General features: G+C 68.0%; 108 protein-coding genes, 1 tRNA gene, 2 other RNA genes and 1 pseudogene (2 of these 112 cut by a window edge). 54 read left to right on the top strand and 58 right to left on the bottom strand.

Annotated elements, in window-relative coordinates:
* The 23 genes from ftsZ to P5F91_RS16345 form a co-directional block, all read right to left on the bottom strand.
* Positions 1-318, bottom strand: partial view of a cell division protein FtsZ gene (ftsZ, locus tag P5F91_RS16455; protein ID WP_145611489.1) — the 5' end (the start) only. Its footprint begins 1,461 nt before the window's first position; the window shows 318 of its 1,779 coding nt (coding positions 1-318); the start codon lies at positions 316-318; the stop codon falls past the left edge of the window.
* 130 nt (positions 319-448) lie between these two features.
* Positions 449-1,726 (bottom strand): cell division protein FtsA, encoded by a 1,278-nt coding sequence (ftsA, locus tag P5F91_RS16450; RefSeq protein ID WP_145611491.1) that lies wholly within the window; start codon positions 1,724-1,726, stop codon positions 449-451.
* 13 nt (positions 1,727-1,739) lie between these two features.
* A complete protein-coding gene (locus P5F91_RS16445; RefSeq protein WP_145611493.1) occupies positions 1,740-2,690 on the bottom strand; it encodes a cell division protein FtsQ/DivIB in 951 nt (316 codons plus the stop codon).
* Positions 2,678-3,610 (bottom strand): D-alanine--D-alanine ligase, encoded by a 933-nt coding sequence (locus P5F91_RS16440; protein WP_145611495.1) that lies wholly within the window; start codon positions 3,608-3,610, stop codon positions 2,678-2,680. Before P5F91_RS16440 ends, P5F91_RS16445 begins: the two co-directional genes overlap by 13 nt.
* 270 nt (positions 3,611-3,880) lie before the next feature.
* A complete protein-coding gene (gene murB / locus P5F91_RS16435; RefSeq protein WP_277907624.1) occupies positions 3,881-4,813 on the bottom strand; it encodes a UDP-N-acetylmuramate dehydrogenase in 933 nt (310 codons plus the stop codon).
* A gap of 22 nt (positions 4,814-4,835) precedes the next feature.
* Positions 4,836-6,281 (bottom strand): UDP-N-acetylmuramate--L-alanine ligase, encoded by a 1,446-nt coding sequence (gene murC / locus P5F91_RS16430; protein WP_145617236.1) that lies wholly within the window; start codon positions 6,279-6,281, stop codon positions 4,836-4,838.
* A gap of 106 nt (positions 6,282-6,387) precedes the next feature.
* Entirely contained in the window at positions 6,388-7,479 is a 1,092-nt protein-coding gene (gene murG / locus P5F91_RS16425) for an undecaprenyldiphospho-muramoylpentapeptide beta-N-acetylglucosaminyltransferase (RefSeq protein ID WP_277907889.1), read from the bottom strand.
* 11 nt (positions 7,480-7,490) lie between these two features.
* Positions 7,491-8,615, bottom strand: coding sequence for an FtsW/RodA/SpoVE family cell cycle protein (locus tag P5F91_RS16420; protein WP_145617238.1), 1,125 nt, complete (start codon positions 8,613-8,615; stop codon positions 7,491-7,493).
* A complete protein-coding gene (murD, locus tag P5F91_RS16415) occupies positions 8,612-10,051 on the bottom strand; it encodes a UDP-N-acetylmuramoyl-L-alanine--D-glutamate ligase (protein ID WP_277907623.1) in 1,440 nt (479 codons plus the stop codon). Before murD ends, P5F91_RS16420 begins: the two co-directional genes overlap by 4 nt.
* 9 nt (positions 10,052-10,060) lie before the next feature.
* Entirely contained in the window at positions 10,061-11,143 is a 1,083-nt protein-coding gene (mraY, locus tag P5F91_RS16410) for a phospho-N-acetylmuramoyl-pentapeptide-transferase (protein WP_411861186.1), read from the bottom strand.
* 13 nt (positions 11,144-11,156) lie between these two features.
* The gene (locus P5F91_RS16405; protein ID WP_277907622.1) at positions 11,157-12,623 is read right to left on the bottom strand and encodes a UDP-N-acetylmuramoylalanyl-D-glutamyl-2,6-diaminopimelate--D-alanyl-D-alanine ligase; all 1,467 of its coding nucleotides are present in this window, start codon (positions 12,621-12,623) and stop codon (positions 11,157-11,159) included.
* A complete protein-coding gene (locus P5F91_RS16400) occupies positions 12,620-14,116 on the bottom strand; it encodes a UDP-N-acetylmuramoyl-L-alanyl-D-glutamate--2,6-diaminopimelate ligase (RefSeq protein WP_277907621.1) in 1,497 nt (498 codons plus the stop codon). The genes P5F91_RS16405 and P5F91_RS16400 overlap by 4 nt, the downstream gene beginning before the upstream one ends.
* Before the next feature lie 106 nt (positions 14,117-14,222).
* A complete protein-coding gene (locus tag P5F91_RS16395; RefSeq protein WP_145611505.1) occupies positions 14,223-15,974 on the bottom strand; it encodes a peptidoglycan D,D-transpeptidase FtsI family protein in 1,752 nt (583 codons plus the stop codon).
* Positions 15,971-16,660: a cell division protein FtsL gene (gene ftsL / locus P5F91_RS16390; RefSeq protein ID WP_277907620.1), complete on the bottom strand. Its 690-nt coding sequence runs from the start codon at positions 16,658-16,660 to the stop codon at positions 15,971-15,973. Before ftsL ends, P5F91_RS16395 begins: the two co-directional genes overlap by 4 nt.
* Positions 16,657-17,640, bottom strand: a complete 984-nt coding sequence (rsmH, locus tag P5F91_RS16385) for a 16S rRNA (cytosine(1402)-N(4))-methyltransferase RsmH (RefSeq protein WP_277907619.1) — start codon at positions 17,638-17,640, stop codon at positions 16,657-16,659. Before rsmH ends, ftsL begins: the two co-directional genes overlap by 4 nt.
* Positions 17,637-18,131, bottom strand: coding sequence for a division/cell wall cluster transcriptional repressor MraZ (locus P5F91_RS16380; RefSeq protein ID WP_088871857.1), 495 nt, complete (start codon positions 18,129-18,131; stop codon positions 17,637-17,639). The genes rsmH and P5F91_RS16380 overlap by 4 nt, the downstream gene beginning before the upstream one ends.
* Positions 18,132-18,805: 674 nt before the next feature.
* Positions 18,806-19,235, bottom strand: an RNA gene (rnpB, locus tag P5F91_RS16375) — RNase P RNA component class A.
* 54 nt (positions 19,236-19,289) lie between these two features.
* The gene (locus P5F91_RS16370) at positions 19,290-19,985 is read right to left on the bottom strand and encodes an N-acetylmuramoyl-L-alanine amidase (RefSeq protein WP_145611508.1); all 696 of its coding nucleotides are present in this window, start codon (positions 19,983-19,985) and stop codon (positions 19,290-19,292) included.
* A 6-nt stretch (positions 19,986-19,991) separates the two neighbouring features.
* Positions 19,992-20,864, bottom strand: a complete 873-nt coding sequence (locus P5F91_RS16365) for a DMT family transporter (RefSeq protein WP_145611510.1) — start codon at positions 20,862-20,864, stop codon at positions 19,992-19,994.
* Positions 20,861-21,391: a GNAT family N-acetyltransferase gene (locus P5F91_RS16360; protein WP_145611512.1), complete on the bottom strand. Its 531-nt coding sequence runs from the start codon at positions 21,389-21,391 to the stop codon at positions 20,861-20,863. The genes P5F91_RS16365 and P5F91_RS16360 overlap by 4 nt, the downstream gene beginning before the upstream one ends.
* Before the next feature lie 8 nt (positions 21,392-21,399).
* The gene (locus P5F91_RS16355; protein WP_211106970.1) at positions 21,400-21,705 is read right to left on the bottom strand and encodes a type II toxin-antitoxin system TacA family antitoxin; all 306 of its coding nucleotides are present in this window, start codon (positions 21,703-21,705) and stop codon (positions 21,400-21,402) included.
* 52 nt (positions 21,706-21,757) lie between these two features.
* Positions 21,758-23,575: an ATP-binding cassette domain-containing protein gene (locus P5F91_RS16350; RefSeq protein ID WP_277907618.1), complete on the bottom strand. Its 1,818-nt coding sequence runs from the start codon at positions 23,573-23,575 to the stop codon at positions 21,758-21,760.
* A gap of 44 nt (positions 23,576-23,619) precedes the next feature.
* Positions 23,620-24,402 (bottom strand): TerB family tellurite resistance protein, encoded by a 783-nt coding sequence (locus P5F91_RS16345; protein WP_145611516.1) that lies wholly within the window; start codon positions 24,400-24,402, stop codon positions 23,620-23,622.
* A 354-nt stretch (positions 24,403-24,756) separates the two neighbouring features.
* Here P5F91_RS16345 and P5F91_RS16335 point away from each other — a divergent pair, with 354 nt between their 5' ends.
* From P5F91_RS16335 to P5F91_RS16325, 3 genes are all read left to right on the top strand, one after another.
* Positions 24,757-25,797, top strand: a complete 1,041-nt coding sequence (locus tag P5F91_RS16335) for an AIM24 family protein (RefSeq protein WP_145611518.1) — start codon at positions 24,757-24,759, stop codon at positions 25,795-25,797.
* 62 nt (positions 25,798-25,859) lie between these two features.
* A complete protein-coding gene (fumC, locus tag P5F91_RS16330; RefSeq protein ID WP_145611520.1) occupies positions 25,860-27,266 on the top strand; it encodes a class II fumarate hydratase in 1,407 nt (468 codons plus the stop codon).
* A 107-nt stretch (positions 27,267-27,373) separates the two neighbouring features.
* Positions 27,374-27,604, top strand: a complete 231-nt coding sequence (locus P5F91_RS16325; RefSeq protein ID WP_145611522.1) for a hypothetical protein — start codon at positions 27,374-27,376, stop codon at positions 27,602-27,604.
* Positions 27,605-27,832: 228 nt separating this feature from the next.
* Here P5F91_RS16325 and bioD read toward each other — a convergent pair whose 3' ends face one another.
* Both bioD and P5F91_RS16315 read right to left on the bottom strand, forming a co-directional pair.
* On the bottom strand, positions 27,833-28,531 hold the full coding sequence (gene bioD, locus P5F91_RS16320; protein WP_145611524.1) for a dethiobiotin synthase: 699 nt from the start codon (positions 28,529-28,531) through the stop codon (positions 27,833-27,835).
* A complete protein-coding gene (locus P5F91_RS16315) occupies positions 28,528-29,709 on the bottom strand; it encodes an aminotransferase class I/II-fold pyridoxal phosphate-dependent enzyme (protein WP_277907617.1) in 1,182 nt (393 codons plus the stop codon). The genes bioD and P5F91_RS16315 overlap by 4 nt, the downstream gene beginning before the upstream one ends.
* 482 nt (positions 29,710-30,191) lie before the next feature.
* On the opposite strand from P5F91_RS16315, the gene bioB reads away from it, so the two are divergent.
* The 3 genes from bioB to P5F91_RS16300 are packed head-to-tail and all read left to right on the top strand — an operon-like array spanning position 30,192 to position 32,784.
* A complete protein-coding gene (gene bioB, locus P5F91_RS16310) occupies positions 30,192-31,268 on the top strand; it encodes a biotin synthase BioB (protein ID WP_422394469.1) in 1,077 nt (358 codons plus the stop codon).
* Positions 31,269-31,270: 2 nt separating this feature from the next.
* A complete protein-coding gene (locus P5F91_RS16305) occupies positions 31,271-32,572 on the top strand; it encodes an adenosylmethionine--8-amino-7-oxononanoate transaminase (RefSeq protein WP_145611528.1) in 1,302 nt (433 codons plus the stop codon).
* Positions 32,569-32,784 (top strand): ribbon-helix-helix domain-containing protein, encoded by a 216-nt coding sequence (locus P5F91_RS16300; protein WP_145611530.1) that lies wholly within the window; start codon positions 32,569-32,571, stop codon positions 32,782-32,784. Before P5F91_RS16305 ends, P5F91_RS16300 begins: the two co-directional genes overlap by 4 nt.
* Here P5F91_RS16300 and P5F91_RS16295 read toward each other — a convergent pair whose 3' ends face one another.
* A complete protein-coding gene (locus P5F91_RS16295; protein WP_277907616.1) occupies positions 32,785-33,600 on the bottom strand; it encodes a helix-turn-helix transcriptional regulator in 816 nt (271 codons plus the stop codon). It lies immediately after the preceding gene.
* 198 nt (positions 33,601-33,798) lie between these two features.
* On the opposite strand from P5F91_RS16295, the gene P5F91_RS16290 reads away from it, so the two are divergent.
* On the top strand, positions 33,799-34,536 hold the full coding sequence (locus P5F91_RS16290) for a class I SAM-dependent methyltransferase (protein WP_338424077.1): 738 nt from the start codon (positions 33,799-33,801) through the stop codon (positions 34,534-34,536).
* 142 nt (positions 34,537-34,678) lie between these two features.
* On the opposite strand, the gene P5F91_RS16285 is transcribed toward P5F91_RS16290, so the two are convergent.
* Positions 34,679-34,864, bottom strand: a complete 186-nt coding sequence (locus tag P5F91_RS16285; protein ID WP_040847295.1) for a DUF1192 domain-containing protein — start codon at positions 34,862-34,864, stop codon at positions 34,679-34,681.
* A gap of 140 nt (positions 34,865-35,004) precedes the next feature.
* Between P5F91_RS16285 and P5F91_RS16280 the strand changes: the two genes are divergently transcribed.
* The gene (locus tag P5F91_RS16280) at positions 35,005-35,982 is read left to right on the top strand and encodes an NAD(P)H-quinone oxidoreductase (protein ID WP_145611535.1); all 978 of its coding nucleotides are present in this window, start codon (positions 35,005-35,007) and stop codon (positions 35,980-35,982) included.
* 216 nt (positions 35,983-36,198) lie between these two features.
* Positions 36,199-36,831 carry a DUF1013 domain-containing protein gene (locus P5F91_RS16275; RefSeq protein ID WP_145611537.1) on the top strand — a complete coding sequence of 211 codons (633 nt, stop codon included), beginning with the start codon at positions 36,199-36,201 and terminating at the stop codon, positions 36,829-36,831.
* A gap of 125 nt (positions 36,832-36,956) precedes the next feature.
* On the opposite strand, the gene P5F91_RS16270 is transcribed toward P5F91_RS16275, so the two are convergent.
* Positions 36,957-38,045: an alkene reductase gene (locus P5F91_RS16270; RefSeq protein ID WP_277907614.1), complete on the bottom strand. Its 1,089-nt coding sequence runs from the start codon at positions 38,043-38,045 to the stop codon at positions 36,957-36,959.
* Positions 38,046-38,259: 214 nt separating this feature from the next.
* On the opposite strand from P5F91_RS16270, the gene P5F91_RS16265 reads away from it, so the two are divergent.
* Complete coding sequence (locus P5F91_RS16265) at positions 38,260-38,856, top strand: UbiX family flavin prenyltransferase (RefSeq protein WP_277907613.1); 597 nt, start codon at positions 38,260-38,262, stop codon at positions 38,854-38,856.
* A 59-nt stretch (positions 38,857-38,915) separates the two neighbouring features.
* Here the strand turns inward: P5F91_RS16265 and P5F91_RS16260 are convergent.
* Positions 38,916-39,914, bottom strand: a pseudogene (locus tag P5F91_RS16260) (glucokinase); the annotation flags it as partial.
* Between the two features lie 866 nt (positions 39,915-40,780).
* Between P5F91_RS16260 and P5F91_RS16255 the strand changes: the two are divergent.
* Positions 40,781-40,855: transfer RNA gene (locus P5F91_RS16255), tRNA-Val, on the top strand.
* 160 nt (positions 40,856-41,015) lie between these two features.
* On the opposite strand, the gene P5F91_RS16250 is transcribed toward P5F91_RS16255, so the two are convergent.
* Positions 41,016-41,765 carry an enoyl-CoA hydratase-related protein gene (locus P5F91_RS16250; protein ID WP_145611543.1) on the bottom strand — a complete coding sequence of 250 codons (750 nt, stop codon included), beginning with the start codon at positions 41,763-41,765 and terminating at the stop codon, positions 41,016-41,018.
* A 366-nt stretch (positions 41,766-42,131) separates the two neighbouring features.
* On the opposite strand from P5F91_RS16250, the gene P5F91_RS16245 reads away from it, so the two are divergent.
* A complete protein-coding gene (locus P5F91_RS16245) occupies positions 42,132-43,097 on the top strand; it encodes an RNA polymerase factor sigma-32 (protein ID WP_145611545.1) in 966 nt (321 codons plus the stop codon).
* Between the two features lie 133 nt (positions 43,098-43,230).
* Here P5F91_RS16245 and ggt (P5F91_RS16240) read toward each other — a convergent pair whose 3' ends face one another.
* From ggt (P5F91_RS16240) to P5F91_RS16230, 3 genes are all read right to left on the bottom strand, one after another.
* On the bottom strand, positions 43,231-45,063 hold the full coding sequence (gene ggt, locus P5F91_RS16240; RefSeq protein WP_277907612.1) for a gamma-glutamyltransferase: 1,833 nt from the start codon (positions 45,061-45,063) through the stop codon (positions 43,231-43,233).
* A 304-nt stretch (positions 45,064-45,367) separates the two neighbouring features.
* On the bottom strand, positions 45,368-45,946 hold the full coding sequence (locus tag P5F91_RS16235) for a cold-shock protein (RefSeq protein ID WP_277907611.1): 579 nt from the start codon (positions 45,944-45,946) through the stop codon (positions 45,368-45,370).
* A 293-nt stretch (positions 45,947-46,239) separates the two neighbouring features.
* Positions 46,240-47,685: a sigma-54-dependent transcriptional regulator gene (locus P5F91_RS16230; protein ID WP_145611548.1), complete on the bottom strand. Its 1,446-nt coding sequence runs from the start codon at positions 47,683-47,685 to the stop codon at positions 46,240-46,242.
* A 238-nt stretch (positions 47,686-47,923) separates the two neighbouring features.
* On the opposite strand from P5F91_RS16230, the gene P5F91_RS16225 reads away from it, so the two are divergent.
* Both P5F91_RS16225 and ykgO read left to right on the top strand, forming a co-directional pair.
* Positions 47,924-48,925, top strand: coding sequence for a methyltransferase domain-containing protein (locus tag P5F91_RS16225; protein ID WP_145611550.1), 1,002 nt, complete (start codon positions 47,924-47,926; stop codon positions 48,923-48,925).
* 97 nt (positions 48,926-49,022) lie between these two features.
* Complete coding sequence (ykgO, locus tag P5F91_RS16220; protein WP_012973122.1) at positions 49,023-49,148, top strand: type B 50S ribosomal protein L36; 126 nt, start codon at positions 49,023-49,025, stop codon at positions 49,146-49,148.
* Positions 49,149-49,378: 230 nt separating this feature from the next.
* Here ykgO and P5F91_RS16215 read toward each other — a convergent pair whose 3' ends face one another.
* The 4 genes from P5F91_RS16215 to P5F91_RS16200 form a co-directional block, all read right to left on the bottom strand.
* Positions 49,379-51,436, bottom strand: a complete 2,058-nt coding sequence (locus P5F91_RS16215) for a M13 family metallopeptidase (protein WP_277907610.1) — start codon at positions 51,434-51,436, stop codon at positions 49,379-49,381.
* A gap of 81 nt (positions 51,437-51,517) precedes the next feature.
* Positions 51,518-53,599 carry a M13 family metallopeptidase gene (locus P5F91_RS16210; RefSeq protein WP_277907609.1) on the bottom strand — a complete coding sequence of 694 codons (2,082 nt, stop codon included), beginning with the start codon at positions 53,597-53,599 and terminating at the stop codon, positions 51,518-51,520.
* Positions 53,600-53,774: 175 nt separating this feature from the next.
* Complete coding sequence (locus tag P5F91_RS16205) at positions 53,775-54,248, bottom strand: TIGR02444 family protein (RefSeq protein ID WP_211106971.1); 474 nt, start codon at positions 54,246-54,248, stop codon at positions 53,775-53,777.
* Complete coding sequence (locus P5F91_RS16200; RefSeq protein WP_145611554.1) at positions 54,241-55,335, bottom strand: ATP-dependent 6-phosphofructokinase; 1,095 nt, start codon at positions 55,333-55,335, stop codon at positions 54,241-54,243. The genes P5F91_RS16205 and P5F91_RS16200 overlap by 8 nt, the downstream gene beginning before the upstream one ends.
* 164 nt (positions 55,336-55,499) lie before the next feature.
* Here P5F91_RS16200 and P5F91_RS16195 point away from each other — a divergent pair, with 164 nt between their 5' ends.
* The 3 genes from P5F91_RS16195 (at position 55,500) to P5F91_RS16185 (ending at position 57,406) form a co-directional block, all read left to right on the top strand.
* Positions 55,500-55,700, top strand: a complete 201-nt coding sequence (locus P5F91_RS16195) for a YdcH family protein (protein WP_040848320.1) — start codon at positions 55,500-55,502, stop codon at positions 55,698-55,700.
* A gap of 165 nt (positions 55,701-55,865) precedes the next feature.
* Complete coding sequence (gene purE / locus P5F91_RS16190; protein ID WP_040848330.1) at positions 55,866-56,330, top strand: 5-(carboxyamino)imidazole ribonucleotide mutase; 465 nt, start codon at positions 55,866-55,868, stop codon at positions 56,328-56,330.
* A complete protein-coding gene (locus tag P5F91_RS16185; RefSeq protein WP_277907608.1) occupies positions 56,327-57,406 on the top strand; it encodes a 5-(carboxyamino)imidazole ribonucleotide synthase in 1,080 nt (359 codons plus the stop codon). Before purE ends, P5F91_RS16185 begins: the two co-directional genes overlap by 4 nt.
* Positions 57,407-57,434: 28 nt before the next feature.
* Here P5F91_RS16185 and P5F91_RS16180 read toward each other — a convergent pair whose 3' ends face one another.
* Complete coding sequence (locus P5F91_RS16180) at positions 57,435-58,001, bottom strand: TetR/AcrR family transcriptional regulator (RefSeq protein ID WP_277907607.1); 567 nt, start codon at positions 57,999-58,001, stop codon at positions 57,435-57,437.
* A 112-nt stretch (positions 58,002-58,113) separates the two neighbouring features.
* Here P5F91_RS16180 and P5F91_RS16175 point away from each other — a divergent pair, with 112 nt between their 5' ends.
* Entirely contained in the window at positions 58,114-58,491 is a 378-nt protein-coding gene (locus P5F91_RS16175) for a VOC family protein (protein ID WP_277907606.1), read from the top strand.
* Positions 58,492-58,542: 51 nt separating this feature from the next.
* Here the strand turns inward: P5F91_RS16175 and P5F91_RS16170 are convergent, their stop codons facing one another.
* The gene (locus tag P5F91_RS16170) at positions 58,543-58,734 is read right to left on the bottom strand and encodes a DUF4169 family protein (protein ID WP_145611559.1); all 192 of its coding nucleotides are present in this window, start codon (positions 58,732-58,734) and stop codon (positions 58,543-58,545) included.
* Between the two features lie 308 nt (positions 58,735-59,042).
* Here P5F91_RS16170 and P5F91_RS16165 point away from each other — a divergent pair, with 308 nt between their 5' ends.
* Together P5F91_RS16165 and P5F91_RS16160 are read left to right on the top strand one after the other, a co-directional pair.
* Positions 59,043-60,161, top strand: coding sequence for a patatin-like phospholipase family protein (locus P5F91_RS16165; protein WP_145611561.1), 1,119 nt, complete (start codon positions 59,043-59,045; stop codon positions 60,159-60,161).
* Between the two features lie 350 nt (positions 60,162-60,511).
* A complete protein-coding gene (locus tag P5F91_RS16160) occupies positions 60,512-62,422 on the top strand; it encodes a propionyl-CoA synthetase (protein ID WP_145611563.1) in 1,911 nt (636 codons plus the stop codon).
* 330 nt (positions 62,423-62,752) lie between these two features.
* On the opposite strand, the gene P5F91_RS16155 is transcribed toward P5F91_RS16160, so the two are convergent.
* Positions 62,753-63,229 (bottom strand): Hsp20 family protein, encoded by a 477-nt coding sequence (locus tag P5F91_RS16155; RefSeq protein WP_145611566.1) that lies wholly within the window; start codon positions 63,227-63,229, stop codon positions 62,753-62,755.
* A 353-nt stretch (positions 63,230-63,582) separates the two neighbouring features.
* On the opposite strand from P5F91_RS16155, the gene P5F91_RS16150 reads away from it, so the two are divergent.
* Complete coding sequence (locus P5F91_RS16150; RefSeq protein ID WP_145611568.1) at positions 63,583-64,035, top strand: DUF1465 family protein; 453 nt, start codon at positions 63,583-63,585, stop codon at positions 64,033-64,035.
* A gap of 207 nt (positions 64,036-64,242) precedes the next feature.
* On the opposite strand, the gene rpmE is transcribed toward P5F91_RS16150, so the two are convergent.
* Complete coding sequence (gene rpmE / locus P5F91_RS16145) at positions 64,243-64,464, bottom strand: 50S ribosomal protein L31 (protein WP_040848326.1); 222 nt, start codon at positions 64,462-64,464, stop codon at positions 64,243-64,245.
* A gap of 300 nt (positions 64,465-64,764) precedes the next feature.
* Between rpmE and P5F91_RS16140 the strand changes: the two genes are divergently transcribed.
* The 3 genes from P5F91_RS16140 (at position 64,765) to P5F91_RS16130 (ending at position 67,197) form a co-directional block, all read left to right on the top strand.
* A complete protein-coding gene (locus P5F91_RS16140) occupies positions 64,765-66,564 on the top strand; it encodes an ABC transporter transmembrane domain-containing protein (RefSeq protein WP_277907887.1) in 1,800 nt (599 codons plus the stop codon).
* A gap of 110 nt (positions 66,565-66,674) precedes the next feature.
* Positions 66,675-66,884 (top strand): BrnT family toxin, encoded by a 210-nt coding sequence (locus tag P5F91_RS16135; RefSeq protein WP_277907605.1) that lies wholly within the window; start codon positions 66,675-66,677, stop codon positions 66,882-66,884.
* Positions 66,850-67,197, top strand: coding sequence for a helix-turn-helix domain-containing protein (locus P5F91_RS16130; RefSeq protein WP_277907604.1), 348 nt, complete (start codon positions 66,850-66,852; stop codon positions 67,195-67,197). The genes P5F91_RS16135 and P5F91_RS16130 overlap by 35 nt, the downstream gene beginning before the upstream one ends.
* A gap of 18 nt (positions 67,198-67,215) precedes the next feature.
* On the opposite strand, the gene P5F91_RS16125 is transcribed toward P5F91_RS16130, so the two are convergent.
* The 6 genes from P5F91_RS16125 to P5F91_RS16100 all read right to left on the bottom strand — a co-directional run bounded on the left by P5F91_RS16125 (position 67,216) and on the right by P5F91_RS16100 (position 72,377).
* Complete coding sequence (locus tag P5F91_RS16125; protein ID WP_040848327.1) at positions 67,216-67,941, bottom strand: ABC transporter ATP-binding protein; 726 nt, start codon at positions 67,939-67,941, stop codon at positions 67,216-67,218.
* The gene (gene livG, locus P5F91_RS16120; protein WP_277907603.1) at positions 67,941-68,786 is read right to left on the bottom strand and encodes a high-affinity branched-chain amino acid ABC transporter ATP-binding protein LivG; all 846 of its coding nucleotides are present in this window, start codon (positions 68,784-68,786) and stop codon (positions 67,941-67,943) included. The genes P5F91_RS16125 and livG overlap by 1 nt, the downstream gene beginning before the upstream one ends.
* A 1-nt stretch (position 68,787) precedes the next feature.
* Positions 68,788-70,089 (bottom strand): high-affinity branched-chain amino acid ABC transporter permease LivM, encoded by a 1,302-nt coding sequence (livM, locus tag P5F91_RS16115; protein ID WP_277907602.1) that lies wholly within the window; start codon positions 70,087-70,089, stop codon positions 68,788-68,790.
* 4 nt (positions 70,090-70,093) lie between these two features.
* Positions 70,094-71,026 (bottom strand): ABC transporter permease subunit, encoded by a 933-nt coding sequence (locus P5F91_RS16110; protein WP_004273582.1) that lies wholly within the window; start codon positions 71,024-71,026, stop codon positions 70,094-70,096.
* Positions 71,027-71,240: 214 nt separating this feature from the next.
* Positions 71,241-71,789 (bottom strand): GNAT family N-acetyltransferase, encoded by a 549-nt coding sequence (locus P5F91_RS16105; protein ID WP_277907601.1) that lies wholly within the window; start codon positions 71,787-71,789, stop codon positions 71,241-71,243.
* Between the two features lie 18 nt (positions 71,790-71,807).
* Entirely contained in the window at positions 71,808-72,377 is a 570-nt protein-coding gene (locus tag P5F91_RS16100) for a helix-turn-helix domain-containing protein (protein WP_211106972.1), read from the bottom strand.
* 151 nt (positions 72,378-72,528) lie between these two features.
* Between P5F91_RS16100 and ggt (P5F91_RS16095) the strand changes: the two genes are divergently transcribed.
* From ggt (P5F91_RS16095) to P5F91_RS16075, 5 genes are all read left to right on the top strand, one after another.
* Positions 72,529-74,286 (top strand): gamma-glutamyltransferase, encoded by a 1,758-nt coding sequence (gene ggt, locus P5F91_RS16095; RefSeq protein WP_246134446.1) that lies wholly within the window; start codon positions 72,529-72,531, stop codon positions 74,284-74,286.
* Positions 74,287-74,472: 186 nt separating this feature from the next.
* Positions 74,473-74,790 carry a hypothetical protein gene (locus tag P5F91_RS16090; protein ID WP_186454808.1) on the top strand — a complete coding sequence of 106 codons (318 nt, stop codon included), beginning with the start codon at positions 74,473-74,475 and terminating at the stop codon, positions 74,788-74,790.
* A 95-nt stretch (positions 74,791-74,885) separates the two neighbouring features.
* A complete protein-coding gene (locus tag P5F91_RS16085; RefSeq protein WP_088871815.1) occupies positions 74,886-75,098 on the top strand; it encodes a hypothetical protein in 213 nt (70 codons plus the stop codon).
* A gap of 272 nt (positions 75,099-75,370) precedes the next feature.
* A complete protein-coding gene (efp, locus tag P5F91_RS16080; RefSeq protein ID WP_145611581.1) occupies positions 75,371-75,940 on the top strand; it encodes an elongation factor P in 570 nt (189 codons plus the stop codon).
* A gap of 139 nt (positions 75,941-76,079) precedes the next feature.
* Positions 76,080-76,892, top strand: coding sequence for an inositol monophosphatase family protein (locus P5F91_RS16075; protein WP_145611583.1), 813 nt, complete (start codon positions 76,080-76,082; stop codon positions 76,890-76,892).
* 65 nt (positions 76,893-76,957) lie between these two features.
* Here the strand turns inward: P5F91_RS16075 and P5F91_RS16070 are convergent, their stop codons facing one another.
* On the bottom strand, positions 76,958-78,349 hold the full coding sequence (locus P5F91_RS16070; protein WP_145611585.1) for an ATP-binding protein: 1,392 nt from the start codon (positions 78,347-78,349) through the stop codon (positions 76,958-76,960).
* Entirely contained in the window at positions 78,346-79,104 is a 759-nt protein-coding gene (locus tag P5F91_RS16065; protein WP_277907600.1) for a response regulator, read from the bottom strand. Before P5F91_RS16065 ends, P5F91_RS16070 begins: the two co-directional genes overlap by 4 nt.
* A gap of 211 nt (positions 79,105-79,315) precedes the next feature.
* On the opposite strand from P5F91_RS16065, the gene P5F91_RS16060 reads away from it, so the two are divergent.
* Positions 79,316-80,134, top strand: a complete 819-nt coding sequence (locus P5F91_RS16060) for a MipA/OmpV family protein (RefSeq protein ID WP_186454809.1) — start codon at positions 79,316-79,318, stop codon at positions 80,132-80,134.
* A gap of 60 nt (positions 80,135-80,194) precedes the next feature.
* On the opposite strand, the gene P5F91_RS16055 is transcribed toward P5F91_RS16060, so the two are convergent.
* Complete coding sequence (locus tag P5F91_RS16055) at positions 80,195-80,704, bottom strand: glutathione peroxidase (protein ID WP_145611592.1); 510 nt, start codon at positions 80,702-80,704, stop codon at positions 80,195-80,197.
* 191 nt (positions 80,705-80,895) lie between these two features.
* Between P5F91_RS16055 and P5F91_RS16050 the strand changes: the two genes are divergently transcribed.
* The 3 genes from P5F91_RS16050 to P5F91_RS16040 all read left to right on the top strand — a co-directional run bounded on the left by P5F91_RS16050 (position 80,896) and on the right by P5F91_RS16040 (position 84,106).
* Positions 80,896-81,813 (top strand): OmpA family protein, encoded by a 918-nt coding sequence (locus tag P5F91_RS16050; RefSeq protein WP_145611594.1) that lies wholly within the window; start codon positions 80,896-80,898, stop codon positions 81,811-81,813.
* 67 nt (positions 81,814-81,880) lie between these two features.
* Positions 81,881-83,053, top strand: a complete 1,173-nt coding sequence (locus tag P5F91_RS16045) for a flagellar motor protein MotA (RefSeq protein WP_145611596.1) — start codon at positions 81,881-81,883, stop codon at positions 83,051-83,053.
* Positions 83,054-83,056: 3 nt separating this feature from the next.
* On the top strand, positions 83,057-84,106 hold the full coding sequence (locus P5F91_RS16040) for a peptidoglycan -binding protein (RefSeq protein ID WP_145611598.1): 1,050 nt from the start codon (positions 83,057-83,059) through the stop codon (positions 84,104-84,106).
* 2 nt (positions 84,107-84,108) lie between these two features.
* Here the strand turns inward: P5F91_RS16040 and P5F91_RS16035 are convergent, their stop codons facing one another.
* Entirely contained in the window at positions 84,109-84,996 is an 888-nt protein-coding gene (locus tag P5F91_RS16035) for a LysR family transcriptional regulator (protein WP_145611600.1), read from the bottom strand.
* Between the two features lie 82 nt (positions 84,997-85,078).
* On the opposite strand from P5F91_RS16035, the gene P5F91_RS16030 reads away from it, so the two are divergent.
* Positions 85,079-85,855: an MBL fold metallo-hydrolase gene (locus P5F91_RS16030; RefSeq protein ID WP_145611602.1), complete on the top strand. Its 777-nt coding sequence runs from the start codon at positions 85,079-85,081 to the stop codon at positions 85,853-85,855.
* A 49-nt stretch (positions 85,856-85,904) separates the two neighbouring features.
* Here the strand turns inward: P5F91_RS16030 and P5F91_RS16025 are convergent, their stop codons facing one another.
* Positions 85,905-86,891 carry a lipid II:glycine glycyltransferase FemX gene (locus P5F91_RS16025; RefSeq protein WP_246134447.1) on the bottom strand — a complete coding sequence of 329 codons (987 nt, stop codon included), beginning with the start codon at positions 86,889-86,891 and terminating at the stop codon, positions 85,905-85,907.
* Positions 86,892-87,007: 116 nt separating this feature from the next.
* Between P5F91_RS16025 and epmA the strand changes: the two genes are divergently transcribed.
* The 3 genes from epmA (at position 87,008) to P5F91_RS16010 (ending at position 88,772) form a co-directional block, all read left to right on the top strand.
* A complete protein-coding gene (epmA, locus tag P5F91_RS16020; protein ID WP_145611606.1) occupies positions 87,008-88,063 on the top strand; it encodes an EF-P lysine aminoacylase EpmA in 1,056 nt (351 codons plus the stop codon).
* Positions 88,064-88,128: 65 nt separating this feature from the next.
* Positions 88,129-88,386: a type II toxin-antitoxin system Phd/YefM family antitoxin gene (locus P5F91_RS16015; RefSeq protein ID WP_145611608.1), complete on the top strand. Its 258-nt coding sequence runs from the start codon at positions 88,129-88,131 to the stop codon at positions 88,384-88,386.
* Positions 88,383-88,772, top strand: a complete 390-nt coding sequence (locus P5F91_RS16010) for a type II toxin-antitoxin system VapC family toxin (protein WP_145611610.1) — start codon at positions 88,383-88,385, stop codon at positions 88,770-88,772. The genes P5F91_RS16015 and P5F91_RS16010 overlap by 4 nt, the downstream gene beginning before the upstream one ends.
* Before the next feature lie 14 nt (positions 88,773-88,786).
* On the opposite strand, the gene thiE is transcribed toward P5F91_RS16010, so the two are convergent.
* The 6 genes from thiE to tkt form a co-directional block, all read right to left on the bottom strand.
* Positions 88,787-89,416 (bottom strand): thiamine phosphate synthase, encoded by a 630-nt coding sequence (gene thiE / locus P5F91_RS16005; protein WP_145611612.1) that lies wholly within the window; start codon positions 89,414-89,416, stop codon positions 88,787-88,789.
* 4 nt (positions 89,417-89,420) lie between these two features.
* Positions 89,421-90,350: a class I fructose-bisphosphate aldolase gene (locus P5F91_RS16000; protein ID WP_004271867.1), complete on the bottom strand. Its 930-nt coding sequence runs from the start codon at positions 90,348-90,350 to the stop codon at positions 89,421-89,423.
* Positions 90,351-90,525: 175 nt separating this feature from the next.
* Positions 90,526-93,588, bottom strand: a complete 3,063-nt coding sequence (locus P5F91_RS15995) for a diguanylate cyclase (RefSeq protein WP_145611614.1) — start codon at positions 93,586-93,588, stop codon at positions 90,526-90,528.
* A gap of 230 nt (positions 93,589-93,818) precedes the next feature.
* The gene (locus P5F91_RS15990) at positions 93,819-94,220 is read right to left on the bottom strand and encodes a hypothetical protein (RefSeq protein ID WP_277907599.1); all 402 of its coding nucleotides are present in this window, start codon (positions 94,218-94,220) and stop codon (positions 93,819-93,821) included.
* Between the two features lie 79 nt (positions 94,221-94,299).
* The gene (gene gap, locus P5F91_RS15985; protein ID WP_145611616.1) at positions 94,300-95,307 is read right to left on the bottom strand and encodes a type I glyceraldehyde-3-phosphate dehydrogenase; all 1,008 of its coding nucleotides are present in this window, start codon (positions 95,305-95,307) and stop codon (positions 94,300-94,302) included.
* A gap of 202 nt (positions 95,308-95,509) precedes the next feature.
* On the bottom strand, positions 95,510-97,525 hold the full coding sequence (gene tkt / locus P5F91_RS15980; RefSeq protein WP_277907598.1) for a transketolase: 2,016 nt from the start codon (positions 97,523-97,525) through the stop codon (positions 95,510-95,512).
* A 487-nt stretch (positions 97,526-98,012) separates the two neighbouring features.
* On the opposite strand from tkt, the gene P5F91_RS15975 reads away from it, so the two are divergent.
* The 17 genes from P5F91_RS15975 to tilS form a co-directional block, all read left to right on the top strand.
* Positions 98,013-98,270: a DUF4164 family protein gene (locus P5F91_RS15975; protein ID WP_004273342.1), complete on the top strand. Its 258-nt coding sequence runs from the start codon at positions 98,013-98,015 to the stop codon at positions 98,268-98,270.
* A 7-nt stretch (positions 98,271-98,277) separates the two neighbouring features.
* A complete protein-coding gene (locus tag P5F91_RS15970; RefSeq protein ID WP_145611620.1) occupies positions 98,278-98,628 on the top strand; it encodes a cell division protein ZapA in 351 nt (116 codons plus the stop codon).
* 14 nt (positions 98,629-98,642) lie between these two features.
* A non-coding RNA gene (ssrS, locus tag P5F91_RS15965) (6S RNA) lies at positions 98,643-98,802 on the top strand.
* A gap of 77 nt (positions 98,803-98,879) precedes the next feature.
* Positions 98,880-99,587 (top strand): 5-formyltetrahydrofolate cyclo-ligase, encoded by a 708-nt coding sequence (locus P5F91_RS15960; RefSeq protein ID WP_277907597.1) that lies wholly within the window; start codon positions 98,880-98,882, stop codon positions 99,585-99,587.
* A gap of 23 nt (positions 99,588-99,610) precedes the next feature.
* Positions 99,611-100,441, top strand: a complete 831-nt coding sequence (locus P5F91_RS15955; protein WP_277907596.1) for a TIGR00282 family metallophosphoesterase — start codon at positions 99,611-99,613, stop codon at positions 100,439-100,441.
* A gap of 244 nt (positions 100,442-100,685) precedes the next feature.
* Positions 100,686-101,435 carry a YebC/PmpR family DNA-binding transcriptional regulator gene (locus tag P5F91_RS15950; protein WP_277907595.1) on the top strand — a complete coding sequence of 250 codons (750 nt, stop codon included), beginning with the start codon at positions 100,686-100,688 and terminating at the stop codon, positions 101,433-101,435.
* 26 nt (positions 101,436-101,461) lie between these two features.
* Positions 101,462-101,986, top strand: coding sequence for a crossover junction endodeoxyribonuclease RuvC (gene ruvC / locus P5F91_RS15945; protein ID WP_145611626.1), 525 nt, complete (start codon positions 101,462-101,464; stop codon positions 101,984-101,986).
* Positions 101,983-102,609 (top strand): Holliday junction branch migration protein RuvA, encoded by a 627-nt coding sequence (gene ruvA, locus P5F91_RS15940; RefSeq protein ID WP_277907594.1) that lies wholly within the window; start codon positions 101,983-101,985, stop codon positions 102,607-102,609. Before ruvC ends, ruvA begins: the two co-directional genes overlap by 4 nt.
* Positions 102,606-103,688 carry a Holliday junction branch migration DNA helicase RuvB gene (gene ruvB / locus P5F91_RS15935; protein WP_277907593.1) on the top strand — a complete coding sequence of 361 codons (1,083 nt, stop codon included), beginning with the start codon at positions 102,606-102,608 and terminating at the stop codon, positions 103,686-103,688. Before ruvA ends, ruvB begins: the two co-directional genes overlap by 4 nt.
* Entirely contained in the window at positions 103,681-104,271 is a 591-nt protein-coding gene (locus P5F91_RS15930; RefSeq protein ID WP_277907592.1) for a YbgC/FadM family acyl-CoA thioesterase, read from the top strand. Before ruvB ends, P5F91_RS15930 begins: the two co-directional genes overlap by 8 nt.
* A gap of 8 nt (positions 104,272-104,279) precedes the next feature.
* The gene (tolQ, locus tag P5F91_RS15925) at positions 104,280-105,008 is read left to right on the top strand and encodes a protein TolQ (protein ID WP_044564671.1); all 729 of its coding nucleotides are present in this window, start codon (positions 104,280-104,282) and stop codon (positions 105,006-105,008) included.
* 1 nt (position 105,009) lies between these two features.
* Positions 105,010-105,459, top strand: coding sequence for a protein TolR (gene tolR, locus P5F91_RS15920; protein ID WP_145611631.1), 450 nt, complete (start codon positions 105,010-105,012; stop codon positions 105,457-105,459).
* A gap of 20 nt (positions 105,460-105,479) precedes the next feature.
* Positions 105,480-106,436 (top strand): hypothetical protein, encoded by a 957-nt coding sequence (locus P5F91_RS15915; RefSeq protein WP_277907591.1) that lies wholly within the window; start codon positions 105,480-105,482, stop codon positions 106,434-106,436.
* Positions 106,436-107,770, top strand: a complete 1,335-nt coding sequence (tolB, locus tag P5F91_RS15910; RefSeq protein WP_145611635.1) for a Tol-Pal system beta propeller repeat protein TolB — start codon at positions 106,436-106,438, stop codon at positions 107,768-107,770. Before P5F91_RS15915 ends, tolB begins: the two co-directional genes overlap by 1 nt.
* Before the next feature lie 174 nt (positions 107,771-107,944).
* Positions 107,945-108,448: a peptidoglycan-associated lipoprotein Pal gene (gene pal, locus P5F91_RS15905; protein WP_145611637.1), complete on the top strand. Its 504-nt coding sequence runs from the start codon at positions 107,945-107,947 to the stop codon at positions 108,446-108,448.
* A gap of 266 nt (positions 108,449-108,714) precedes the next feature.
* Positions 108,715-109,737, top strand: coding sequence for a tol-pal system protein YbgF (ybgF, locus tag P5F91_RS15900; protein ID WP_145611639.1), 1,023 nt, complete (start codon positions 108,715-108,717; stop codon positions 109,735-109,737).
* 18 nt (positions 109,738-109,755) lie between these two features.
* Positions 109,756-111,197, top strand: the 5' portion of a protein-coding gene (tilS, locus tag P5F91_RS15895) for a tRNA lysidine(34) synthetase TilS (protein ID WP_277907590.1). Its footprint extends 4 nt past the window's final position; the window shows 1,442 of its 1,446 coding nt (coding positions 1-1,442); the start codon lies at positions 109,756-109,758; its stop codon lies off the right edge, out of view.

The raw sequence follows: 111,197 nt of genomic DNA, 5'->3' as shown, positions 1-111,197 counted from the left end.
GGTGATGAAGCACATGTTGGTGCCTTCCAGGTAGGAGAGGATCTCCTCCAGCTGTTCCTCGGCGGCGGCACGGCCCACGTCGGGGCGCGAACCGGCGCCCAGACCGCGGGTGATGGTGCTGCCCAGCTGAAGGCGCTTGGTGGCCTCGCTGCCGGTCAACGCCTGCGCGTCGGTGTTGGCGACCACGAACTCCACCCCTTCCAGGTTGGAGCGGATCATGTTGTTGACGGCGTTGCCGCCGGCGCCGCCGACACCGAACACGGTGATGCGCGGGCGGGTCAGCACTTCCACCGGCGGAATGGTGACTTTGATGGTCATGGCGTTGTCCCCTCTGCGGAGCGTCCGGAATACGGTGCGGTTAGGTCTTGGGTCGGGTTCGTCGGTCTTCGGCCGGGACATCGCGTTCGCAATGGCGGTGGCCTGAATCTCTTGAGGGCGGTTGCCGGGGTCATAAATTGTCCCTCAGCCAGTTGCCCATGCGGCCCAGCCAGCCGCCGCCGCTGGGCTCCATCAAGGGCGCCAGGGCCGGGGCCTCGGCATGTTGCTGGACGGCGTAGGCCAGCAGGCCCGCGGCGGCGGAGAAGGCGGGACCGCCCACGGATTCCGCCAGACCGCCGATGCGCAAGGGGCGGCCGAGGCGCACCTGCTTGTCCAGCACCTGCTGGGCCAGCTCGCGCATGCCGGGCAGCTGGCTGGCGCCACCGGTCAAGACGACGCGACGGCCGGCCAGCTTGGCGAAGCCCGAGGCGTCCAGGCGCCCGCGCACGAACTCGAACACCTCTTCCAGCCGGGGCTGGATGATGCCGACCAGCAGGGACTTCGGCACGTGGTGGGCCTGGGCCCGGTCCTCCTCCCCGATCTGCGGCACGTCGATGATCTCACGCTCGTCCGATGGGGCGGGCAGGGCGCTGCCGTACAGGGTCTTCAACCGCTCGGCATGGGCCAGCGGCGTGGTCAGGCCGCGGGCGATGTCGCTGGTGACGTGGCTGCCGCCGATGGGCACGCTGTCGGTCCACACCATCTTGCCGTCGAAGAAGACGGAGATGCTGGTGGTGCCACCGCCCATGTCGATCAGGGTGACGCCCAGGTCCATCTCATCCTCGACCAGGCAGGACAGGCCCGCGGCGAAGGGGGACATGACGAAGCCTTCCACGCCCAGGTGGCAGCGGCCGACGCAGGAATTCAGGTTGCGCACCGGGCCGGCGGCGGCCGTCACCACATGCAGGCGCACGCCCAGCCGCTCCCCCACCATGCCGCGCGGGTCGCGGATGCCGCTGGACCCGTCCACCGTGTAGCCCACGGGGATGGAATGGATCAGCTCCGCATCCGCCGAGACGTTCAGGTTGCGGGCATGGGCCAGGGCGCGGCGCAGGTCGTGGTCGGTGATCTCGGAACCGGAGATGCCCGTTTCCACCGTTAGGGTCTGGCTTTCCGGCTGCCCGCCGGACAGGCCCACCAGCACCTCGCGAATCTGTTCGCCGGCCATGGTCTCGGCCGCGTGCACGGCTGTGCCGATGGCGGTCTCCGCCGCCTCCATGTCCACGATGGCGCCGGCGCGCACGCCGCGCGACACCTGGTGGCCGATGCCGACCACGCGGATGGAACCGGGCTCCTCCACCCGGGCGATGAAGCACACGACCTTGCTGCTGCCCACGTCGAGGGCGGCGATGGTGCCCCCGCGCGCCACGCGCTTGGGCTTGGACCGGCCGGTTACGGTGAATGCCATGGTCTGGTCCGCCTCAGTTCTTTTTCGCCGCCGCCTGGCGCTTCTTGTCCGCGGCCTTCGCCGCCGCTTTGGCCGCGATCGCGGCGGGCGAGGATTGGACAACAAGCCGGTCCGGCACGCGCAGGTCGATGGCGACCACGTCGCGCTCCAAAATCTTGTCTGATGCCTCAAGCGCGGCCAGCTGGTGCAGGGCCGCCTCGTAGTTCACTTCCGGCAGACGCACTTCCAGGCCGCCCTTCAGGTGCAGATCCCAGCGGCGGGCGCCCACCAGCACGGCGGCGTCGACGCGGGACTGGATGGTGGGCTCGGACGCCAGCGCCGCCAGCAGGGCGCGACCCTGCTTGGGGGCACCCTCGCCCACTAGGATGGGCAGGTTAGGAAAGTGGTCCAGGTTATGGTCGGTCAGCACCGTGCCCTCGGCATCCACCAGGGCCAGCTTCTGCTCGTGCTGCCAGATGGCCATGGGCTGGCGTTCCGTCAGCACGACGAACAGGGTGTCGGGCAGGCGCCGCTCGATGCGGGCGCTGGCGATCCAGGGGATCTGCTCCAGCTGCTTGCGCGCCGCGTGCGGGTCGAAGCCCAGGATGGGCGATCCGCGCTCCACCCCAAGGGCGGCCAGCACCTGGGCGCCGTCGGTCTCCTTGCGGCCCTTGACCAGCACCTCCTGCACGCGCAGCCCGCCGCGCGCGGTCACGTCCAGGAAGGCGGCGTCCACCGCGTTGCCGGCCGCGGCCAGCTTGCCGCTGGCCCATCCCCAAAGCACAAGGCCGCCGACCAGGGCCAGCGGCACGATGACGGTGGCCCGGCGGCCCAGGAACTGCTGCCAGCGCGGTACGGCGCGGCGGCGGTTGGCGGCCTGGGCGGCCTTCTGCGTCGTCCGCCGCGTCTCGTATGCGATGCGGCTGCGCGGGCTGTCGCCCTCGGGGAACAAGCCGGGGCTGGAGGGATGCGTCACCCGTGGCATGCCGCGTGCTCCACAATCCAGCCGCACAGGTCGGCGTAGCTGAGGCCAACGTAGGCCGCCTGTTCCGGCAGCAGCGACAGGGGCGTGAAGCCCGGCTGGGTGTTGGTCTCCAGGAAGCACAGCCCGGTGACGCCGGGCTTGCTGTCGTTCCAGCGGAAGTCGCTGCGGCTGACGCCGCTGCAGCCCAGGGTCTGGTGGGCCAGAAGGGCCAGGCGCTTGGCTTCTTCCGCCACCTCTGCCGGGATCTGGGCCGGGCAGACGTGGACGGCGTGGCCCTCGGTGTATTTGGCCGTGTAATCGAAGAACTCGGTGCTGGCCACGATCTCGGTCACGGTCAAGGCGCGGTCGCCCACCACGCCCACGGTCAGCTCGCGGCCGGGGATGAACTTCTCCACCATCACGGTGTCGCCATAGACCCAGTGCTCCGCCTCGATGGCGGGGCCGTTGTGGCCCGCGCGCACGATGCGCACGCCGACGCTGGAGCCTTCATCCACCGGCTTGATGACGTAGGGTGGTTCCATGACATGGCCGGCCAGGACATCCTCGCGGGTGGCGATCACGTCCTGGGCGAGGGGCATGCCCACCGTGCCCAGCACGCGCTTGGTCATGGCCTTGTCCATGGCAACGGCGGAGGCCATGACGCCGGAATGGGTGTAGGGCACGCCCAGATATTCCAGCACGCCCTGGATCATCCCGTCCTCGCCGCCCCGGCCGTGCAGGGCGTTGAAAATGACGTCGGGCTTGGGCGTCAGCGCGGCCAGCAGGCTGGCCAGGTCGCGCTGCACATCCACGGCGCGCACGATATAACCCTTGGATTCCAAGGCGGTGACGATGGACGCGCCGCTGACAAGCGACACCTCGCGCTCGGCAGACCACCCGCCCATCAGGACGGTGACATGCTTAGGCTGGTGACCACTCATCAAACGGCTCCCTATCGGCTGAGGCGGTTCAGCCAGGCGACACAATCCCTAGAGGATAGCCCACCTTTGCAGAACCGCTGGGAAACGCAACATTTTGTGAGTTTCTTGGCGCCTCTTTTTGAAAACCGCTAGCTATAGCGTTGAAATGTCCAGGCCGGTGCAACCGGGGTATAACTACCCGTAGTCCTTCCCTATGTCCTCCGGACGGGTCGAAAATCGACTCGGCCTTCGGCGATTACCGCACCCGCTCAGGACTGATTCGCGGGCGCCTCAACCCTTGTCCAAAGGCACCCCGATGCGGCGTATTTCCCAGCGCAGGGTGATGCCCGACGTCTCCAGAACGCGGCGCCGCACTTCCTCGCCCAAGGCCTCGATATCGGCCGCGGTGGCGTCGCCCAGGTTCAGCATGAAATTGGCGTGCTTTTCCGACATCTGGGCGCCGCCGACCACCAGGCCGCGGCACCCGGCCCTATCCACCAGGGCCCAGGCCTTCTCGCCGGGGGGGTTGGCGAAGGTGGAGCCGCCGGTGCGGGCGCGCACGGGCTGGCTGGCGGCCCGGGCGGCCGCGATCTCGTCCATGCGGGCCTGGATGGCGGCCCCGTCGCCGGCCGTCCCGCGCAGGGTGGCGGCGGTGAAGATCACGTCCTCGGGCACGCCGCAGTGACGGTAGGTCAGGTGCAGGTCGTCGCGGCCGTAGACGTGGCGGCGACCCTGGCGGTCGATGCCCACCGCCGTCTCGATCACGTCCACCGTCTCCCCACCATAGGCGCCGCCGTTCATGCGGATGGCGCCGCCGATGGTGCCCGGGATGCCGGACAGGAACTCCAACCCGGACAGGCCGGCGGCCTGCGCCGTCTGCGCCACGGTCAGGTCCAGGGCGCCAGCGCCGGCGTGGACCAGATCACCCTCGACGGAGACCTGGGCGAAGCTGCCGCCCAGGCGGATGACCACGCCGCGCACGCCGCCGTCGCGGACCAGCAGGTTGCTGGCGACACCGATGACGGTGACCGGCACGTCGGCCGGGCAGGCGGCCAGGAATTGGGCCAGGTCGTCCTCGTCCGCCGGGCGGAACAGCACGTCGGCCGGGCCGCCCACGCGGAACCAGGTCAAGGGGCCCAGCGGGGCGTCGGGCGTCAGGCGGCCACGCACGGACGGCAGGCGGCGCAGCAGGGCGGTGCCCCGGCTGAGCTCTCCTTCATCCATGGTGCGCCGTTCCGCCATCATGTCAGCCCTGGCTCCCCCCGTTGCGCGAACCGGGGATGGCGGTGCCGAACAGGCGGTCCAACTCCGCCGGCAGGGCGTTGGCCCAGGTGGTGATGCTGCCGGCGCCCAGGCAGACCACCAGGTCGCCCGGCCGCGCCATGTCGCGGATCATGGACGGCAGCGCCTCGGGCGAGGGCAGGGGCAGGGCGTGGCGGTGGCCGTGGGTGCGCAGGCCGTCGACCAGCGCCTCCTTGGCGACGCCGGGGATGGGCGTCTCACCGGCGGCATAGACGTCGGCGACGATGACGGCGTCGGCGTCGTTGAAGCAGGTGCAGAATTCCTCGAACAGGCTCTGCAGCCGGGTATAGCGGTGCGGCTGGACCACCGCGATGGTGCGGCCGTTGCCGGCGGTGCGGGCGGCACTCAGCACCGCCGCGATCTCCACCGGGTGGTGGCCGTAATCGTCGATGACGACGATGCCGTTGCTCTCGCCCGTCTTGGTGAAGCGGCGCTTCACGCCGCTGAATTTGGCCAGGCTCTGGCGGATGCTGTCGTCGTTGATGCCCATGTTCAGGGCGACGGCGATGGCGGCCAGCGAGTTCTGCACGTTATGCAGCCCGTACATGGGCAGGTGCAGGCCGGTGATGGTCCGCTCCTCCCCCGCTACGCGGTCGGAGACGACGACGTCATAGAAGGCGCCCTGCACGGTGGTCTGCAGGTTGGTGGCGCGCAGGTCGGCCTGGGGGTTGAAGCCATAGGTGACGATGCGGCGATCCACCCGGCTGATCAGGGCCTGTACCTCGGGATGGTCGATGCACAGTGCCGCGAAGCCGTAGAACGGGATGTTCTGCACGAACTGGTCGAAGGCCTCACGCGCCTTGTCGAAGGTGCCGTAGAAATCCAGATGCTCGGGATCGATGTTGGTGACGACGGCGATGGTGGAGGGCAGCTTGGTGAAGGTGCCGTCACTCTCATCCGCCTCGACCACCATCCAGTCGCCGGAGCCCAGCTTGGCGTTGGTGCCGAGCGCGTTGATGATGCCGCCGTTGATGATGGTGGGGTCGAAGCCCGCGCCGTCCAGCAGCGCCGACACCAGCGAGGTGGTGGTGGTTTTCCCGTGCGTGCCGGCGATGGCCACCGACCACTTCAGGCGCATCAGTTCCGCCAGCATCTCGGCGCGCCGCACCACGGGGATCAGGGCCGCGCGGGCGGCCATGACCTCGGGGTTGTCGCGCTTCACGGCGGAGGAGATGCAGACGACGGCGGCGTCGCCCAGATTCTCCGCCCGCTGGCCGATGGATACGGGAATGCCCAGGTCGCGCAGGCGCTTGACGTTGTAATTGTCGGCCAGGTCGCTGCCCTGGACGGAATAGCCCAGGTTATGCAGCACCTCGGCGATGCCGGACATGCCGATGCCGCCGATGCCCACGAAATGAATGGTGCCGATGGACAGGGGCATCGCCCTCATTGGCCGTCTCCGCTGCGATAGGGGGAATGCGCGCGGGTCCAGCCCGCGGCGGCGGGACCATAGGCGAAGGGCGGCACCCTGGGGAAGCCTGTCTTACGAGGGGTGCTCATGCGGCGGCCCTCCCGCCCTGGGTGACGTCCAGCACCGCGTCGGCCAGGCGCTCGGCCGCATCCGGAATGGCGAAGGAGCGGGAACCGGCGGCCGCCAGGACCAGGGGCGCCGGGTCGTCCAGGAAGGCGGCCAGGCGCTGGGCCAGCGCCTCGGCCGTGAATTGGGCGTGCGGCATCAGCCAGGCGCCGCCGGCCTCGACCAAGGCCTTGGCGTTGGCGGTCTGGTGATCGTCCATGGCCTGAGGGTAGGGTACCAGGATGGCGGGACGGCCGGCAACGGCCAATTCCGCCACCGTTCCGGCACCGGAACGACAAATGGCCAGGTGGCAGGCATCCAGCCGGCCGGCCATATCGCGGAAGAAGGGGGCCAACTCCACGTCAGCGCCCAGGCCGGCGTACCCCTCCCGCGCCTGCTCCATGGTCTCCGGCCGGGCCTGCTGCTTGATGCTCAGGCGCAGGCGATGCTCCGGGGACAGGCGGGCGACGGCGGCGGGCAGGATGGTGCTGAAGACAGAGGCGCCCTGGCTGCCCCCCGTCACCAGGACGGACAGGGTCCCGGTAGGGGCGGTGTAGGGCCGGCCGGCCAGGTCCAGGATGGCCGGGCGTACGGGGTTGCCGGTACGCACGCTGGCCACGTGGCGGGGCAGGCCGCTGACCTGCGGGAAGGAGGTGGCGATCAGCCGCGCGCCGCCGGCCAGCATCTTGTTGGCCCGCCCCATCACGGCGTTCTGCTCATGCAGCACGACGGGGATGCCCAGGCGCTGGGCCGCGAACACGGTGGGGACGGAGGGGTAGCCGCCGAAACCCACCACGGCGGCGGGCTTCAAATCCTTCAGAATGCGGCGGGCCTGCATCGTGCCGGCCAATAGGGACAGGGCCGTGCGCGCCTTGGACACCAGTCCCCGGCCCGGCGTGCCGGCGCTGACCCGGTGCACCGGGATGTCGGACAGCCCCTCGCCGAAGGCATGGCCGCGCGTGTCGGTCACCAGCAGGACGGGCAGGCCCCGGGCGCGCAGGGTGCGGGCCAGCGCCTCCGCCGGGAAGAGGTGGCCGCCGGTGCCGCCGGCCGCCAGGACGATCGGGCCCATCGGGGAAGCGGTCACGGCAGGTCCCCCTGGCCGAAGCGCTTGCGGGTGAGGGCCAGCAGCATGCCGACGCCGATGCCCAGCGCGATCAGGGAGGATCCGCCATAGCTGATGAAGGGCAGGGTCATGCCCTTGGTCGGCATCATGTGCAGGCTGGAGGCCATGTTGATGCAGGCCTGCAGGCCGAACTGCATGGCCAGGCCGGCCGAGCCCAGCATGACGAACAGGCTCTGCTCGCCATAGGCCCGGGCGAAGCTGCGCATCACCACCACGCCGAACAGCAGCACGATGAACAGGCACCACAGCATGCCCAGCTCCTCCCCCGCCACGGCGAAGATGAAGTCGGCATGGGCGTCGGGGATGGTCATCTTGACGGTGCCCTGTCCGGGGCCGGTACCCCACAGGCCGCCGTGCTGGAAGGCGTCCAGCGCGCGCTGGACCTGGTAGTTGTCGCCGGCGGCGGGATCCAGGAAGCGGTTCACACGGCTCTGCACGTGCGGGAACAGGAAGTAGGCGCCCACCAGGCCGGACAGGCCGCAGACCACCAGCACCGCCACCAGCAGGATGGGCAGGCCGGCGATGAAGAACTGGCCGAACCACACGGCGCTGACCACGAAGGTCATGCCCAGGTCGGGCTGCATCAGCAGCAGGGCCACGATCATCAGGTAGAAGACGATGCAGACGCCGAAATAGACCACGTTGTTAGTGTGCCGGGCCTGGGCGAACAGCCAGGCGGCGACCACGGCGAAGGCGGGCTTGATGAATTCCGAGGGCTGGACCGACAGTCCGGGCAGGTGGATCCAGCGCGTGGCGCCCTTGATCTGCACGCCCGACACCAGGGTCAGGGCCACACCCACCAGCGACAGCAGGAACATGATCATGGCCATGCGCCGCACACCCTTGGGCGACAGCAGCGACACGCCCACCATGATGATCAGGGTGGGGATCAGCATCATCACGTGATGCTGGATGAAGTGGAAGTTATCCAGGCCGATGCGCTCCGCCACCGGCGGGCTGGCGGCCTGGATCAGCACCACGCCGATGGTGGCGATGAGGAAGACGGTGGCCAGGGTCCAGCGGTCGACGGTCCACCACCAGCGGCCGATGACGGATTGGTCGGTACGCGACAGCGTGATCATGGCGTCCCGTCCTTTCCGGTTTCCAACTGGCCTGCCAACTGGCGCACGATGCGGACGAAGGCGTCGCCCCGCACCTCGAAATTGGGATACTGGTCAAAGCTGGCGCAGGCGGGCGACAGCAGCACCGTGCCCCCGGCTCCATTCGCTTTCATGGCTTCCCTGGCCATGGCGTAGGCGGCGGGCACCGCCTGGTCCAGCGTGCCGTAGCGGCCATAGCTGACCTTGCCCTCCAGCCAAGGGGCGAATTCCTCGGTCGCCTCACCAATCAGGAAGGCGTGGCGCACCCGGCCCATGAAGGGTTCCAGGCCGCTGAGCCCGCCCTCCTTGGCCTTGCCGCCGACGATCCAGTACATGTCCTCGTAACAGCCCAGGGCCTTGGACGCGGCGTCGGCGTTGGTGGCCTTGCTGTCGTTGACGAAGCGGATGCCATCGAGGGTGGCGATGGTCTGCTGGCGGTGGACCAGGCCGGGGAAAGTGCGCATCGCCTCGGCGATCACCTCGGGCGTCACGCCCACGGCGCGGGTGGCGGCGTAGGCGGCGCAGGCGTTCTGCCAGTTGTGACGCCCGGGCAAGGCCGCGCACTGGCGCAGGTCGACCACCGCGCGGGCCTGGCCATCAGTATCGTCGACCAGCACACCATCCGCCGCGTACACGCCGCCCGGGACCACGCGTTCCGATGAGATGCGCACGACTTTGCGGCCGCCTTCCATCTCCAGGCTGTCGGCCATGGCGGCGGTGTTGGGCTCATCCACGCCGAGGATGGCGATGGCCGGGGGCTTGGACCGGTCGCGGGCGCCCGCCTGGAAGATCAGGCGCTTGGCGGCGATGTAGCCGTCCATGCCGCCGTGGCGGTCCAGGTGGTCGGGCGTGATGTTCAGCAGCACGGCGGCGTCGAAGCCCAGGGAGGGCGTCAGCTCCAGCTGATAGCTGGACATCTCCAGCACATAGACGTCGCCCGCAACGAGTGCCGGGAAGGTCAGGACGGGGATGCCCAGGTTGCCGCCCACGGCCAGGGTGCGGCCGGCATGGGCCAGGATGTGGCCGGTCAGGGCGGTGGTGGTGGACTTGCCGTTGGTGCCGGTGATGCCGACGTAGGCCGCGTCCGGCTGGGCCAGGCGCAGCAGTTCCACATCGCCGATGATGGGCACGCCGGCGGCCTTGGCGCGGGCCGCCACCGGATGTGGTGCCGGGAAGGTGTGGGGGATCCCAGGCGACAGCACCAGGGCGGCGACACCCGAAAGATCCGCCTCATGCAGGTTGGTCAGGGGGATGCCGGCGGCCTCCGCCGCCTTCTGGCCCCCGACCCCATCGTCCCAGGCCAGCACGTCGGCTCCGCTGGTGGCCAGCACGCGCGCCGCCGCCAGGCCGGAACGCGCCAAGCCCATCACCGCCACGCGGCGGCCTTTGAAGGAAGGTAGGAGGATGGGCTGGGACATGGGCGGGGCTTAACGCAGCTTCAGGGTGGACAGGCCGGCCAGGGCCAGGATGACGGCGATGATCCAGAAGCGGATGACGACGGTCGGCTCGGACCAGCCTTTCTTTTCGAAGTGGTGGTGCAGCGGCGCCATGCGGAACACCCGCTTGCCCGTCATCTTGAAGCTGGCGACCTGCACGATGACCGACACGGTTTCCAGCACGAACAGGCCGCCGATGATGGCCAGCACCAGCTCATGCTTGGTGATGACGGCGACGGTGCCGAGCGCGCCGCCCATGGCCAGCGAGCCCGTGTCGCCCATGAACACCATGGCCGGCGGCGCGTTGAACCACAGGAAGCCCAGGCCGGCACCCACCAGGGCGCCGCAGAACACCGCCAGTTCACCCGTGCCGGGAACGTGATGGATCTGCAGGTAGTTGGCGAAGACGGCGTTGCCCGACAGGTAGGCGATCAAGCCGAAGCTGGCGGCGGCGATCATGATGGGCACGATGGCCAGGCCATCCAGGCCGTCCGTCAGGTTGACGGAGTGGCTGGAGCCGACGATGACGAACACCGCCCAGGGGCCGAACAGGAAGCCCAGGGGGATCAGCACGTCCTTGAGGAAGGGCACGGCTAGGCTGGTATCCAGCGGGCTCTGCGCCACATGCAGGTACCAGGCGGTGGCGACACCGGAGACCGCGATCATGGCCACCATCTTGCCCCGGCCGGACAGGCCCTTGGTGTTGCGCTTGGTCAGCTTCAGGAAGTCGTCGCCGAAGCCCACCAAGCCGAAACCGACGGTGACCAGCAGCACGATCCAGGTGTAGGCGTTGGTCACGTCCACCCACAGCACGGTGGAGATCAGGACCGAGATCATGATCATCAGGCCGCCCATGGTGGGCGTGCCCTTCTTCTTCAGGTGCGTCTCCGGCCCGTCGGTGCGGATGGGCTGCCCCGACCCCTGCATGGACTTCAGCCAGCGGATGACGCCAGGGCCGATGACGAAGCTGATGATCAGTGCCGTCAGCATGGCCCCGCCCGTCCGGAACGTGATGTACCGGAACAGGTTGAAAAGCTGGAAGTCGTCGGCCAGCGGGAACAGCAGATTGAACAACATGGGGCGGGTCTTAGCTCCCGGAGACGGCGGGTGAGGAAGAGGGGGGCGGATGGTCCAGGGCCTTCAGGGCATCGACCACCAGCGCCATGCGGCTGCCGGCGGAACCCTTGACCATGACGATGTCGTTGGCGCGTACGGCGGCACCCACCAGCGGCGCCAGCTCGGCGCTGGTGTCGGCATGGGCGCCCCGGCGCTCGGGCGGCAGGCGGTCGAACAGATGCCGCATGTTCGGGCCGCAGGTGAAGACCAGATGGACGTCGGCCGCCACCAGCACGTCGGCCAGGCCGGCATGCAGCTTGGGAGAGTCCGGGCCCAGTTCCAGCATGTCGCCCAGCACCGCCACGCGGCGGCCGCCGGATTCCGGCTGGGTATGGCCCAGCACGTCGGCGGAGGCGGCCACCGACACGGGGCTGGCGTTGTAGCTTTCGTCGATCAGGGTCAGGGTGCCGCCCCCATGGGGATGGGGGGGCAGCGGCACGGTCTGGCGCACCCCCCGGCCCTTGACGGGTGCCAGCGTGGCCAGGGACTGGGCGGCGATGGCCAGATCGCCGCCGGCCGCCGACACGGCCAGCAGCACGGCCAGGCTGTTCAGCGCCTGATGGCGGCCAGGGACGGCCAGGGTGTAGCGGATGACCTGACCCTGGATCTCGGCCGTCACATCGCTGCCGGTCGGGCCCAGATCCAGGTCGATCAGCCGGGCGTCCGCCCCGGCGGTGGCGCCGAAGCTCAGCACGTGGCCGATGCCCTGGGTGCGGGCGGCGGCCAGCAGGCGGGCATATTGCGGGTTGTCACGGTTCAGGATGGCCGTGCCCTGGCGGGACATGCCCTCGAAAATCTCGGCCTTGGCGTCGGCGATGCCCTCAACGGAGGCGAAGAACTCCAGGTGCACCGCCTCAACCGTGGTGATGATGGCGATGTCCGGCCGCGCCATGCGCGACAGGGGGCCGATTTCACCCGCGTGGTTCATGCCCAGCTCGAACACGCCGAAGCGCGCGTCGGCCGGCAGGCTGGCCAGCGACAGGGGCAGGCCCAGGTGGTTGTTCAGGTTGCCTTCGGTGGCGAAGGTGGTCCCCAAGGCGCCCAGCGCCGTGCGCAGGAATTCCTTGGTGCTGGTCTTGCCCACGGACCCGGTGACGGCGATGACCTTGGAGGTGGTGTTCAGTCGGGCAACCCGCGCCAAATCCTCCAGCGCCGCCAGCGTGTCGTCGACCACCAGCAGGGGCGCGTCGGCGGCGACGCCGTCCGGCACCTGGCTTACCAGGCAGGCGGCGGCCCCGCGCTCCAGCGCCGTCCCGACGAAGGCGTGGCCGTCGAAGTTGGGGCCCTTCAGCGCCACGAACAGGTCGCCGGGGTTCAGGGTGCGGGTGTTGATGGACACGCCGGTGGCGGCCCAGTCGGCGCCTTGGGCGCGCCCGTTCGCGGCGGCGGCGGCATCGGCCGCTGTCCATAGCACGGTTTTGGCCTGGACCGGGGTCATGCGGCACCCCCTGGGGCCATGCCCCCCCGCAGGCCCAGGACGCCGCGGGCGACGGCGGCGTCGTCGAAGGGGCGCACCTCCTTGCCCACGATCTGGCCCTGCTCATGCCCCTTGCCGGCGATGACCAGCACGTCACCGGCCTTCAGCTCGCCGATGGCCAGCGCGATGGCGGCGGCACGGTCGTCCACCTCGGTGGCGCCGGGGCAGCCGGCCAGCACCTCGGCCCGGATGGCGCCGGGGATCTCGGTGCGCGGGTTGTCGTCGGTGACGATGACGCGGTCGGCCAGGCGGGCGGCGATGGCGCCCATCATCGGACGCTTGCCCCGGTCACGGTCGCCGCCGCAGCCGAAGACGACGGACAGGCGGCCCTCCGCATGGGGCCGCAGGCTGTTCAGCACCGTCTCCAGCCCATCGGGCGTGTGGGCGTAGTCGACATAGACGGCGGCGCCATTGTCCAGCGTCGCCACCAGTTCCAGCCGGCCGCGCACGCCGTCCAGCTGCGACAGCAGACCGGCGGCGGCCTGCGGCTCGGCACCGCTGCCAATGACCATGCCCAGCGCGCACAGGGCGTTCCACACCTGGAAGCGGCCCACCAGCGGCAGGACGATGTCATGGCGGGTGCCCATGACCTCCAGGGTCAGGGCCTGACCCTGGGGCAGGGGCCGCAGGGACTTCACCGCCAGCTCGCGCGCCTGCTCGCCGAAGCTGATCAGGGTCTGCTTGCGGGCGCGCGTCAGGTCGGCCAGGGCCTGGAACTCGGGGATGTCGGCGTTGACCACGGCGGTCGCGCCGCGCGGCATTACCCGGTCGAACAGCATGGCCTTGGCCTTGAAGTAGGCCTCCATGGTGCCGTGATAATCCAGATGGTCGCGGGTCAGGTTGGTGAAGCCGCCCACGGTGACCAGCACGCCGTCCAAGCGGAACTGGTCCAGGCCGTGGCTGCTGGCCTCCATGGCCAGGTGGGTGATGCCGCCCTCTGCCAGGCGCGACAGCGTGCTGTGCAGGGCCACCGGGTCGGGCGTGGTCAGGCTGTCCTCACGCGGGAAGCCGGGGGCGATCAGGCCCAGGGTGCCCATGGCGCCGGCCTGGTGCCCCTGCAGGGACCACAGCTGCCGGGTGAACTGCGCGGTGGAGGTCTTGCCGTTGGTGCCGGTGACGGCGGCGATGGTGGCGGGCTGGCGCTTGTAGAAGGCCGCCGCCAGCAGGGCGAAGCGCCGCCGGGGATTGGCGTCCTCGATCAGGCTGACGGGATGGGGCAGGTTTTCAGGCAGCTTGGTGCCCTTGGGCGCCAGCACGGCCACGGCGCCGGCGGCCACCGCCTGGGGAATGAAGTCCCGCCCGTCGCGGGCGCTGCCCGGCATGGCGGCAAAGAGCATGCCCGGCTTGACCGCGCGGCTGTCGGCGGTCAGGCCGGTGATCTCGGGGTCCCGTTCCAGGGCCAGCGCCGATACGGCGATTTCGGTGCGCGATGCCATCAGATCGGTCAGACGCAAGGGTCCCTCTCACACGTGATGCCGGGGCGGGTTGATAGCGCGCTGCCCGGCATCGGTCGACCCCCACCTTGCGGTGCCCTGTCGTGTGGGTTTCAGGGGGGGCTGGTTAGTTGATGGTCATGGCCTGCAAAATCTCGGGATCGTTGCGGACCACCGGCTTCACCCCCAGCAGGGGTGCCGCCTGCCAGACGATGCGCTGCACCGCGGGGGCGGCGACCCAGCCGGCGGTGGCGAAGCCGAAGCTTTTCTTGGTGCCGTGCGGCTCATCCACCATGACGAACACCACATAACGCGGGTCGGTCATGGGGAAGGCGCCGGCGAAGGAGGTGCGCAGCGACTTGTGGGCATAGCCCTTGCCGCTGACCTTCTCGGCGGTGCCGGTCTTGCCGCCCACCAGATAGTCCAGCGTGTCCGCCGCCTTCAAGTCCCCCGAGCCGAAGGCGGTCTTGCCCGTGCCCTCGGTCACCACCAGGCGCATGAGCTTGCGCAGGATGGCGGAGGTCTGGGGCGAGATCACCCGGGTCTCGGGGATTTCGGCGTTGGGGTCGCGCTTCAGCAGGGTGGCCGGGCGCATGATGCCGCCGTCGACCACGGCGGCCACGGCCGAGGACATCTGGATGGGGCTGACGGAGATGCCGTGGCCGAAGGCGACGGTCAGCAGGGTGGTGGGGCGCCAGGGGTTGGGCACCAGCGGGCCGCCCACCTCGGGGATCTCCAGCGACGGGGCCTTCAGCATGCCGAAGCGGCCCATGTATTCCCGCTGCACGTCGATACCGAACTTCTCCGCCATCTTGGCGGAGCCGATGTTGGACGACTTGCGGAAGATGTCGACCACGTCCATCCAGTAGTTCACCGGCTCATCGTCATGGATGGTGAAGCGGCCGATCTTCAGCGGGTGGCTGGTGTCGAAGGTCTCGTGCAGCTTAACCGTGCCGGTTTCCAGGGCGATGGCGGTGTTCAGGATCTTGAACACCGAGCCCATCTCATAGACGCCCAGGGTGGCGCGGTTGAACTTCGACTCGTCGTGCATCTCCCCCGGATTCTGGGGGTCGAAGTCCGGCAGGCTGACCATCGACAGGATTTCGCCGGTCTTGATGTCCATGATCAGGCCGGCGCCGCCGATGGCGTTGAAGTCCTGCATGGCCTGGGTGATTTCCTTGCGCACGATGTGCTGCAGGCGCACATCGACGGACAGCCGCAGCGGCTCCGAATTTTCGCGCAGGCGCTTGTCGAACGACTGCTCGATACCCATCAGGCCGTTGTTGTCGATGCCGGTCAGGCCGATCAGGTGGGCGGTCAGGCTGCCCTGCGGATAGATGCGGTGTTCCTCCTGCTGGAAGAAGACGCCGGGGATGCCCAGCTTGTTAACCTCGAATTCCTGGCGGGGCGTCAGGTTGCGCTTGATCCAGACGAAGCGCTTGTCACCCTTCAGGTCCTTCAGCACCTGGCGATAGTCGAGGTCCGGCAGGGTGGCCACCAACTTGCGGGCGGCCTCCTCCGCGTCGATCACCAGCTTGGGATCGGCGTAGGCGGACGCGGTGGCCAGCGAGGTCGCCAGCAGCACGCCGTTGCGGTCGGTGATCTCCGCCCGGGTGACGGGCAGGGGACGGGCTGTGGTGTTCTCCGCCACCGGCGGCTCCGCCTCGCGGCTGAACACCATGGTGTCGGCCAAGCGCACGCCGATGGCGCCCAGGACCAACGCGAACAGGGCGGCCGTCACCAGAAGGCGCGACCGGCCCTGCTCCAAGGCGTGGCTGGTGGGGTTGTTCAGGCGGACCCTGCCTTCCGACCTGGGGGCCTGGATGCGCTCCATGCCCGCGATGTCGAAACCGGTCAGGGAAAAGGGCGCGTCACTCATCGGGCGGCCCCCAGCTTGGCGCTCAAGGTCTGCTCCGCCATCAGGATGGGCTTGGCCTTGGGCTTGGCGGCGCTGCCGGAGGCGGAGGCGAGGGTGACCTTGCCGCCGGCCCTGTCGGCGGCGTCCAGGCTGGCCATCAGGGCGCCGATGCTGTCCACCCGCTCAGGCTGCTTCGCCGCCTTCACGGTGGGGGCCGGCTTGGTGGCGGCCTTCACCGGGGCGGATGCCTGCACGTCCGGCGCCTTCAGCGCCACGACCTGGGCCTTGGGCATGGGCGCCGGCGCGGCCTGGGCGACGGCGACCTGCACGGCGGGGGCGGCCGGCGCCGCGCTGGCGACGTAGGTGGACTCCGGCGCCGGGACGGGCTTCGCCTGGTCCGCCGGCGCGCCGGGAACCGGGGCGGGCGCCTCCGGCTTCACCGGCACGGCGGCCAGGGCCACCATCTGCTCCGCCTTGGTGGGGCGCAGGGTGGAATGCTCGGTCGCCAGGCGCTCCAGCCGGGTGGGATCGTTCAGGTAGGCCCATTCGGCGCGCAGCACCTGGATGGACTGCTGCTCCTGCGCGATCTGCCGGTTGAGGGAGGCCAGGTGCTCCTGCTCCTCCTGCACGCGGTAGCTGGTGTGATAGAGGATGCCGCTGGCGACAGTGGCGAGGCACAGCCAGACGAGCGTGGACTTGCCTATCATGCTGCTTCTCCCATGGGCCAAGCGGGGGCGTTGGTGCGTTCGGCGGCGCGCAACCGAGCGGATCGGGCGCGCGGATTGTGGCGAAGTTCAGGTTCGCCCGGGGTGACCCCGCTGCGCCCCAGAAGACGGAAGGTGGGGGCGGGGCCGCTGTGGGCGGCCGGCATGTGGCGCGACGGCGCGCCCTCCGACCCGCTGCGCTGGCGCAGGAAGTCCTTGACCCGCCGGTCTTCCAGGGAATGGAAGGAGACGACCGCCAGATGACCGCCGGGTGCCAGCACCCGTTCGGCCCCGGCCAGGCCACGGTCCAGCTCCCCCAGCTCGTCATTCACGTGCAGGCGCAGGGCCTGGAAGCTGCGGGTGGCGGGGTCGATGCCATCCTTCTTGGAGCGGGGAACGACGCCGCGGATGATGTCCGCCAGCTGCGCCGTGGTCTCGATTCGGGACGTGGCGCGGGCGGCCACGATGGCACGGGCCACCCGGCGGGATAGGCGTTCCTCGCCCAGGCGCCACAGGATGTTGGCGATATCGGCTTCGGCGTAGTCGTTGACCACGTCGGCGGCGGTGGGGCCGCTCAGGCTCATGCGCATGTCCAGCGGGCCGTCGAAGCGGAAGGAGAAACCGCGCGCCGGATCGTCGATCTGGGGGGAGGAGACGCCGATGTCCAGCGCCACGCCGTCCACCGGGCCGATGCCGTGGGCGGCCAGCAGCTCGGCCATGTCGCCGAACCGGCCCTCGATGATGCGCAGGCGGCCGGGGAAGCGGGCCAGCAGGGGCTCCGCCCGCTTGATGGCGGCGGGGTCGCGGTCGATGCCGATGACCTGGCAATCCGCCGCTTCCAGGATGGCGCGGGTGTAGCCGCCGGCGCCGAAGGTACCGTCGACATAAACGCCGCCATCGCGCACGGCCAGGGCCGTCAGCACCTCGGCCAGCAGGACGGAGATGTGGACCTGTGGCTCAGCGGAAGTGGTCGTCTCGCTCATTGCGCACCCCCGCCATTGGACCCGGCCGCCAGGACCGAGTTGGTGCGGGCCAGGATGGTGGACAGCGAGATGTTCTGGGCGCGGCTGCGGTCGCGGCTGGCGGCCTCATGGGCGGACAGGGCGTCGGGATCCCAAATCTGGAAGGTGTGGCGGCGGCCGACGAAGGCGGCACCTTCGGTGATACCGGCGAAGGCCAGGAAGTTCTCGGGCAGGACGATACGGCCCTCCGGATCCAGGGCCAGGCGGACGGAGCCGCCGAACACCGTGGTCTCGATCAGGTCGCGCATGTCGTCGGGCATGTTGGGGTTGTCCAGCGCCTCGGACAGGCGATCCATATAGTCGACGCTGCAGGCATCGATGGCGTTGGCCTGCAGGGACCGGAAGACGATCAGCTCCGTCTGCCCACCAAGGACGCCACGGAAGGAAGACGGGACTGAAACCCGACCCTTCTTGTCGACCTTGTTCACATATGTGGACAGGAACAAGCCCATCGATCCCCGCGTCTCCAGCGCCTCCGCGCCCCACCCGATCCGGCACCAGCCCCAGTTTCAGAATGCGCCGCCCGTCCGGGTAAGACCGGATAGCCTGCGCGCCCTGTTTTTGGGTCCATATGGGGTAGCATGGGAACTTATGGGCGTCAATGGGAGGACTCGGCTCAATGCTTGTCCACACAGCGTTTTTCCACAGTTGTGGAAAACGTTCTTCTTGCCGGCGCCTCTAAATCGAACGGGTAGGTCCCGGGCCCATATATTCGTGGGTTTCCGCCGAATCTAATAGCCTTCGGATAGGGGGTACCTATCCTGTGGATAAGGGGGTCGTCCGCACAGCCGTTAGTGAAACGCCGCCCAAATCTTTTGGATAAGCCACCTTGGTTATTCGGGGGCCGGTTTTAGTCCCAAGTACTCGTCGGTTCAGGGGGGTGGCACCAAATATGGTAAGGGAAAGGTCATAGGCCGCGATATGTAGGCGTCAGAAGTCGTTTTACCGCCCTTTCCCATGAATTCCCATGCGGCGCCCAAACGACGCCGAAAATCCCATGCCATCCCATAGGCGGGTGGAGTCATGGAAGTTGTGGCGTGTTTTCCCATGCGATCCCACGCCCGACCCACCCCTGGCGGGCGGCGATGGGTGGGAATGGGAAGAGGTCCCGTTTGCTGGATTCAAATCTGCCAGACGGCCTGTAAGCCGGGTTCTGTCCTCCGGCCCGTCCCCCCGTGAAGGGGCGGCGGCCGTGGGATGGCCATTCATCTGGGACGCCTGTCGCCAAGCGCCTCGCGCGACCTACCCGGGCGGCGGCTCGGAAGATGCTTTGGCCGGTTGCCCGGCCGTGCCGCCCCTATTCGATCTTGCTCCCGGTGGGGTTTACCGTGCCGCCCCTGTTGCCAGGGGCGCGGTGCGCTCTTACCGCACCCTTTCACCCTTGCCGGCCCCCCGGTCCCCCGAAAGGGCGGGCGGCAGGCGGTTTGCTTTCTGTGGCACTTTCCCTAGGGTCGCCCCCGCCAGGCGTTACCTGGCACCGTTCTTCCGTGGAGCCCGGACTTTCCTCCCCCCGACGGCTTTCGCCATTGTCGGGAGGCGGCCATCCGGCCGTCTGGCAGGCGGCGACCCTAGGCGCATCGACCGGGGGATGCAAGCGCCGATGGCGGGGATCAGCGACCGGATTGAGCCAGCAGGCTATGCAGCCGCCGCACGGTCTCTGCGTCCGCCGGTTGGCCCAGCGCTTCCGGGTGCCAATGGCGCTGGAAGGCGGCCAGCGTTTCAGTGAAGGTCGCGATGGTGGGGTCATAGCCCAGGCGCGCCAGCAGTGCGGCTACCTGATCGTCACCGCCGTCCCAAACCGGCCCGTGGGCATCGGTGGCTGGCCATAGGCCGATGCCGGCGCGGGCCAAGCCCGGCCAGTCGAACAGTTCGCCCGGGTCCTGCTTGCGGGCGGGCGCCATGTCGGAATGGGCGATGACGTTGCCGGCCGGGATGGGGTGGCGGGCCAGGATGCCCTGGCACAGCCCGATGACAGCCTGCATCTGGGCTTGCGGGAAGGGGCGGTAGCCGTACTCGTGGCCCGGGTTCACGATTTCCACCCCGATGGAGCGGTTGTTGACGTCCCCGACGTCACCCCAGGCGCCCCGGCCGGCGTGCCACGCGCGGCGGCCCTCATCCACCAGGCGCCAGACCGTGCCGTCCTCCTCCACCACATAATGGGCGCTGACCTCCGCCGCTGGGTCGCACAACCGATCCAGCGCCGCCTCGGCCGACAGCATGCCGGTGTAATGCAGCACCAGGATGTCGACGGCAGTTCCTTCCGGCCGGGGGCCGTGGTTGGGGGAAGGGCGGTCACGCAGGGCCATGGGTTCTCAGCTCGCCGTCCGGGCTGTCACCAGGCGGGGGCGGCGCAGCAGCACCACGCCCACGCCGGCGATGGTCACCAGCGTGCCCGCCGCCAGGTGCCAGGACAAGGGCTCACCCAGCAGGATGACGCCGCCGGCCACCCCGAACACCGGGACCAGCAGCATGAAGGGCATGGTCTGGTTGACGGCGTAGCGCTGCACCAGCGGGAACCACAGAACATAGGCCAGGATGGTGGAGACCAGCGCCATGAACAGGATGGAGGCCCAGGCCGCCGGCGGCGCCGCTTGAATGGCCGCCCATTGCCCATCCTCCAGCACCGCGGACATCAGTACCAGCTGCGGCACGGCGAACAGGGCCATGTAGCCGTTCAGCGTGAACGGGTCCATGGGCGGCATCCATTTCAGCTGGATGCTGGAAAAGGCGAAGGCGGCAGCGGCCAGCACCACCAGTCCCAGATGGGCGGGGTCGTCGGTCCCGCCGGGGTGGTAGGCGATGATGCCGACGCCGGCGATGGCCGCCGCCATGCCCGCCGCCCGGCGCCAGCCCAGCCTGTCCTTGAAGAACACCGCCGCCATCAGCGACGCGAAGGGCACCTGCAACTGGATGGCGACGGAGGCCGCGGCGGCGCTGCACCCCATCAGGCCGCTGAACACCAGGGGGAAATGCAGGCCGCCCAGCACGACGGAATAGGCCAGCAGCGGCCGTACATGGGCCCAGGGCAGCCGCCGCCAGGGCACCAGCACCAGCGCCACCAGCGCGAAGCGGATGGCCATGGCGGTGATGGGGTGGAACTGGCGCAGCGCGAATTTCGAGACGGAAAAATTGATTCCCCAGATGGCCACGACGGCCAGCGCCCGCAGGACGTCCAGCGGCCTCACGCGCCGCTCTCCTGGAACAGCGGCGCGATGTCGGCCAAGGGCCGAAACAATTTCCGGGGTGTATCAGGTAAAGCGAGAAAACTCATGCGTTCGTAAAAACGGTGGGCGTTGTCGTCATAAGCGTCCACGATCACGGCAAACGACGCGATTTCGCTGCGCAAACAACGGCGCAACGCATCCGCCAGCAGATATCCACCATATCCGCGGCCATGAAAACGCCTATCCACCGCCAGTCGGCCCAGCAGCGTGGCCGGCACCACCGGATAGCGTGGCAGTTTGCGAGCCGTCTCCGGCGGCAGATCCGCCAAGTGCACAGACGTGGCGGACAAAGTGTAATAGCCGGCGACTGTCCCGTCTGGCAGAAGGAGAACAAATGGCGCCGCAATGTTCTTGCGGGCGTCCTGTCCTATTTGCGTTTGGAAATAGCGGTCAAGCGCATCTACACCGCTGGCAAAGTGGCGTCGGTCATGCTGTGGGCCGAGCACGTCGACCCGCAGGGAACGCAGGAGAGGATCGGAAGCCGTCATTCCGACCGTCAGGCGCCGGTAGCGTCGCGATACCGGCGAATTGTGTCGCGCAGCCGGTCATTCACAGGCTGCGGCTTGCTCAGCGCCTCAACGAAAGCCCGGCTGTCCTGCAGCGACAGTTCCAGGCGCAGGTGCTCATCGATCGCGCGTCGGGCCGCGTCTTGCACGCTGGTTAGGACGAAGTCAGTGATCGACCGACCTTGGAGTGCCGCCGCGCGCTCAATCATATCCTTCTGCTCGGCGGTGACGCGCGCTTCCAGCCGTTCGCTGCGGGCACGGCGCCGAGGGGTATCTGTCGCGGGATGAGCCATCATATTCTCCATTCCCGCATTGTACGGCCAATGGCCGGGCATGCAAGGAAGAACCTCACGCGCCCCTCTCCAGCTCCTCCTTCAGCGCCTCCAGTTCCAGCCAGCGTTCCTCGGCCGTGGCCAGGTCCTGGTGGGCCTTGTCCAGGTCGGACGAGGCCTTCTGGAAGGCGGCGGGGTCGCGGGCGTAGAGGGTGGCGTCGGCCAGCTTGGCCTCCAGCTTCTTCACCTGGTCGCCCAGCTTGTCCATCAGGGCCGGCAGCTGGTCCAGCTCACGCTGTTCCTTGTAGCCCAGCTTGCGCTTGACCTTGGGCGCTTCCGCCGCCTTGGGGGCATCGGCCGCCTTGGAGGTGGCATTGGCGGCGGGCGTGCGGGCCGGACGCTGGATCAGATAGTCGCTGTAGCCGCCGGCGTATTCCGCCACCACGCCGTCGCCCTCCACCGCGATGGTGGAGGTGACCAGCCGGTCCAGGAAGTCACGGTCGTGGCTGACCAGCAGCAGGGTGCCGGGATAATCGCTCAGCACCTCTTCCAGCAGGTCCAGCGTGTCCATGTCCAGATCGTTGGTGGGTTCGTCCAGCACCATCAGGTTGCTGGGCTGGGCGAACAGCTTGGCCAGCAGCAGACGGTTGCGCTCGCCACCCGACAGCGCCCGGGTCGGCTGTTCCAGCATGCCGCCGTCGAACAGGAAGTCCCGCATGTAGGAGGCGACATGGCGCGGTGTGCCGCCCACCACAACGCTGTCGCCGCCGAAGGGTAGCAGCACTTGGCGTATGGTCTGGTTGGGGTCCAGTTGCGCCCGGCGCTGGTCGAACACCACCGTTTCCAGGTTGGTGCCCAGGCGGATGGTGCCGCTGTCCGGCGCCAGGTCGCCCATCAGCATCTTCAGGATGGTGGTCTTGCCCGCACCGTTGGGGCCGATCAGGCCCACCCGGTCGCCGCGCAGGATGCGGGTGGAGAAGTCACGGGCGATGATCCGGGTGTTGCCTTCCCCATCCTGGAAGCTTTTGGCGACGTTGGTTGCCTCGATCACCAGCCGGCCTGAGTTCTCGGCGTCCGACACCGCCAGCTTCACCTGGCCCTGGCGGTTGCGGTCCGCCCGCTCCTTGCGCAGGCCCTGCAAGGCCCGAACCCGGCCCATGTTGCGGGTGCGCCGCGCACTGATACCCTCGCGCAGCCATTTCATCTCCACCGCGATCTTGCGGTCCAGCTTGGCGTAGACCAGATCCTCGGCCGCGAACACCTCGTCCCGCCAGGCTTCAAACTCGGCGAAGGGGCGTTCCGTTTCGCGCATGGTGCCGCGATCCAGCCACATGGTCTTGCGCGCCAGGGTGTTCAGAAAGGCGCGGTCATGGCTGATCAGCAGCAGCCCGCCGCGGAAGGCCTGCAGCGCCTTTTCCAGATATTCGATGGTGGGCAGGTCCAGGTGGTTGGTCGGCTCGTCCATCAGCAGGACGTCGGGGTCGCTGACCAGGGCCTGGGCGATGGCGGCGCGGCGGGCCTCGCCGCCCGACAGGGTGGCGGCCGCGCGGTCGCCGGGCAGGTTCAGCTCGTCCAGCACCGCCTGTACGCGATAGGGCGCATCCTCCACCAGTCCGGCGCTGACGAAGTCCGCCACCGTGGCATGGCCGCTGAAGTCCGGTTCCTGATGCAGGTAACCGATGCGGGCACCCGGCTGGATATAGCGTTCGCCCTTGTCCAGGTCGACCACGCCGGCCAGGGCCTTCAGCAGGGTGGATTTGCCGCTGCCGTTGCGGCCGACCAGGGCGATCTTGTCCCCGCGACCGATGGTGACGTCCACGCCCTCGAACAGGATGGTGGCGCCCAGGGTGATGTGGGCGTTCTTCAGGGCGACGATGGGCGGGGTGGGGGCCATGGAAGCGATAAGCTCTAGGGTACGGGTTACTGAGGGATGCGGGTTTACTGGTGCGGGCCGGCGGGCGCACTGGCCCGCTGGCTCTGGATCTTGTCATAGGCGGCGTTCAGCGCGGCCGTCTTTTGGGTAGCGACGTCCACGAACTCCGCCGGCAGGCCTTGGGCCATGACGGTGTCGGGATGGTTGTCGCGCAAGGCCTGGCGCCAGGCCAGCTTGATTTCCGCATCGCTGGCGGTACGGGCGACGCCCAGCACGGCGTAAGGGTCGTCCAGCGGGTCCTCGTACCCGCAGGCGGCGCCGCCGTGGATGCGGCGGATGCCCTCGAACGTCGCCTCGGAAATGCCGAAGATGCGGGCGACGTCGGCCAGGAAGGTCAGCTCCGCCGGGTGCAGGCTGCCGTCGGCCGACGCGATGTGGAACAGGCAGCCCAGCAAATCCTCCAGCACCGTCGGCCGGTCCCGGAACATGCCCGCCAGCTGCCGGGCATAGGGCTCGAAGCCCGCGCTGTCGCGCTTGGCCAGGTCGAAGATGCGGCCGACGTTCCGCGCCTCCTCCGCCGGAATTTGGAAGACGCGCTTGAAGGCGTCGATCTCCGCCCGGTCCACCACGCCGTCGGCCTTGGCCATCTTGGCGCCCAGCACGATGACGCCGATGGTGAAGGCCATGCTGCGGGTCTGGTCAGGCTGGCCGTCCGGGCCCGGGGGGGCTGACGGCTGCGACGCCCAGGCGTCGGCGGCATGTCCGGCGGCCACGCCCAGCAGTGCGCCCAGGGGGCCGCCAATGGCAAAGCCCGCGACACCCCCCACCACCTTGCCCCAGATGCTCATCGCTTTCAGCCTCGGCCACAGCCGGCCCCACCGGAAGCGGGGGGCCGGGCCGCACCATAGCTGCCCCATCCATTCCCGCCAATGCCCCGAACCGACCGTGATCATGATGCGCGCGTCCTTCGGCAGGTAAGGACCGGCGCCGGGCCGGCCTTATTGGAAAGACGCACAGGCCGGCGGAATATTCCCAAAGCCGCCGTCACGCCGCGAACCTGCGGCAAAGGGGGCCAGATGGCCGGGCGGGAATGGGGCCAGCGCTGGTGAGGGGGGCGCCATCTTGGTAAAAGGGGGCGATACCAAGGGCCGGTCCGCGGGGGACACGAACGGCCTGGTTGAACAGAGAAGGGGTGCGTTGCCATGACGGAATGGTTCTTCCACAACGGTCAGCAGCAGGCGGGCCCCCTGGATGACGCGGCGGCGCGCAATTTCGCCCGCGCCAATCCGGGCGCGCACTGCTGGCGGGAAGGCTTCACCGACTGGCTGCCCGTGGGCCAGGTGGCGGAGCTGTATGGCGGCACCGCCTCATCCCCGCCGCCCCCGCCCCCGCCGGGCGGTGGCGGCATCTGGGGCGCCTTCGCCGGCGGTGGCAACCCCTTCACCCCGCCGCCGCCCGGCCCGGCCAGCGCCCTGGACTACACCATCCACGGCCATGAGATGCAGTATGTGGAGGTGAGCCTGGCGCCCGGCGACAGCGCCATCGCCGAGGCGGGCGCCCTGCTGTACAAGGACGCCAGCGTGGACATGAACACCATCTTCGGTGACGGTTCCAGCCGCGACGGCGGCAGCGTGCTGGACCAGCTGTGGGGCGCGGGCAAGCGGGTGCTCTCCGGCTCCACCCTCTTCACCACCGTCTTTACCCAGCGTGGCAGCGGTCCGGGCACGGTGGCTTTTTCCGCGCCCTATCCCGGCACCATCTCCGCCCTCAAGCTGGCAGACTATGGCGGCCGCCTGATCTGCCACAAGGACAGCTTCCTGGCGGCGGCGCGCGGTGTCGCCATCGGCATCTACTTCCAGCGCCGCATCCTGACCGGCCTGTTCGGCGGCGACGGTTTCATCATGCAGAAGCTGGAAGGCGACGGCATCGTCTTCATCCACATGGGCGGCACCCTGGTGGAACGCACGTTGCAGCCGGGGGAAGTCATCCACGTGGACACGGGCTGCCTGGCCGCCATGACCGCCGACATCGATTTCGATGTGGAGCAGGTGGGCGGCATCAAGTCCATGCTGTTCGGCGGCGAGGGCCTGTTCTTCGCCCGGCTACGGGGCCCCGGCAAGGTGTGGCTGCAAAGCCTGCCCTTCTCAAGGCTTGCCGGCCGCATGCTGGCCTCGTCCCTGGTGGGAACCCGGGAAGAGGGGGGTGTGTTTGGCGCCATAGGCAACATCCTCGACAAGCGCTGACATGGCGGGGCCCGAGGGGATCCGGGTAAACTCCGCCCCTCACCAGCCTGGAGAGCATCGAAATGGTCCTTGAAGCCAAACAGGGCACCCGCACCGAAACCGACAGCTTCGGCCCGTTGGAGGTGCCGTCCGACCGCTACTGGGGCGCCCAGACCCAGCGGTCCCTGGGCAACTTCAAGATCGGGGGGGAGCGCATGCCGCCGGCCCTGGTCCATGCCCTGGGCATCCAGAAGCAGGCGGCGGCCCAGGCCAACGTGAAGCTGGGGGAACTGGACGAGGCGCTGGGCCGCGCCATCATCCAGGCGGCGGCGGAGGTGGCGGCCGGCAAGCTGGACGACCACTTCCCCCTGGTGGTGTGGCAGACCGGTTCCGGCACCCAAACCAACATGAACGCCAATGAGGTCATCTCCAACCGTGCCATCGAGTTGCTGGGCGGGGAGATGGGGTCGAAGAAGCCGGTGCACCCCAACGACCATGTGAACCGGGGCCAGTCGTCCAACGACAGCTTCCCCACCGCCATGCACATCGCGGCGGCGGTGGAACTGCACCGCACCCTGGTGCCGGCGCTGGAGCATCTGCGCGACGCCCTGGCCGCCAAGGCCGAGGCGTTCAAGGGCATCGTCAAGATCGGCCGCACCCATCTGCAGGATGCGACACCCCTGACCCTGGGCCAGGAATTCTCCGGTTATGCCCAGCAGCTGGCCTATGGGGTGGAGCGGGTGAAGGCGGCGCTGCCGGCGCTGCTGCGCCTGGCTCAGGGCGGCACGGCGGTGGGCACGGGCCTGAACGCCAAGAAGGGCTTTGATGCCGCCTTCGCGGCCGAGGTGGCGGATCTGACCGGCCTGCCCTTCGTCACCGCCCCCAACAAGTTCGAGGCGCTGGCGACGCACGACAGCCTGGTGGAGGTGTCGGGCGTGCTGAACACCCTGGCGGCCTCGCTCATGAAGGTGGCCAACGACATCCGCCTGCTGGGCTCCGGCCCGCGCTGCGGCATCGGGGAGCTGAGCCTGCCGGAGAACGAGCCCGGCAGTTCCATCATGCCCGGCAAGGTCAACCCGACGCAGTCCGAGGCCATGACCATGGTCTGCGCTCAGGTGATGGGCAACCACACCACCGTCACCATCGCCGGCGCCACCGGGCATTTCGAACTGAACGTCTTCAAGCCCGTCATCATCTACAACGTGGCCCAGTCCATCCGCCTGCTGGCCGACGCCGCCGTCAGCTTCACCGACAATTGCGTGATCGGCATCACGGCGAATGAGGACCGCATCGCCAAGTCGCTGCACGAAAGCCTGATGCTGGTGACGGCGCTCAACCCGCACATCGGCTATGACAAGGCCGCCAAGATCGCGAAGAAGGCGCACGCCGAAGGCACCACCCTGAAGGCCGCCGGCCTGGCCCTGGGCTTCCTGACCGAGGCGGAGTTCGACGCCTGGGTGAAGCCTGAGGACATGATCCACCCCAGCTGAGATCCGGGATCGGGCAAGGGGAGCTAAATTCCCCTTGCCTGAGTTCCTGATTTATGCCTTGATCGTTCCCAGTTTGTTCTTTCGCGATGTCAGCGATGGAGGACGATATGGCCGGCGCGTTTCAATGGGGGCATCTGGACCAGACGAGCATCGTGGCCGACATGGCCACCGCCGTGGCGGTCTACGCCAACCCCCGCGATGAGATCGTCATCCGCCGCCAGGGCGGTTTCGATGCCGAGGACGATGTGGTGGTCGTGCCGCTCAAGGTGGCCGAAGCCCTGCTGCGCCGCATGGAAAACCTGATCCGTGAGATCAGGGCGGAGACGGCGCTGAGCTGAGGCTCATCCTTGCTCAGTGTCCACCCGACGCCCGGCGATCAATTCATCGGTCAAGCTGCGATTAGGGGCCCCGTATTGCTTGGCCAGTTGCTGAACACGCGTCACCGCTGCCGCAACCGCATCATGGTCGAGGTGCGTCGGGGATAGAGGGGTGGCGTTATCATCGTCGGCTGACATGCTGCCGATAGTGCCATCACTTCCGTGCGAAGTCCCGCAAACACCTCGGGATTACAGCCCCAACGCCCCCAGCAGCGCGTCGAACGCCGTGTCCGCCTCTTCCACCCGTTCCACCCTGGGCACCGCCGTTAGGGGGATGCCGGGGGCGAAGCGGGCGAGGGTGGTGAGCGTCTCGGCCATGGGCACGGTGGCGCCGGGGGTGGCGCTCACGGCGATGGCGGCGACCCGCAATCCCCGGCGGGCCAGGACGTCCAGGGCGGTCAGGGTGTGGCTGAGGGTGCCGAGATAGCTGCCCGTGACCAGCAACAGGGGCAGGTCCAGCGCCACCATCCAGTCCAGCACCGTGCGGCTGCCGTCCAGCGGCACCATGGCGCCGCCGACACCCTCCACGAACAGCGGGGCGGCGGCGAAGGCCGTCTTTTCCCGGCACCATTCGATCATGCCGTCCACGTCCAGGGGCCGGCCCTCGCGCGCCGCCGCCATGTCGGGCGACAGGGGGGCGGCGTAGCGGTGCGGGCTGATGCGCGCCACCTCCGCCGGGGTGACCGGCCGGCCCATGGCTGCCAGCAGCTGCGCGGGGTCGCTGGCCGCCAGGCTGGCGGCATCCTCCAGATCGATCCCGCTGACCACGGGTTTCAGGGCGGTGGCGGCGATGCCCTTGGCCCGCAGGCGGCGCACGAGGCCGGATGTCACGAAGGTCTTGCCGATGTCGGTGCCGGTGGCGGTGACGAAAAAGGCGGGGACGGTCATTTGGGGCTCTCGACACTCTTGAGCGGCAGCACGCGATCGCGGATCAGGCCGGCCAGGCGCTCGATCTCCGCATCCGGCGTGCGGGCGGTAAAGGTGATGCGCAGGCGGGCGGTGCCGGCCGGCACGGTAGGGGGGCGGATGGCGGTGACCAGCAGGCCCTCGTCCTCCAGCAGGCGCTGGGCCTGCAAGGTGACCTCGGCGCCGCCCAGCACGATGGGCACGATGGGGCTTTCGGCGGAAGGCAGGTTCAACAGGGCGGTGAATCGCCGGGCCTTGGTCACGGGCAGGGCGCACAGGTCGGGGTCACCCTGGATGATGTCCAGGGACGCGATGGCGCCGGCCACCGTGGCGGGAGGCAGGCCGGTGGAATAGATCAGGGTGCGCGCCCGGGTCTTCACCAGGTCGATGACCGCCTGGGAGGCGCAGAGATAGCCGCCATAGCCGCCCACCGCCTTGCTCAAGGTGCCCATCTGCAGCGGCACCAGCGGCTTGTCGCCGAAGGCGAAGCTGGAGCCCCGGCCCTCCGCCAATACACCGATGCCGTGGGCGTCGTCGGTCATCAGCCAGGTGTCGTGCTGCGCGCACAGGTTGGCGAGGGCGGGCAGGGGGGCGAGATCCCCGTCCATTGAAAAGACGCCGTCCGTCACCAACAGGGCGCGGCCATGGCGCGGCCGATATGTCGCCAGCACCTGGGCGGCATGGTCCATATCGTTATGGCGGAAGATACGCAGGGTGGCGCCCGACAGCTTGGCGCCGGCCCAGATGCAGGCGTGCGCCAGCTCATCCACCACCACCAGATCCTTGGGCCCCACGAAGGTGGGAATGATGCCGGCGTTGGCCAGATAGCCGGAGCCGAAGACGCAGGCCGCCTCCGTCCCCTTCAAGGCAGCCAGCTTCTGCTCCAGCACGGTGTAGAGCGGGTGGTTGCCGGTCACCAGGCGCGAGGCGGCGGCCCCCACGCCGTACCGCTCCACCGCCGCCACGGCCGCCGCCTTCACCCGGGGGTCGTGGGCCAGGTTCAGGTAGTCATTGCAGGAGAAGGACAGCAGGCGCCGGCCGCCGCGCCTGATCCACAGACCGCCCTCGCCATCGCGGTCGCTGTCCACCAGCCGGCGGCGCAGCGAGGCGGCGTCCATCTCGGCCAGCTTGGCCTCGGCGAATTCGGTCAGGGACTGCATGAAGGCGCCATCGGTTGGGATCAGATCGGGCGGAGCTTAATGGCAAGCGCCGGCCGGACGCGTGCGAAAGTGCGGCGCCTGGGTTGCGGGTGTCAAATTCCGGCCCCATCTCAGCCTACGGACGCGCTTGGGCTGTTGCTCGCCCTGCTTTGATGCGCGACCGTGGAGGGGGGGCCCTTTGGCTGAGGAAGAATCCCGCTGGGCTGAACGCCTGAACGATTGGTCCTGGCTGGTCGAGATTGTCGGCCAAGTGGTGATCTCAATTCTTGAATCGGTGTTCACGGCGCTGGTCTAGCGGCGCCGCGCAATCATCTGTCGCGCCGGACCTGTCGCCTCTCACCAAGTTTCCCCGAGATCCGCCGGCGGCCGGCGCCGCCCCGGTTTTTCTTGACCGGTCCCCGCCGCTGCCGTTAGGTGCGGGCTGGCCTTGAGCTTCGGCCCGGCCCCGGTATTGCCCCGGTATCCCCCAAGGAAACGCACCCGTGACCGCCATCGACATCAGCCGCCCCGCCGCCTTCTCCGCCCCTGTCATGGAGAGCGACGACGTGCGCAACGACTGGACGCGCGCCGAGATCCAGGCGCTGTTCGACCTGCCCTTCACCGAGCTGGTGTTCCGGGCCGCCGCCGTGCATCGCCGTCGCTTCGATCCCACCCAGGTCCAAATCTCCACCCTGCTGTCCATCAAGACCGGCGGCTGCCCGGAGGACTGCGGCTACTGCTCGCAGAGCGCGCACCATGAGACGGGCCTGAAGGCGTCCAAGCTCATGGAGGTGCAGAAGGTGCTGGCCGAGGCCAAGGCCGCCAAGGATGCCGGCGCCACCCGCTTCTGCATGGGGGCCGCCTGGCGCAGCCCTAAGGACCAGGATCTGGAATCGGTCTGCGCCATGGTCGAGGGTGTGAAGGCCCTGGGCATGGAATCGTGCGTCACGCTGGGCATGCTGAACGCCGGCCAGGCCCTGCGCCTGAAGGAGGCGGGCCTGGACTATTACAACCACAACATCGATACCTCGCCCGAGTACTACGGCAACGTCATCACCACCCGCACCTACCAGGATCGGCTGGACACGCTGGCCAACGTGCGTGAGGCCGGCATCAACGTCTGCTGCGGCGGCATCGTCGGCATGGGCGAGGATCTGACCGACCGCGTGGGCATGATCCACACGCTGGCCACCCTGCCGCAGCACCCCGAGAGCGTGCCGATCAACATGCTGATGAAGGTGGACGGCACGCCCCTGGGCGGCAAGGACGCGCTGGACGCCCTCGATTTCGTGCGCACCATCGCCGTGGCCCGCATCACCATGCCGGCCTCCATGGTGCGTTTGTCCGCCGGCCGCGAGGGCATGAGCGACGAGACCCAGGCCCTGTGCTTCCTGGCCGGCGCCAACTCCATCTTCTACGGGCCGAAGTTGCTGACCACCGCCAACCCGGTGGCCGACCATGACAAGCGGCTGCTGGCCCGCCTGGGCATGACCACCATGGATATTGTGGAAGAAGGCTGCGCCGACGAGGAGCACGCCGGCCACGCCGCGGATGCCTGTTCCGGGGCGTGCGGCCACTGATCATGGGCAGACCTGGGTCGTTTCCCGACCGGAATAATAATTGGTTTCAGCAGGGCGGCCGGCACATCTGGCTGCCCTACACCCAGATGAAGACGGCGCTGCCGCCCCTGCCTGTGGTGGCGACGGAGGGGGTGCGCCTGACCCTGGCCGATGGCCGGCGGCTGGTGGATGGGGTGGCCAGCTGGTGGACAGCCTGCCACGGCTACAACCACCCCCACATCCGCGAGAAGGTGGCCGAGCAGATGGCGCGCATGCCGCACGTCATGTTCGGCGGCCTGGCGCATGAGCCGGCCTATACCTTGGCCAGCCGCCTGGCGGCCATGCTGCCGGGCGACCTCAACCGCGTGTTCTTCTGCGACAGCGGCTCCGTCTCCGTCGAGATCGCCATGAAGATGGCGACGCAGTATTGGCTGAACCGGGGGGTGCCCGGCCGCACCAAGCTGGCGGCCTTCCGCGGCGGCTATCACGGCGACACCATCGCCACGATGGCGGTGTGCGACCCGGAAGAGGGGATGCACAGTCTGTTCGCCGGATTGCTGCCCGAACATCTCATCCTGGACCTGCCGGTGGATGAGGAGTCGACGGCGCGGTTCGAGCGTGATCTGGCCGCCCATGCCCACACCCTGTCCGCCATTCTGGTGGAGCCCCTGGTGCAGGGAGCGGGCGGCATGCTGTTCCACGACTCCCAGGTGCTGCGCACCCTGCGCGCGGCTGCCGACCGCCATGGCCTGCTGCTGATCTTCGATGAGATCTTCACCGGTTTCGGCCGCACCGGCGCCCTGTTCGCGTGCGAGGCCGCCGGCGTGGTGCCCGACATCATCACCCTGTCCAAGGCCTTGACCGGCGGCACCATGGCCCTGGCCGCCACCGTGGCCAGCGACCGAATCTTCCAGGCCTTCTGGTCGGACAACGCCCAGGCGGCCCTGATGCACGGCCCCACCTATATGGCCAACCCGCTCGCCTGCGCCGCCGCCAACGCCTCCCTCGACCTGTTCGAGAGCGAGCCCAGGCTGGCCCAGGTGGCCGCCCTCTCCCGGGGCCTGGCGGCGGGCCTGGAGCCCTGCCGCGACCTGCCCGGCGTGACCGACGTGCGCGCCCTAGGCGCCATCGGCGTGGTGGAGCTGGAGCGTATTGCCGACATGAACAGGCTGAAGCGGCGCCTGATCGACAGGGGGGTCTGGGTGCGGCCCTTCGGCCGCATCGTCTACCTCACCCCGTCCTACACCATGGACACCGACGACCTGGCTTTCCTCACCCGGGCCGTGGTCGATGCCGTGACCGAGCATCAGCGAGCCACCGCATGACCCTGCGCAAGCGTTCCGTCCTGATCGCCGGCCACCCCACCAGCGTGACGCTGGAGGAGCCGTTCTGGGAAACGCTGAAGGACATGGCCGTGGCCCGCGGCCTGTCGATCAACGCCCTGGTGGAAGAGGTCGACGGCAACCGCGACGGCAACCTGTCCAGCGCCCTTCGCGTCGCGGCGCTGCTGTGGGTGAAGGGGAAGGTCCCGGCCTGATCAACCGGCCGGCACCCCAGCGGGCACCCCAATGGGCACCAGCGTCACCAGCTTCACATCCGTATGCCCCGCCAGGGCGAAGGTCAGCTGCTCATAGCGCAGGGGGCCGTCGGCCGGGTGTTGGAAGGCGCGCTCGCCACCAGCGCGGGCGGTGACCGCGTGGGCGTGCCAGAGGTTGGCGAACAGGGGGCTGCACTGGCTGACGTCCGCCACCAGGGCCCGCATGGCGGGATCGTTCAGGTGATGGCTATAGTCCACGCGGAACTCCGCCACCACCCGCCGCGCCCGTTCCGCCCAGTCGGGGATCAGGGCCTGGGCGGCGGGGTTCAGGAACAGATAGCGCAACTGGTTACGGTCACCGGCGTGATCCAGCCAGCCGGTGAACAGTCGTGCCGCGGCGGCGTTCCATGCCAGGGCGTTCCAGGTTCGGTCCAGCAGATAGGCCGGGTATGGGACGCCCCGGACCAGGGCGTCCAGCGCCGCCGGCACGGGCGCGTCATCCCCGGCGGCCGCCTCGTCCGGGTCGCGCTTGCCTGCCAGGTCGAACAGATAGGCGCGCTCCGCCGCTGACAGGCGCAGGGCCACCGCCAGGCGTGCCAGGGCGCCGGGGGAGATGGAGACGTCGCGGCCCTGCTCGATCCAGGTGTACCAGGTGACGCTGACGCCGCTCAGCTGCGCCAGTTCCTCCCGCCGCAGGCCGGGCGTGCGGCGGCGAGGCCCGGGCGCCAGGCCCAGGGCCGCCGGTGACAGCCGTTCCCGCTGCGCCCGCACGAACTCCCCCAGCTCGCGCCGTTTCGAGGTATCCAGGATGTCCATGGGCGCGGGCCTTTAAGGAGGTAGCAGTTGATACCAGTATAAACCTGGATCTGGTACCAGTTTAAGGCTCTGTCACCTTGGCGCTCCACCCCGCCGAACCGGGGCAATCTTGACCAAGAAACGGAGTAGGGAATGACCATCCAGCACGCGCCTCAAACGCCCGGTCAAACATCCGCGGGCCGCGACCAGGAATCGCTGGTGGCTGGCCAATTCGGGCCACAGGCCGCCGCCTATGTTGCCAGCGCCGTCCACGCCCAGGGGGAGGATTTGCGGCAGTTGGCCAGCCTAGTGGCGGGCAAGGGCTATAAGACGGTCCTGGACTTGGGCTGTGGCGGCGGGCATGTCGCCTTCACCGTGGCGCCGTACGTGGGCCAGGTGGTTGCCTGCGACCTGTCGCCCGACATGCTGGACGCCGTGGCGGCGGAGGCTGGTCGGCGGGGCCTGGCCAATATCGAGACGCGGGTGGGCCGCGCCGATGCCGTGCCGGCCGGTGACGCCGACTTTTGCGCGGTGATCAGCCGCTATAGCGCCCACCACTGGCCGGATCTGGCGGCCGGCCTGCGGGAGGCGCGGCGGGTGGTGAAGCCGCGCGGCATCGCCGTCTTCATGGACGTGGTGACGCCGGGTCAGCCGCTGCTGGACACCTTCCTGCAAAGCATCGAGCTGCTGCGCGACCCATCGCATGTGCGCAATTATTCGGTGGCGGAATGGCGGGCCCTGGCGGCGGCGGGTTTCCGGGTCACGGGCGTCACGGAGCGGCGCCTGCGCCTGGAGTTCGCCAGTTGGATCGCGCGCATGACCCCGCCGGACAGCCATGTGGCGGCCATCCGGTCCCTGCAGGGGCGGATGGCGGACGCCGTCACCGGGCATTTCGCCATCGAAGCCGACGGCACCTTCACCCTGGATACGGCGACGTTCGAGGCCGTCCCGGTTTGATTATTGGAAAGTCCTCAGTCGCCGGGCGCCCGCATCCGCGGGCTTGGCTTCCTCGCTTTCCAGTTCGCCTTCGGCTTCCCGGAAAGCTCCGGCGGATGCGGTCGCATCCCATGGCGGCGTGAGGCGAAAGCTCATGCCGCCGCTAGCTTTTGAAAAACGCGGCGGCGGCGTTCAGTGAGGCCTGCTTGGCCTTGATGGCGTCGTCCACCCGCGCGATCTCCGCCTCCAGGCTGTTGCGGTATTCGCGCAGTTCCCCCACCGACAGGCGGGCGATGTCCAGGAAGCTGCTGGGGCGGCTCGGCGGCGGGGCGATGTCGTCGGTGTCCATGGGGCGGCTGCCTTTCCTGTGGAGGGTCGGCCCTCCGGCGTGTCGGTTGTCACTGTGCCGCCGGGGCCCTACATGGTGCAAGACCCCAAGCGGCGAGGGGACCATCCCCCGCCTGACGTAGTCGCGGAGATCCTGCAACCATGCGTGCCATCGCCATCACCCAACCCGGCGGTCCCGAGGTTCTGAAGCCCATCGAGCGGCCGACGCCGCAACCCGGTCCGGGCCAGATCCTGATCCGGGTGGCAGCCGCCGGCGTCAACCGGCCGGATTGCCTGCAGCGCGCCGGCAGCTACCCACCGCCGCCCGGCGCCTCCGATCTGCCGGGGCTGGAGGTGGCGGGCACCGTCGCCGCGCTGGGCGAGGGGGTGACGGGTTGGACGGTGGGTGATGCCCTCTGCGCCTTGGTCAACGGTGGCGGCTATGCCGACCATGCCGTGGCGCCAGCCGGCCAGTGTCTGCCCGTGCCGGAAGGCTTCAGCATGGTGGAGGCGGCCGCCCTGCCGGAGACCTTCTTCACCGTCTGGACCAATGTCTTCGACCGTGGCCGGTTGGCGGCGGGGGAAAGCTTCCTGGTCCATGGCGGCACCAGCGGCATCGGCACCACGGCCATCCAGCTGGCCAAGGCCTTTGGCGCCCGCGTCTTCGCCACCGCCGGTGGGCCGGACAAGGCCAAGGCCTGTGAGGACATCGGCGCCGATCGCGGCATCGACTACAAGGCGGAGGATTTCGTCGCCGTGGTGAAGGAGGCGACCGGCGGCCGGGGTGTGGACGTTATTCTGGACATGGTGGGCGGCGACTATGTGCCGCGCAACATCGACGCCCTGGCCGACCAGGGCCGCCACGTGACCATCGCCTTCCTGCGCGGGCCCAAGGTGACGCTGAACATGGCGCCGGTGATGACCAAGCGCCTGGTCCTGACCGGGTCGACGCTGCGCCCGCGTTCGGCGGAGGAGAAGGCCGCCATCGCCGCCAGCTTGGCGGAAAAGGTGTGGCCGCTGCTGGCGCGGGGAGAGGTCCGCCCGGTCATCTTCAAGACCTTCCCCCTGGAAGAGGCGGCGGCGGCGCACGCGCTGATGGAAAGCAGCAGCCATGTGGGGAAGATTGTTCTGACTGTTTAAGTCTGGAAAAACTCTACGGCAAGGGGAGGCGCGCCCATAAAAAGGCGTGGCCTCGCCCGTCGCGGGCCTCTATATAGCTCATGTACGCGTCACAGTTTCCCGTCCGGCTGCGTGGGGCCTTCAGCCCGCGCGACGGGCGGATATTGCTTTTCGCGACCTTATTCACGGGTTTTGATGCGTGTTGGCGGAACGTTCCGCCACGGGTTAGGAGGAAGCATGGCACTGCCCTTGATGCCGAAGGCGACCGCGGTCTGGTTGGTTGAGAACACCGCGCTGTCCTTTGAGCAGATCGCCGAATTCTGCGGCATGCACTCGCTGGAAGTGCAGGCCATCGCCGATGGCGAGGTGGCGATCGGCATGGTCGGGCGCGATCCGGTGGGCAACGGCGAGTTGACCAAGGATGAGATCGAGCGCTGCGAAAAGAACCCGGACCTGAAGCTGCAGATTCGCATCCACGACCTGCCGCAGCCGATCGCGCGCGCCAAGGGCCCGCGCTACACCCCGGTGACCAAGCGCGGCGACAAGCCCGATGGCATCGCCTGGCTGCTGAAGAATCATCCGGAACTGTCGGACGCCGCCATTTCCCGCCTGATCGGCACCACGAAGCCGACCATCGCCGCGGTGCGCGACAAGACCCACTGGAACACCAGCAACATCAAGCCGCGCAGCCCCGTGCTGCTGGGCCTGTGCAGCCAGCGTGAGCTGGAGGCCGCCCTGTCCCGTGCCCGCCGTGGCCTGCCCGAGCCGGAGCTGGAGACCACCACCCTGCTGGAAACCGCCGAGGATCGCGCCCTGGCTGAACAGCAGGCGGCCCTGGAGGATGAGGAACACGAGGAGATCGAGGACTGATCCTCCGATCTCTCGCGGATATAGAAGAAGGGCGGCCCCAAGCGAGGCCGCCCTTTTCCTTTCCGGAAATTCCACGCGCACCCCACCGGCATGAGGATGTCATGCCGGTGTTGAGGCAAACGGCGTCAAGCAGCGCTGGGCCAGTCCGTGTAGCCCTTGGCACCGCCGCCGTAGAACGCCTCCTGCGGGGCCTGCGCCAGGGGTGCGCCGGTCTTCAGGCGGTGCACCAGGTCGGGGTTGGCGATGAAGGGACGGCCGAAGGCCACCATGTCGGCACGGCCCTCGGCGATGGTGCGGGCCGCCAAGTCGCGGTCATAGCCGTTGTTGGCGATATAGCCGCCGCCGAACTTTTTCCGCAGGGCCTGGAAGTCGAAGTTCTGGGCACCATTGGGACCGCGCGTCTGCCCTTCCACGCAATGTAGATAGGCCAGGTTCAACTCACCCAGCCGCTCGGCCAGGAATCCGTAGGTGCCGTTGGGGTCGCTGTCCAGCGGGGTGTTGCCCGCCGCCTGGGTGATGGGCGACAGGCGCACGCCCACCCGGTCCGGTCCCCAGATCTCGGCTACGGCCTGGGCCACCTCCACCGTCAGGCGGGTGCGGTTCTCCACGCTGCCGCCATAGCGGTCGGTGCGGTGGTTGGTGCTGTCGCGGATGAACTGCTCCAGCAGGTAGTTGTTGGCGGAGTGCACCTCCACCCCGTCGAAGCCGGCGGCCTTGGCGTTGCGGGCGGCGTTGCGGTAGTCGTCGATGATGCCGGCGATCTCTGCCGTCTCCAGGGCACGGGGCGAGGAGGGCTGGGCGAAGCCGTTCTCGACATAGGTCTCACCGCCTGCCTGCAGGGCGCTGGGCGCCACCGGGGCGGCCCCGCCCTCTTGCAGGCTGGTGTGGGAGATGCGGCCCACGTGCCACAGCTGCAGCACGATGTGGCCGCCAGCCTGGTGCACGGCGTCCGTCACCGCCTTCCACGCCGTCACATGCTCCGGCGTGTAGATGCCGGGCGTATAGGCGTAGCCGCGCCCCTGGCGCGAGATGTTGGTGGCCTCGGTGATGATCAGGCCGGCGGTGGCGCGCTGGCGGTAGTAGTCCACGGCCAGGGGGGTGTGCACCCCGTCCATGCCGGCGCGGGCCCGCGTCAGGGGCGCCATGGCGATGCGGTTGGCGACGGGGATGGCGCCGATATGGGCGGGCGCGAAAAGATCGGGAGTGGTGGTCATGGTCGAACCCGTTCCTTCTGGGGATGGCTTGAGAGGCCATGGTTAACGGCACGCCCATGAACATAGGTCCACGACGGTGTCCCTTTAAGTCCGCCGTCGCGACATGACCCTTCACGATTGGGAGATAATGGCGCGTCCGTCCTGACGGCCGTTGTTTCATCCAAAAACAATTCCGGTGGACGGCGGCGCCGGGGCGGCGCTACATCCCAGCATCATGACCAACGCCCCCTCCCGCCTCATCGTCGGCATCAGCGGCGCCTCCGGCGTGCGATACGGCGTGCGCCTGCTGGAAACCCTGCGCTCCCTGCCCATCGAAACCCACCTGGTGATGAGCCGCTCGGCGGAGATGACGCTGGCGCATGAGACGGATATGAAGCCCGCCGAGGTGCGGGCCCTGGCGGATGTCAATCACGCCATCGCCGACGTGGGGGCATCCATCTCCAGCGGCAGCTTCCGCACCCTGGGCATGGTCATCGCGCCCTGTTCCATCCGCAGCATGAGCGAGATCGCCACCGGCGTGACCTCCAGCCTGCTGACCCGGGCGGCGGACGTGGTGCTGAAGGAACGGCGGCGCCTGGTGCTGATGGTGCGGGAAACGCCCCTGCACCTGGGCCATTTGCGCACCCTGACGGCGCTGGCCGAGATGGGGGCCATCATCGCCCCGCCGGTGCCGGCCATGTACATCCGGCCGGCCAGCGTGGACGAGCTGGTGGATCATACCGTCGGCCGCATCCTGGACCTGTTCGACATCGACAGCGGTCGACTGCGCCGCTGGGGCGAGGTGCCGCCCGAGGATGCAGAGATCGGGTGAGAGAGCTCCTGGAGCTAAAAAGAAAAGAGCGCCGCGGGGCCCGTGGCGCTCTTTTCTTTTTAGCCGTCCAGCTTGGCCGTCAGGCCCAGGAAAGCAGGCAGCGGGTGGGTCACCACGTAGGTGGGGATGGGACCCAGATAGTCGCGCATGCGGCCCTTTTCCACGAAACGCTTGCGGAAGCGGCTGTGGGTGAAGAAGGACAGGATGCGCGGCGCGATGCCGCCGGCGATGTAGACACCGCCGCGCGCGCCGATGGACAGGGCCAGGTTGCCGGCCACGGTACCAAGCATGCCGCAGAAGGTTTCCAGCGCCTCGATGCACGCCGGGTCGCCGGCATGGGTGGTAGCCGCCGCCGTGACCTGGGCGGCGGTCAGGCGCGCCGGCTCCTTGCCGTCGGCCAGGCACACGGCCTCATACAGGTTGACCAGGCCGGGGCCGGACAGCACGCGTTCCGCCGACACATGGTCGAACTGCTTGCGCAGCACCGCCAGGATGGCCGACTCCCGGTCATTCACCGGGGCCATGGTGACGTGGCCGCCTTCCGTCGCCAGCGCGGTCCAGCCGGGCTGGCCGTTGCTGCGCTTGCGTGGAATCAGGGATGAGACGCCCAGGCCGCTGCCCGGGCCCAGGACGGCGATGGGTGCGTCCGCCACGGGCGCGCCGTCCCCTACCTGCGCCCGGTCGTCGGGGCCCAGGGCGGGAATGGACAGGGCCACAGCGGTGAAGTCGTTGACGACCTCCAGTCGGTCCAGCGACAGCGAGCGGCGCACGCCGTCGATCGAGAATTCCCACGGCAGGTTGGTCATGCGGATGCGGTCGCCGGTTACGGGCCCCGCCAGGGCAATGGCGGCCTGCTTGGGCCGGGCGCCCGGCGCCTCCAGTGCCAGATAGGCCTCCGCTGCCGCTTCCAGCGAGGGGTAGTCGGCGCAGGGCAGGATGCGCACGCCCGAAATGCTGGCGGCGTGGGCATCGTGCGGCGCCGTTTCCGAGGATTCGGAGAGGGCAAACCTGGCGTTGGTGCCGCCGATGTCCGCCAAGAGCGAGAGGCCCTGCATGGGTGACGCCTTCCTTTTCCGTTTCCTTCCCGTTCCACCGACCGGCCGGCCTTATATCCGGCCGCCGGGATGCGTACCCCATTATACAGATAGGGGACGCGCCCGGGGGGAAACCCCGCCCGCGCGCGTTTTCCGCACCCGACTTAGAGCGTGGCGGAGACAGCGCTGTCAATATCATTGGTGTAAGAAAATTGGGGCATAGGGCGCTCTTGCGATGTAACGCAATTACATGATGTTCTCTTGAATCAATGTGTTGCGTCGCACAACGGTCGGAGTAAGCCGATTTTCACTGGCCCCAGGCAATCGACTGAATAATCAAGATTCTTCGCCCGTGGTGCATTTTCCGCTTGATCAACCGGCCCTCGATCGGCATATTGTGCAGTGCGACATGGCCGCGATTGTGGTTCTGTCGTAACGCACTTCTTGGGCGTTTCCTCCCTAAACTCAAGGCCGCGCCGATAGGCGCGGCCTTCTTTATTTCCGGGGTCCTGGGCCTTTTCCGCCGCTGTCTGCTGGGGGAGATCCGACCGACCCATCCTGTACCCCAAGTGACGCGGACTGTTTTGGCGCCCCGGCCGCCCACTGCGCGCGGTGAGCTGCGTGTGGGGCACCGGTAGCGTCACCACGGCTGGGGGAGATGAACCCCACGGTTCCATTGCGACCTTTCAGTTCCCCGCGACGACGGCGTTCGCCCACGGCGTCTGCCCTATGTCTTCAAGGCGGTCGTCGGCCTTCAGCGGCCCGGGGAAGAAAATTTTCGATTTGATGAAACAGAAGGGTTGCCAGCCGGTTCGGGCGATGCTACACAGCCGCCCACGCCGATGACCCCGGCAACGGGGCCCCGCAAAAATCGGCGGATTTCGAAGGATGGGCGCGTAGCTCAGCGGGAGAGCACTACCTTGACATGGTAGGGGTCACAGGTTCAATCCCTGTCGCGCCCACCATCCTTCCCCAGCAAGATCAGTACGTTAAAGCCGTGACGGGCAACCGGACGCGGCTTTTGTGTTTCTGGTCCGGACAGGACCGATGGTGTCAACGGGGCGATGCCCGAGGCGCGGCCCGCCCGCATCCCAGACGCTCAGGGACACGGGCGGGATAGCCCCATCAGCGGCTTTTGGACAGGAAGGCCTGGAAGGCGGCCTTGGCCTCGGGGCTGGTCAGTGCCTGGGCGAAGAGGGTGGCCTCACGCGCCATGGCCTCCAGCACCTGGGGCGTATCATGGCGCATCAGGGCCTTGGTGTTGGCCATGGCCGCGCGTGGCTTGGCCGCCAGCGCCGCCGCCTTGGCCGCCGCATGCTCATAAAGCGTTTCCGTGGGGATGACGGCGTTGATCAGACCCGCCGCCTCCGCCGCGTCGGCCGTCAGCGCCTCACCCGCCATCAGCATGGCGGCGGCGCGGGGGTGGCCCAGCAGCCGGGCGGCCAGCACGCTGGAACCCGCCTCCGGGACCAGGCCCAGGCTGACGAAGGGCATGGCGAAGTGCGCGGTGGGGGCGGCGTAGACCAGGTCGCAATGCATCAGCAGGGTGGTGCCGACGCCCACCGCGTGGCCTTCCACCGCCGCCACCACGGGCTTGGGGAATGTGGCCAGCGCGCGCAGGAAGCGCATCACCGGGGTGTCGGCTGACAGCGGCGGTCCGGCCAGGAAGTCCGCCAGGTCGTTGCCGGCGGTGAAGCTGCCGCCCGATCCCTGGATCAGCACCGCGCCCACGGCGTCATCCGTGGCGGCGCCGGTCAGGGCCTCGGCCAGGGCCGAATACATGGCACCGGTCAGGGCGTTGCGCTTCTCCGGCCGGTTCAGCACCAGGGTGCGGACCCCGTTCCCGTCCTCCACCAGGACCGCGGCTTGACTCATCTTCTCATCTCCCAAGGTGTCCCCGGCGGCGGCGCTGCGGCGTCCGGCCCGGCGGTTAGTGATTGCTTATCCCGGGATGCTGCCGCAGCCGGGCACGGCGGGCAAGGCTTGCATGATGACATTCACTTCGGGTGGCCCGCCGCAGAGGCGCCAAGCGCGCCGGAACCATCCGTTCGCGGCGGCGGTTGAAAGGGCGTTGGGTATGCCGCGTGCTTGTTCAAGGCTGTTAACCCAATCTTTAGATGTCCCAGCAAAAGATGACAGCGTGGTGAACGGGGCGCGTCGGTTTTGCTGCCCCCACCACCTCACTCTGGGCCAAGTCCGGCGCCGATGTGCGGCCAGGACGGTACTGAAAGGGGACGGGCGATGGGTTCATTCTCTTCTGAGTCGGTCGACCTGCTGCGGGCCTACACGGCCCAGGCCAACCGCTATCCCATGCTGTCGCCCGAGCGTGAGCTTGAGCTGGCCAACCGCTGGACCGCCAGCCAGGACCAGCGCGCCGCCGACGAGCTGGTGCACAGTCATATGCGGCTGGCCATCAAGATCGCCTCCCGTTATGCCCGGTCCGGCCTGCCCGTGGGTGACCTGGTGTCTGAGGCCAACATCGGCTTGGTGAAGGCGGTGCAGCGGTTCGACCCGTCGCGCGGTTTCCGCCTCGCCACCTACGCGCTGTGGTGGATCCGGGCGGAGGTGCAGTCCTACGTCCTGCACAATTGGTCCATGCTGAAGGGGGGCAACACCGCCGCCCTGAAGCGCTTGTTCTTCAACCTGCGCCAAGCCCAGCGCCGGCTGGGCGTCCACGACCGCATGATGACGGACGAGGAGGCGGAGCGCATCGCGGTGGAGATGGACGCCACGGTGGAGGAAGTGCGGGAGATGGAGCATCGCTTCGCCACCCCCGTCGCCTCCCTGAATGTCTCCATGGGCGAGGATAATGACCAAGAGGCCATGGACCTGCTGGCCGACGATACCGAATCGGTGGAAAGCCGCCTGGCCGAAGGCAGTGAGCTGCGCCAGCGTAAGGGCCTCATGCTGGATGCGTTGAAGGCGCTGGGCGACCGCGAGCGCCACATCTTCATTTCCCGCAACCTGGCGGACGAACCGGTGACGCTGGAGCGGCTGGCCCAGCATTACGGCGTCAGCAAGGAACGAATCCGCCAGATCGAGACCGGCGCCTACAGCAAGGTGGCGCGCAGCGTGCGCCGCGCGGCCGAGGGCGGCACCATCACCGCCCCCATCCTGCCCATGGCGGCCAAGCGCGCGAAGTCTGGCATGGGCCGCGTGCCCACCGCCAACGACATCATGGCCCAAGCCGCCCGCTCGGCGGCTTGAGGTTTGATCTGAGTCCCCTCAAGCGGCGGGCGCGGGCAAGCGCCCGCTTGCCTTGTCCTCGCTGCGCCCCTCGGTGCTCGCTCCGGCGGCCGCAGTCGCGGCCTAGTCAAAAAATGAAAATGGCGGCGGCGCTTCAGTCCCCCGCCGCCAGCCCCTCGCGGCGGGGATCTACGCCGCCTTCCAGGCCGGTGGCGGTGCGCTTGATGACGTGCAGGCCGCTGGGCATGGACTTAAGCTCCACCGTCTGGCCCAGTGCTTCCAGCCCAGCCTTCAGGGGCGGGGCCCAGGGGCCGCTTTCCAAGGCGGTGGTGCCGTTGCGGTTGACGATGCGCGGCAGGCTGACCGCCTCCTGCGCGTCCAGGCCCCAGTCCAGCGCCGCCACGATGGTTTCCGCGACATAGCCGATGATGGCCGGCCCGCCGGGCGAGCCAACCAGCAGCAGGGGCTTGCCCGCCCGGTCGAAGACGATGGTGGGCGCCATGGACGATCGCGGACGCTTGCCCGCCGCCACGGCGTTGGCCACGGGTAGGCCTGTGCCCGGGCTGGTGGGGATGAAGGAGAAGTCGGTCAGCTGGTTGTTCAGCACATAGCCGTCCACCGCCATGCCCGAGCCGAAGGCGAACTCCACCGACGTGGTGAAGGACACGGCCATGCCGCTGTCGTCCATCAGGGACATGTGCGAGGTCGATGGAATATCCGCCTGCCATCCGGGGCCGTACAGCGCACCCTGCTTCTGCGGTGGCACGCCGGCGGACACGGGGCCCTTGGCCGCGTGCGCCGGGTCGATCAGCTTGGCGCGCTCGGCCAGGTAGCCCTTGTCCAGCAGCCCCTTGGGCACGGTGACGAAGGCGGGATCGCCGACATAGAGGTCGCGGTCGGCGTAGGCCAGGCGGCTGGCCTCCACCATCAGGTGCCAGGCGGTGGGGGAGTCCTTGCCCAGGCCCTTCATGTCGAAATGTTCCAGCAGGCCCAGCATCTCCACGATGGCGATGCCGCCGGAACTGCTGGGGCCCATGCTGCACACCGTCCACTGGCGGTAGGGCGTGCACAGGGGATCGCGTTCCTCGACCTTGTAAGCCGCCAGATCCTGGGCGGTGACCAGGGCGGGAGACCCCCCGGGTGTGTTAGCGGGGAGGGCGCTGTCGGCCAGGTGCTTGGCCAGATCCTGGCCCAGGATGCCGTGGTAGTAGGCATCGGGGCCCTGCGCGGCCAACACCTCCAGCGTGTGGGCCATGGCCGGGTTGCGGAAAGTCTCCCCGGCCTGCAGCGGTGTCAGGCTGCCGTCGGGCCCGGCATGGAAGAACAGGGCCAGCATGTCGGGCCGGTCCTTCAGCTGCGGCGTCAGCCCCTTCAGCAACAGGGCCAGGCGCGGGCTGACGACGAAGCCGTCGCGGGCCAGCTGGATGGCCGGCTGGAACAGGGTGGCCCAGGGCAGCTTGCCATAGCGCTTGTGCGCCTCCGCCAGCAGGGCGGGGATGCCGGGGGTGCCCACGGCGCGGCCGCCGTCGAAGGCGCGCATCAGCGGCATGGGCCGGCCGTCGGGGCCGACGAAGCGATCGGCGGCGGACCCTGCGGGCGCCGTTTCCCGTCCATCCAGGGACACCAGCTTCTTGGTCTTGGGATCCCAGATCAGCATATAGCCGCCACCGCCCAGTCCGGAGGATTGCGGCTCGACCAGGCCCAGCACCAGTTGCACGGCGATGGCCGCGTCCACGGCGCTGCCGCCCTGTCGCAGCATGGCGTGCCCGGCCTCCGCCGCCAGCGGGTTCGCCGCCACCACCATGTCCGACTTGGTGCGCACCACCGGTCGTGGCGTGAAGGGCGAGGCCAGTTCCGGGTCGCCACCCTGGGCATGGGCCGGGCCGACCGCCGCCAGCGGTGCCAGGACCAGTGCGCCGGCCAGAAGGGCGGCGCTGATTGGGCGGCGGGTGAAGGCGGGGGCGAGCTGCCGGGGCTTTTTATGCATGCCGCAACAATGGCATGCCGCCGCCGGCCAGGAAACAGGGGAGAGGCAGCCAAGGGGGGGAGACACGCCGTCGCGCCCTGCTACCGCTACCATGGGGGCAAAACAAAACGCGCCGTCCGGCTGGACGGCGCGCTCCGTGTCTCCGGCCCGCGAATTAAGCTCCCCAACGCCGACACCCGGCTGATCCCGAAAGGGATATTGCCAGGTGCCAGCGGGTCGAGGACGAATCCATCTGTCAGGAAACAGGAAATCCGGCGCCGGGGTTTCCCGGCGCCGTCAATCCCGTTCTACCAGATCGGATGGATTAGAGGACTTCCACGCGATTGGCCTTCGGACCCTTCTGACCCATGCTGGTCGTCAGGCGCACCCGCTGCTCCGGCGTCAGGGCGCGGACGCCCGAACGCTCCAGCGCGGTGATGTGGACGAACACGTCCTTCCCGCCGCCATCGGGGGTCACGAAACCGAAGCCCTTGTCGGCGCTGTAGAACTTCACAGTGCCTTCAACGGTCTCGGTCGGGCCGCTGGCTTCCCAGCCGCCGGCGCGGCGCGGGGCGCCACCACCGAAGCTGTCGCGGCGACCGCCGCCCATGCCACCGCCCATGCCGCCGCCGCCGCCGGGGGTGGCAGTGGACTCATCCACGCTGTGGATGGCGGCAACCTGCGGGCCCTTCTGGCCCTGGGACAGGTCGCAATTGATGGTGGTGCCGTCCGCCAGGCTGTCATGGCCGAAGGCCTGCACGACGGAAGCGTGCAAGAAGGCGTCCGGCGACCCGTCGGACAGGGTCACGAAACCAAAACCTTTCGTGGGGTTGTACCACTTGACGGTGGCGTTGACGCCCCGGCGGGTGATCTGCGGGCTCTGCGGAGAACGGCGCTCATACATGTGATTTGAACTCGAATGTAGTCGATAAAGTGCTTGGCCGGGGGCACCGGTCGCAAGGAAAGGCCCTAACACGCGCCCCTCCCAAGCCGGATCTGGCTGCGCAGGATTCTCTCCTGTGTGGGAGCTTATACCGAAAAAAACGGGACTGCACCAGCCATGCGATGCCAGATGCCCAAGTCATTTCGGAGGTAGCTGCGCCCCGCTGGGCGCACTTGCGCCATCAACCTGAACAGGCCGCAATAACGGGTAGCAATTCTGGCGCCCGGGCCCCAGATATGGGGGCTCTTCTTTGATCAGCCGGTGATCTTAATTTTCCACTGCTGAAGCTTGCGATAAATGGTCGACGGGCTGATTTCCAACAGCGCCGCGGCCCGGGGCACATCGTCGCCCGTCAGCGCAAGCGCACGTTGAATCGCCTGCTTTTCCAGCTGCCACAGGGGCACGACCTCGGTTGAGGAGGCCAGCGGGTCCGCGGCGGCCTCTCCGGCCGGCGGCCTCTCCGGGGATGGTGCGGCGGCGGACTCAGGCGGGTTCCGGCGCGCTGTGGCGTCCGCCGTGGCGCTGCGCAGCGGTTCCGGCAACATGGCGCGGGTGACGGCGGCCCCGTCGTTCAGGACGACCACGTTGCGCAGGATGTTCTGCAGCTGCCGGACGTTGCCGGGGAAGTCATAGGCCATCAGCGCCGATTCGGCATCGCTGTCCAGGCGCTGGAAGGCCTTGCCCTCCTCCTTCGCCATGTCCGCAAGGAAGTGGCGGGCGATCAGGCAGACGTCGCCCTCCCGCTCGCGCAAGGGCGGCAGGTGGATGGGAACCACGTGCAGGCGGTAGTACAAATCCTCGCGGAACCGGCCGGCCGCCACCTCGGCCAGCGGATCGCGGTTGGTGGCGGAAATGAAGCGGACGTCCACCTTCTCCATCTGCGTGCCGCCCACCGGCTGGAAGGTGCCGGTCTGGACGAAGCGCAGGATCTTGGCCTGCAGCTCCATCGGCATCTCGCACACCTCGTCCAGGAACAGGGTGCCGCCGTCGGCCTGGCGCGCGGCGCCCGCGCGGTCGCCGACCGCCCCCGTGAAGGCGCCTTTCACATGGCCGAAGATCTCGCTTTCCAGAAGATCCTTGGGGATGGCGGCGCAGTTGATGGCAATGAAGGGATGGTCGCGGCGGGGGCTGCAGCGGTGGATGGCGTCGGCCGCCAACTCCTTGCCCGTGCCGCTCTCGCCCGTGAGGAAGACGCTGGCCCGGCTGGGCGCCACGCTTTCGATCAGGCGGTAGACAGTCTGCATGGGGGTGGAGGCGCCGACGAAGGAATGAAAGCTGCCCCGGTCCAGCTCTCGTCGGTAATGGGCGACGATGCGGGTCAGGCGCCGCCGCTCCAGCGCGTTGCGCACGGTGACGATCAGGCGGGCCGCGGTGAAGGGCTTCACCAGGAAATCGAAGGCGCCGTCGCGCATGGCCTCCACCGCCACGCTGATGGAGCCGTGGGCCGTCACCACGATGACCGGCAGGTCGGGGTGGCTCTCCCGCGCGGTGCGCAGCACCTCCAGCCCATCGATGTCCGGCAGCTTCAGGTCCAGCACCAGGGCGCCCGGCTGCCGCAGGCGCAGGCTTTCCAGCGCCTGGGCCCCCGTTTCCTGGTGCTCCACCTCGTACCCCTCGCTATGCAGGTATTCGGTGTAGACCCGCGCCAGGGGGGCGGTGTCCTCGACGAGCAGCACCCGGTTGAGATCCGACTCGGTCATGGGCCTATCTGGTGTGGCGGGTGGCATGCGGGGACCGGGGACAAGTGTGCAACGTAAAGCGCTGGTGCCGTAGCGTATTCACGGCGCGCACGGCGTACAGGAGCATAGGGGGAGGCAAATTTCCGCCTGTCCAGGTGTTAACGGGCCGCGCGCGCGTTTCAGCATGGCCATTTCAACCGTCACGCAATGGCTGTACAATATGTTTCCGCATTAATGTTCCACGGGGCTGGTTCCACGCATGTCTGCCCAGCAGGGCTCGAAGGGTGCGGCGCTGCCACCGGCGACCTTGCCGCAAGCGACCCTGAAGGATCGCTTCGTCGCCTGGTGGGAAGGCTACGACTTGGCTGCGGTGCTCAGCCGCCGTCCGCGTGCCGATGAGGAGCAGGGGGACGGCGGCGCCCAGGGCGGTTCCGCCAAGCAGTCGCCCCAGTCCTCCACCGACCGGCGCACGCTGAACCGCTCCGGCAAACCCCTGTGGACGGCCACCCGCGTGCAGGTGGCGGAAAAGATTTGGGGCGACGGCTACGCCACCCCCGGCGGCAACGAACACATCCCCACCCTGGTCAAGCCCCTAGGCCTGAACCCGGCCATGAGCGTGCTGGATCTGGCCGCTGGCCTGGGCGGGTCCACCCGCAGCATGGCCTCGCAGTTCGGCGCCTGGGTGACGGGGTTGGAATCCAATCCCGTGCTGGCGGAGGCCGGCATGTTCCGCTCGCACAAGGCCGGCATGGCCCGCCAGGCGCCCATCCAGCCCTTCGACCCGGAAACCTTCTCCTGGCCCAAGCGCGTGGACGCCGTGTTCGCCAAAGAGGGCTTCTACACCGTCCGCAACAAGGACGGCCTGCTGGATGCGGTGGAGGCGGCGCTGAAGCCGCGCGGCCATTTCCTGTTCACCGACTACGTCCTGGACAAGGCCAAGGCCAGCGGTCCCGTCTTTAAGGGCTGGCTGGACCATGAACCCGTTGAGCCTCATCCCTGGACGGTGGACCAGTACGCCCAGGGCCTGCAGCAGCGCAACCTGGACATCCGCATCACCGAGGATTTGTCCGACCTGCACCGTAGCCTCATCCTGACCGCCATCCAGGGGCTGGTGACCCACCTGGAACAGCACAGCATGGATCACGAGACCAAGATCGCGGTGGTGGAGGAGGTGGAGCTGTGGGCCCGCCGCGTGGCGGTGCTGGATGCCGGCATCCGCCTCTATCGTTTTTACGTGTTGAAGCCGGCGGATATCAGCTGATCGATTTTACGATATGACTCAGGTTGACAGCGGGGCCGGCCCTTACTATTTTCCCGGCCTCGAACCGTGATCCAATCCAAGTGCCCGAGTCCAAATCATGAAGATCGTGAACTCCCTGAAGTCGATGAAGACCCGCCACAAGGCTTGCCGCGTTATCCGCCGCAAGGGTCGCGTGTACGTCATCAACAAGCAGAACCCGCGCTTCAAGGCCCGCCAGGGCTAATAAAGCGTTTCTGCCCTGTGGCCGGTTCGCCGGCCATCAGAACCAAAAACCGCGCCTGAATGAAGGCGCGGTTTTTGTTTTGCGGTTTTACGATTTCTTGCGGCTTGAGCGCGATTCGGCCGTGATCGCCGCCCAGCCAGGAAAAAGCCCCGCCAGCACAGGGCTGGCGGGGCGCTTCCTTTGAGACTCGGCCCCGCGGCTTCCGGGGAAGCCACGGGGATTCCGGCCGCTTACCAGACCTTGCAGGCCTTGGCGCCGCGGTTCATGGGAGCGTCGGCCTTGCAGTTGAAGGCCTTGGCGAACTCCGGATTGTTGGAGACGACGCCGTTCACCCGGTACTCCGACAGGGAATGGACGTCGGTGATCGCCTGGTCGCGCTTGGCGTCGTCGCGCTGGTTGCTGCACCACACCTGGGCGTAGCCCAGGAAGAACTTCTGCTCGGTGGTGAAGCGGCCGTCCTTCTTGGCGGCCTTGCCCTTCAGGGTGGCCATCAGGGCCTTCAGGGCGATGGCGTGGCCGCCATTGTCGGCCAGGTTCTCGCCCAGCGTGGCCTTGCCGTTCAGGTGCACATCGTCGATGGCGACGAATCCGTCGTACTCATCCACCACGCACTGGGCGCGGGCCTCGAACTTCTTGGCGTCGTCGGCCGTCCACCAATCCTTCAGGTTGCCGTCCTTGTCGTACTGGCGGCCCTGGTCGTCGAAGCCGTGGGTCATCTCATGGCCGATGACCGCGCCGATGGCGCCGTAGTTGATGGCGTCGTCGGCACCCGCGAAATAGAAGGGCGGCTGCAGGATGCCGGCCGGGAAGTTGATGTCGTTCTCGGTCGGGTCGTAATAGGCGTTCACGGTCGGTGGGCTCATCAGCCATTCCGACCGGTCGTGCGGCTTGCCGATCTTGGCCAGCTGGCGCTTGGTCTCGAACACGGTGGCGCGTTCCACGTTGCCCACCAGGTCGTCCTTCTTGGTCACGACCGAAGAATAGTCGCGCCACTTGTCGGGGTAGCCGATCTTATCGACGATGGCGTCCAGCTTTTCGTGCGCGCGCTTCTTGGTTTCGGCGCTCATCCAGTCCAGCTGGTCGATGTCGACCGAATACGCCGCCTTCAGGTTCTTCACCATGGTCAGCATCTTGGCTTTCTGGCCCGCGCCGAACGCGGTCTTCACATAATACTTGCCCAGATCCTCGCCCAGCGCGTTGTCCGTCTCCATGACGCAGCGCTTCCAACGCGGCAGGTTCTGTTCCACGCCGCGCAGCTTCTTGGAATAGAAGCTGAAGCGCTCCTCCACGAAGGCCTTGGACAGGCGGCTGGAGTAGGCGTGGGCCACGTGCCAGGACAGGTAGGTCTTCACATCGTCGACCGAGGCGCCGGCCAGGACCGACTCCATGCCTTTCTCCAGGAAGCCGGGCTCGGCGACGTTCAGCGTCTTGAACGCCGGCGCGCCGGTCGCTTTGAAATAGGCGTCCCAGTTGAAGCTGGGCGCCAGCTTGGCCAGCGTCGCCACCGGTTCCTTATGATTGGTCTGCTGCGGATCGTTGAGTTCCGCCAGGGTGAGCGACACCTTGGCCAGATCGGTCTCCATGCGCATCACCACCTGGGCCTTGGCATCGGCCGCCGCCGGGGCGTCGCCCAGCAGCTGGAAGACGCGTGACACGTGCTGCACATAGGCCTGGCGGATGCCGTCGAACTTGGCGCCTTCAAGGAAGTAGTAGTCGCGGTTGGACATGCCCAAGCCGCCCTGCTGCACGGTGGCGATGTCCTGGCGTGCGTCCTGGAAATCCGCCTGCGAGCCGAAGCCGAAGAACACGTCGACACCCACATCGTGCAGGGCCGCCACCAGGGCCGGCAGCTGCTCCTTGCCCGACAACGCCTTGACCTGGTCCAGCAGCGGCTGGATGGGGGCGGCGCCCTTGGCGTCCGCGCCGGTCTCGTCCATGCAGGCGGCGTAGAAGTCGCCCACGCGCTGATTGTCGGCGTTGGGATGCGCCACGATGTCTTCCAGCGCCGTCTTCAGGATCTGCTGGTTGCGCTCATGCAGGGAGTTGAAGCTGCCCCAGCGCGACTGGTCGCTGGGAATGGGGTTGGCCTTGATCCACGGACCGCAGGCGTACTGATAGAAGTTCTGGCAGGGGTCGACCGAGTCATCGACCTGGGGCAGGGCCGCCTCGGTGGCCGACGCCTTCTTGGGTGCATCGGAGGCCCGCGCCGCGAGAGGCAGCGCCACCAGGGCGGTGGCCAAGGCGATGGGCGCCGCCCGGTTCAGAATCCCCGCGATAGGCTTGCTCATGTGGGGTGCTCCACCTTCGTTGTGTTTTTTGAAATGAAAGGGGCGCCGGTGGATGGCACCGGCGCCCCTGTCAGACGCCCGTCACCAGACGCGGCAGGCTTTCTCGCCGGCCACCATCTTGTCGGTGGGCTTGCAGTTGAACGCCTCCGCGAACTCCTTCATGTTCGAGAGGGTGCCGTTCACGCGGTACTCACCCAGGGAATGCGGGTCGGTCTGGGCCTGCAGGCGCCGGTATTCCGGCCGCGCCTCGCCGCACCAGACCTGGGCGAAGCCGTAGAAGAAGCGCTGGGCCGCCGTCAGGCCGCCGATCTTCTCATCCTTCTTCGTCCCCAGCCGTTCCATCAGGGCGCGGTAGGCGACACGGATGCCGCCGTTGTCGGCGGTGTTCTCACCCAGCTTCAGCTTGCCGTTCTCCTTCACGTCGCCGTCGGCGACGTAGCCGCCGTACTGGTCGACGAGGCACTGCGCGCGGGTCTTGAACTGGGCCGCGTCGTCGGCCGTCCACCAATCCTTCAGGTTGCCGTCGCCGTCGAACTTGCGGCCCTGGTCGTCGAAGCCGTGGCTGATCTCATGGCCGATGACCACGCCGATGGCGCCGTAGTTCACGGCATCGTCGGCCGCGCTGTCGAAGAAGGGCGGCTGCAGGATGCCGGCCGGGAAGTTGATGTCGTTGTGGGTGGAGGAATAGTAGGCGTTGACGGTGGGCGGGGTCATGCCCCATTCCCCCTTGTCCACCGGCTTGCCGATCTTGGCCATGTCGTAGTGGAACTCGAACGACTCGGCCCGCAGGGCGTTGCCCAGGGCGTCGCCGCGGCTGACCGCCAGGGCACTGTAGTCCCGCCACTTGTCGGGGTAGCCGATCTTGGCGGTGAAGGCGTCCAGCTTGGCGTGCGCCTTGGCCTGGGTCTCCTTGCTCATCCAGGTCAGGGTGGGGAAGGTCTCATCCAGCGACTTGCGGATGTCCGCCACCATCTGCAGCATGCGGGCCTTCTTCTCCGGCCCGAAGGCGCGGGCGACGAAGTACTTGCCCAGATCCTCGCCCAGGGCGGTGTCGGTGGCGCTGACGCAGCGCTTCCACCGGGGCTTCATCTCCTTGGCGCCGCGCATGGTGCGCTCATAGAAGTTGAAGTTCTCCTGCACGAAGGCGTCGGGCAGCCAATTGGCATAGGCGCTGAGGGTGCGCCAGGTCAGATAGGTCTTGATGTCGGCCAGGCTCAGGCTGTGGATCAGCTCGTTTTCCCGCTTCATGTAGTCGGGGTTGCTGACGTTCAGCGTGGCCGGCGGCTTCACGCCCGCGCCGTGGATATAGGCCGTCCAGTCGATGGCCGGGTCCAGCGTCCGCAACTCGGCGACGGTCTTGAGATGATAGCGGTTCTCCGGCTCGCGCATGGCGACGCGGTCCAGCGAGGCGTCGGCCAGGCGCGTTTCGATGCCCATGACCGTCTGCGCCTTGGCGGCCGCGTCGGGCAGGCCCGCCAGCTCCATCATCTTCTGGATGTGGGTGACATAAGCGGCCCGCTGCTGCTTGGACTTGTCGTCGTCGCGGAAATAATAGGGCTTGTCCGGCAGGCCCAGGCCGCCCTGGTAGACACCGGCGATGACCTGGGTCGCGTCCTTGTAGTCCTGCTGCTGGCCCACGCGGTGGAAGGCGTTGACGCCGGCGATGTGCAGGTCGACCAGCAGGCTGGTCAGGCCCCTCTTGCTCTTCAGGCCATTGATTCGGCCCAGCAGCGGCTGCAGCGGCGCCAGGCCCCGCGCCTCGATGCCCTTCTCGTCCATGCAGGCGGCGTAGAAATCGCCCACGCGCTGGCTCTCGGGCGTCGGATGGGCCGCCAGCTTCTCCAGCTCGTCGTGCAGCAGGGCCAGGTTGTCGTCGGCCAGCTTGTTGAAGGTGCCCCAGCGCGGCTGGTCCGCCGGGATGGGGTTGCGCTTGTTCCACACGCTGCAGGCGTGCAGGAAGAAGTTCTCGCAGGGGTTGACGTCGTTATCGACCACCGGCAAGCCAGGGGCGGTCGGCATGCCGGCGCCCTGCGGGGCCGATGCCGGGAGGGCGGCTGGGGGCGTCGGCACCTTTGTGTCGGTGGATTGGCAACCGGCCAGGCCGGCGGCGGCGATCAGGGCGGCCAGTGCGGCCGATGTGGAAAGGCTGCGTACCCCGGACATGTGATCCATCACCTGTTGTTGTCGTTGGGCCCTGCGGGGTCCCCTTGCCGGCCGGTGCCGCTGCCCACGGCAACCGGGCCAGGGACCCCAAAGGGGTCAAAATCAAGGCCGCCCGAAAATTTGATGCCAGGCGAAATGATTTGATGGCGGGGACAGTACCATAGGCGTCGCGCCGTCAGGAAAGCGCCTTATGTAACCGCTCTGTAACCAGGGCCGCTTCCGGCGGCAGCAGACGCGCCAGATTGTCGCGCAAAGCTTGAGAGCAGGACGGGGCGGGCGCCGGCCAGCCGTCGGCGAGCTGTTCCAAGGTCGCCATGTACAGCCGCTCGGCCTCCAGTTCCGCCGCCTTGACCGCCTGGCGCAGGGCCTCGTTCTCGGGTGCGCCGGCCGCCAGTGTCTTCAAGGCACGGCGGGCCTGGCGCAGCGGCGCGATGATGGGCGCGCGCCAGCGGGCGGCGACTGTCGCGGCGGCGGCCAGATCCGCCTCGGTCAGGGTGTGGCCACGCGCCGCCGCCCAGGAGCCCCACAGCAACAGCGGCACGTCGGCGCCGTGCGCGTCCTGCGCCGCCAGGCACGCCTCGGCAACGCCGGGCCGGGCATAGGCGGCCAGGGCGTAGGGCCAGAGTGCGGACGCCCGGTCGTCAGGCAAGGGGCTCGCCCACGTAAATGCCCAGGCCGCGCGCCGTGCGTACCAGAGTGCCGTCCACCTCCACCGCCGCATAAGCCTTGATGGCGTCGGCGATGGGCACGTCGATGACCTTGCGGTTGGACCAGGCCACCATGCGGTCGTATTTGCCGTTGGCGATCAGGTCGACGGCGTGCACGCCGAAGGCCGACGCGATCAGCCGGTCGCGGGGGTTGGGTGACCCGCCGCGCTGCACGTGGCCCAGCACGGTGACCCGGGTTTCCGCCCCTGTCGCCTCGGCGATCAGATGGCCGATGTAGCTGCCGATGCCGCCATAGCGCTTCTGCCCATCGGTGAATTCCTGCCGGGCCTTGCCGCCGCCCGGCAGGGTGGCTGCCTCCGACACCACCACCAGGGCGAAGTTGCGGCCCTGGGCGCGAATCTGGCGGATGCGGTTGGCCACGCCGTCCACTGTCCAGGGGATCTCCGGCAGCAGGATGACGTCGGCACCGCCGGCGATGCCGGCCGCCAGCGCGATGTGGCCGGCGTCCCGTCCCATGACCTCCAGCACCATGACGCGGGCGTGGCTGGCGGCCGTGGGCTGTAGGCGGTCCAGCGCCTCCGTCGCCACGGCCACGGCGGTGTCGTAGCCGACGGAGACCTCGGTCAGGCCCAGGTCGTTGTCGATGGTCTTGGGGATGCCCACCAGGTTCAGGCCGCCCTCCTGCGCCAGGCGACGCAGGATGGCCAGGCTTCCGTCGCCGCCGATGCCGATCAGCGCGTCCAGGCCGAGTTCCTTGCAGCCGCTGATGATTTCCTGCGACCGGTCCTTCTTCGTCCCGTCGGGCATGGGGTAGGCGAAGGGATCGCCCTTGTTGGTCGTGCCCAGCACGGTGCCGCCCTGGCGCAGGATGTTCCCGTCCACATGCGTCGGCAGCAGCACGCGGTGGCGCACCGGCCGGTCCAGCAGCCCGTGTGTGCCCTCCTCGATGCCCAGCACCTGCCAGCTGTAGGTGGTGACGGCGCGGTGGACCACGGCGCGGATGACGGCGTTCAGGCCGGCGCAATCACCGCCGCTGGTCAGGATGCCGATGCGCTTGCCGCTGCTCATGCCCGTGCCCATCCCTTGACGAAATGATGATCGAGACGTGAGTTTGAGGAAAACCGGACCTGCCCGCAATCGCCGAGAGGCATGCCGAAAGGCAGCACCCCTATCGCCGGATTTCTGGTATAGATCGCCCGGTGATCGAGATCAGCGAACGCTAAAAGGCACGGATGACTGAACAACACACCCTGAAGGAGAAGCTGGCGACGCTTCGGGTGGAGCATCGTGACCTCGACGACATCATCACCCGCCTGACGGGCCAGTTCCCGGTGGATCAGTTGCAGATTCAGCGGCTGAAGAAGCGCAAGCTGCTGCTCAAGGACTTGATCGCGCGCCTGGAGAGCGAACTGCTGCCCGACATCATCGCTTGATGTCATTTCCCATCCTGGACAGGCCCCGTCCGGGCGTGGCCGGCATGCGGTGCGGGCACTTGCAAGGGCGCTTCCCCCTCCTATAATCCGGCGCTTCCTTTTAGCCCGGGGGGAGCAACACCGGTGAGCCAGAAGCCTGAAAGCGCGCCGCTGGTCGGCATCATCATGGGTAGCCAGTCCGATTGGGCGACCATGCGCCACGGCGCCGCCGTGCTTGAGGAATTGGGCGTCCCGTTCGAGACGCGCATCGTCTCCGCCCACCGCACCCCCCACCGCCTGGTCGACTACGCGACCACCGCCCGCGACCGCGGCCTGAAGGTTATTGTCGCCGGCGCCGGTGGTGCCGCGCACCTGCCGGGCATGGCGGCCGCCATGACCCCGCTGCCCGTGTTCGGCGTGCCGGTGGAAAGCCACGCGCTGAAGGGCATGGACAGCCTGCTGTCCATCGCGCAGATGCCGGGCGGCATCCCTGTGGGCACCCTGGCCATCGGCAAGGCCGGCGCCATCAACGCCGCCCTGCTGGCCGCCGCCGTCCTGGCGCTGAACGACAAGCGCCTGGCCGACGCCCTGGACGCCTGGCGCGCCGCCCAGACCGATCGCGTGGCCCTGGAACCCCGGGACGAGGAATGACCCTTTCCCCCCTTACCGTCGTCCCGCCGGGTTCGACCATCGGCATGCTGGGCAATGGCCAGCTGGGCCGCATGACGGCGCTGGCCGCTGCCAACCTGGGTTACCGCACCCATGCCTACGGGCCGGACCGGGACAGCCCCTGCGCCCAGGTGGTGTCGGTTGAGACCCTGGCGGCCTTCGATGACTGGGCGGCGCTGGAGGCCTTCGCCAAGGCCGTCGACGTCGTGACGCTGGAGTGGGAGAACATCCCCACGGCCACCATCGATTTCCTGGCCGCCCGGGTGCCGACCTTCCCGGGCGCCCACGTTCTGGCCGTGGCCCAGGACCGCCTGGAAGAGAAGACCTTCGCCAACAATCTCGGCATCGGCACCGCGCCATTCCGCGCGGTGACCGGCGTCGACTCCCTGCGCGCCGCCGTGGCCGACCTGGGCACGCCGTCCATCCTCAAGTCCGCCCGCATGGGGTACGACGGCAAGGGCCAGGTGCGCCTGGGGCCCGACAGCGACCTGGCTGCCGCCTGGCAGTCGCTGCGCACCGACAGCGCCGTGCTGGAGGGGTTCGTCACCTTCGCCTGCGAGGTGTCGGTCATCGTCGCCCGCCGCGCCGATGGCGTCATGGCTGCCTTCCCGGTGGTGGAGAACCGCCACGCCAAGGGCATCCTGGATGAGACGCTGGTGCCGGCGGCCGTGACTCCGGCCGTCGCAGGCGAAGCCGCGCGCATCGCCCGGACGCTGACGGAGGCGCTGGGCGTCGTCGGCCTGTTGGCGGTGGAGATGTTCGTGACGCCGGACGGTCGGGTGTTGGTGAACGAGGTGGCGCCCCGGCCGCATAACTCCGGTCACTGGACCATGGATTTCTGCGCCACCAGCCAGTTCGAGCAATTGGTGCGCGCCGTCTGTGGATTGCCCCTGGGCGCCACCGACATCATGGCGCCCTGCATGATGAAGAACCTGATCGGCGACGACGCCGACCAGTGGCATGACCTGCTGGCTGAACCCGGCGCCCGCTTGCACCTCTACGGCAAGGCGGAGGCGCGGCCAGGCCGCAAGATGGGGCACGTGAACCGCCCGCGGTGACGCGGGCGGTCGGTTACCTTGGTTGTGGCTACCGAAGTGCCGCTTCGACGACCGCGTCGATGAAACAATCGTCCATTCCCTCCTTTGCGAACCAGCGACGGAAGAAGAAAGGCCCGACCAGCAGGGCGACGACATCGTTGGTGACGCGGTCCCTGGGGACCTCTCCTTTGGCCTTGGCGCGTTCTATGATGGCTTCAAAGGGTGCCATGAAGGTTTTGTGCAGCGCTGCCTGCATGGTGCTCAGCTCGGCATCGCGTTCCGCCGCGTCAATGATCGAGGGATAGACCGAAGCCCAGTTCGCCGTCCGCAGCTGATGGGCGAGATGGGAGAGCAGGGCCCGGGCATCACCCCGCAGGCTGCCGGTGTCGGGCGCGACAGGCGTGCCCCCCAGCCGGGAACAGGCATCGATCAGCAAGGCCGACCGCGAGGGCCAGTGGCGATAGATTGTCGTCTTGGAAATCCCCGAGATGCGAGAGACTTCGTCGACGCTCACCCCGGCGATCCCGCTTTGCACCAGCTGCCGGTAGGTCTCGGCCAGCACCTTCGCTTTCGAGCGCTCGACCCGCTTATCCACGGTCTGTGTTGGGACCGACATGGGGCTGCCTTCCTTTCTTGACACGAAACAGTACGGCACCGTACCGTTCTATAAGAACGATTGCGTTCACTATCACGGCCCTGGCCTCACCCTGCAAGTCGGAGGATGCCCCATGAAGTTCGCCTATACGCGCCTTGTGAGCGAGGATGTGCCCCGGCTCGCGGCCTTCTATGAGAAGCTGCTGGCAACGCCGCCGGTCGGAAACGACGATTATGTGGAGTTTCGGCCCGGGGGCGCGATTCTGGCGCTGGTCAGCCGCAAGGCCTGTGAATTCATGCACGGCGGGGATTGGGTCGCCGGTTCCAACCAGTCGGCGATCCTGGAATTTCAGGTCGATGACGTCGACCGGGAGCGTGACCGTATCGACGTCCTTGTGACCCATTGGCTGCTGCAGCCCAAGGACATGCCTTGGGGCAACCGTTCCATGCTGTTCCGCGACCCTGACGGCAACACGATCAATTTCTTCCGGCCCTTTGCCGCGAACAGCTGAGCCAATCGCCGCCTGGGCTGGGATGCGTGGAACCCGTTCGGGCTTACCGTCCTAGTCGTCCTGGTCCGCGGGTTCCAGCTTCTTGCCGTCCAGGTCCGCCGTCTGGTTGTCCTGGCGCTTCTGCTCGGCCGTACGCTCGGCCTTGGTGCGGCCATGGACGACGCGGTTCTCGGCCGCCTTGGCCGCCCGCTCTTCCTTGGCCTTCTGCTTACGGAACCGGTTCAGGTTGACTACGTCGCCCACGGCCGTCTTTCCCTCGTCATGATGCTCGGGAACGCCTGATCGCTGAGGATGGCGGGCGGGCGCCGTCCATTGAGGGCGAGCCCGGATGCCGTTGCGTCCCAAGTCACTAACCTAACCTTAACCCAGGTTCAGCATTGTTCAAGACGGGTTTGTTCCGTTACCGGTATCGCGGTATGAGTCATTTGCGAATTGGGCGGCATTTTATCGACAAGCCCAGGCAGTTGTTAACCATGTTGGCCCCGGCGGACCGGCGAATTCTGTGCTTCGCCTTCAACACCGGGCCACTTTTCTTTGAGGGTTAGGGCGGGATGGACGGTTCTGCGGGCGATGTGGCCAAGCGGCGGCGGCGGGCGACACCGGTGTCGCCAGAGCCAGCGGCTCCTCCGGTCACTGAGGTGCCGGCGCGGCGCACCGTCAATTTGGCGCTGCAGGGCGGCGGTTCTCACGGCGCGTTCACCTGGGGCGTGCTGGACCGCCTGCTGGAGGACGGCCGGCTGGATGTCGAGGGCATCAGCGGCACCAGCGCCGGCGCCGTCAACGGCGCGTTGCTGGCCTATGGCCTGTTGACCGGTGGGGCGGAGGGGGCCCGTGCCCTGTTGCACCGTCTATGGCGGCGGATGGCCAAAAGCTCCGCCACCGGCCCCCTGCAGCCCACCTGGCTGGACTGGATGACAGGCGGGGCCGCGCGGCGCAACCTGGACCATTCCCCTGTCTATGCCGGCCTGGACATGATGGTGCGCATGATGTCGCCCTATCAGTTCAACCCGCTGGGCCTGAACCCCATGCGCGACGTGTTGGACGGCCTCATCGACTTCGAGGTGCTACGCCGGTCCGACAGCGTGCGCCTGTTCGTCAGCGCCACCAACGTCAACCGCGGCCAGCTGCGCGTGTTCAAGGGCGCGGACCTGTCCATCGAGGCGCTGCTGGCCTCGGCCTGCGTGCCCATCCTGTTCCAGGCGGTGGAGATCGAGGGTGAGCCGTACTGGGATGGCGGCTATATGGGTAACCCCACGCTTTATCCCCTGCTGCATGATTGCACGGCGACCGACATTCTGGTGGTGCAGGTGACGCCGCTGCAGCGGCCGGCGGTGCCCACGTCGCCGAGCGCCATCGTCGACCGCATGAGCGAGATCGGCTTCAACGCCACCCTGCTGCGCGAACTCAAGTCGCTGGAGCTGGTGAACCGCCTGTGTGCGGACCACGGCATCGACCCGGCGGAGGCCGGCGTGCGCCCGGTCTATCTGCACCTGGTGGAGCCGGGGCCCGGCATGGCGGACCTGGGCGTCTCCAGCAAGCTGAACGCCGACTGGGGCTTCCTGACTGAGCTGCGTGATATGGGACGTGCCGCAGCCGGCGATTGGCTCACCGGCTGCTATGACCAGGTGGGCCGCGAAAGCAGCTTCGCGGCGGGGCGGGCGATCATCTGACGTGCCGTCTGACGGGGCACCACCTTGGACGTCGAGGTGGCGCCCATACCCTTCTTAAATGGAGGGTGGCAGAGGCCCAGCTAGGCCGTCCGACCGAATCGCCTTACCTTTCAAGTCGTTCGTTGCCGGCGCCCCTATCCCACATGCACGCCCGCCCTATGCCACCCGCTGCCGCACCGCCCTGTCCTTTCGGGTGGGCGGGGCGGTTTCGTGTTGGCCGGCGCCCCCGAGCCGGTAGGATGAAGGCAGGCCGTTGATCTGTCTCATGGTCGTCCCCCTGGGCGTCCTGCGATGGTGGCGGGACCAAGCAAGAATAGGGGCCTTCGGGGCCCCAAAGGGGGGGTAAGCGGATGAGCGGACGCTATGCGGAAGTGTACAACCGGTCTCTGGAAGACCCCGAAGGCTTCTGGGGGGAGGCGGCCCAGGCCATCGACTGGATCCGCCCCTGGGATCATGTGCTGGATGATAGCCGCGCGCCCCTGTTCCGCTGGTTCACCGGCGGGCAGCTGAACACCTGCTGGAACGCGCTGGACCGCCACGTGGCGGCGGGGCGGGGGGACCAGGTGGCGCTGATCCATGACCGGCCCATCACCAACACCGTGGCCACATACACCTATCGCGAGCTGCTGGACCTGACGGCGCGCTTCGCCGGCCTGTTGGCAGCCCAGGGGGTGGGGAAGGGTGATCGCGTCATCCTCTACATGCCCATGGTGGCCGAGGCAGTTGTCGCCATGCTGGCTTGCGCCCGGCTGGGCGCCATCCATTCCGTCGTCTTCGGTGGATTCGCCGCGCGTGAACTGGCCACCCGCCTGGACGACGCCAGGCCGAAGGTGGTGGTCTCCGCCTCCTGCGGGATCGAGGGCGCCCGGATCATTCCCTACAAGCCCCTGCTGGACAGCGCCATCGACCAGGCGGCGCACAAGCCGACCCGCTGCATCATCCTGCAGCGGCCGCAGGAGCAGGCGCCCCTGAAGCCGGGCCGCGACATCGACTGGGCAGAGGCCGAAACGGCGACGCCGCACGATTGCGTGCCGGTGGCCGCCACGGATCCGCTGTACATCCTGTACACCTCCGGCACCACGGGCCAGCCCAAGGGCGTGGTCCGCGACAACGGCGGCCATGCCGTGGCCCTGAAATGGACCATGGAACATTTCTATGGGCTGAAGCCGGGGGAGGTGTTCTGGGCCGCCAGCGACGTGGGCTGGGTGGTCGGGCACAGTTATATTGTCTACGGCCCTTTGCTGCACGGCGCCACCACCGTGCTGTATGAGGGCAAGCCGGTGGGGACGCCGGACGCCAGCGCCTACTGGCGGGTGATCAGCCAGCACAAGGTGAGCATGCTGTTCACCGCCCCAACCGCCTTCCGCGCCATCAAGCGCGAGGATCCGGAGGGCCTGTTGCTGAAGAATTTCGACCTCAGCCATTTCCGCCAGCTGTACCTGGCCGGCGAACGATCCGACAGCGATACCCTGCGCTGGGCCGAAACCCATCTCAAGGTGCCGGTCATCGACAATTGGTGGCAGACGGAAACTGGCTGGCCGGTCGCGGGCAATCCGGTGGGGCTGGGCCTCATGCCGGTCAAGCATGGCTCGGTCACTCGGCCGCTGCCGGGCTGGGATGTGCGGGTGCTGGACGGGCAGGGGCACGAGGTGCCGGCGGGCACGCTGGGGGCGGTCACCATGCGCCTGCCGCTGCCGCCGGGTGCCCTACCCACGCTGTGGAACGCTGAAGAGCGTTTCATCCGCAGCTACCTCTCCGAATATCCGGGTTTCTACCAGACATCGGACGCCGGCTATGTCGATGAGGATGGCTACCTGTTCATCATGGCCCGCACCGACGACATCATCAACGTGGCCGGCCATCGCCTGTCCACCGGCGCCATGGAAGAGGTCCTGGCCGGGCATCCCGACGTGGCGGAGTGCGCAGTCATTGGCGTGCACGATGCGCTGAAGGGGCAGTTGCCGCTGGGTTTCCTGGTGCTGAAGGCGGGGGTGACCCGCGGTCATGAGACGATTGTGGCCGAGGTGGTGCAGCGGGTGCGGGAGGTCATCGGCCCCGTGGCCGCCTTCCGCCAGGCCTTGGTGGTGGAGCGGCTGCCCAAAACCCGCTCAGGGAAAATCCTGCGGGCGACCATGCAAAAGATCGCGGACCAGGAGGCTTGGGCCATGCCCGCCACCATTGATGACCCGGCTATTCTGGAGGAGATTGGCGCCGCCCTGACGGCCGCCGGCTATGGCCGGAAATCAATTTTGAATCAATGAGATAGAGGGGCTGGCTTACCGCAACGGCGTACCTCCCATGTGGCAAAATTGTGACGGTGCGTTGACTGATCTGCGGCCTTTATTGCCAAAGTGGGTTGACTGGTCCGCGTGCCCTGCATACCGTCCGTTTCGAAGTTTGGTACGGGTTGAACGGGCGGGCAAAATCAGGCAGCCGGAAAACCGGCGCCGCTGGGAATGCGAAAGGGCCGCAGCGCAATAGCTGCGGCCCTTTCCATTTTGGCGTCCTGAAATCGCGCTGGCTGTAAGGGCCCGGGCGGTCACCCATCCGGACCCTTTCTAGCCGTGGCCAGGACTTAGTTGGACCAGGACTTAGTTGGCTGCCTGCCCGGTGGGCAGGGCGGTCGAGCTCTGGCCCAGGTTAGCGATCGGTATGTGGCGCGGCTTGGCCGTCTCCGGCACCTCCCGCACCAGGTCGATGTGCAGCAGGCCATTTTCCAGCGCCGCACCCGTCACCCGGATATGCTCGGCCAGCTGGAAGCGCCGCTCAAAGGCACGGCCGGCGATGCCCCGGTGCAGGTACTGTGTCTGTGGGGAGGCCTGATCATCCTTGCGTGACTTGCCGATGACCGTCAGCGCGTTCTCCTGCGTCACGATGTCGATCTCTTCCTGGCTGAAGCCAGCGACCGCCATGGTGATGCGGTAATCGTCGTCCCCGCGCTTCTCGATGTTGTAGGGCGGGTAGGCGTTGCCCTGGTCCTCGGTCTTCAGGGCCGACTCCATCAGGCGGGTCAGGCGGTCGAAACCGACGGTGGAACGGAACAGCGGGGACAGGTCGTAACTGCGCATGATAATCCTCCGGTAGAGCGATCACCCCGGCCCCTTGGGCGCCATCCTGGCCGTCCCGTTGGGTGGGGTTTCATGCCGGCTCTAGGAACCCCTCCTGGGCATTCCCGCCGACGCAGTTTCATCTGTGAACGGCCTTCGCGGATTTCAATAGGGACCGGACTCCGAAAAATGGAAGGCGAAGCGGCCCGGAAATCCGTCGTCCTATTTCCAAAGATTTAAGCCTTTGGCGGCACCCTGAAGCGTCACCGACTGTGATCAGAAGGTGACCCCGCCCTGCCGCGTATTGCGGGGCCGGGCATTTCGATCCTACAGTTGCTGTCCGTGCCCGGGTTACCCCCACCTGAGTTACGCCCATGGGACCAACCCGTGCGGCATTCAGGTCCAGGCCGGAGAAAGGTTCCTCGTTGCTCGAGTCCAATGCCTTTTTCGACCGGACATACGAGGAGACGATGGCCCTCCTGGTTGAGGCGCGCAACTATGTGGCCTTCCAGGAAGCCAAGGACCAGCGGGGGCTGCCACCCCAGGTCCGATTGCAGATCAGCTACGAGTCGTTGCGTGTCACCAGCCGGTTGACCCAGGTGATGGCCTGGCTATTGGCCCTAAAGGCCGTGCATGCCCATGAGCTGACGGCCGACCAGGTGCTGGGCGAGCAGTTCGCCCTGTCCGGCGGCGCCATCTGCAGCGATCCTTCGGGCCCCGACAATGGCGAGTTGCCGTCCGGCCTGCGCTCCCTGCTGCAACGCAGCCATAGCCTGTACATGCGCGCCGAACGCCTGGAAGAGCAGTACCGCCGCAGCGTGGCCTGATGCTGATTCCTCAGGCGCCGGCAGGCCCATCCGGGCCTTTGGCTATCCTCGTTCCGCCCTCCGGTGCTCCCTCCGGGGCCTGCGGTCGCAGGCCTGGAGCACTTGCGGCTTAAGGTAGGGGTGGCGCGTAAGCAGCAAAAAAGAGCGCCCCGAATGGGACGCTCTTTCTTGAAAGCTCAACAGCGTGCGGCGTAGGCCGCCCGCAGCTTACTTCAGGCCCAGGCCCGAGAAGCGGCGGTTGAACTTGGCGATCTGGCCGCCGGTGTCGACCAGCTTCTGCACGCCCGTCCACGCCGGGTGCGACTTCGGGTCGATGTCCAGGCGCAGCGTGTCGCCGGCCTTGCCCATGGTGCTCCGGGTCTTGAACGAGGTGCCGTCGGTCATGACGACGGTGATCTCATGGTAGTCCGGGTGAATGTCAGCTTTCATGATCGCCCAAGTCCCAAAACAAAAATCTCGAAATGCGAAGCCGGGCTTATAGCCAAAACCGTCCCCGGGATCAACACCCGATCGTGCGCTTCCCCTGCGCACGACACCACAACCACGCATGGCTGACGCCACATGGCGATGAAGGAAAGGGTTGGCGATGGTTGCCCCACGGCCTTGGACGCATTACCTAAGCCATCACGCGCGTGGGGCCAAGCTGATTGTTCGGGGACGCTTGAATAATGGGACGGTTCCGCGCCCCACTCAGACAGATTGGGAACATCGCCGGTGACCGACGCCACCATGACACCCACCCCGGGCACACCCGCCCCGGGGCGTAAGTCCCTGCGGCCCCTGGCCTTTCTGCTGCCCTTCGTGCGGCCCTACATCTGGCACTCGGTGGGGGCGGGCATCGCCCTGCTGCTGGCGGCGGCCACCACCATCGGCATGGGCCGCGGGCTTCAGGCGGTGGTGGACCAAGGCTTCGTCACCAGCAATCCGCAGCTGCTGGACCATGCGCTGCTGGTCATGCTGGGTGTCATCCTGGTGCTGGCCGGGTCCACCTATGTGCGATTCTCCCTGGTTTCCTGGGTGGGTGAGCGGGTGGTGGCCGATATCCGCCGCGCGGTTTTCGACCATCTGGTCACGCTATCGCCCGGATTTTTCGAATCGACCCGCACGGGTGAGGTGCTGTCGCGCCTGACCACGGACACCACGCTGCTGCAGACGGTGGTGGGCTCCACCGTTTCCATCGCCCTGCGCAACACGCTGATGCTGATGGGCGGCCTGATCATGCTGGCCATCACCAGCGCCAAGCTGACGGGCCTGGTGCTGATCGTCGTGCCCCTGGTGGTGCTGCCCATCGTCATCCTGGGCCGGTCCTTGCGCAAGCTCAGCAAGGCCAGCCAGGACCGCGTGGCCGACGTGGGCGCCCAGGTGGATGAGACGCTGGGCGGCATCCGCATCGTCCAGGCTTTCGGGCATGAGGCCATAGAGACGGCGCGCTTCGGCGACCGGGTGGAGGACGCCTTCACCACCGCCGTGCGTCGCATTCGTGTGCGGGCTCTGATGGCGATGATCATCATCTCGCTGGTCATGGGCGCCATTGGCGTCATCCTGTGGATCGGCGGGCACGACGTGCTGGCCGGCCGCATCTCCGCCGGCCAGCTCTCCGCCTTCATCTTCTATTCCGTGCTGGTGGCCGGCGCCGTGGGCGCCATCTCCGAGGTGACGGGTGAGCTGCAGCGCGCCGCCGGCGCCATGGAGCGGCTGGTGGATCTGCTGGAGACCAAGCCCGACATCGTGGCCCCGCCCAACCCGGTGGCGCTGCCCACCCCGGCCATCGGCACCGTCGCGTTTGAGGGCGTGCGCTTCCACTATCCCTCCCGCTCCGACTATGCCGCGCTGGAAGGCCTGGACCTGACCGTGGCGCCGGGCGAGACCGTGGCCATCGTCGGCCCCAGCGGGGCCGGCAAGACCACCCTATTCCAGTTGCTGCTGCGCTTCTACGACCCGCAGGACGGCCGCGTGCTGGTGGACGGCGTGGACGTGCGCACGGCCACCCCGGCGGACGTGCGCGCCCGCCTAGGGATCGTCCCGCAAGAGGCGGTGATCTTCTCCACCAACGCGTGGGAGAACATCCGCTACGGCCGCCCCGAGGCGACGGACGAGGAGGTGCGCGCCGCCGCCCGCGCCGCCCACGCGCTGGACTTCCTGGAGGCTCTGCCCGAGGGCCTGGGCACCTATCTGGGCGAGAAGGGCGTGCGCCTGTCCGGTGGCCAGCGCCAGCGCATCGCCATCGCCCGCGCCATCCTGCGCAACCCGAAAATCCTGCTGCTGGACGAGGCGACCTCCGCCCTGGACGCGGAGAGCGAGCGCGGGGTGCAACTGGCGCTGGAAACCCTGATGAAGGACCGCACCACCCTCATCATCGCCCACCGCCTGGCCACTGTGCTGAACGCCGACCGCATCATCGTCCTGGACAAGGGTAAGATCGTCGCCAGCGGCCGGCATGAGGAACTGATCCGCCAGGGCGGCCTCTACGCCCGCCTGGCGGCCTTGCAGTTCGACGCGGCCAAGGGGATCGGCGACGCGGCGGAGTAGGGGAGATGGCGCCGGATGGGCGGCACTTTCACTTGCCTCTGCAAGCGGGTTCGGTGCGTTGACGCCAATACGGCTTAGCCGTACTCTGGCGTCACAGAGTCGGGGACGCCATGTTCCAGCGGGACGAACGCAAGGCTGCGGAAAACCTAGCCAAACATGGCATCCGATTTGAGGACGCCCGGGCTGTTTTCCAGGACCCATTCGCCATCGAATGGCTGTTGTACGTCGCTTATGCCCTGCGCGGTGACGACATCCGCCTGATCTCCGCGAGAGGAGCTGAACCTTATGAACGCCGACGATACCACGACGAAAACGCCTGATAGCGGGTCCTTTTCGCGGTTCTACGCCATGTCGGATGAGCAGCGGCATCAGGCGGCCCTCAGCGATCCGGACGCACGACCACTGACGCCGGAGGACATGCCCCGGCTGCGGCGTGTCCCACAGGTCCGCGTCGTGCGCAGGGCGCTTGGCCTGACGCAGGAGGAGTTCGCCACCCGCTTTCACATTCCCATTGGAACCTTGCGGGATTGGGAGCAGAGCCGGAAAGAACCCGACGCGACGGCACGGGCTTACCTCACGGTCATTGCCAAGGATCCGGACTTCGTTCAGGAGGCGCTGCGGCGAACCGATTGAATCAGGTTTCCAGGCGCCTCAATGCGCCCCGCCCTCCAGGTAGGCCGCGCGCACCTGCTCGTTGGCCAGCAATTCGCGCCCCGAACCCGTCAGCACCACCTCGCCCGAGGCCAGGACATAGGCGCGATGGGCCAGCTTCAGGGCGTGGTAGGCGTTCTGTTCCACCAGCAGGATGGTCATGCCACGCTCCCGGTTCAGCTGTTCGATGACCTGGAAGATCTGGCGGATGATGAGGGGGGCGAGGCCCAGCGAGGGCTCGTCCAGCAACAGCATGCGCGGGCGGCTCATCAGCGCGCGGGAGATGGCCAGCATCTGCTGCTCCCCGCCCGACAGGGTGCCGGCGCGCTGGGCCTGGCGCTTCTCCAGGATGGGGAACAGGCCGTAACAGGTGGCCAGGTCCTCGGCGAAATGGGCGGGGTCGGCCAGGGTGGCGCCCAGCTGCAGGTTCTCCAGCACCGTCATGCGCGGGAAGATGCGCCGGCCCTCCGGCACCTGGGCGATGCCTTGCGTCGCGATCAGGTGCGGGGGGATACCCACCAGGCTTTTGTCCTGGAACAGGATCTGGCCTTGAGTCGGCTTCGGGTTGCCGCAAATGGTCATCAGCAGGGTGGACTTGCCGGCACCATTGGCGCCGATGAGGGTGACGATCTCCCCCTCGTTCACCGTGACGTTGACGCCGCGCAGGGCGTGCACGGGACCATAGCTGGCGTGGACGTCGGACAGTTGCAGCAGCGGGCCGGCCATCAGTGCGCGCCCCCGCCGGCGGTCGCGACGTCATCGGCGTCGGGCTCGCCCAGGTAAGCCTTGATCACCCGCTCGTCATTGCGGATTTCGGCGGGCGTGCCGGCGGCGATGCGGGCGCCATGGTCGACGACGAAGATGTGGTCGGAGATGTCCATGACCAGGCCCATATCATGTTCGATCAGCAGGATGCCGATGCCGTGTTCGGCGCGGATGCCGGCCAGCAGTTCGGCCAGCGCCCGGGTTTCGCGCGGGTTCAGGCCGGCCGCCGGTTCATCCAGGCACAGCAGCAGCGGGTTGGTGCTCATGGCGCGGGCGATTTCCACCCGGCGCTGCATGCCGTAGGACAGGTTGCCCGCCGCCTCATCCGCCACCGCCAGCAGGTCCAGCCGGCGCAGCCAGTCGCGGGCGGTGTCCACCGCCGCCTCTTCCGCGGCGCGCCAGCCCTTCAGGTTCAGCAGGCCGGCGAAGGAGAAGACGGACCTGGGCATCAGCGCCTGGTGCTGGGCCACCAGCAGGTTTTCCAGCACCGTCATGCTGGGGAACAGGCGGATGTTCTGGAAGGTGCGCACCACGCCGGTGCGGGCGACGCCGTAGCCCTTCAGCGTTTGCAGCTCGATGGGGCCCCGGGCCGGGTGGCGCAGCAGCAGCCGGCCGGCCGTGGGTTTGTAGAAGCCGGTCAGGCAGTTGAAGATGGTGGTCTTGCCCGCACCGTTGGGTCCGATCAGGGCGGTGATGCGGTTGCGTTCCGCCGTCAGGTCCACGCCGTCCACGGCCAGCAGGCCGCCGAAGCGCATGGTGAGGCCCTGAACGTCAAGAAGGGGTGCATCAAAAAGGGGTTCGGCCATTTCAGGCGGTCTCCGCCACGGACTTGGGCTTGGCGTTGGACAGCCGGATGGTCGGCAAGCGGCCGGACAGCAGGCCGCCCGGCTTCCAGATCATGATCAGGATCATGGCCAGGCCGAAGGCCAGCATGCGGTAGTCGGCGAAGCCGCGCGCCAGTTCCGGCAGCACGACGATGAACAAGGCCGCGATGATCACGCCCGCCTGGCTGCCCATGCCGCCCAGCACGACGATGGCCAGGATGGTGGCCGATTCCATGAAGCCGAAGCTTTCCGGGCTGACGAAACCCTGGCGGGCGGCGAAGAAACAGCCGGCCAAGCCGCCCATCAGGGCGCCGGTGGCATAGGCCGAGACCTTCACCATGGTGGGGTTGATACCCAGGGAGCGGCAGGCGATCTCATCCTCACGCAACGCCTCCCAGGCGCGGCCGATGGGCAGGCGGCGCAGGCGGGCGACGGTGTAGGCCGCCAGCACGGTCAGCGCCAGGATGAGCAGGTAGAGGAAGATCAGCCGGTGTTCGGGGGCGTAGGCGATGCCCGTCACCTCGCTGAAGGTGTGGCCGCCGGCCGGCGCGCGCCGGTCGAAGGTCAGGCCGAACAGGGTGGGCCGGGCGATGCCCGACACGCCGTTGGGCCCGCCGGTCAGGCCCTGCCAGTTCAGGATGACGATGCGCGTTATCTCACCAAAGCCCAGGGTGACGATGGCGAGGTAATCGCCCCGCAGCCGCAGGATGGGCAGGGACAACAGCACGGCGAACAGGCTGGATGCCAGCCCGCCCGCCACCAGCGCCGGCCAGAAGCCCCAGTGCAACTGCGTGGTGGTGAGCGCGCAGGTATAGGCGCCGATGGCGTAGAAGGCGGCGAAGCCCAGATCCAGCAGCCCGGCCAGGCCCACGGTGATGTTCAGGCCCGTCGCCAGCAGGATGTAAATCAGCGCCGTGGTGCCCAGGTCGATGACATAGCGGTTGGCGAAGGGCAGGAAGGGCAGGGCCACCGCGGCCAGGATCAGCAGTGGCCCGCCCCAAGGGCGCAGGCGCTGGGCGGCGGCCGGCGGGCGCCACGCCGCCAGGGGGGCTGCGGCCTTGGCCAGCGGTGCCGCCAGCAGGCCGAGGACCAGCCGGCCCAGGAAGACGATGGCACCGGCCAGGGGCACATAGGCCAGGTTGGCCTGCACCACCAGGCCCTGGTCCAGGTTGACGGTGCGCAGGCCCAGGAAAGGCACGGCCAGCGCCATGGCGACCAGGCCGGCGATGCCGGCGTCACGCAGACGATGAACGACGGGAATCGGGGTGCTCGCGGGTGCGGCCATGACCTCACACCTTCTCGATGTCAGGACGGCCCAGCAGGCCCGAGGGGCGGACCACCAGCACCAGGATCAGGATGGAAAACGCCGCCACGTCCTTGTAGGCGCTGGAGACGTAGCCGGAGAAGAAGGCCTCGATCAGGCCGATCAGCAGGCCGCCCAGCATGGCGCCCGGCAGGCTGCCGATGCCGCCCAGCACGGCGGCGGTGAAGGCCTTCATGCCGGCCAGGAAGCCGATGTAGAAGTCGATGACGCCGTAATAGAGGGTGACCATCACGCCGGCCACCGCCGCCAGCCCGGCCCCCAGCACGAAGGTGAGGGAGATGGTGCGGTCGACGTTGATGCCCAGCAAGGCTGCCATGGTCCGGTCCTGTTCACACGCCCGCTGGGCGCGGCCCAGGGCGGTGCGGTTGATGACCAGGGTGAACCCGGCCATCAGCGCCACGGTCAGCAGGATGATGAACATCTGGATGTTGGTCAGGCCCAGGCTGAAGTCGCCGTCGTGCCATAGGGTGACGCCACCCGTCATGACCGGGGGCAGCGACTTCGACCGCGCCCCCTGGGTCAGCATGACGAAGTTCTGCAGCAGGATGGACATGCCGATGGCGGAGATGAAGGGCGCCAGCTTGGGCGCCGTGCGCAGCGGGCGATAGGCAACGCGCTCGATGGTCCAGCCATAGGCGGCGGTGAAGGTGCAGGAGATGGCCAGCACGATGACCAAGGCCAGCGGCACCGAGGTCACGCCCGCCCCCAGCAGCAGGGTGAAGGTGGTGACGGCGATGAAGGCGCCGATCATGTAAATCTCGCCATGGGCGAAATTGATCATGCGGATGATGCCGTACACCATGGTGTAGCCGATGGCGATCAGTCCGTAGATGGCGCCCAGGGTCAGGCCGTTGATCAAATGCTGTAGGAATGTGCCGACTGCCAGCGTGAAACCCATTGCTGCCTTAACCGCCCCCATCGATGGCTGTCCGGCGTGCTTCGGCCGATTCCCGCGCCGGCCTTGGCGCGGGTCCGCCATGCCGGGACCGGCAGCGACCTTAGCGCTAGTGCGCAGGGGCGGCAAGGCGGGGGCGGGGGGTGCGCGGGTGAAAACGCACGCACCGCAACATTTTTTACTGGCGGATAGCGGTAATTGGCCGGCTTGGCATGCGTCAGTGCGCGTAATTCTCCGGCATTGGTCCTGTTAAATGCTTGTACAGGATGGTCGTCGCCAGGGCTGAGCCATCGACATGAATGGCATAGCCCGGAATGTCGCCCACGGTCTGGAACCCGGCGGAGCGGTACAGCGCCCGGCCTTCATCGCTGCCGGTGTCCAGCAGCAGCAGGGTGCGGCCCTCTGTCCGGGCCAGCGCCTCGACGGCGGCCATCAGCGCGCGGCCGATGCCGCGTTGGCGGGCGTCGGGGTGGACCAGCATCTTGGCCACCTCCGCCCGGTGGCGGCCATTGGGCGGGCCGGCCAGCAGCAGCTGCACCGTGCCCATCAGGCTGTCCCCCAGCCACGCGCCCAGCAGGCGCCGGCTGCCGGCCTCCAGGCCGGGTCTCAGCCCTTGCCAGAAGGCGGTGGCCTCGTCCTCGGCGAAGGGCAGGATGAAGCCGACGCTGGCCCCGCCCAGGACGCAGGCATGCAGGATGCGGCTGAGGGCGGGGGTCTGGGCGTCCAACTCGGCGGCGGTAATTTCGCGGATGGCCAGGGCGGTCATGGTGGCTCGGGGGCTTTCTCAGGGGCGGGTAATGGCGATGACGTAGTGCGCGGCATCCGGGCCGGGGCAGTGGAAGCGGCTGCCGCCCGCCAGGCGGTAGCGCAGCGTGTCCCCTGCCGACAGCGCGTGGGACACGCCGTCCAAGGCCAGGTCGAGCCGCCCGGCCAGCATCCACAAATGATGCTCCAGCCCCGCCACCGGCGGCGCCTGATAGGCGATGACGGCACCGGGGGGCAGGGTGCCCTCCACCATTTCTGTTATGTAGCCGCTGGCGGGCGGGGACAGGCCTCGGCGGCGGAAGCCCGTTTCCGGATCGGTCCAGACGGGCTGGGACTCGCGGGGAATGAACTGCTGCGGATCGGCCTCCACCTCCGCCAGCAGGCGGGACATGGGCCGTTCGTAGGCGGTGCATAGCCGTCCCAGCAAAGCGGCGGTGGGGCTGGTTTCCCCCCGCTCCAGCCGGGACAGGGTGGCGCGGCTGATGCCGCTATGCTCGGCCAATGTTTCCAGAGTCCAGCCGCGTTCCAGGCGCAAGCCAGCGAGGCGGGCAGCCAGGCGTTGGTCGAAGGGATCGGGGGCCTGTTCCATAACGGGAATATTTCCCATATATGAGAAAATCGTCAAGCCCCGCTTATCATACCGCAGCGCAAAATCATCTTATCTTTCGCGGGCGACCTGGGCATGCTGATCGCTTCCGCCCGGCGGGCGGACAATGGTTCCAGAACAAGAGGGGTGACCGATGGGGTCCTGGCAGGGTGGCAAGGGGCAGGGTGGCAAGGGGCGGGTTGGCAAGGGCATCACGCGTCGCTGGGTCAATGCGATGGGCGCGGTGGCATTGGGCGTCGCGCTGTTCGGGGGCGTGGCGCTGGTCCAGGCCAAGGAGACGGCGACCGCGCCGGCCGCCCTGCTGTCGGGGGGCGCCGTGGCCTCGGCCGACACCTTCGGCACGGGCGCCGGGGCGGAAATCCTGAAGGCCGGCGGCAACGCCGTGGACGCCGCCGTGGCCACCGCCTTCGCCTTGGCCGTCACCTATCCCGAGGCCGGCAACATCGGCGGCGGCGGCTTCATGACCTTGTTCGTGGACGGCAAGCCCTATTTCATCGACTACCGCGAGGTGGCGCCCAAGGCCGCGACGCGCACCATGTACCTGGACGCCCAGGGCAACGTGATTCCCAAGCTCAGCCTGGTGGGCGCCAAGGCCGCCGGCGTGCCCGGCACCGTCATGGGCCTGTGGGAGGCGCATCACCGCTTCGGCACGCTGCCGTGGGAGCGGGTCATCCAGCCGGCCATCACCCTGGCGGAAAAGGGCTTCCTGCCATCCGACAAGATCATCGCCTACCGCACCGACATGATGGCGCAGTTTGCCGGCACCAACTTCGCCCAGTACTTCGGCAAGATGGAGCCGGGCAAGATCTTCACCCAGCCGGAACTGGCCGAGACGCTGAAGCGCATCGCCAAGGACGGGCCCAAGGAGTTCTACACCGGCAAGACGGCGCAGCTGCTGGTCACGCAAATGAAGAAGGACGGCGGCCTGATCACGGCGCAGGATCTGGCGGACTACAAGGCCAAGTGGCGGGAGCCCATCCGGTTCACCTGGCAGGGCAACGTCGTCTATACCGCCCCGCCGCCCAGCTCGGGCGGGGAGGCGCTGGCCCAGTTGCTGAAGATGAAGGAGCTGCGCGCCGCGGATTTCAAGGACGTGCCGCTGAACTCCGCCAAGTACATCCACCTGCTGGCGGAGATCGAGAAGCGGGTGTTCGCCGACCGCGCGGAATACCTGGGCGACCCGGACTTCTACAAGGTGCCGGTGGAAAAGCTGATCAGCGACGACTACCTGGCCAAGCGGGCCGGAGAGGTCAACCCGACCGCCATTTCCCCCACGCCCGACGTGAAGCCGGGGCTGGAGCCCAACGAAACCACGCACTTCTCCGTCGTGGACAAGTGGGGCAACGCCGTCTCCAACACCTACACCCTGAATTTCGAGTTCGGGAACGGCGAGGTGGTCAGCGGCGCCGGCTTCCTGATGAATGACGAGATGGATGACTTCAGCGCCAAGCCGGGCGTGCCCAACGGCTTCGGCGTGGTGGGCAAGGACGCCAACGCCATCCAGCCGGGCAAGCGCATGCTGTCCTCCATGACCCCCACCATCGTCACCCGCGACGGCAAGGTCAGCCTGGTGCTGGGTACGCCCGGCGGCTCCCGCATCTTCACCGGCGTCTTCCAGGTGATGAGCGACGTCTATGACTTCCACATGCCGCTGCAGGCGGCGGTGGCGGCCCAGCGGGTGCATCATCAGCTGCTGCCCAAGGACACCATCTATTACGACCCCTACGCCCCGCTGACGGGGCCGGAGGCCGACAAGCTGAAGGCCATGGGCTACACGCTGGTGAATCAGGGTTGGAACATGGGCGATGTGGAGGCTGTGCGGGTGATCGGCACGGAACTGGAAACCGCCTCCGATCCGCGCGGGCGCGGGGCGGGACAAGTGGTCCGATAATATAACCATTTGTTTTTATTGATGAATGGGCTGGGCGCGTAAAGTTCCCGGCCCATTCATAATTACGGTCGCATTAAGGCAAACATCGCCCTTAAATCGTCAACATCCGCCTCCAGGATACGAGCCATGGGAAGCCGATGACGGCACGAGCCGACAAGCGAGCATCCCCTTTTTGGAGGTAAGATCATGACGAGCGATTTCCTGCGTCTGGCGAAGGTGAAGCGCTTTGCCGCGGTTGCCGCACTGGTCGTGGTCGGGGTCGCCGCATCCTCCGGTCTGACCGCGACCAAGGCCAAGGCCGATGAGTACTGGCGTCACCACCATGGTGACTACTACCGCTACCACGACTACTATCGCGGCCCGCGGGTCTACGTGGCCCCGCCGTACTATTACGGCCCGCCCCGTCCGGTGTACGTGCCGCCCCCGGTGTACTACGCGCCCCCGCCGCCGCCCCCGGTCTACTATCCGTCGGCTGGCCTGAACGTGGTCATTCCCATCCGCTAACCCCTTAATCCGCAATGATTTAGCCGGCGTTAAGCCCGGCCCCGGGGCGGAGCACTGCCTTGTTCCGCCCCGGTCTTGGAAGCAGTGAGGCCATCATGTTGAAGAAAGCTGTCGTCGTCGTTGTCGCCGGGTCCCTCTTGGCCGGCTGTTCGGGCCTTAACGCCCGCCAGCAGCGCGCTCTGTCCGGTGGCGCCATCGGCGCCGCGGGTGGTGCCGCCCTGACGGCCATCGTCGGCGGCCCGGTCCTGGCGGGTGCGGCCATCGGTGCGGCCGGTGGTGCGGCCGTTGGCGCCCTAATCAAACCCTGAGGCATCAAGCCCTGAGGCTGGTGCAAGTTCGTTTCCCTGTAGTTCTTCTCATTCCCTGTTTCCCGTCCCATACCCTTCCAAGCCCGGCCGGTTTCGACCTGCCGGGCTTTTTCTGCGCCGGTTTCGTGGCGGTTGGGGTATTCCACAGCATCGTTTGCGGGATAACGCCGAAGGGGCATGCGCCTTGGGAATTCCGGCTGATCTTGTCCGGCTGGCAACAAGCTGCTAGGGTCCCCGCCGCTCGCAAACACCCAGGTTAAAGTTGAAGCACCATGAAGGTTAACGCCAACACCATGCGCCCCGGCCACGTTATGGAGAATAACGGCAAGCTGTGGGTGGTCGTGAAGACGCAGATCGTGCAGCCCGGCAAGGGCGGCGCTTTCATCCAGATCGAGATGAAGGACGTGCGCACGGGCACCAAGACGATCGAGCGCTTCCGTACCCAGGAAAGCGTGGAGCGTGCCCGCCTTGACGAACATGAGATGACCTTCCTGTTCGCCGAAGAAGGCGACAGCTACACCTTCATGGACAAGGAAACCTTCGAGCAGGTCTCCATTCCCGGCGATGTCGTCGGCGACGGCAAGGTCTTCCTGACCGACGGCATGGAAGTGACGGTGCAGACCTTCGAAGGCGCGCCGCTGTCGGTCGAGCTGCCGCAGACCGTCACCCTGACTATCACCGAGGCCGACCCGGTGGTGAAGGGCCAGACGGCCTCTTCCTCGTACAAGCCGGCCCTGCTGGAGAACGGCGTGCGCATCCTGGTTCCGCCGCACATCGAAGCCGGCACCCGCGTGGTGGTCAGCACCGCCGAGGGCGAATACATGGAACGCGCGAAGGATTAATCCTCCTTCCGCCGTCGCCCTCGGGGCGGCTGGTTCGTTGCCAGAGCGAATTCCGCCTTCCGGTGGAATTCGCTCTCGGCTTTTATGGTAGGGCGGTCCCCCGGGGACCTGCCTGTAATGAGATCAAAAGGGACATTCCATGGCCGCCCGTTCCGCCATCCTCAACGTCATGACCAAAGCCGCCGAGAAGGCGGGCCGCGCCCTGGTGCGCGACTTCGGTGAGGTGGAGCAGCTGCAGGTTTCCCGCAAGGGTCCGGCGGACTTCGTGTCCGCCGCCGATCGCAAGTCGGAAAACATCATCCGCGAGGAACTGTCCAAGGCCCGCCCCAGCTTCGGCTTCCTGCTGGAGGAAGCGGGCAGCGTGGCCGGCAGCGACCCGTCGCACCGCTGGATCGTCGATCCGCTGGACGGTACCACCAACTTCCTGCACGGCCTGCCGCACTGGGCCGTCACCATCGCGTTGGAAAAGGAAGGTGAGATCGTCGCCGGCGTGGTTTACGAGCCGGTGCATGATGAGATGTTCTGGACGGAGAAGGGCGCCGGCGCCTTCCTCAACCACACCCGTCTGCGCGTCTCCGCCCGCCGCAACCTGCCCGACGCCCTGATCGCTACCGGCATCCCCTTCAAGGGCCATGGCGACCATGCCGCCTACCTGCCGCAGCTGCAGGCGGTGATGGGCGAGGTGGCCGGCATCCGCCGCTTGGGTGCCGCCGCCTTGGACTTGGCCTATGTCGCCGCCGGCCGCTTCGACGGCTTCTTCGAGACCAACCTGAAGCCTTGGGACGTGGCCGCGGGTCTGCTGATGGTGACCGAGGCCGGCGGCTTCGCCACCGAGATCGGCGGCGGCAAGGTTCCGCAGAGCGGCGCCAGCGTGCTGGCCGCCAATTCCCACCTGCACCTGCCGCTGGGCACCCTGCTGCGCAACGCCGGCAAGAAGAAGGCCGCCGGCTAAGCACCTGCGGTTCTGTCTGGTTTTCACAGTCGGCCCGGAACGTAAGCGTCCGGGCCGATTGTCGTTCAAGGGGCGGGCAAGGTCACCCGCGCCTCGAGTCCGCCGCCGGGCCGATTGCTCAAGGTGATGTCGCCGCCGTGGCCGCGCACGATGGCCAGCGCCGCCGTCAGGCCCAGGCCAACGCCGCCCGTCACCCGGTTGCGTGACCGGTCCAGGCGGAAAAAGGGGCTGAACACCTGCTCCAGCGCGTCTTCCGGAATACCCGGGCCATCGTCTCGCACGACGATCGCCACCGGTCCCGGCATCTGCTCCCCCGATATCTGCTCCAGCGTCACCGCCGGCGGGGTAGCGTGCTTCACCGCGTTCTCGATCAGGTTGGTGACGGCCCGCTTCAGCGCGAAGGGCCGGCCGCGATAGACGGCATGGCTGGGCCCTTCGTAGGCGACGGCCACACCCTGGTCGGCATATTCATCGGCGATGGTGGTCAGAAGGCCGCCCAGGTCGAAGGCGGTCACCGCCTCCTCATTCGCGTCGTCGCGGAAAAAGGCCAGGGCGCCGTCGACCATGGCCTGCATCTCGTCCACGTCGCGGAACAGCCGCGCCTGTTGTTCCGCATCCTCGACGAATTCGCCCCGCAGGCGCATGCGCGTCAGCGGCGTGCGCAGATCGTGGGAAATGGCGGCCAGCATGGCGGTGCGATAGCCCACGAACTTCTGGATCTGCCCCTGCATGGCGTTGAAGGCGCGAATGACGCCGCGCAGTTCGCGCGGACCCGACTCGGCGATGGGCGGGGCCTGGGGATTGGTGCCGAAGTGCCGGGCGGCATCGGCGATGCGCTCGATGGGCCGGGACAGCTGCCGGGCGGCGACCAGCGACACCGCGGCGGCCGACAGCAGCAGGAAGGCCAGGACGATGCCGGCACGCAAGGCGCGGATGATGGCATCGCGGCTACGGTGGGTATGCGCGTAGATGAGCCAGCTTTCGTCTTTCAGCCGTATCGCCAGGAACCTGGGACGGGGGTCGGACAGGAAGTCGTGATGCAGGTACGCTGCTGCCGGGCTGTCCACCGTCGCCGCGAACATCAAGGACCGCGGGTTCAGGTCCGCCAGCCACGCCAACGGCTCCTGAAGGTCATTCAGGCCGGTTCTCTGGCGCAGCATTGCAGCCAGGGGACCGTCCACCGGGTGCCATTCGACGCGATAGATTGGTGTGGTCGTAGCGGCGGCCAGGGCGGGCCGCAGCGCCGGTGGGGCGACATCGATGGCGTGGGTGATGCTGATGGCCGCCTGTGCCAGCCCGGCGTCATTGGCGGGCGGCTGCAGCCAGGCGCCGGCGAAGCTGACGACCAGGCCGCTCAGCAACGCTGTGCTGGTCACGGCCGCCATGATGGTCAGCGCGAAGCGCCGGGCGATGGTATCCTGCGGTCGGAAGCCCAGGGGCCAGGCCGGCCATTTCATTGACGCTTCACCACGGGGGTGAAGATGTACCCGCCGTTGCGCACCGTCCGGATCAAGGCCGGACTCTTGGGATCATCCTCCAGCTTGTGGCGCAGGCGGCTGACCTGCACGTCGATGCTGCGGTCGTAAGCCGCGTGGCTCAGGCCGCGCGCCAAGTCCAGCAGCTGGTCGCGGGTCAGCACCCGCTGGGGATGCTCCACGAAGGCCAGCAGCAGGTCGAACTCCCCGCCCGACAGCAGCACCAGGGTGCCATCCTCCGACCGAAGTTCCCGCCGCGCCACGTCCAGCCGCCAGCCGGCGAAACTGAGGCTGGGACGGGTCTCCGCCGGCCGGCCGGCGGCCTCGCCCGTCCGGCGCAGCACGGCCTTGACCCGGGCCAGCAGCTCGCGCGCGTCGAAAGGCTTGGTCAGGTAGTCGTCGGCGCCGATCTCCAGCCCCACGACGCGGTCGGTATGGTCGGCCATGGCGGTCAGCATGATGACCGGCACGCGCGACGCCGCGCGCAAGGTCCGGCACAGGCTGAAGCCGTCCTCCCCGCGCAGCATGATGTCCAGGATGACCAAGTCGATGGGGCCCGCCGCCAGGGCCGCCCGCATGCCCACGCCGTCCTCGGCCACCCGCACGGCATAGCCGTGCCGTTGGAAGAACAGGGTCAGCAGGGACAGGATGTCCTCGTCGTCATCGACGATCAGCAGGGTTGGCTGCTGGGCAGGGGCGGGCAGTGGGGCGGGCAGTGGGGCGGGCAGGGACGTCATGGGTCCGCATGCTAGCACGCGCGGGCGCCCCGCTTTGTGTCCGTTGTCCCGGGCGTTTGTTTCAAGCCGGACACATTGTGCCCGTCCGGCAGCAAAGCCGACATCAGCCGTCAAGAATCGGGGCTTAGGGTCCAGCCTCGTTCCGGCGGCCGACGGGTTGGGGCCTGGCCGCCGGGCGCCGTTTCCCCAAAGCCGAGAGGCCACGCGCCCCATGCTCTCCCGCATATCCGTTTCCGTTTTTGGCGCCGCGCTGCTGGCCGGCGTCGCCCTTTCCGCCGGCCCGGCCCTGGCCGATGACCCTGACGCTTCCCAGGCACGCCAGCCGCCGGTCTGGGACATCACCGTCGGCGGCGGCGTCGCCGTGCGCCCGACCTACGAGGGCAGCGACCGTTACCGGGTGGCACCGCTGCCGCTGGTCACCATCCGCTATGACGACATGCTGGCCCTGGGGCCGGAGGGGCTCAGTGCCTATTGGCACCAGGGCAATCTGCGTGTCGGTGCCGCCCTGACCTTCGATCCCGGCCGGAACGACAGCAACACCAACGGTCTTTTCAGCAACGGCGACGACCGCCTCAAGGGCCTGGGCAACATCGATACGTCGCTGGGCGTCAAGCTCTTCGGCGCCTATCAGCTGGGGCGAATCAGCCTGGACGCGTCCGTCACCAAGTACACGGGCGATCAGAACGATGGCGTGGTGCTGACGGCCGGTGCGGGCCTGCCGTTCAAGCTGGCCGACCATTTGATCGTGACGCCTCACGTGGGCACCACCTGGGCCAACGACAATTACATGCAGGCCTACTTCGGCGTTACGCCGGTGCAGGCCGCCAACTCCCGCTTCGCGGCCTACACCGCCGGATCCGGCTTCAAGGATGTCAGCGCCGGCGTCGGGGCCCTGTACCGTTTCAACGAGCACTGGTTCGTGACGGGCGATGTGTCGGTGAAGCGCTTGCTCGGCGACGCCGCCGACAGCCCCGTCACCTATGACGCCACCAGCGCCCGCGCCTTTACGGCGGTGGGCTATCGCTTCTGAAAGGGAAACGCCCCCGGCGCCAGCGGCTCCGGGGGCGCTTTCATCACTCCGCGCCAGCGCTTAAGCCAGCTGCGCCTCCACGGCCTGGATGATGGCCTCATTGGACGGGCGGAAGACCGAGGACCAATAGCGCACCAGGCGGCCGTCCTTGCCCAGCAGGTACTTGTGGAAGTTCCAGCGGGGGGCGGCGTCCTCGCCGGCCACGTCAACCAGCCAGTTGAAGAAGGGGTGGGCCTCGGCGCCGATCACCACCTCCTTATCGGCCATGGTGAACTCTACACCGTAGTTGCGCTGGCAGAAGGCGCCGATTTCCGAAGCCGAACCCGGCTCCTGCTTGCCGAAGTCATTGGACGGCACGCCCAGCACCACCAGGCCCCGGGGGCCGTACTTGGCGTGCAGGGCTTGCAGATCCTCATACTGGTTGGTGAAGCGGCAGTTGCTGGCGGTGTTGACCACCAGCACCGGCTGCCCGGCATAGGCGGCCAGCGGAACGGCGCCCTTGCCGCCCAGGCGCTGGAAGGAGAAGGCGTGGGCGGAAGCGGTGGCGGCGGTCTGCGACTGGGGCAGCATGGGGTGGGCTCCTGGCCGGTGGTCTGGCGTGGGCTGGCCTTCGGGATAGGCGTCAGCGTTAATCGATAATTTAGAACTATTCTAAACTAGGCGTATCCGTCAAGCCCCGTTTAGGTGGCAAAGAACGGGTATGGCAGGGCTGCGAAACAGCGCAGGCGGGACCGAGGGGTGATAAAAAGGTTGCGCCGAACATGGATCGGCCACATTTCCAAGGTCTAGTCAGCCTGCTGAAAGTCGTCACCCGCATGCGTCGTTTCAAGATGTATTCATTACCCGCCGTGGTTGCCGTGGCCGTTGCAGTGCTGGTGATGCCAGTCCACGCCCAAACGACCGCGCCGCAAGCCACCGGGCCGCAAACCGACGCCGCCCCGTCCGCAGGGGGCCAGGCCGAGACCCAGCAGGCCGCGCCGAAGCCGGCCGCCAAGCCCAAGGCCACCAAGCAGAAGGCGGCCAAGCCGGCGCCGGCGCCGGCGGTGCCCGGCCAGTCCACCGAAAGCCAGTCGGGCAAGGCGACCACGCCGCCCGCCTCCGGCGAGTTGGGTGTGCCCACGGTCGGCCGGGCGCCGGCGGCGCCCAAGCCCAAGGTGGTGCCCGTGCCGGACATGCCCAAGCCCCTGACCAAGCCGGAGGCCACCCCCATCCCCAGCCATGCGGCGGAACCGGAGGGGGCAGCCCCGCCCGTCACCACGGACATCCGTCCGCGCGGCACCACCCATGTGGAGAAGGGCACGCCCGCCACCCAGGCCGACCACCAGACGGTGCCCTTCGCCGCCGGTTCCTCCACCCTGGACAAGAAGCAGGAGGCGGCCCTGGTGGCCATCGCCGGACGCCTGGGGCAGGACCCCAACCGCCGGCTGGAGATCCGGGGGTTCGCGCCCCTGCCGGCGCTGGACAGGGAGGCCGCCGCCCGGCGCCTGTCCCTGTTCCGTGCCATGGCCGTGCGGGACCGCCTCATGGCCTTGGGCGTGGCCAAGGAACGCCTGGTGATCTACGCCATGGGGTCGGTCAACGGCGACCAGGACGACAAGAACGCCGTGCGCGGGGCCGCCAAAGGCTCGGACCTGCCGGCGGAAGCCTTCGATCGGGTGGAGCTGACCTTCATCCACTAAGCACTCCCAAGCGGTCCGGGACGGTGGCAGCCGCCCGGTAAGCCGCGATAGCGATAAAGGAAAAAACGTGTCGCGCCCCACCCCCTATCTCTTCCGCATGTGCGTGTTCCTGGCGGCCATAGCCGCGGTGATGGGGGTGCTCTACCCGCAGGTGGAACGGTTCTTCATGGCCAACCCGGCCTTGAACGGCCTGATCCTGGGCGCGCTGGCCATCGGCATCCTTTACATCTTCCGCCAGGCCCTGATGTTGCGGCCGGAGGTGGAATGGCTTGAGACCTTCCGCAGCGGCGGCGCCACCTCTACCCAGCCGCGGTTGCTGGCCCCCATGGCCCATATGCTGGGGGATCGCGGCCGGGGCGGCACGACGGGCATAAACGGCAGCCGCCTGACCCTGTCGGCCATCGCCACCCGGTCCCTGCTGGACGGCGTCAGCGCCCGCCTGGATGAAAGCCGGGAAATCAGCCGCTACCTGATCGGGCTCATGATCTTCCTGGGTCTGCTGGGCACTTTCTGGGGCCTGCTGCAGACCGTCTCCACCATCGGCGGCGTCATCTCCGGCCTCAAGATGGGCAACGGCGACGCGGTCGCCATCTTCTCCGAATTGCAGCAGGGCTTGGCGGCTCCTCTGGCCGGCATGGGCACGGCCTTCAGCGCCAGCCTGTTCGGCCTGGCCGGGTCCCTGGTGCTGGGCTTCCTGGAGCTGCAGGCCGGCCAGGCGCAAAACCGCTTCTATATGGATCTGGAGGATTGGCTGGCCGGCTCCACCCGCATCGGCGGCGGCGGCCTGGTGGAGGTGGGCGACCAGCCCGTGCCGGCCTATATCCAGGCCCTGCTGGAGACCACCGCCGAAAATATCGAGAAGCTGCAGTATACGATGGCGCAGGGGGAGGACAACCGCCGCAACGCCAACAACCACTTGGTGGCGCTCACGGAACGGCTGGCCACCCTGTCGGACCAGATGAAGGCGGAACAGCAGCTGATGCTGCGCCTGGCGGAAGGCCAGATGGAGATGCGGCCGGTGTTGCAGCGCCTGGCCGACCAGCTGGGACAGGCGGGGGGCCTGGGCGGTGGCGGCATGGACGATGCCAGCCGCGCCCACCTGCGCAACCTGGATCTCTACCTCGCCCGCCTGGTGGAGGAGGTGGCCACCGGCCGCGTCCAGTCCACCCAGGAAATCCGTACCGAGATCAAGATCCTGACCCGCACCATCGCGGCGCTGGGCGAAGGGGCGGAGCGCTAAGCCATGGCGGGCATCGGCCGGCGGGCCTCGCGCCGCCATCTCGACATCTGGCCCGGCTGGGTGGACGCGCTCTCCTCCCTGGTCATGGTCATCGTCTTCCTGCTGATGGTGTTCGTGCTGTCGCAGTTCGCGCTCACCTCCCTGCTGCACGGCAAGGATGAGGCGCTGGCCCAGCTGAACAGCCGCATCGCGCTGCTGGCCGACCAGCTGGCCATGGAACAGGCGGACAAGGCCAAGCTGGCCGCCGACATGGCGACCCTGACGGAGCAGCTGCAGGCCTCGCTCGCCAAGAACACCCAGCTGCAGGCGGACCTCGACGCGGCGGGCAAGGCCAGGGACGACCTGGCGGCGCAAGTGCAGGCCCTGACCGATGCCGCCAGCGCCAAGCAGGCGGAACTGGACAACGAGAAGAACGTCAGCGCCCAGGCCAAGGCGCAAGTCGACCTGCTGAACCAGCAGCTGGCGGCGCTCCGCCAGCAACTGGCGCAGCTGAACGCCGCGCTGGCCGCGTCGGAGCAGAAGGACAAGGAACAGCAGGTCCAGATCGTGGATCTGGGCAAGCGCCTGAATGCCGCTCTGGCCGGCAAGGTGGCGGAACTGGCCCGCTACCGCTCCGAATTCTTCGGCAAGCTGCGCGAAGTGCTGGGCGACCGGCCGGACATCCGCATCGTCGGCGACCGCTTCGTCTTCCAGTCCGAGGTGCTGTTCGACAGCGGCAGTGCCGAGCTGGGCGACCGGGGCCGCAAGCAGCTGGCCAGCCTGGCCAAGACCCTGCTGGACATCTCCAAGAAATTTCCTAAGGACCTGAACTGGATCCTGCGCGTGGACGGCCATACCGATGCCGTGCCCATCCACACGCCGGCCTTCGCCAGCAACTGGGAACTGTCGTCGGCCCGCGCCACGGCGGTGGTGAAGTTCCTGATCCAGCAGGGTGTCGCGCCGGAGCGCCTAGCCTCCACCGGCTTCGGCGAGTTCCAGCCGCTGGAACCGGGCGACACCCCCGACGTTCGTGCCCGCAACCGCCGCATCGAGCTGAAGCTGGACCAGCGCTAGCGCTAATCTTCAAACAGCGCCTGTTCCTCTTTGAACAGGTTGATGAGGAAATCGGTCACCGTGCGGATGGCCGGTTCCTTGTCGTCCTGACGGCGCGTGACCAGCCATAGGGTGCGCGCCGGCGGCGGCGGGCCCAAAGGGCAGAGCACCAGGCCGGGTGCCATGCGGCCGTTGACATGCGGCAGCAGCGCGATACCGGCGCCGGCACGGGCGGCGGCGGCCTGCGCGAACTGGTTGCCGACGCGCACGGCGACGCGGGCGCGCGGAAAGTGCCGCGCCAGCCAGAGCGCCTCCGGCAGATGGCGGTTGGTTTCGTCGAAGCCGACGAAGGTGGGGGGCGCTCCCTCAGCCAGCCGCCGACACCAATCTTCCGTGGCATAAAAGCCGAAGGCCACGGCCACCATGGGCCGGGCGATGACGTCGCCATCCTGCGGGCGCGCCAGGCGCAGGGCGATGTCGGTCTCCCGCCGCTCCAGGCTCACAGCACGAATATTGGCGGCCACCTCGACATCCAGGCTGGTATATCGCGCCGGCAGGCTGGCGAGACGGTCCACCAGGAAGCCTTGAGCCAAGCCTGGCGTGGTGTTGATGCGCACCAGCCCCCGGGGGCCCGCCTCGGCATCGCCCCGGCCCAGGGTGGCTGCGGCCGTTTCCATATCGGTGGCGGCGATCAGGGCCCGCTGGCCAGCCTGGCTCAGCGCATAGCCATCCGGCCGCCGTTCCACCAACCGCTCGCCCAGCGCCTGTTCCAGGGCCGCGACGCGGCGCGCCACCGTGGCGTGATTGACGGACAGGGCGCGCGCCGCCGCCGACAGGCTGCCGTGGCGGGCAAGGGCGATGAAGACGCGGACGTCTTCCCAATCGGGTGCTGTGCGAATTTGATCAGCCATTGTGAGAAACTAGCGAATTTTCTCGCAGACTGCGACCGCCTACCTCTGCCTCGTGCCGCGCGATTGCAGAGGAGACCTCGCGATGACCCCTTCCGGCTTGATGCTGACCTTGATCGGGGGCCCCACCACCCTGATCGAGGTCGGCGGCTTCCGCCTGCTGACCGACCCCACGTTCGATCCGCCGGGCCTGTATCGCGAAACGCCGGTGCGCTTCGAGAAGACGTCGGGTCCGGCCCTGTCGCCGGCCGAGATCGGTCCACTGGATGCCGTGCTGCTCAGCCACGATCAGCATTTCGACAATCTGGACAACAGCGGTCGCGCCCTGCTGCCCACCGTGCCCATCACCTACACCACCCCGGCCGGCGCCCATCGGTTGGGTGGCAACGCGGTGGGATTGGCGCCGTTCGAGACCCGCGAACTGTGGAGTGATGACGGCCGGCGCCTGTTCATCACCGCCACGCCGGCGCGGCACGGTCCCGTGGGGATCGAGCCCATTTCGGGCGATGTGGCCGGCTTTCTACTGGGGGTGGAGCGGCCGGGTGATGCCCTCTACGTCACGGGCGACACCGTTTGGTATGAGGGCACGGCTGAGGTCGCGCATCGGTTCACGCCCAAGGTGGTGATGCTGTTCACCGGCGCCGCCGAGCCGCGTGGCCGCTTCCACATGACCATGGACAGCAACGACGCGTTGGAGGCGGCGCGGGCCTTCCCCGATTCCGCCCTGGTCGCCGTCCATAACGAGGGCTGGGTGCATTTCAAGGAAAGCGCTGCCCAGCTGGCAGCCACCTTCTCCACCTTGGGCGTCGCCGCCCGCCTGACGCCCCTGGAACGGGGTATCGCCACCCGGTTCACGCTGTAAGCAGGGTCCCTTCCATATCGTGCTGACGACGTGACGGCGGGCAGCCGGCTCAGTTCCACACGCCCGCCAACTCCACCTCTTCCCCGCCCAGGCCGCGCTTGAAGGTGTTGATGCCTTCCACGTCCGGCGTCAGGCCGCCCAGGTCGAAGGCGACACGGCCTTGGGCCTTCAGTTCCAGGCAGGCCCGCCACAGCAGCAGGTGGTGGGCACGGGTGCGGCGGCCTTCCGGGCCGCTCCATCCCACCTGGTAGGTCGCGGCCACGCCGTGGCCGAAGATCAGCACGCCCGCCACTGGCTCGCCGTCCAACAGCGCGCGCAGGAGCAGCACGTCGCCGTCCTTGTGCATGGCGGTGCGCAGGCGGGTCAGCAGCTTGGTACTGGCGGCGCGGTACTTGCGCTCCTTACGGTCCGCCTCATGCTTTTCCAGCAGCCAGGGCAGGGTGGCGCCATCGCGGTCCACCTCCACCATCAGGCCCGATTTTTCGCCCTGGCGCAGCTTGTTGCGCCATTTGGGGTCCAGCCGTGCGCGCAAGGTCGCCTCATCCGGCGTCAGGTCCAGCCAGACGGTGCGGTAGCCGGGCCCGGGCTGATGACGCCAGCCGGCCCATGTCAGGGCCGTGGCGGCCAGCGGGCCGGCCGGTACCTCGGCGATGACACTGGGCCAGTGCAGCAGGCCCGTGGGGTAGGCCTGGCGCAACAGGCGATAGGCCACGCCCACGATGCCCCAGTCCTGTGCCTCCGGCACCAGCAGGGGACCCCGGTGGATCTTGGCGACGCGCACAGCCCGGGCCAGCCGCTTCTCCAACACCAGCACCAGGCCGATGGGCTGGCCATCCCGCTCGAAGATGCCCAGGCGCGGCTTCCATCCCTCCACCGTCATCATGGCGGTGGCGTAGCCGAAGCACTGCGTCAGGCTGCTGCGCGGCACTCGCTTCAGCAAGGCGTTCCATTCGCTGATGCGGGCGCCGTCCCAGCGCAGGGTGACGTTGGGCGCCGCGCCCGACGCCTTGGGTTCCGGCTTGGGCGCGGGCGTCACCGGGGGCGGGACTTTGGATTTTTTGACAGGGGTGGATTTGGCCACGGGACTCGACAGCGGCAGGTTGGAACGGTATGCCGCCCAGCATATCGCTTGTCGTGGAAGGACCACCAGCCATGAAGACCCCGACCCAGCCCTGGTGGCACCCCGATCGCATGGCCCGGCGCGCCACCAACCTGAAGGCGCGCGGCGCCATGACCCGCGCCCTGCGCCGCTGGTTCGAGGATGGGGGCTTTGAGGAGGTGGAGACGCCGGCCCTGCAGGTGTCCCCGGGGCTGGAGCCGCATCTCATGGCCTTCGCCACCGAACTGGTGGGCAGCCATCCCGACGACCGGTTGACCCTGCGCCTGCACACAAGCCCCGAATTCACCATGAAGAAGCTGCTGGTGGCGGGCCTGCCGCGCATCTTCCAGCTGGCGCATGTCTACAGGAATGGCGAGCGCTCCCCCACCCACAGCCCGGAATTCACCATGCTGGAGTGGTACCGGGTGGGTGCCGGTTACCGCGACCTGATGGACGATTGCATCGGCCTGACCCGGGTGCTATGCGCCGCCGCTGGCGTCGATGTCCTGCGCCGGGGCGACCTCACCTGCGATCCGCATGCGGAGTGGGAGGTGCTGACGGTGCAGGAGGCGTTCCGGCGCCATGTCGGCATCGACCTGCTGGCGACGGCGCCAGACCCCGCCCGGCCCGACGTGGCCCTGCTGGCCCAGGCGGCGGAGGCCGTGGGCATCCACGCCCATGACGGCGACAGCTGGGAGGACCTGTTCTTCCGCATCAGCCTGGACCGCATCGAACCGCATCTGGGCATGGGGCGGCCGACCTTCCTGACCGACTACCCCGTCTCCATGGCCGCCCTGTCGCGGCCCAAGCCGGAGGATGGCCGGGTGGCGGAGCGGTTTGAGCTGTACGCCTGCGGCGTGGAGCTGGCCAACGCCTTCGGCGAGCTGACGGACCCGGCTGTACAGAAGGCTCGTTTCGAAGCCGATATGGATTTGAAGCAGGCGTTGTATGGTGAACGCTACCCCGTCGACGCTGATTTCCTGGCGGCCCTGGAGTTCGGCCTGCCCGACTGCGCCGGCATCGCGCTGGGCTTCGACCGCCTGGTCATGCTGGCCACCAACGCGGCCGCCATCGACGACGTGCTGTGGGCGCCGGTGGCCTTGCCGTGAGGTGATTCGACTCGTTGGCGGGGCTGGCGTAAAATTACTGAATGGCGTGAGCAATGGAGGCGGTTGTGGATATTGCGATCAAAGAAGCCGAGGCTCAGCTTACTGACTTGGTGAACAAGGCTGTGGCGGGGGAGGATGTGGTGCTTACCCGTCAAGGCCAGGCGCTCGTCAGGCTGGTGCCGGTCACGCCTCCGCTCACCAAGGCGCAACAACATGCCCTGACGTTGGAGATTATTGCTGAGGCCCGCGCCAACCCTGTCAGCGGGCCCAACTCCGTGCGCAGCCAGGATTTTCTTTACGGCGATGATGGCTTGCCGGCATGACGACCATCGTCGTCGACACCTCCGCGATTATCGAGATCGCCTTGGGCGACCCTCTGGCCTTGGAATGCGCTGAGTGTTTGCATCGGGCGGATGGCGTCTTCATCAGTGTGGGAACACTGGTTGAAACGTTGATCGTCGGTCGGAGGCGGGGTGTCGGGGGGCGTGTGGATCGATTGCTGCAGGGCTGGCGGCTGACCGAAGTGCCTGTGACATCGGACGGGGCTCGGAAGGCTGCCGAGGCTTATGATCATTGGGGGCGGGGTATTCATCCCGCTTCGTTGAACATGGGCGATTGTTACGCCTATGCCCTGGCGAAGGAGATGAACCTGCCGCTACTCTTCGTCGGCGACGACTTTTCCAAGACTGACGAACACCCGGCGCTGTAGGCGCCGGGTGTTCGTCACGCCTCGGCGATGGCCTTGTTGAAGGCCCGCACCGCCGCACCCGGCCCTTCGGGATGATGCCAGACGGAGGAGACCACCGCCAGGAAGTCGGCGCCGGCGCGCACCAGGTCGCCGCAGTTGTCCGGCGTGATGCCGCCGATGGCGACGCAGGGGATTTCCATCATCTCCTGCCACCAGGTCAGCAGGTCGGGCGTGGCCCGATGCTCCGTTTCCTTGGTGCCCGTTGGGAAGAAGGCGCCGAAAGCGACGTAGTCCGCCCCGTCCTCGCCCGCCACCATGGCCAAGTGCCGGCTGTCGTGACAGGTGACGCCGACGATGGCGTCGGCGCCCATGATCTTCCGCGTCTCGCGATAGGGTGTGTCGGTCTGCCCGACATGCACGCCGTCGCAGCCCGTTTCCCGGGCCAGGCGGGGATGGTCGTTCAGGATGAAGGCGACCTCGCGGCTTTGCGCTACCGGGCGCAGCACGTCGATGGCGCGACGTACGGTGTCGTCGTCCACATCCTTCAGGCGCAGCTGGACGCAGGCGACGTCGCCCGCGTCCAGGGCCGCGGCCAATTGAATGGCGAACGCCGCCGGCTCCAGGGCCGGCGGCGTCACCAGGTACAGACGGCAATCAGCCTTCAAAAACTTATTCCTTGCCCTGGTAGATGCGAACGATCCGGTCCAGCAGGGCCAGCGCGTCCTCACGGCTGCGCTGGAAGCTGTTGCGGCCGATGATGGACCCGTTGCCGCCGCCGTCACGGATGGCGCGGGCGTCGTCGAACACCGCGTCCTCACCCTTGGCGGCACCGCCGGAGAAGACCACCAGGCGCTTGCCGTTGAAGGCCGAGCGCATGACGTCGGCCACGCGCTCGGCCTGGGTCGACCGGGCGATGCCCTTGGCCTCGTAGACCTTCTTGGACTCCTTGTTGCCCAGGTGGTCGGTGGCCAGCTTCACCTTGATGATGTGGGCGCCCAGCAATGCCGCCATGTGGGCGGCATAGGTGCTGATGTCGATCGCCAGTTCGGCGTCCTTGTCCAGATCACCGCCGCGCGGGTAGGACCACAGCACGGTGGCCAGGCCGCAGGCCTTGGCCTCGGCCGACAGTTCGCGGAACTCCTCGAACTGGTCGAACATGGCGTCGGAGCCGGGGTAGATGGTGAAGCCGATGGCGGAGCAGCCCAGGCGCAGGGCGTCGGCCACGGTGGCGGTCACCGCCTGGTCCGGTGCGTCGCCGCCGCGCGACAGGCTGTTGGAGCTGTTCATCTTCAGGATGGTGGGGATGGCGCCCGCGAAGGTGGCAGCACCCTGCTCCAGCATGCCCAGGGGGGCGGCGTAGGCGTTCAGGCCGGCGTCGATGGCCAGCTGGAAATGGTAGTGCGGGTCGTAGGCCGGCGGGTTTGGCGCGAAGCTGCGCGCGGGACCATGCTCAAAGCCCTGGTCGACGGGCAGGATGACCATCTTGCCGGTGCCGCCCAGGCGGCCTTCCATCAGGATGCGGGCCAGGTTGGCCTTGGTGCCGGGATTGTCGCTCTCGTACCAGGAAAGGATTTCCTTAACGCGGCGGGTCAGCTTCATGGTTACGGTATCCCCGAGTCTGTTTTGAGTGTTTGTGTTTATTGTACGCGTGATGCCGGGTTGATATCCCAGCATCGGGTGCTTGGCAATCTGCCCCAGGGTCGGGGCGAGATCATGGCAGATTTCCGCCAAAAGCGACGCGGGACTAGTGATCTTCCTGGGGCTGGGCGTCGCGTTATTGCCGGTTGCCATCGACATAGGCCGCCACCCGGTCGCGACCAGCGCGCTTGGCGGCGTACAGGCCGTGGTCGGCCCGGTCCAACAGCTCTTTCAGCGGCAGGGTGGGCGGGGCGGCGGCCACGCCGATGCTGACCGTCACGGCGACGACGCCCGCCCCCTCGATGTCATAGGGCGTATCGCCCACGGCGCGGCGCAGCCGCTCCGCCACCGCCAGGGCCGTCGTCTCGTCCACGTCCGGCATGAACAGCGCCAGTTCCTCCCCGCCCAGCCGGGCGAAGACGTCGGTCTTGCGCAGCAGGGCGCGGATGCGGGCCACCACGGCCAGCAGCACCTCGTCGCCCGCGCTGTGACCCAGCGTGTCGTTCACCTGCTTGAAGTGGTCGATGTCCATCATCAGCAGCGCGGCGGGCGTGTCCATCGGCCGGGCCAGGGTCAGCGCCGCCTCCGCCAATTCCATGAAATGGCGGCGGTTGTGGATTTCCGTCAGCGGGTCGCGGTTGGCTAGGTCCTTCAGCCGCTCGTTGGCGGCCAGCAGATCCCGGGTCTGGCGGGCCACCTGCTCCTCCAGCACGGCGCGGCGGCGGCGCAGGTAGGCGGTGCGGACCTGCACCAGGGCCACGACGCCGCCCAGCGCCAGCGCGACGGCGGCCAGCTTGGCCCACAGCGTCTGCCACCAGGCGGGCTGCACCTCGATGGACAGCGTCACGGGCGTGGACCAATCGCCCGCCCGGTTGCCCGCCTTGACCATCAGGCTGTAACGGCCCGGCGGCAGGTTGGTGTAGGCCGCCATGCGCTGCGTGGCGTCGGCGTCGGTCCAAGTCTCGTCGAAGCCGCGCAACTGGTAGGCGTATCGCATTTCCTCGGGGGCCGTGTAGTCCAGGGCGGCGAAGGAGATCTCCACGCTGCGGTCGCCGGGGGCGAGGCGGATGGGTGCCGGTGCCGCCATGGTCCCGACGGGCACGGGATGGCCGGCGACGCGCACGGCGGTGAAGACCACCGGCGGAGGCGCGCCATGCGGTTTGTAGCCATCGGGGTGCACCACCGTCGCGCCGCCGCCGCCGCCGAAGATCAGGCTGCCGTCGGGCAGGGCGGCGCCGGAATGGATCCAATAGGCGGGAATGGCGACGCCGTCGGCCCGCCCCAATGCCCGGGTGGCCCAGGTGTCGGGATCGATGATGGCCAGGCCGTCGGCCGTGCTGGCCCACACCCGGCCGCCGCCGTCCATCAGAAGGGTCCCGATATTGTCGTTGGGCAGGCCGTCGGCCATGGTCAGGCGCCGGAAGACGCCGCGGGGATGGTCCGTGTCCGCCGGCCGCTCCAGCACGCCGATGCCCCCACCCAGGGTTCCCAGCCACAACCGGCCGTGGCGATCGACCAGCAGGGTGGTGATCAGATCCGCCGGCAGGGAGCGGGGGTCGGACGGGTCGTGCAGATAATGGCTGAAGGCGCCGGTGACCCCATCCATGCGATCCAGGCCGTGCCGGGTGCCCACCCACAGTCCGCCGGCGCCATCCGGCAGCATGACGTTGACGCTGTCGTCGACCAGCGAGGCCGGGTCGTCAGGGCTATGCCGGAACACCTTGGCTTCGCCCGTGGCGGGGGTGTAGCGCACCAGGGGGCCGGCGGCGAACCACAGGACGCCGCCCTCCGCCAGGCCGTAGATCATGGGGCTGACGACTTGGCCGGGGAAGGGATGCTGTTCCAGCCGGCCGCTGCGGGGATCATGGCGGAACAGGGCGCGCCCCGCGCCAGCCCCCAGCCAGACCCCGCCATCCGGGGCGCCGGTGATGCTGACGACACCACCCGCCGGCAGGTCGGCCACGCGGGGCAGCGGCGTGACCGCGCCGACAACCGGATCCAGCAGAGCGGCGCCGTGATCCTTAAAGCCCATCCAGGCCCGGCCGTCGGGGGTGGTGGTGATGCCCAGGACGTTCGCGTCGGGCAGGCCGCCCGCGCTTGAGTCGGGCAGCAGGGTGTCAACGGCGTCGATGCGCAGGTCTGTGCGGCTGACACCCATGTTGGTGGCCGCCCACAGCAACCCCGTGCGGTCACGCATCAACGCGTGGACGCTGTCGTCCCCCAGGCTGGTGGGGGTCAGGGGATTATGGCGCAGGGTGCGCAGCGCGCCGGTGGCGGCGTCGATGATGGTGATGCCGCCGGCCACCCGGCCCACCCAGATTTCGCCCGGCCGCCCCTCGGTCAGGCAGAACACCAGCGGACCGCCCAGGGCCTGGGGGTTGGCCTCCGGCACCAGGCGGGCGGCCTCCCAGGTGGTGGCGGAGACGGGCAGCACCCGGCCCAGGCCGGAGCGTACGGTGGCGAACCATACCCGTCCGGCGCTGTCCTGTGTCAGGGCGATGACCTCGTCCGTCACCGCCTGGCCATGGGCGTCCAACAGGGGGACGGCGGTGAAGGCGGCGGCGCCGGGTTCCCGGCGCATCAGGCCGGTGACGGTACTGACCCATAGGCTGCCGTCACTGGTGCGTAGTAGGGCGCGGACGCGATCGCCGGGGGCCGAGGTGGCGTCCCCGGCTCGGTGCGCCTCCCGCGTCACCGTGCCGGCGGCATCCACATGTTCCAACCCCGAATTGGTGCCGGCCCACACGCCGTCGCCGCCATCACTGACCATGCTCAGCACGCCGCCGCGCGCGGGCAGGCCCGCCGGTTCCGGAAACTCCTGGAACTGCCCCGTGGCGGGATCATAGCGCGCGATGCTGCCGGTGGCGGTGGACACCCACAGCCGGCCGCCGGCGGCGGGAACCAGGGCGGTGATGACGTTGCCTGGCAGGCTGCCGGCTGTGCCGTCCTGGTGTTGGAAGGTGCGGAAGCGGTAGCCGTCATAGCGGGACAGGCCGCCTTGCGTCCCCACCCAGATGAAGCCGTCGCTGTCCTGCGCCAGGGCCATGGCGATGGGGTGCGGCAGGCCGGCCTCGCGGCCGACATTGCTGAATAGGGTGGCGTGCAGCCGCTCCCACCCTGCGGATGTCGCGCCGGCGGTGGTGGCAATGACCAGGGGCGTTACCGCAAGAATGGTCAGGATTTGTCGTAATTGCCGCACAACGGTTCCCTAAATCCCGGCAACATCCGCCACGCCGCTAGATGTACACGCGGCCAAGCCTTCCGGATAGGTCGATTGACGATGAATCCCCAGGCTGATGACTAGGTGCGCGCCGATATGGAGACTGGGGTCGCTACCACCAATTTTAAATGGACGGCACTTAACAGAAAGTGAATTTGGTCAATATTAGCAAACGACAATAATAGTCATCTGGTTCTGAGGGCTGAATGTTAGGGCTGCGTCAGCCACGCTCGGCAGGCCGCCACAGGGTCGCGCCGGCCCCGCAGGTCCAGGATTTCGACCCCGTCCGCCGGATGCACGCGGGCGCCCCGGGCCCGGGCGATGTCGGCCAGGCGCGCGGCGGCGGCCGCGTCGCCGGAAAAGGCGATGTCGGGGATGCCCAGCGCCAGCGCGGCCAGGGCGTGGCCGGCGGCATCGCCGCAATCCAGGACGGCCGTCACTGGTGCCCCGGGAAACTCCGCCGTGATGGCGTCCAACAGGGCGCGCCAGCCACCGGCGCCCAGCGCCCTGCCGGCGTCCGGCGCGCTGACCAGCCGGACCGGCGCGCCATCGGCCGCCACCAAGGCGGCGCGGGCGTCATCCAGGCACAGGACGCGGATGGGGCGGTTCACGGCGGTTCCAAATCCTCAAAGAAAAAGGGCGCCCCGACCTTGCCGGAGCGCCCCTCATCCTAATCAATCCCCTATGGGATCAGCCAACCTTGTGCAGGGCGACGGCGGTGTCGCTCATACGGTTGGAGAAGCCCCACTCGTTGTCGTACCAGGTCATGATGCGCACGAAGGTGCCGTCGATGACCTTGGTCTCGTTCAGCGCGAAGATGGACGAGTGCGGGTCATGGTTGAAGTCGGTGGACACCAGCGGCTCCGCATAGACGCCCAGGATGCCCTTCAGCGGGCCCTCGGCGGCGGCCTTGATGGCGGCCGAGACTTCCTCGACCGAGGTGGCCTTCTTGGCCACGAACTTGAAATCCACGACCGAGACGTTGGGGGTGGGGACGCGCAGCGAGGTGCCGTCCAGCTTGCCCTTCAGCTCCGGCAGCACCTTGCCCACGGCCTTGGCGGCGCCGGTGGAGGTGGGGATGATGTTCAGGGCAGCGGCGCGGGCGCGATGCAGATCCTTGTGCATCGTATCGACCGTGTTCTGGTCGCCGGTGTAGCTGTGGATGGTGGTCATGAAGCCGTGCTCGATGCCGATGGCATTGTTCAGCACGTAGGCCACCGGGGCCAGGCAGTTGGTGGTGCAGCTGGCGTTGGAGACGATCTTGTGCTCCGGCGTCAGCTTGTCGTGGTTCACGCCGTAGACGACGGTGATGTCCTCATCCGTGCCGGGGGCGGAGATCAGCACCTTCTTGGCGCCGGCGGTCAGGTGCTTGGAGGCGCCTTCGCGCGAGGTGAAAATGCCCGAGCATTCCATGGCCACGTCGATGTCCAGGTCACCCCAGGGCAGCTTGGACGGATCGCGTTCCTGCACGACCTTGATCGTGTGGCCGTTCACCACCAAGTTGCCGTCCACCACCTCGACCGTGCCGGGGAAGCGGCCGTGCACGCTGTCGTACTTCAGCAGGTGGGCGTTGGTCTTGGCGTCGGCCAGGTCGTTGATGGCGACCACCTCGACGTCCTTGCGGCCGCTCTCGTAAATGGCGCGCAGCACCAGACGGCCGATGCGCCCGAACCCGTTGATGGCAACACGAACAGCCATGTGTCTTCCTCCGACATCGTTGAACCGCCCGAGGGACCGGGCCGGCTATGCTGAAACCTTGAAGATGGTAAACGTCACGCCGTCGTTTTAGGCGCTATGGGGCTTGCATGGCAGGCCTACCATAGTGGGACGTCTCATCCGGACGCTCGTGTCAAAGCGGGGACCCTGGTTTGGTTCCCGGGGCCCCGCCTTGGGTACTCACTCAGAGACGGGCCTTGGCGGCCGCGACCACGCCGTCGACGGTGATGCCGAAGTGCTGGTACAGCTCCTTGTACGGCCCCGACTCGCCGAAGCCGGGCATGCCGACGAAACCGCCCTTGGGGCCGATCCAGCGGTCCCAGCCCATGCGCACCATGGCTTCGACGCCGACGCGGACCACGTCGTCACCGCCCAGCACCCGGGCTTGGTAGGCCTCGCCTTGTTCCACGAACAGCTCCCAGCTGGGCATGGAGACGACGCGCGTGGGCACGCCCTCGGCCTGCAGCACATCGCGTGCCTGCACGGCGATCTCCACTTCCGAGCCGGTGGCCAGCAGCACCACCTTGGCCACCCCGCCTTCAGCCTCGCGCAGGACGTAGGCGCCCTTGGCGGTCAGGTTCTCGTCGGTGTGCTCGGTGCGCAGCGTGGCCAGGTTCTGGCGGGTCAGCGCCAGGACCGACGGGCGGGTCTTGGACCGCAGCGCCAGCTGCCAGCACTCGGCCGTCTCCACCTGGTCGGCGGGCCGGAAGACCAGCAGGTTGGGGATGGCGCGCAGTGCCGCCATATGCTCCACCGGCTGGTGGGTGGGGCCGTCCTCGCCCAGGCCGATGCTGTCATGGGTCATGACATGCACCACGCGCTGCTTCATCAGGGCACCCAGGCGAATGGCCGGGCGGCTGTAGTCGGCGAAGCACAGGAAGGTGCCGCTCAGCGGGATCAGGCCGCCGTGCAGGGCCATGCCGTTCATGGCCGCGGCCATGGCATGCTCACGCACGCCATAGTGGATGTAGCGGCCTTCGTACTTGTCGCGCTGCAGGCTGACGACACCCTTGGTCCGGGTGTTGTTGGACCCGGTCAGGTCGGCGGAGCCGCTGATCAGTTCGGGCACGACGTCGAAGATGGCGTCCAGCACGTTGCCCGAGGCCTGGCGGGTGGCCACGCTGGGGCGGGCCTCGCTGGTGGCGCGCTTGAAGGCGGCGATGACGGCGTCCAGCTCGGCCGGCGCGTCACCCGACTGGGCGGCCTTGAAGGCGGCGCCCAGGCTGTTGTCGGCGGCGGCCAGGCGCTGGTCCCAGGCGCTGGCGGGGGCGGCACCCCGGGCGCCGTAGTGGCGCCAGGTGTTCAGGATGGGGGCCGGGATTTCGAAGGGGCCATGCTCCCAGCCGTAGGCGGCGCGGGCGCCGGCGATCTCGGCCGCACCCAGGGGCGAGCCGTGGCTGGAGTTCTTGCCGGCCTTGGTCGGGGCGCCCAGACCGATGGTGGTGCGGCAGGCGATCAGCGACGGGGTGCTGGTGGTCTTGGCCTGGGCGATGGCGGCGGCCACGGCCGCCGGGTCGTGGCCGTCCACGGCCTGCACGTCCCAGCCATAGGCGACGAAGCGGGCCTTCACGTCCTCGGACAGGGACAGGTTGGTGGGGCCGTCGATGGAGATGCTGTTGTCGTCCCACAGGACGATCAGGCGGTCCAGGCCCAGGTGGCCGGCCAGCGAGGCGGCCTCATGGCTCACCCCTTCTTGCAGGCAGCCGTCGCCGGCGATGACATAGGTGTGGTGGTCGACCAGCGCGTCGCCGAAGCGGGCGTTCAGGTGACGCTCCGCCAGGGCCATGCCAACGGCGGTGGCGATGCCCTGGCCCAGCGGGCCGGTGGTCATCTCGATGCCGCGGGCCATGCCATATTCCGGGTGACCGGCGGTGCGGGCGCCCAGCTGGCGGAACTTCTTGATCTGCTCAAGGTCGATGTCCTCATACCCCGTGAGGTAGAGCAACGCGTAGATCAGCATGGAGCCATGGCCGGCCGACAGCACGAAGCGGTCGCGGTCAGCCCAGTCCGGGCGCTTGGGATCGAACTTCAGGAACTGGGTGAACAGCACGGTGGCGACATCGGCCATGCCCATGGGCATGCCGGGGTGGCCCGACTTGGCCGCTTCCACGGCATCCATGGCCAGGACGCGGATGGCGGTGGCGAGATCCTTGTGGGGAACGCCCCCGACGACATCTCCGGTTGCGGGCTGGGACGACATGGGCAAAGGGCCTTTCATCAAGCGGATGCGCTGTGCTCAGAAGGCCGGAAAGGGGCAGCCGTTGGGGCTCCGTTCCGGCGGATTCGGCCGGGAAAGCCGCCACGGGAAGGGCATTCCCAGGAGACGATCCAGGGCCCGATGCTCCCGATGAGTTGCGCCGCCGCACCGCCTTCTTTAAGGGCGTCGTGCGCGCACAGTCCAGGCGCGAGGGGCGGGCGGCACCATGACCGCCACCGCCTGCCGCGTCAAGGTCCGGGGCCCTCCGAAAACTGCAAGCGCGGCCAGCGTTAACGCCTGTATCCGGCGGGCCTTTCCCGCCGCGCTTCGCCATTCATGATCCTGTTGCCCCGGCGCCGGCGCCTAATCATCTGTCGGCGCGGTTTTTTCGCTGGTCCCGACCGCTTTCTTTCTTTATTCGACGCCAGAGCTTATCCATCTTATTTGCACCCGACCTCCCTTCCATTGGCTATCGGACCCGTCTCGTCCCATGGAACGACTGAAGACCGCGCTGGAACGTCTGGATGCCGCCGTCCTTGTGCTGGACGGGGCGCTGGAACGACGGCTGGCGCAGCCCGCGGCCGTTGCCGGCGACGTCGATGAGGCGGCCAAGGCCCGCATCGCCCAGCTGGAACGGGCGCTGGCGGCGGCGGAAGGGCGGGAGCAGGGTGCCAAGGCCGCGACCGCGGCCTTGTCGGAGCGGCTGGACCGGACCATCGGCCAGTTGCGTGCGGTGCTGGAGGACTGATTAGAAGATGGCCCGCGTGGACATCATCCTGAATGGACGCCCCTATGGCCTGGCCTGCGACGATGGCCAGGAACAGCGCCTGCGCGAGCTTGGCTCCTATGTCGATGCCCGCCTGCGGGAGGTGGCGCATGACGCTTCCGGCGGCAGCGAGACGCAGCTGCTGGTGCTGACCGCCCTCATGCTTGCCGATGAGATTTTCGACCTGCGCGCGGAGTTGGGGGGGCCGCGCCGGCCCGTGCCGGCCCCGGTGCAGGAGGCGACCCCTGCGCCCCGCGCAGAGGACGATAGCGTCATCGCGGCCGTCGATAGCCTGGCCAAACGCATCGAAGACATTGCAGCGCGGCTTGATCGCTCCTAAATTAGTTTTCTGGAACGGGGCTGCGCGGTTCGACAGGATGCTTTATCCCCAGGGCCGATACCCAATCCTCTAGGGGGCTGTCCCTGCCGACGCCGTGGTGTCGGACATATGGCTCCCACCTGCCTTGGCAGGCCGTGGAGGATACGCTTGTCCATCGGCCGTCGCGGCTCCTTCCAGACCTTATCCTTCATGTCCTCCCCTCCCGCCCCGCATGATGCCGGGGCCTGTCCTTTGAGGGACCTTATCCGCCCGTGACCGCCGCATCCTCCCGTACCCACGACGTTTCCCCGGCCCCTGGTACCGCTACATCGGTCACGGGTCCGGCGGCCCTGCTGACGGAGGAGGCGGCGCGCGCCGCCAAGAAGGCGGTGCGGGTTTCGGCCCGCCGGGTGCGCGCGGAGCTGGAACTGGACCGTGCCTCGGCGTCCAAATCGCTGGCCGACAATTTCTTGGGCGCGCTGCCCCAGATCACCGACGGCCTGGCCCCGGTGGGCCTCACCATCGCCTTCTATTGGCCCGTGGGGGATGAGATCGATCCCCGTCCGCTCATGCACCGGGTGGTCGCGGCCGGGGTGAAGGCGGCGCTGCCCGTTTGCCAGGCCAAGGGCCAGCCCTTGCTGTTCCGCCGCTGGCTGCCCGGCACCCTGCTGTCGCCCGATGTGATGGGCGTGCCGGCGCCGATGGAAGAGGCGGCACCCGGTGGCGGTGCCGTGGTGCCCGACGTGGTGCTGGTGCCCCTGCTGGCCTTCGACCGCCGGGGACGGCGCCTGGGCTATGGCGCCGGTTTCTACGATCGTACCCTGGCTCTGCTGCGGCGCGAGCATGCCATCCAGGCGGTGGGCATCGCCTTCGCCGATCAGGAACTGGACAAGGTGCCCTGCGACGCGCATGACCAGGGCTTGGATTGGATCGTCACCGAGCGCTACGCCGTTCGGGCCGGGCAGCGGCGCAAGCGCTGACCGCTTTCGGGGTTGAGGAAGTCATGCGTCTGTTGTTCCTGGGTGACGTGGTGGGCCGCAGCGGCCGTGACGGCGTGTTGCGGCATCTGCCGGACTTGCGCAAGGCGCTGGCGCTGGACTTCGTCATCGTGAACGGCGAGAACGCGGCCGGCGGCTTTGGCATCACCGAGAAGATCGCGCAGGAGTTCTTCGCCGCCGGCGTCGATTGCCTGACCACCGGCAACCACGTCTGGGACCAGAAGGAACTGGTGGGTCAGATCGACCGCCTGCCCAACGTGTTGCGCCCTCTGAACTATCCGGAGGGCACGCCCGGTCGCGGCGCCTCGCTGCTGCCCACCCGTGACGGCCGGCGCAAGGTGCTGGTGGTCAACGTCATGGCCCGCCTGTTCATGGATGCCCTGGACGACCCCTTCGCCGCGGTGGAGAAGGTGCTGCGCACCTATCGCCTGGGCCCCAACGCGGCCGACGCCATTGTCATCGACGTGCATGGCGAGGCCTCGTCGGAGAAGATGGCCATGGGCCATTTCTGCGACGGCCGCGTCAGCTTGGTGGTGGGCACCCACACCCACACGCCCACGGCGGACACCCAGATCCTGAACGGCCGCACCGCCTATCAGACCGACGCCGGCATGTGTGGCGACTACGACAGCGTCATCGGCATGAAGAAGGAGGCGGCGGTGCTGCGCCTGACGCGCAAGCTGCCGACCGACCGTCTGACCCCGGCGGAGAACGACGCGACCGTCAGCATCTGCGGCGTGTTCGTGGAAACGGACGACCGCACCGGCCTGGCCCTGCGGGCCGAGGCGGTGCGCGTGGGCGGCCGGCTGTCGCAGGCGATGCCCAAGCTGGCCTGAGTCGGCCGCACTTTCGCCCTCTCGCCCGCCGCCTTTCCGGTTAGCATTGCAGAAACCTCCTTGGCGGCGTCGCCGGAATTCCGCCATAAAGCGGCCGTAACTCGGACGGAAAGCACGGTCCTGTGACAAGCCTGTGGCAAGCTTCGCCCCCCAGGCCTGTCCCTGGGCGTGCCTGATGCCACAACATGTGGTACAAGCTGCCCGGATATACCCCCGCTCAACCCCATATAGAGTTCAGGGTCCCATGGCTGGACATTCACAGTTCAAGAACATCATGCACCGCAAGGGCGCCCAGGACGTCAAGCGGTCCAAGCTGTTCAACAAGCTTGCGCGTGAAATCACCGTGGCCGCCAAGGCGGGCCTGCCCGACCCGGGGCACAACCCGCGCCTGCGCGCCGCCATTCAGGCCGCCCGCGTGCAGAACATGCCGCGCGACCGCATCGACCGCGCCATTAAGCAGGGCACGCCCGGCGCTGGCGACGACACCAATTACGATGAGGTGCGGTATGAGGGCTACGGCCCCGGCGGCGTCGCCCTGATCGTCGAGGCGCTGACCGACAACCGCAACCGCACCGCCTCGGAAGTGCGCTCGGCCTTCTCCAAGCACGGCGGCACGCTGGGTGAGACCAACTCGGTCAGCTTCATGTTCAACCGCATCGGCCTGATCACCTATCCGGCCAGCGTGGCGGATGCCGACACCGTGCTGGAGGCCGCCATCGAGGCGGGCGCCGACGATGTCAGCAGCGATGAGGAGAGCCACTCCATCATCACCGGCGTCGACAGCCTGGGTGAGGTGCGCGACGCGCTGGAAGCCAAGTTCGGCGCGCCCGAAGGCGCCAAGCTGACCTGGCAGCCGCTGAACACGGTGGCCCCGTCGGAAGACGCGGCGCAGAGCCTGCTGAAGCTGCTGGACGTGCTGGACGACAGCGACGACGTGCAGAACGTCATCGGCAACTTTGAGCTGTCGCCGGAGCTTCTGGAGAAGCTGGGCTAAGCCGGACGGGAAGGGGGACGGCGGCCATGGGGGATCGGTCGATCCGCGTGCTGGGCCTTGATCCGGGCTTGCGCAACATGGGCTGGGGCGTCATCGACGTTTCCGGCAACCGGTTGACGCATGTCGCCGACGGGGTCGTGCATTCCGACGACCGGGATGACCTGGCCCGCCGTCTCGTCACCCTTTATGAGGGGCTCCAAGACGTCATCCGGACCTGGACGCCGGACGAGGCGGCGGTGGAAGAGACCTTCGTGAACAAGAACCCCGTCTCAACCCTGAAACTGGGGCAGGCGCGGGGCATCGCCCTGCTGGCCCCGGCGCGGGAGGGGCTGTCCGTGTCGGAATACCCGCCCAACCTAGTGAAGAAGTCGGTGGTGGGCGCCGGCCACGCCGACAAGACGCAGGTGCAGGCCATGGTGCGCATGCTGCTGCCGGGCTTCCAGCTGTCCAAGGCGGACGCGGCCGACGCCCTGGCCGTCGCCATCTGCCACGCCCACCACAGCCAGACCCGGCGCCTGGTAGGCGGCATCATGGCGGGGGCGGCGCGATGATCGCGAAACTAAAAGGTCTTTTGGACAGCACCGGCCTGGACTGGGCCATCATCGACGTGGGCGGGGTAGGCTATCTCGTCTCCGCCTCCTCCCGCACCTTGCGCCGCCTGGGCGGGGCGGGGGAGGCCGTCTCGGTCTTGACCGAGATGTGGGTGTCGGAAGACAAGATGCAGTTGTTCGCCTTCGCCGACGTGGCGGAGCGGGACTGGTTCCGCCTGCTGACCACGGTGCAGGGGGTGGGCGCCCGCGTCGCCCTGGCCGTGCTGTCCGTGCTGTCGCCGGAACAGATCGCCCAGGCCCTGATGGCCCAGGACAAGACAGCGCTGACACAGGCCGACGGCGTGGGGCCCAAGCTCGCCACCCGCATGATCAGCGAACTGAAGGACAAGGTGCCGTCGCTGGCGCTGGCCCCCACCTTGGCCGGCACGCCGGCCGGGAAGACGGACGCGGCCGCCGCGCCCGCCGCCAACGGCGCCGTGGCCGATGCCGTCTCCGCCCTGGTCAACCTGGGCTACAAGCGGTTGGAGGCCTTCGCCGCCGTCACCACCTGCGCTGCCCGCCTGGGGCCTGAGGCCGGCGTTTCCGAACTGATTCGCGCCGGTCTCAAGGAACTGAGCGCATGAGCGGCCCGGAGTCGGACCGTCTGGTGAGCCGCGAACGGGCCGCGGGGGATGGGCAGGACGTGTCGCTGCGTCCCTTGTCCCTGGCAGATTTCACCGGCCAACGCCAAGTGCGCGAGAACCTGTCCATCTTCATCCAGGCCGCCCGCTCACGGGGCGAGTCGCTGGACCATGTGCTGCTGTTCGGCCCGCCCGGCCTGGGCAAGACCACCCTGGCCCAGATCTTGGCGAAGGAGATGGGGGCGGGGTTCCGCGCCACCTCCGGCCCGGTCATCGCCAAGGCGGGCGACCTGGCGGCCCTGCTGACCAATCTGCAGCCGCACGACGTGCTGTTCATCGATGAGATCCACCGCCTGTCGCCGGCGGTGGAGGAAATCCTCTATCCGGCCATGGAGGATTTCCACCTGGACCTCATCATCGGCGAGGGGCCGGCCGCCCGCTCCGTCCGCATCGACCTGCCGCCCTTCACCCTGGTTGGCGCCACCACCCGCTCCGGCCTCATCACCCGCCCCTTGCGGGAGCGATTCGGCATTCCCCTGCGCATGCAGTTCTATGAGCCGGAGGAATTGCAGCTGATCGTCAGCCGCGCCGCTCGCCTGCTGGACATGACGCTGCTGCCAGAAGGGGCGCTGGAGATCGCGCGCCGCTCGCGCGGCACGCCCCGCGTGGCCGGCCGCCTGCTGCGCCGGGTGCGCGACTTCGCCGCCGTGGCCGGCGCTACCGAGATCGACGCCCGCGCGGCGGACATCGCCCTCACCCGGCTGGAGGTCGATCGGCTGGGCTTCGATGCCATGGACCGGCGCTATCTCAATTGCATCGCCAACAATTACGGTGGCGGCCCGGTTGGGGTGGAGACGCTGGCGGCCGCCCTGTCGGAACAGCGCGACGTGCTGGAAGAGGTGATCGAGCCCTATCTGATCCAGCAGGGCCTGCTGCAGCGCACGCCGCGCGGCCGCCTGCTGACCGACATGGGCTATCGCTATCTGGGCCTGCCCGCCCCTGCCACCCCGGCGCGCCAGCTGGACCTGCTGGGGCCCATGGATGTGGAAGGGCCGGACGCGGAGGAGGGGCCGGATGTCTGAGGCCCTTGACCTGCTTGGGGGCCATCTCTCCGGCCACATGGTGGGCGACGTCCACCACTTCCCCGTCCGTGTCTATTACGAGGATACGGACGCCGGCGGCATCGTCTACCACGCCAACTACCTACGCTATGCCGAGCGGGCGCGGACGGAGATGCTGCGGGTGCTGGGCGTGCCGCATGCGGAGCAGGTGGCGGCGAGCGGCGTCGCCTTCGCCGTGCGTCGCTGCATGATGGATTTTCTGGCGCCGGCCCGGCTGGAGGACACACTTCTGGTGCGCAGCCGCATCACCAGTGTCACCGGTGCCACGGTTTTAGCGGAACAGACCATATACCGGCCACAAAGTGGTGGCATCGTGCCAGCCGGCCAGGCCACGGAAGACGATCGGGTCCTGGTCCGGCTGACTTTGAAACTGGCCTGCATCAACGCCCAAGGAAGGGCGGTGCGGGTCCCAACGCCGGTGGCGCAAGCCTTCGCCCGTTTGGGTGCCAGCCGCGGAAGCGGCGAGGAAAAAGACCGTGGCGCCGGCGAAAAGATCAATTCGAAGGGTGACGGCGCGTCGGCGGACGCCCCGTCTGAAGAGTGAGAGTGGCGATGCAGCATCAGATCATGAATTTCGTGGCCTTGGGCGCCAATCCGGCGGCGGACCTGTCGGCCCTCAGTCTGTTCATGACGGCCAACTGGCTGGTCAAGGCCATCATGCTGGGGCTGCTGGCGGCCTCGGTCTGGGTGTGGGCCATCATCTTCGACAAGTCGATCAAGCTGCGCCGCATGAAGGCCGCCGCCGCCGATTTCGAGGAGCAGTTCTGGTCCGGCGGTTCGCTGGACCAGCTGTATGAAGAGGTGGGCAAGGCCCCCGGCGATCCGCTGTCCGCAACCTTCGCCGCCGGCATGCGCGAATGGCGCCACGCCAATGAGCGCGGGCTGACCTCCTCCGGCGCCATGCGCGCCAACCTGGCCCAACGCATCGAGCGCGTCATGTCCGTGACCGTCAGCCGCGAGATGGCGCAGACGGAACGCTACATCACCGTGCTGGCCACCGTCGGGTCCAACGCCCCCTTCGTCGGCCTGCTGGGTACGGTGTGGGGCATCATGCACAGCTTCACCAGCATCGCGGCGGCCGGCAACACCAGCCTGGCGGTCGTGGCCCCCTCCATCGCCGAGGCGCTGTTCGCCACGGCCCTGGGCCTGGTGGCGGCCATCCCGGCCAGCATCGCCTACAACAAGTTCTCTTCCGACATCGCCCGCTTCGGCGACCGGCTGGACTCATTCGTGACAGAATTCAGCGCCATCCTGCAGCGCCACCTGGAAGAGCGGGGCTGACATGGGCGCGTCGCTATCGGGAAAGCAGTCCACCGGCCGGGGGCGGCGCCGCGCCCGGCCCATGGCCGACATCAACGTGACGCCCATGGTGGACGTCATGCTGGTGCTGCTCATCATCTTCATGGTGACGGCACCCCTGCTGACCGTGGGCGTGCCGGTCGACCTGCCCAAAAGCAAGGCCCCGGCCATCCCCGGCCAGGACGAGCCGCTGGTCGTATCCATCCGCGACAACGGCGACGTCTACCTCAACGAGACCAAGACGGACTTGACCGACCTGGTGCCGCGCCTGGAAGCCATCAGCCAGAACAACGCCGACGCGCGCATCTTCGTGCGAGGCGACAAGTCCCTGGCCTATGGCCGCATCGTCGAGGTCATGGGGGCGATCAGCAGCGCCGGCTACAAGAAGGTGTCGCTGATCGCGCAATTGCCTGACACCCCGGCCCGTCGCTAGCAGGAAGCCAGACCGATCCCATGCGTCCGGCCATCATCTTTTCAGTCGTCCTGCACGTCGCGCTGCTGCTGCTGGCGATCCTTGGCCTGCCTTTGCTGAAAAGCGAACCGCTGGTCATGTCGGAGCCTGTGGCGGTGGAGATGGACATCAGCGAGCTGACCAACACCTCGGTCAAGCCGCCGGAAACCCCGCAGCCGCCGGCGCCCAAGGCGCCCGAGCCGCAGCCCGACCCGACCCCGCCCACCCCGCCGCAGCAGCAGGCCGAGGCTGAGCCGACTCCGCCGCCGCCGGAAAAGGTGCCGGAGCAGCCGCCCCCGCCCGAGCCGCCCAAGCCGGAACCGCCCAAGCCCGCGCCCACCCCGCCGCCCCCGCCGGAGCCCGAGGCCCTGCCCATCAAGAAGATGGAGGTGCCCAAGGTGGAAGAGCAGAAGACGGTGGAGCTGGAACAGCCCAAGCCCGTGCCGAAGCCGGAACCGAAGCCCGAGCCGCCCAAGCCGGAACCCAAGAAGCCTGAGCCGCCGAAGAAGGATACGCCGTCCCTGGACAGCATCCTGAAGAACGTGGACAAGCTGAAGGAAGACAAGCCCAAGGACACGGCGAAGGACACCCCGGCGAAAGACACGCCGAAGACACAGCAGACCTCGGTCGCTCAGCCTCAATCCGACCATCTTTCGGCGTCAGAACAGGATGCCCTGCGCTCGCAATTGGCGGGTTGCTGGGCAGTGCCGGCTGGCGGCAAGGATGTGGACAAGATGAGCGCCGACATTCGCGTCACCTTCGACAGTTCCATGCGCGTCACCAAGGTGGACTACGTGTCCGGCAACGGCTCGCTGTCCAACCCAACGTACCGCAGCTTCGTGGAAAGCACCCTCCGCGCGCTGCAGAAGGATCAGTGTTCGACCTTGCGCCTGCCCAAGGAAAAGTACGGCGGGGCCGGGTCCATCGTGTTCACGTTCAGCCCGAAGGACATGTTCTGATGACCACGCGACAGACGCTAACCGCCTTACGGCGCGCCATCGCCCTGGCTGCCGTGATGATTATGGCGGTCGCGGTTCAGGCCAAGGCCGAGCTGCATCTCGATATCACCACGGGCAATGTCCAGCCGCTGCCCATCGCCGTCACCCAGTTCTATGGTGAGGCGGTGGGCGCGCAGATCGCCAACGTGGTCGAGGCCGACCTGGAACGCTCCGGCCTGTTCCGCCCGCTGGACCACCGCGCCTTCATCCAGACGCCGGACCAGCTGGCCAATGGGTTACCGCGCTATGGCGACTGGAAGGTCATCAACGCCCAGGCCCTGGTCAGCGGCACCGCCAGCGTGCAGCCCGACGGCCGCCTGAAGGTGGAATTCCGCCTGTTCGACGTGCTGGCGCAGCAGCAGCTGACCGGCCTGGCCTACTTCACCCAGCCCGACGGCTGGCGCCGTATCGCCCACATCATCGCCGACGCCATCTATAAGCGCATCACGGGCGAGGATGGCTACTTCGACACCCGCATCGTCTACATCGCCGAATCAGGTCCGGCGACGGCGCGGCAGAAGCGGCTGGCCATTATGGACCAGGATGGCGAGAACAACCTGTATTTGACCGATGGCCGGGTGCTGGTGTTAACGCCGCGTTTCTCGCCCACGGCTCAGGAAATTACATACCTGAGTTACTTCAACAACAGGCCTAGGGTGTACATCTTCAATGTGGACACCGGCCGGCAGGAAGTTTTGGGTGACTTCCCCGGCATGACCTTCGCCCCGCGTTTCTCGCCCGACGGCAACAAGGTCATCATGAGCCTGGCCCAGAACGGCAACACCGACATCTATCTGCTGGACCTGCGCACCCGCCGACAGACCCGCCTGACCGACAATCCGGCCATTGACACCGCGCCGTCTTTCTCGCCCGACGGAAGTAAAATTACTTTCGAATCTGATAGAGGCGGAAGTCAGCAGATCTATACAATGAATGCTGATGGCACGAATGTTCAGCGCATTACTTTCGGTGCCGGCAAGTATGGCACGCCGGTGTGGTCGCCCCGCGGTGACCTCATCGCCTTCACACGGATCAACGGTGGCCGGTTCTCAATCGGCGTGATCCGCCCCGACGGTTCCGGTGAGCGTGAGCTGAGCACCGGTTACTTGGTTGAGGGCCCGACCTGGGCGCCCAACGGCCGTGTCCTGATGTATTTCAAGGAAAAGCCGACGGGTGAAGGCGGCCGTCAGCGCCAGGTCCGCCTCTACTCCATCGACCTCACCGGACGCAACGAACGGCAGATGCTGACGCCCACGGACGCCTCCGACCCCGCTTGGTCGCCCTTGATTCCGTGATAAGCCCACAGTACTTTCGCAGCGCAAGAGCGACGTAAGACTTGTCGGTCTACAGAGACGGGAATAAGTGGCGGTGGCGGCTTGACAGCTGCCGCCGCCACCTCACTTCAATCGAGATCGCGGTCGCGATAATAGCAATCCCACTTTAAAGTTGTCCGTAGGGGGTCTCAAACTATGCGCATGAACTATCTGAGCCTGTGTGCTGCTCTGGCCCTGGTGGCCGCTTGCTCCTCCACCCCGGAGAAGAAGGCTGAAGTCGCCACCGGCGGTACCGCCACCACCACCACCACGCCGCCGGCCGCCAAGCCGACCGGCCCGGTCCCGGGTTCCAAGGAAGACTTCGTGGTCAACGTTGGTGACCGCGTGTTCTTCGGCTACGACAAGTTCGACCTGACCCCGGAAGCCACCGCGACCCTGGATAAGCAGGCCGCCTGGCTGAAGAAGTATGGCCAGGTCACCATCACGATCGAAGGCCACGCTGACGAGCGCGGCACCCGCGAGTACAACCTCGCCCTGGGTGAGCGTCGCGCCAACGCCGTGAAGAACTACCTGACCGCCACCGGCGTCGACCTGGCCCGCGTGCAGGTGATCAGCTACGGCAAGGAGCGTCCCGCCGTCCTCGGTTCCAACGAGGCCGCCTGGGCGCAGAACCGTCGCGGCGTGACGGTCATCAACTAAGCTGCCCCATCCGGGTGGTTGGTTAAAAGGGCGCCGTTCGACCCCGTGGGGATCGAACGGCGCCTTTTTTCTTGGTGTCCGCTTTACTGTCCGCTTACTGGGCGAATAGTACTTTTGGCCAGAGTAATACTGCTTATGAGGTAAATGGGCCCGCGGACGCCCCTTCCGGGCGGGCGGGTCCCGCGCTAAGGTCGCGCTTGGCGGGCCGCCGGGCCCTTGCCAAGCTTGTCTTCCGTTCCCCGCTGATTCTTCCCCGGAACCGATCCATGACGCCGTCGCTGTCGTCCCCGACCCTTTCCCCTTCCCACAACCGTGGCGGCCGCCGCTGGTGGCAGGGCGCTTCCCGTTGGATGGCGCTGTGCAGCATGGCCGCCCTGGTCGCCGTCCCGCTGCTCACGCCGGCGCCGGCCGGGGCGCAAAGCCGGGACATGCAGGATCTGCTGAACCGCCTGTCCCGCCTGGAGACGGACGTGCAGACCTTGTCGCGGGACGTTTACCGCAACGGCGTCAAGCCCTCGGGCCCCATGACCGGCACCCCCGGTGGTGGCGGCTCGTCCGCGGCGGCGGAGATCGAGGTGCTGAAGCTGCAGATGGAAACCCAGACGCAGCAGCAGACCGGCAAGTATGAGGAGCTGGCCTACCAGGTCAGCCAGATCAAGGAGCGGCTGGACAAGCTCTCGGCCGACATCGACCTGCGCCTGCAGAAGCTGGAGGACAAGGCCGGTATCGGCCTGGGCGCCTCCACCGGTGGCGGCGATGCCGGCACCCCACCGTCATCCGACCTGAAGGGCGGCGGCAAGCCGCCGCTGCCCGGCACCGACACCGGCCCGGTGCCGCCCCCGGGCGGGGCCAAGGGCGGCGCCCCGGCCACGGCGCCCGCCGACTCCGGTGGCACCCTGCCGGCCGGCCCGGCGCAGGACCAGTACGACTACGCCTTCAACCTGCTGCGCCAGGGCGACGCCCCCAACGCGGAAAAGGCCTTCACCCAATTCCTGAAGCAGAACCCCGACAGCCCGCTGGCCTCCAACGCCCAGTACTGGCTGGGGGAGACCTTCTATATGCGCGGCAACTACAAGTCCGCCGCCGTGGCCTTCGGTGACGGCTACAAGAAGTACCCGAAGAGCAACAAGGGCGCCGACTACCTGCTGAAGCTGGCGCTGTCCCTGGACGGCCTGGGCGACAAGGCCAGCGCCTGCGTGGTGCTGAAGCAGCTGGACGCCGACAAGGACGCCGCCCCCACGCTGAAGCGCCGGGGCGAGGACCAGAAGAACCGCCTGGGCTGCAAGTAAGAGGGAAAGGGGGGCGCCATGGGCGACGGCCGGGCGCCCCCCGCATCAATCATGGAGGCAGGCGAGTCGCGGGGCGTGGTGATCGACGACGCCCGGTTCGCGCACCTTTTGGCCCCATTGGGCCCGTTTGAGACCGCCCCCACCCTGGCCGTCGGCGTTTCAGGCGGCCGCGACAGTTTGGCGCTGACCCTGCTGGCCGACCGCTGGGCGCGCGCCCGGGGCGGCCGGGTCGAAGCCTTCACCGTGGACCACGCCCTGCGGCCGGAGTCGGCGGCGGAGGCGGCGCAGGTCGGCCGCTGGCTGGCGGCGTGGGACATTTCCCACACCATCCTCACCTGGACGGGCACCAAGCCCACCACCGGATTGCAGGCGGCGGCGCGCCAAGCCCGCTATGACCTGCTGGCCGCCGCCTGCCGGGCACGCGGCATCCTGCACCTGTGCCTGGCCCACCATCGCGAGGATCAGGCGGAAACCGTGGCGCTGCGTCAGGCGGGCGGCAGCGGGGCGGACGGGCTGGCCGGCATGGCCGCCGCCCGCGCCCTGGCCGATGTGCGCCTGTTGCGCCCCCTGCTGACCGTCAGCCGCGCCGATCTTGGCGCGACCTGCCAGGCCTTCGGCCAGCCCTGGATCGACGACCCTTCCAACCTTATGGAGCGTTATGCCCGGGGCCGGCTGCGGCGCCAGGGCGTGCCGCTGGGCGACCTGCTGGCCCAGGCGGCGCAGGCGGGCCAGGCGCGGGCGGCGTTGGAGTCCGGCTTGGCCGATGCCGTGGCCCGCCATGTGCTGCTGGCGCCCGAAGGCTATGCGGTCCTGGACGCGGATGCCCTGTGGACGCTGCCCCGGCCCGTGGCCCTGCGCCTGCTGGCCGGCTTGGCGGCGGCCGTGGGTGGCCAGCCCTACCTGCCGCCGGCGCAAGGGGCGGAGCGTCTGCTGACGGCCTTGCCCGGCTTGTGGGGGCCCGGGGCCGGGGCTTTGGCGCTGACCCTGGCCGGCGCCCAGGCGCGGCGGCTGGGCGGTACCGGGGACCGGCGACGCTTGTTGTTGTTGCGCCAGGCGGGACGCATGGTGCCGCCGGTCCCGCTGACGGGTGCGGCCTGCCGCTGGGATGGGCGTTTCCAGGCGGTCGGGAACCGCGGGGAAGCTGGGTTGGCGCTGGGCGCCCTGGGCTCGGTGGAGGCGCGCTGGCTGGCGGCGCTGGATCTGCCGGCGCTTGTCCGGATTCCCAAGGCGGTTTGGCCCACCCTGCCGGCCCTGCGCCGGGACGGACTGTTGGTGGCGGTGCCACATTTGGCCTGGGCCGTGGAGCCGCTTTCGACGGGCGAGGGGATGCCGGCGGGGGGGCTAACCTTGCCCCGGCTGGCGTTCCGCCCGCTGTCGCCCCTGGCACCTCCCCCGTTTTTGCCGCCTATGGAGGCCGGCCTAGACGTGATGGCAGTTGTCTCAGACGCCCGCGTCATTAT

The organism is Nitrospirillum amazonense (assembly GCF_029594735.1).
GTDB lineage: Bacteria > Pseudomonadota > Alphaproteobacteria > Azospirillales > Azospirillaceae > Nitrospirillum > Nitrospirillum amazonense.
Note: the sequence above shows the minus strand (reverse complement) of the source record. Positions and strands in the feature narration are given on the sequence as shown.

What these genes read in the sequence shown, in the direction of transcription:
- P5F91_RS16035 (WP_145611600.1), bottom strand. Translation starts at nt 84,996, where the DNA reads ATGGCTGATCAAATTCGCACAGCACCCGATTGGGAAGACGTCCGCGTC.
- P5F91_RS16130 (WP_277907604.1), top strand. Translation starts at nt 66,850, where the DNA reads ATGAACGCCGACGATACCACGACGAAAACGCCTGATAGCGGGTCCTTT.
- P5F91_RS16055 (WP_145611592.1), bottom strand. Translation starts at nt 80,704, where the DNA reads ATGCTGCCCCAGTCGCAGACCGCCGCCACCGCTTCCGCCCACGCCTTC.
- ftsA (WP_145611491.1), bottom strand. Translation starts at nt 1,726, where the DNA reads ATGGCATTCACCGTAACCGGCCGGTCCAAGCCCAAGCGCGTGGCGCGC.
- P5F91_RS16250 (WP_145611543.1), bottom strand. Translation starts at nt 41,765, where the DNA reads ATGAGTCAAGCCGCGGTCCTGGTGGAGGACGGGAACGGGGTCCGCACC.
- murC (WP_145617236.1), bottom strand. Translation starts at nt 6,281, where the DNA reads ATGAGGGCGATGCCCCTGTCCATCGGCACCATTCATTTCGTGGGCATC.
- ruvB (WP_277907593.1), top strand. Translation starts at nt 102,606, where the DNA reads ATGAGCGGCCCGGAGTCGGACCGTCTGGTGAGCCGCGAACGGGCCGCG.
- ykgO (WP_012973122.1), top strand. Translation starts at nt 49,023, where the DNA reads ATGAAGATCGTGAACTCCCTGAAGTCGATGAAGACCCGCCACAAGGCT.
- tolR (WP_145611631.1), top strand. Translation starts at nt 105,010, where the DNA reads ATGGGCGCGTCGCTATCGGGAAAGCAGTCCACCGGCCGGGGGCGGCGC.
- rpmE (WP_040848326.1), bottom strand. Translation starts at nt 64,464, where the DNA reads ATGAAAGCTGACATTCACCCGGACTACCATGAGATCACCGTCGTCATG.
- P5F91_RS16195 (WP_040848320.1), top strand. Translation starts at nt 55,500, where the DNA reads ATGACTGAACAACACACCCTGAAGGAGAAGCTGGCGACGCTTCGGGTG.
- P5F91_RS16000 (WP_004271867.1), bottom strand. Translation starts at nt 90,350, where the DNA reads ATGAAGCTGACCCGCCGCGTTAAGGAAATCCTTTCCTGGTACGAGAGC.
- P5F91_RS16225 (WP_145611550.1), top strand. Translation starts at nt 47,924, where the DNA reads ATGTCTGCCCAGCAGGGCTCGAAGGGTGCGGCGCTGCCACCGGCGACC.
- murG (WP_277907889.1), bottom strand. Translation starts at nt 7,479, where the DNA reads ATGGGCCCGATCGTCCTGGCGGCCGGCGGCACCGGCGGCCACCTCTTC.
- P5F91_RS16300 (WP_145611530.1), top strand. Translation starts at nt 32,569, where the DNA reads ATGACCCTGCGCAAGCGTTCCGTCCTGATCGCCGGCCACCCCACCAGC.
- P5F91_RS16210 (WP_277907609.1), bottom strand. Translation starts at nt 53,599, where the DNA reads ATGTCCGGGGTACGCAGCCTTTCCACATCGGCCGCACTGGCCGCCCTG.
- P5F91_RS16060 (WP_186454809.1), top strand. Translation starts at nt 79,316, where the DNA reads ATGCTCTCCCGCATATCCGTTTCCGTTTTTGGCGCCGCGCTGCTGGCC.
- P5F91_RS16275 (WP_145611537.1), top strand. Translation starts at nt 36,199, where the DNA reads ATGGCACTGCCCTTGATGCCGAAGGCGACCGCGGTCTGGTTGGTTGAG.
- P5F91_RS16040 (WP_145611598.1), top strand. Translation starts at nt 83,057, where the DNA reads ATGGCGGGCATCGGCCGGCGGGCCTCGCGCCGCCATCTCGACATCTGG.
- ggt (WP_246134446.1), top strand. Translation starts at nt 72,529, where the DNA reads ATGGGGTCCTGGCAGGGTGGCAAGGGGCAGGGTGGCAAGGGGCGGGTT.
- P5F91_RS16315 (WP_277907617.1), bottom strand. Translation starts at nt 29,709, where the DNA reads ATGCAGTCCCTGACCGAATTCGCCGAGGCCAAGCTGGCCGAGATGGAC.
- rsmH (WP_277907619.1), bottom strand. Translation starts at nt 17,640, where the DNA reads ATGAGCGAGACGACCACTTCCGCTGAGCCACAGGTCCACATCTCCGTC.
- tolQ (WP_044564671.1), top strand. Translation starts at nt 104,280, where the DNA reads ATGCAGCATCAGATCATGAATTTCGTGGCCTTGGGCGCCAATCCGGCG.
- P5F91_RS16440 (WP_145611495.1), bottom strand. Translation starts at nt 3,610, where the DNA reads ATGAGTGGTCACCAGCCTAAGCATGTCACCGTCCTGATGGGCGGGTGG.
- P5F91_RS16405 (WP_277907622.1), bottom strand. Translation starts at nt 12,623, where the DNA reads ATGACCCCGGTCCAGGCCAAAACCGTGCTATGGACAGCGGCCGATGCC.
- P5F91_RS16355 (WP_211106970.1), bottom strand. Translation starts at nt 21,705, where the DNA reads ATGATGGCTCATCCCGCGACAGATACCCCTCGGCGCCGTGCCCGCAGC.
- P5F91_RS16010 (WP_145611610.1), top strand. Translation starts at nt 88,383, where the DNA reads ATGACGACCATCGTCGTCGACACCTCCGCGATTATCGAGATCGCCTTG.
- P5F91_RS16265 (WP_277907613.1), top strand. Translation starts at nt 38,260, where the DNA reads ATGACCAACGCCCCCTCCCGCCTCATCGTCGGCATCAGCGGCGCCTCC.
- bioD (WP_145611524.1), bottom strand. Translation starts at nt 28,531, where the DNA reads ATGACCGTCCCCGCCTTTTTCGTCACCGCCACCGGCACCGACATCGGC.
- P5F91_RS16345 (WP_145611516.1), bottom strand. Translation starts at nt 24,402, where the DNA reads ATGAGCATCTGGGGCAAGGTGGTGGGGGGTGTCGCGGGCTTTGCCATT.
- P5F91_RS16175 (WP_277907606.1), top strand. Translation starts at nt 58,114, where the DNA reads ATGAAGTTCGCCTATACGCGCCTTGTGAGCGAGGATGTGCCCCGGCTC.
- P5F91_RS15950 (WP_277907595.1), top strand. Translation starts at nt 100,686, where the DNA reads ATGGCTGGACATTCACAGTTCAAGAACATCATGCACCGCAAGGGCGCC.
- P5F91_RS16295 (WP_277907616.1), bottom strand. Translation starts at nt 33,600, where the DNA reads ATGGACATCCTGGATACCTCGAAACGGCGCGAGCTGGGGGAGTTCGTG.
- P5F91_RS16420 (WP_145617238.1), bottom strand. Translation starts at nt 8,615, where the DNA reads ATGATCACGCTGTCGCGTACCGACCAATCCGTCATCGGCCGCTGGTGG.
- P5F91_RS16150 (WP_145611568.1), top strand. Translation starts at nt 63,583, where the DNA reads ATGGGACCAACCCGTGCGGCATTCAGGTCCAGGCCGGAGAAAGGTTCC.
- P5F91_RS16050 (WP_145611594.1), top strand. Translation starts at nt 80,896, where the DNA reads ATGGATCGGCCACATTTCCAAGGTCTAGTCAGCCTGCTGAAAGTCGTC.
- P5F91_RS16305 (WP_145611528.1), top strand. Translation starts at nt 31,271, where the DNA reads ATGGGCAGACCTGGGTCGTTTCCCGACCGGAATAATAATTGGTTTCAG.
- P5F91_RS16325 (WP_145611522.1), top strand. Translation starts at nt 27,374, where the DNA reads ATGGCCGGCGCGTTTCAATGGGGGCATCTGGACCAGACGAGCATCGTG.
- P5F91_RS16185 (WP_277907608.1), top strand. Translation starts at nt 56,327, where the DNA reads ATGACCCTTTCCCCCCTTACCGTCGTCCCGCCGGGTTCGACCATCGGC.
- P5F91_RS16065 (WP_277907600.1), bottom strand. Translation starts at nt 79,104, where the DNA reads ATGACGTCCCTGCCCGCCCCACTGCCCGCCCCACTGCCCGCCCCTGCC.
- P5F91_RS16235 (WP_277907611.1), bottom strand. Translation starts at nt 45,946, where the DNA reads ATGTATGAGCGCCGTTCTCCGCAGAGCCCGCAGATCACCCGCCGGGGC.
- P5F91_RS16110 (WP_004273582.1), bottom strand. Translation starts at nt 71,026, where the DNA reads ATGGGTTTCACGCTGGCAGTCGGCACATTCCTACAGCATTTGATCAAC.
- P5F91_RS16200 (WP_145611554.1), bottom strand. Translation starts at nt 55,335, where the DNA reads ATGAGCAGCGGCAAGCGCATCGGCATCCTGACCAGCGGCGGTGATTGC.
- P5F91_RS16380 (WP_088871857.1), bottom strand. Translation starts at nt 18,131, where the DNA reads ATGGGCTTGTTCCTGTCCACATATGTGAACAAGGTCGACAAGAAGGGT.
- tkt (WP_277907598.1), bottom strand. Translation starts at nt 97,525, where the DNA reads ATGTCGTCCCAGCCCGCAACCGGAGATGTCGTCGGGGGCGTTCCCCAC.
- P5F91_RS16335 (WP_145611518.1), top strand. Translation starts at nt 24,757, where the DNA reads ATGACGGAATGGTTCTTCCACAACGGTCAGCAGCAGGCGGGCCCCCTG.
- murD (WP_277907623.1), bottom strand. Translation starts at nt 10,051, where the DNA reads ATGTCCCAGCCCATCCTCCTACCTTCCTTCAAAGGCCGCCGCGTGGCG.
- P5F91_RS16270 (WP_277907614.1), bottom strand. Translation starts at nt 38,045, where the DNA reads ATGACCACCACTCCCGATCTTTTCGCGCCCGCCCATATCGGCGCCATC.
- gap (WP_145611616.1), bottom strand. Translation starts at nt 95,307, where the DNA reads ATGGCTGTTCGTGTTGCCATCAACGGGTTCGGGCGCATCGGCCGTCTG.
- P5F91_RS16075 (WP_145611583.1), top strand. Translation starts at nt 76,080, where the DNA reads ATGGCCGCCCGTTCCGCCATCCTCAACGTCATGACCAAAGCCGCCGAG.
- P5F91_RS16445 (WP_145611493.1), bottom strand. Translation starts at nt 2,690, where the DNA reads ATGCCACGGGTGACGCATCCCTCCAGCCCCGGCTTGTTCCCCGAGGGC.
- P5F91_RS16085 (WP_088871815.1), top strand. Translation starts at nt 74,886, where the DNA reads ATGTTGAAGAAAGCTGTCGTCGTCGTTGTCGCCGGGTCCCTCTTGGCC.
- livG (WP_277907603.1), bottom strand. Translation starts at nt 68,786, where the DNA reads ATGGCCGAACCCCTTTTTGATGCACCCCTTCTTGACGTTCAGGGCCTC.
- ftsL (WP_277907620.1), bottom strand. Translation starts at nt 16,660, where the DNA reads ATGATAGGCAAGTCCACGCTCGTCTGGCTGTGCCTCGCCACTGTCGCC.
- ybgF (WP_145611639.1), top strand. Translation starts at nt 108,715, where the DNA reads ATGACGCCGTCGCTGTCGTCCCCGACCCTTTCCCCTTCCCACAACCGT.
- epmA (WP_145611606.1), top strand. Translation starts at nt 87,008, where the DNA reads ATGAAGACCCCGACCCAGCCCTGGTGGCACCCCGATCGCATGGCCCGG.
- P5F91_RS16070 (WP_145611585.1), bottom strand. Translation starts at nt 78,349, where the DNA reads ATGAAATGGCCGGCCTGGCCCCTGGGCTTCCGACCGCAGGATACCATC.
- P5F91_RS16125 (WP_040848327.1), bottom strand. Translation starts at nt 67,941, where the DNA reads ATGGCCGGCCCGCTGCTGCAACTGTCCGACGTCCACGCCAGCTATGGT.
- P5F91_RS16180 (WP_277907607.1), bottom strand. Translation starts at nt 58,001, where the DNA reads ATGTCGGTCCCAACACAGACCGTGGATAAGCGGGTCGAGCGCTCGAAA.
- murB (WP_277907624.1), bottom strand. Translation starts at nt 4,813, where the DNA reads ATGGATGAAGGAGAGCTCAGCCGGGGCACCGCCCTGCTGCGCCGCCTG.
- P5F91_RS16090 (WP_186454808.1), top strand. Translation starts at nt 74,473, where the DNA reads ATGACGAGCGATTTCCTGCGTCTGGCGAAGGTGAAGCGCTTTGCCGCG.
- purE (WP_040848330.1), top strand. Translation starts at nt 55,866, where the DNA reads ATGGGTAGCCAGTCCGATTGGGCGACCATGCGCCACGGCGCCGCCGTG.
- P5F91_RS16280 (WP_145611535.1), top strand. Translation starts at nt 35,005, where the DNA reads ATGCGTGCCATCGCCATCACCCAACCCGGCGGTCCCGAGGTTCTGAAG.
- P5F91_RS16100 (WP_211106972.1), bottom strand. Translation starts at nt 72,377, where the DNA reads ATGGAACAGGCCCCCGATCCCTTCGACCAACGCCTGGCTGCCCGCCTC.
- P5F91_RS15970 (WP_145611620.1), top strand. Translation starts at nt 98,278, where the DNA reads ATGGCCCGCGTGGACATCATCCTGAATGGACGCCCCTATGGCCTGGCC.
- P5F91_RS16155 (WP_145611566.1), bottom strand. Translation starts at nt 63,229, where the DNA reads ATGCGCAGTTACGACCTGTCCCCGCTGTTCCGTTCCACCGTCGGTTTC.
- tolB (WP_145611635.1), top strand. Translation starts at nt 106,436, where the DNA reads ATGACCACGCGACAGACGCTAACCGCCTTACGGCGCGCCATCGCCCTG.
- efp (WP_145611581.1), top strand. Translation starts at nt 75,371, where the DNA reads ATGAAGGTTAACGCCAACACCATGCGCCCCGGCCACGTTATGGAGAAT.
- P5F91_RS16370 (WP_145611508.1), bottom strand. Translation starts at nt 19,985, where the DNA reads ATGGCCCTGCGTGACCGCCCTTCCCCCAACCACGGCCCCCGGCCGGAA.
- P5F91_RS16105 (WP_277907601.1), bottom strand. Translation starts at nt 71,789, where the DNA reads ATGACCGCCCTGGCCATCCGCGAAATTACCGCCGCCGAGTTGGACGCC.
- ruvA (WP_277907594.1), top strand. Translation starts at nt 101,983, where the DNA reads ATGATCGCGAAACTAAAAGGTCTTTTGGACAGCACCGGCCTGGACTGG.
- P5F91_RS16165 (WP_145611561.1), top strand. Translation starts at nt 59,043, where the DNA reads ATGGACGGTTCTGCGGGCGATGTGGCCAAGCGGCGGCGGCGGGCGACA.
- P5F91_RS16160 (WP_145611563.1), top strand. Translation starts at nt 60,512, where the DNA reads ATGAGCGGACGCTATGCGGAAGTGTACAACCGGTCTCTGGAAGACCCC.
- pal (WP_145611637.1), top strand. Translation starts at nt 107,945, where the DNA reads ATGCGCATGAACTATCTGAGCCTGTGTGCTGCTCTGGCCCTGGTGGCC.
- P5F91_RS15955 (WP_277907596.1), top strand. Translation starts at nt 99,611, where the DNA reads ATGCGTCTGTTGTTCCTGGGTGACGTGGTGGGCCGCAGCGGCCGTGAC.
- P5F91_RS16350 (WP_277907618.1), bottom strand. Translation starts at nt 23,575, where the DNA reads ATGGCCCCCACCCCGCCCATCGTCGCCCTGAAGAACGCCCACATCACC.
- P5F91_RS16230 (WP_145611548.1), bottom strand. Translation starts at nt 47,685, where the DNA reads ATGACCGAGTCGGATCTCAACCGGGTGCTGCTCGTCGAGGACACCGCC.
- P5F91_RS16360 (WP_145611512.1), bottom strand. Translation starts at nt 21,391, where the DNA reads ATGACGGCTTCCGATCCTCTCCTGCGTTCCCTGCGGGTCGACGTGCTC.
- P5F91_RS15930 (WP_277907592.1), top strand. Translation starts at nt 103,681, where the DNA reads ATGTCTGAGGCCCTTGACCTGCTTGGGGGCCATCTCTCCGGCCACATG.
- P5F91_RS16135 (WP_277907605.1), top strand. Translation starts at nt 66,675, where the DNA reads ATGTTCCAGCGGGACGAACGCAAGGCTGCGGAAAACCTAGCCAAACAT.
- P5F91_RS16245 (WP_145611545.1), top strand. Translation starts at nt 42,132, where the DNA reads ATGGGTTCATTCTCTTCTGAGTCGGTCGACCTGCTGCGGGCCTACACG.
- P5F91_RS15975 (WP_004273342.1), top strand. Translation starts at nt 98,013, where the DNA reads ATGGAACGACTGAAGACCGCGCTGGAACGTCTGGATGCCGCCGTCCTT.
- P5F91_RS16140 (WP_277907887.1), top strand. Translation starts at nt 64,765, where the DNA reads ATGACACCCACCCCGGGCACACCCGCCCCGGGGCGTAAGTCCCTGCGG.
- livM (WP_277907602.1), bottom strand. Translation starts at nt 70,089, where the DNA reads ATGGCCGCACCCGCGAGCACCCCGATTCCCGTCGTTCATCGTCTGCGT.
- P5F91_RS16030 (WP_145611602.1), top strand. Translation starts at nt 85,079, where the DNA reads ATGACCCCTTCCGGCTTGATGCTGACCTTGATCGGGGGCCCCACCACC.
- P5F91_RS16285 (WP_040847295.1), bottom strand. Translation starts at nt 34,864, where the DNA reads ATGGACACCGACGACATCGCCCCGCCGCCGAGCCGCCCCAGCAGCTTC.
- P5F91_RS15915 (WP_277907591.1), top strand. Translation starts at nt 105,480, where the DNA reads ATGCGTCCGGCCATCATCTTTTCAGTCGTCCTGCACGTCGCGCTGCTG.
- ruvC (WP_145611626.1), top strand. Translation starts at nt 101,462, where the DNA reads ATGGGGGATCGGTCGATCCGCGTGCTGGGCCTTGATCCGGGCTTGCGC.
- P5F91_RS16395 (WP_145611505.1), bottom strand. Translation starts at nt 15,974, where the DNA reads ATGAGTGACGCGCCCTTTTCCCTGACCGGTTTCGACATCGCGGGCATG.
- ggt (WP_277907612.1), bottom strand. Translation starts at nt 45,063, where the DNA reads ATGCATAAAAAGCCCCGGCAGCTCGCCCCCGCCTTCACCCGCCGCCCA.
- P5F91_RS16215 (WP_277907610.1), bottom strand. Translation starts at nt 51,436, where the DNA reads ATGAGCAAGCCTATCGCGGGGATTCTGAACCGGGCGGCGCCCATCGCC.
- fumC (WP_145611520.1), top strand. Translation starts at nt 25,860, where the DNA reads ATGGTCCTTGAAGCCAAACAGGGCACCCGCACCGAAACCGACAGCTTC.